Genomic DNA, 115,343 nt, shown 5'->3' with positions numbered 1-115,343 from the left:
CACCGGCTTGGGAAAACAACGGCGTGCCACACCGTCCGCCCGAGCTGCAGCAGCACGCCTGTCCGCCGGCCAGGACGCCACACTTATCCACGGACCGCACGCCCTCTTCCTGTCCCATCACGTCACCGGGCCCCTGGTGCTGCAGACGGTGGACCCCTGGTCCATCCGGGCCGGGATGGACACAGCGATCGCCCGGACCTTCCGGGCCGCCTACCGGTTGCGTGAAGATCTGGCGGCGCGTGCTGAGCGGCAGTTGCCGCCAAGAGCCCGCCTGCTGACCGTCGGGGCGCAGGATGCTGCCGCGTGGTCCGCCAGGCTGGGCAGGCCGGTCAGGAGCATCGCCAACGGAACGGAAGTGGCCACCGGACCCCGGCGGAGGCCGGACGTACCCGTGGTTTGCTTCGCGGGCAGCCTCAACTACGCCCCCAATGTGGACAGCGCCACCGTATTGGTTGAAAAGATCGCGCCCCAGGTGTGGCAGGAGGTCCCGGACGCCCGCTTCGTCATCGCGGGGCGGCGGCCGACACCGGCTGTGCAGGCACTGGCCGGCCCTCAGGTGGATGTCCTGGCCAACGTGCCCTCCATCCTGGACGTTTTCCACGGGGCCGATGTGGCAGTCTTCCCGGACGAACACGGCGTGGGCATCCGAAACTCCGTGCTGGAGGCCCTGGCAGCCGGGCTGCCCGTGGTGGCAACGCCGGTGGCTGCCAGGGAACTGCCTGCGCATCCCCTGCTCGCCGTTGAAGGCAGCACGGAGGCACTTGTCCGCAGGGTGGTGGAGCAACTTGCCCTTCCCCGGGCAGCGCACGGGCCGCAGCAAGGGCCGCCGGAAGGATCGGGGCAGGGCGCGCCGCAAGGCGGAAACGCCGCCCCGGTCCGGACCTGGGACGCGGTCGCGGAGGAATACCTCGCCGAGGTCCGTGCGGCTGCCGCGTCTTCCCCTGCCGGGGAGCTCTCCCAACCGAACAGGCAACCGTGACATACGCGCCGGGGGAATTGGAACGCAAGGGCGTCCGCGGAGCCCTATGGCAGGGCCTGGCCTTTGCCTCCGGCAGGGTGATCGTACTGGTCACCACGGTGGTGCTCGCGCGGCTCCTGTCGCCTGAGGAATACGGCCTCGTTGCCCTGGCACTGGTGCTGATGGCGTATGCCGAAACCATCGCCGACGCCGGAGTGGGCCAGGCCCTGGTCTACCTCCCCAGGACGCCTGTCATAGCGCGCTCGGCACTGCTGCTTTCCGTGGGCCTGGGTGTGGTGCTGGCTCTGGCGGCGGTGCTTGCCGCAGATGCCGTGGAGGACCTGGTCGGGCTCGACGGGGTGGCTCCGCTGGTGCAGGTCCTGGGTATCTCAGTACTGGCCACCGCATGCGGCGCCGTCCCGGAAGCCATCATGCGCCGGGACCTGAAGTTCCGGCAGCTGACGGCGGCGCCGGTGCTGCGCGCCGCAACCATGGGCACGGTGACCCTCTACCTGGCCTTCACCGGTCACGGCGCCTGGTCTCTCGCCGTCGGAACAGCCGCCGGGTCCGTGGCCTACGCCGCCACCTGCTGGTTCCTGGTCCGCCACGAGGCGCCCTGGCAGCTCTGGCGGGTGAGCCGCAGCGCCATTGGCGAGAACGTCCGCTTTGGTGCCCCCGTCGCCGGCAGCACCATGCTGGCCAGGGCGATTTTCGACGTCGACTACCTGGTTATCGGCGTTATCCTGGGCGCCCACGCACTGGGCCTCTACACGCTGGCCTTCCGGCTGCCCGAGGCCTTGATCCTGAACGTCTTCTTCGTGCTCTCCACCGTCCTGTTCCCCCTGTACACGCAGGTCCGCGGCGACCGGCAGCGGCTGCGGGACGGGTACCTGAAGAGTGTCACGGTGCAGGCGCTGTACGGCATTACGGCCGGCGTGGGACTGGCCGTGGTGGCCCCTGTCCTGGTGCCGGTCCTGTTTGGCCAGCAGTGGGAGGAATCGGTCACGCCGCTGGTATACCTTGCCCTGTATGCGGCGGCCCGGTCCCTGGGTGCCGGGGCCAACGACGTCTACAAGGCCCTGGGCAGGCCCGGGCTCTCCATCTGGATTTCCGTGGTCCGCCTGGTGGTCCTCCTCCCCGCACTGATCTTTGCCACCCGCTGGGGCATAGTGGGTGTCGCCTGTGCCCAGATGGTGGTGGCCGTGGTCTTCGCGTTCGGTATGCAGGCGGTGGCGGCCAAAGTGATGGGGACCAGGATGCGCAGGATGCTCCGCGCCGCGCTGCCCGGCCTGGTGTGCGGCGCCGCGGTGGCGCTGGTGGGCCTGCTGAACCTCGCGCGGCATGCGCTGGGACCAGTCCCCACGCTGGCGGTCATGGTGGTTGCCGGCGTGGCACTGGTGTACGCCGTGCTCCGGTTCGGCTACCGGGAGCTGCACGACGAGATCCTGGGGCTGTTCAGGCGCAACCACGAAGGTTGAGGGGGAGGCGGAAAGCCGGACCTCCCAGGGGTTGTCTTGCCCTGGACCGGGGAAAGTTGCTGCCCCTAGGCCGCTTCCACCACATGGCGCCACAACCAGAAGTCCCTGTCAGCCTGGAGGGTAGCCCGGACTTTCCCGTTCCCCTGTACGGGATCCGCCTCCGCTTCCTGGGCCAGGCGGTCGGCGAGCGTGGCGGTGGACCGTGCCCAGGTGGCGATGACCAGCAGGGGAAGGAGCGACTGGTCCACTCCCCTCATGCCAAGGTGGCGGGACAGCGGGTCGAGCGCCCAGCCGCCCTGGCCGAACGCCTTGTCGAAGGCCGCCAGCTGGGCCTCCCTGGCGAACGCCTGTTCGCTGGACTCGCTCAGGTACTGGAGGTAGAACACCAGGTCATGCCCGGGCACGCCGTCAGTGAGGGACCGTTCCCAGTCCATGACCTGCAGGGCGCCGCCGGGCTTGATGAGCAGGTTGGGGTGGCTCAGGTCGCCGTGTTCGATGACGGCGGGCAGCTCCGCCTGGCGCAGGGGTGCCAGGAGTTGGTGGGTCCGCTCCACCAGTTGGCCGGTGGGGGCATCCCCCGCCAGGCCTTCAAGTGCCGCCAGGGGCTCGGCGACGGCGCGCTGGTACCAGTCGGTGTTGTCCGCGGCAGCGTGCGTGCACGGAAGGGAAGCCACAAACTCCGCCCCCGTGGCGACGGCGGACGGCAGGTCCGCTGCCACCGTCCGCGGATCAAGGGGCATGCCGGTTAAGGCAGTTTCCACGAGGACCGCGAAGGGTCCCACGTCCCTGATGCCCACCAGGCGTGGAACCCCGCCGCCGGAGCTGTCGACGGCGGCCGAGAGTTGGCCCAGCATGTCAGCCTCACGGCGCACACCACTGTTGTCACCGGGCTGGCGGGGCACTTTCACCACCAATGCGGGTTCCCTTTCCCGGGAGGGAAACACCAGGGCCACCACGTGCCGGGAGGTGGCGAAGCGCGGGGTCAGCAGCAGCGTCTCCCAGTGCTTTCCCAGGCCGTACCGGTCAAGGGCGAACTCGTCGAAGTGGTCGCGCAGGAACTGGTCCACGAAACTCATGGCTGCTCATTCCTTTCCGGCCGCCGCCCCGTGACGGTGCCCTCGGGGACCAGGAGGTCGAAAACACGCAGCCCAAGGGCCATGCGCACCGCGGCTGCTTTCAGTGCCCCAAAGCGCACGTCCTTCCGCAGGGCCAGGGTGTCCTTGATGGTCACGCCGGACTCCACCGGAACCAGCCTTGCGGTGCGCTCACGGTTGGGGGCATTCCAGTACAGGGCAACGTCCTGGTAGCCGTGGCGCTCCAGCGTCCGTTTCCAGCCCCTCAGGGTGCGGGGACCGGAGCGCTGCAGCAGGGACCGGCTGGCCTCCACACAGATCCAGCCACCGGGTTCCAGCGCCAATCCTGCGCTTTCCATCTCGCCGGCGTCGGGCGAGGCCAGCAACACCACATCACAGGTCCTGCCGCCTGGCCCGGTTCCCGGCCCGGGCAGCCGGACCGCATCCGGGTCCAGCAACCGCAGCGCGGACTCTGCCTCAGGACCCACCTTCCCGGCGAAGCCGAGGGTGCGGGGCTGCAGGACGGGAAGCAGGAACCGCCAGTCCAGGAGCCGCCAGAGATGAAGGGACAGAGCTTCACTGGTGCCGGGCTCTGTGACGGGACCGGCCTGGGTTGGAGGCTCGACGGCGGAAGCCGGCTGGGGAGGGCGATGCCGGGTTTCCTTGCCGGCAGGAGGGGAGAACGAGTCCCAGATGATGCCGGTGGCCAGGCGCTGCACAGCCTCTGCCGGCTGCGCAGCATCCACCACCCTGCTGCCGCGGAGCCGCCCGGCCAGCATGAGGTAGTCGTTCCGCCACGATTCCAGGAGTTCGGGGCTGTGTTCACCCTTCCGCGCAAACATGACTGCGCCGGGCACATCCAGCACCAGGAGTACATCGGGGGCAGGGATCACAGCCATCGCCAGTGCGTTGCTCATGCTCGCCAGCGGGCCGCCCCCCGGGCCGGCAAGCAGGGCGTCGTACGCCACCCGGTCCATCAGCACCACCTTGCCCATGCGGCGGTAAAACCTCGCCAGGACGCCGCCACGCACCAGGCGGTAAACCTTCTTGGCCGTCCGCCCTCCCGGAACCCGGTTGAGCACCTTGTCCCAGGGCCCGGCCCCCCACAGGCCCATGTAAACGTATTTGGTAGGCAGCGGCACGTCCGCGTGCAACCCGTTCAAAAGGGTTGTCTTGCCCGCCCCGTCCGGAGCCATGACACCCAGCAAGGGGGTATGTCCCTGGACCCGGGCGCCGGACCGCCGCAGCGTCCGGTTGGCTCCGGCGATGAGCCTGGCGTGGGCGCCGCCGCTCCATGAAGCCATCATCCGGGCAGCGATGGCGGGCGCATCCCCGAACCGTTCGGCCAGGACCAGGTTCAGCATGTCCGTTGCCAGCCCGGCACCCACCCGCCGCCGGACCGACTCCGCGATCCTGCCGCCGTCGGCCGCCACCTTAGCAGCCGCGCGGGCTAGCTCCTGCCGCTCCTGCGGCACATGGCCCTTGTCCATGAACAGATGCAGCAGCAGGAGCCAGGCCTGGTCCGCAGCGTCCGGGAGCCAGTAGGAGCCGTGGCGGATCCGGCGGCGCAGGCACCGCGCAGCCCACGACGTGCGCCACTGCTGGTAGGGGCCGAATGCCAGCTCCGTCACCACGTCCAGCTTGATCCAGGCGTCCTCCTCCAACGAGTAGCAGAAGTAGAACCGATGGCTGCCATGGCCCCATGCCAGGACGCGGCAGAACCCCGCGTCGGCCATCAAGCCATCCAGGCGGGGCAGGATCTGCCGGTCCACCAGGATGTCCACATCCCCTGCGGGCAGGGCCAGATCGTCCTCGCCGCGGAGCAGCAGCCAGGGGAGCCCGTCCCCGTCAAGGACATTGAATACGGCCGCCACCCGGGGGTGGATTTGCCGGGTACCGGCTACCGGCGGCCCTGCCGGGCGGCCGATGTCCCCCAGCTCTTCGGGAACAGGAAGGTCACTGGTGATATCCATGGTGAAATCCCCCAAGGTGTTCTGGGCCGCGGTCACGGCAATTGCTTCGTTTACGGCGTGTAGGCATACTGCACCACCCAGTCCACCTGCACGTGCCCGGCCACATCGGTGGCTGGAAAGGTGCTTGTGGCGTCATCGGCGGTCTCCGCCTGGAGTGTCCAGCGCATCGGGGTACGCGGCACGCCCTTTGGTTTGGTGGTCTGGTCAACCAACTCGTCATCCAGGAACCACTGGACCAGTCCCGGGCTCCATTCGATCGTGGCAACATGCCACTGGCCGGGCCGGGACGACGAATACTTTTTATCTCCGGGATCAAACTGCATTCCGTTGGACGTGCGTGTCCCCTTGATGGCGGAGTTCCCGTAGAGGGGCCCGTCCAGGGCTCCTTCGGGCCAGTCGATTTCCCCCTCATTCCAGTTGTCACTGGCCGGCCACAGGAGGAAGGCGATCTTGTACCCGGGGGTGGAGTCATAGCGGAACCTCACCGAATACCGCCCGTACGTCTGGCCGGTGTACCCGAACGGAATCACACTGGCCACGCGGGGCCTGCTGTTCGAGTAATGGAGGTAGAAATCGAGGTAGCCATCGTGGACCGAAAGGACATCGTCCGGGGTGTACGTGCCGTAGCCCGAGGAATCGGAGAACCCCGAATACCCGCGCATGTCCGGCCCGTACACCTGCCCCACGGCGCCCAGCGGGGCCGGGACGTCGAAGTCCTGGACCATGGTCTGCCGCCAGGAAGGGAGATCCCCCCTGGGCGCGTCGGTGACGTTGGACGAGTCGCCATGGAGGGCCAGCAAGGCGGCCCCGACAATGGACAACGACGTTACGGTGACGAGCGAAACCTGGTACATCCGGCCGCTATTTTCCCCAGTCAGCACGGGTAACCTCGTAGATCCTCACCGACTTGTTCTCAAAGACCAGGTCGCTGCCCCTTGCCACATCCAAGTCGTGCTCAAGGGGTACCAGGACATCCTTGGGGAACTGCCGGAGGACGCCTGTGGAGGTCCGCTGCTGCAGGTCCGATACCACTACGAAGACCCGGTCGGAGGGCCGCATCTTCGCGGCTGCCCTGGTCTTGTCAACGTAGGCGAGCATGTCATCCCCGGTGAATGGCTGGCCCGTGTTGTGCAGCTTTGCGGCAACCGAAACCAGCTGGCCGCTGCGGAGGTAGAACGAATAGTGCGGGCCGACCAGGAGTGGCAGGTGGTAGTTCGTCTCCACCACCGCGTCGCCCTTTTGAACGTTCGAGTCCAGCCAGCGGCTTGCCGATACATCGGCCGCCGGCACCCGGACGTTGGCTTCGTTCTGGAAGTACACGGTGGTGAACATGATGGCCATGATGGAGACCGCGGACGCGGCACCCACCACTGCCTTCCGGCCCGGAAGCTTGCCGGACCAGAACAGCCAGGCGGCACCGATGGCAAGCCAGGGAAGGGCAAACATGAAGACCCGGAGCCTGCCCTCTCCGCCGTAGGACGTTCCGAACAGGCCGATGATCGGCGTCGCCGCAAACGTGCCCACGATCAGGGTGGTGCGGACGTTGCCGCGAAGGAAGTTGCGGATGAATCCCAGCCCCGCAAGCAGGGCGGTGAACAGGGACAACGCCAAAGCTTCCCGTGCCAGCCACCGCCCGGAGAGGAGGGACGGGCCCGGTGCCCCGCTGGCGGCTTTGTAGCCGGCGTTGGCAAAGATGTCGAAGCTGTTGAGCAGGCCGTACTTGTCCTTCACGAACTCGGCGTTCGGAAGAAGGTAGAGCAAGGCCATCATCAGCAGCGCCGGCGCCACCCAGGCCGGTTTGAAGTAGCGCACCAGGAAGAGGGGAAGCAGCCCCAGGATGGCAAGGTAGGGCGTCAACTGGTGGCTCATGACGATCATCGCCTGCAGGACCAGGACCGCCACGATTGCCAGCGCCTGCTGCCGGCCGGTGTAGGTTTTGACCTCTTCCGGTTCCGGCTTAGACCTGGAGAACCGGTTGGCGAGCCTGTCCTCAAGCCTTTGAACCCACCCGGCCGGCGTGCCACGAAGGAACGTAAGGATCACCAGGCACATGGTCAGGTGCAGGGTGTAGGCAAACGCCTGTGGGGAGTAGTAGTTCTGGTTCAGCCAGTTGGAGAGCGCGAAAACCAGCGCACTGGTCCAGTAAATCCGCGGGTTCTTTGTCAGGGTCCTGGCAATCGCAAGCACCAGGGCCACGTTCATGAGGGCAAATACCGGCTCGGCCCAGCCGGCGTAGGACAGGGCGTCCTTGTAGCCGCTGGATTCACCAAGGAAAGCGCTGAACAGGAAGAAGCCGGGCCAGCGGTTGTAGATGTCGATGTCCGGATCGAACTGGCCAGTGGTCTGGATCAGGTCCGTCACTGCTATGTGCTTGTAGGTCCAGGGCAGGCGGGGGACGTCGGTCAGCAGGCCGGCGGAAGAGTAGAGGATAACCACCAGTCCCGTGATTGAAGCTCCGGCGAGCCACCCGGAGTGCACGCCCGGCCGGGCAGCGCTCCAGATGCACAGAGCGACAACGAGGGCCAGCGAAATGTACCAGGTGGCCGGGAAGGCTGTCAGGAGGCCATAGTCCCCCAGGTGGTGGTTTGTGGACTCCAACGTGGCTGCCCACAGGACCATGGCTGCCAGGAGGACCAGCCCGGGCGCATAGGTGGCTAGCTGCGGACGGGGCAGCCGGGCAGGAGCCTGCCAGGCAGTGCGTGGCCCGGGGATCAGCAGGACGGCCACGGACACAAGCAGGATTCCGACGGCGGCGGGCCGGGGATTCCAGAGCTGGAGCCACCCCATCACTGCGGCAGTCAGGGCGAAAGCGGTTGCGCCGGCGACCACCGTGAAGACAAAGCGGGCAACGGGATCCACGTGGCGCAGCCACCGGACCAGCGCCCACCCGGGGACGGCAAGGCATACCAGGAGTTTGGCTCCGGCCATGGATTCGCCACCGGCATCGAACAGGATCAGGACCGCCGTCAATGCACCCAGCAGTGCCAGGGCGTACTCCGGGTAGCCTGGCCTGCGCGGGAGCGAAGTGCGGGAGTGCATCGGGCCGGACACGTCACCCCTGATAAGAAGCGCCATACTGTTTCAACTCCTGGATGTTGCTCTTGCCGCTGGCGGAGGGGGCCTCCGCGATCAGCACCTGTGGACTGTTGTCGTAGCTGCTTGCCTTAGCTGCCCGCGGCCCTGCGCGACTGCAGGTATTTGTAGGGTCCGAAGGCCACCGCCAGCAGCTGCAGCCAGACGAGCCTGGAGACCTGGGCCTCGAGGGAGCTGTGCACCGGGGGCCCCTGGAGGGCCGGCTGGGTGGGCTGTGGACGGCGGTTCAGGAACTCGAGCCCAACCCCCCAGCTCCTGGCAAGTGCCAGCCGTGCAGTGCGGGGGTCCATCATCACCTTGGTCATCCACGCCCCGAGGCCGTTGCCGTAGCCCCGGGCCTGCACGCGCAGGTCTTCCAGCCCGTCCCGGTGGCGGTGCCACACGATGGCGGCGGGCTGGACCACCAACGCGTGCCCCTCGAGGATGACACGGGTAAACATGTCGATGTCCTCGCCGCCGCCCGTGGGAGTGCCTACACCCAGGGCGGGATCAAAACCGCCAAGGCGCAGGGCGGCCTGGCGCCTCAGTGCGAAGTTGGCACCCGTCCCGAATGCACCTGGGCTGAAGGGGAATTTGGCCAGTGCAGCGGGCGGGTTTGCCAGCGAATAGACCTGCGGGACCAGGCTCCGTGACCAGCTGACCTTCGAGTCAAAGTAGCCCTGGGCCGGAGTGCGGAGCTCTCCGGCCGGGACCAGGCCCGTCACGCAGGCCACTCCGGGCACGGCCTCGAAGGCCGCGGCGAGTTCCCGCAGCCAGGACCTGTCCACCACAACGTCGTCATCGGTGAAAGCCACGAGGTCGCCCGTGGCGTGGCGAAGGCCGGTATTCCTGGCGTGGGAGAGGCCCGGGACGGGTTCCGTCACAAGCCGTACCCGTTGGTCCCGGAACTCCTGGCGCACCAGTTCCTCCGTGGCGCGGGTCGCCGGTGCGTTGTCCACCACCACCACGTCGAACCGCGGGTAGTCCAGGGCCAGGATTGTCATCAAGGCGCCGCGCAGCTGCTGGGTACGGTCCCGGGTGCACACCACCACGGTGATGTGCGGGACCGTCACAGCCGGCGGGAATGATGGGACCGGCGGCAGGGCCGCCAGGGCGTCCTCGAAGACAGCCCGATCCACGATTCCCGCCGGCGACGGCACATCGACAAATCCCCGCACAGCCCCCGACGCGCGCACCAGCAGCCGTGCCCGTTCGTATCCAGCATGGTTCTCCAGTTCAAAGCGCGAACAGTCCGCGAGGTCTTCCAGATCCACGGACCCGATCCACCTCGCCCCCGGCCAGGCCGGCGGCAACGGGGACTCCATGGCGGGCACCAGGATCAGTGCCTCGCCCTGGAGCTCCTCAAGCACTTGGCTGGCGCCTTCGCTCATTGCACTTCCCTCCACTGCCCACCGGTTACAACCAGGACCTGATCCTCTTCCTCCGGCCCGGTCCAATGCTGGAGCCGGCGCCCACGGAAGTACCCGGCAGCGGTGCAGGCCAGGACGGCGATAACGGCACCGGCACGGCCCAGCCCGTCGGGGCTGCCATCCCGTCCCCACGATGTGAGGCCGGTGAACACTGCGCGCGGGAGCACGCTGCGGACATAACGGCGTTCCGGGCCGAGTGCGCGTTTGTGGCCCACCAGCTGGCTGACCTGGGCTTTGGACAATCCCTCGGACCAGGACCTGGACATCATGTAGCGCCAGGTACCGCGGGATGCGGGAACGTGATGGTGCACCAGTGCCGCGGGTTCGTAGACAATGCGCGAGCCCGGGGAGCCCATTCGTGAGCGGATGCAGATCTCGGTTTCCTCGCACCCCAGCGGCATAGTGCCCTTGCGGCCCAGCGACTGGTTGAAGCCGCCCACCTGCCGCAGCACCTCAAGCCGGAAGGACATGTTGGCACCAATGACGTTGCGGACTTCCGAAGCCACGCGGGGCAGGCCGCGGTGGCTGCATCCAACAATCCAGTCCAGCTCCTCGGCGAAGTACCCGGGCCGCCCGGACTCCCACAGCGGGACCACCTTCCCGCCTACCCCCAGCACGTCCGGATCGTCGTACAGCGCAAGCAGGCGCTCGAGCCAATCCGGCGCCGCCTCGGCGTCGTCGTCAAGGAAGGCAACGATGTCCGAATCGGCGAGCCCGACGCCCGTATTGCGGGCCCCGGACAACCCCGGCAGGCCGGTGCTCTCAATTACCGTGACGTCGTCGACAATCTCGATGAGCCGCTCGTACAGGTCCTCGTTGTGGTCGATGACCACCAGGATCTGGTCCGGAGCAAGGGTTTGGTTGCGGACTGATTCGATGACGTCCAGCAGCATGCCCCAACGCTCTGAGGTGTAGGCGCAGATCACCACTGACACGGACAGGGGTTTGGCACGATCAAGCATGCTGGCCCACCGCCGCTGCAACAAGGGCTTCCTGCGGCTTCATGGCCGGAGCGAGGACGCTGTGCGGATCCACGGGAAGCCTGGGGAAGCGGACGTTGGAGTAGGTGTACTTCACGCGGCGGAGTGCTTCCGGGCGCGCTCCTGCCGTGGGTGCCTCCCAAAGCGTGCATTCCCGGGCAAGCGTGTGCAGGACGCGCCAGCCGTCGCGGAACGTCTGGAGGTTGGACGCCCCCGAGATCCGGTCCAGCTCGAGGCTGGGGACCTCGGCGATCCGCAGGCCCGCCCTGGCTGCCCGGACAATGAGTTCGGTTTCGATCTCAAAGCCGTCGGACTGCAGCTCCAGCACCTCCAGGCACTCCCGCCGAAAGGCGATGTACCCGTAGCAGAGGTCCGAGTAATTGCTGTGCAGCACAGCGTTCGCAAGTCCGGTCAGCGCCCTGTTGCCGGCCTTCCGCAGCCGCGTCAGGTCTTCCGACCCGCCGCCGGTGACGTGCCGGGAGCCCTTCACGAAATCAAAATCGTGCTGGAGTGGCGCAACGAACCACCCGATTTCCTGGGGGTCCATGCTCCCGTCCGCGTCCAGCATCACGATGATGTCCCCTGTCGCCGCTGCGAAGCCGGCACGGAGCGCTACACCTTTCCCTTTTCGGGTTTCGTTGACCACCACCACGTCAGGGCGCAGCGCCTTGGCCACTTCAACAGTTTTGTCCTGCGAGCGGCCGTCCACGATGATCACCTCATCCACATAAGCGGGCATCCGGCGGAGAACCCAGGGGAGGTTTTTTTCCTCATTCAGCGTGGGAATGACTACGCTGATCGAGGCCTGTGCAGATAAAAGTCCCGGCTCGGAAAACAGAGCTGGAAGTTGGGGCGAAATCGACAATTGCCTCACCACTTCATGACAGTTCGGATTCTTGACAATGCCGCCGGCCGTTGTGGCGGCGGCACCAACGCTTAATCCGGTCATGGTCTGGTCGCTGTCCCCCAGCAACCCATCGCCAATCCTCTGGCCGTTCCGGAAGACTATCCCCTACCTAATCCGGGTATCACGAGTAGTAGGTACTCGCTTTTCACCTGGGGTTTACCCCCTGTTAGGCAAGTAAAGGGGTGGCTTGCGGCGGAATTCGTTAGGTATAGGGGATCCGGGAGCCCCAAAAAGCGTTAGGTAGGGGATAGGGAAAAACCCCTTTTTAGGTAAGGCAACTGCATTGCCCCAGTAGGAATGCGGGCATACGCTTCTCGGTACTTGGGGGCGGAGAGCTCATTGTGACTGGGCCAACGGGCAGACGTTCCCCGATTGTTTCCCAAGCCCCAGGAGTTCCCTTATGAAGCTCAGACGCAGACATTTCTTTAGCCGGACGGGCCAGGCCCTCACCGTCGGACTGGTTCTTGCAGCCTCCATCCTCGGCGTTCCCGGGCCGGCCGTAGCCGACACCGTGTACGGCACCCAAGGCATGGCCTACTCGGGGGTTTCCAACCCGCCCACGTCGGACAAGCCGCAAAGCAAGCTGTGGTGGAATGACGGGTCCTGGTGGGCTGACATGTGGAAGTCCGGAACCGGGTGGAGCATTTACCGGCTGGACCGGGCCTCCAAGACCTGGGTGGACACCGGGGTGGTCAACGACACCAGGGCCAGCACACTGGCGGACACGATGTGGGACGGATCCCATCTCTACATCGCTTCCCACGTAGTGACCATCACTGGCGATGGCACCCCAAAGCCCTCACTTTCAAACTCGCCGGCCAAGCTCTACCGGTACAGCTACGCGGGCGGCAAGTACACGCTGGACAGTGGCTTCCCCACCACCATCACCAACAATTCCAGTGAATCCATGACGATTGACAAGGACACCACCGGCCGGGTCTGGGCGACCTGGACGCAGGTGGGCGGGAATTCGACGTCGGGGTACACCAACACGGTGTACATGAACGCCGCCACCAACAGCGGCGCCTCCTGGGGGACGCCCTTCGTCCTTCCCGTCAGCAACCCGAACCCTGCCCCGGACGACATCTCGGCAGTGGTCGCCTTCGGCAACGGACAAGTCGGGGTGATGTGGAGCGACCATAAGGCGAACACCGTCTGGTGGGCCACCCACAAGGACTCAGATGCTGCCAATGCGTCCTGGAAGCTGCAGCCCGCTCTGCGTGGCAACGGCCAGTCCGATGACCATCTGAACCTCAAGACCCTGCAGGCAGATACCACCGGCCGGGTCTTCGCGGCGGTCAAGACCAGCCTGAACGACATCTCAAGCGACAAGACCCTGCCCCAGGAGATCCTCCTGGTCTTCAAGCCGGGTACGGGAGCATTCACGCAGTCCACGATCGCCAAGACCGGCGACTGCGTATCCCGTCCGCAGATCATCCTGGACACCCAGAACAACCTGGTGCGGGCGTTCCACACGGCTCCACCGACCTCGGTTTCAGGCTGTGCCTACTCGGGCGTCGCGGGCAGCATCTATGAGAAGACCGCATCCATGGACAATCCTGTTTTCGGCTCCGGCCGCGGGACGCCCATCATGCAGGCGGCATCGTCGTCGAACATCAACGACGTAACCACCAGCAAGCAGAGCGTGAACAACTCCACCGGGCTGGTGGTCATGGCCAGCGACAACGTAGCCAAGCGCTATTGGTTCTCGGACCGTCCCCTGGGCACCACGCCGCCGCCCGCGGGCCAGGCGCCGGTAGCCTCGTTTACCGCCAACCCGACGTCCGGCGCTGCGCCGCTGAACGTCACGTTCACGGATACGTCCACCAATACGCCTACGTCCTGGGCGTGGGACTTCGGTGACGGCGGCACGTCCACCGCGCAAAATCCAGCTCATTCATATGCGGCGGCGGGCACCTATACCGCCAAACTGACGGCCACCAACAGCGCAGGATCGTCCTCTGCAAGCACCACCATCTCGGTGGGCACGGCACCGCCGCCCGCAACCGGCGGCATCACGGTGGTGAATTCCAGCACCGCAAACTCCGGGACCGCCGTGACCACGGCCTCGCTGCCGGTACCCGCGGGCACCGCAGCCGGCGACGTGCTGGTGGCCTCCATCACCACGGACCTCAACCCCAACCTGACGGCACCGGCCGGCTGGACCACCATGGTGAATGCGAAGTCAATCAACAGCACGTCAACCTCCGGGGCGCGGGCTTTCGCCTACTACAAGGTGGTAGGTGCCGGGGATCCGGGAACGTACAACTGGACCCTCAGCACCGCTGCCAAGTGGGGCGGCGGCATCACCGCCTACCGCGGCGTCAACAACACCACGCCGCTGGACAGCTCCGTGGTCACCGCCGCTGACACCAGCTACTCGGCCACCAGCATCACGGTGGCCAGCATCACCACTGCCACCAACGGCGCGATGTTGATTGGCGGCGTGGCATGCGACTGCAGCGCCCCTGTAGTCACACCCCCGTCCGGATGGACCGAACGGTGGGAGGCTGCGGCCGGCCAGATCGCCGAACAGGCGGACAAACCGCAGCCGACGGCGGGCGCCAGCGGAACAGCCACCTGGACCCTCAGTGCCGCCAGGGCGGTGGCCGCCTGGCGGACAGCCCTCAAGCCTGCGGGCTAGTGGAAGCGCACAACTGAATAGACAACTGAATAGGTAACTGAATACAGGAGCGGCTCCGGCCCGCCACTACGGCGGACCGGAGCCGCTCCTATTGTGCAGCCGGCGCGCAGAGGCTGGCTAAACCGATCGGGCCGCTCAACGGACGATGGAAAACTGGTCCGTGAATGTGTACCCGGCCGCGGGCACAAAGCGGGCATCCAACCGGGCTTCGGTAATCGACACATCCAGCGTCCCCAGCGCGGGATCCTTGTTTACCCCGGACCACGCAGCAAAATAGCCCGCCTCAGGATCATCAGCCTGGACCTTGTGCCCTCCCAGCCCACCGGTGCCGACGCCCGCAAAGACCGTCCCCATTCCCTGCGTCACCGGACCCTCGGCGTCGGAAATGCAGGACTCCTCGGTCCGGCCGGGAGTAATCCAGGCGCACTCGCCGCCCACCGCCAGCTGGTGGCTGCGCTGGTACACGTGCTCGTGCGCCGTCAGCACAAGGTCAACGTTCTTGCTGACCAGGAGGTTGGTGATCTCCTGCCCCGCGACGCAGCCGTATTTGCCCAGGCTGAAGCAGGGCGCATGCATGGCCACCACGGTCCAGCGGATGCCGGCGCCACGGGCACCGTCGATGGCGTCCTCAGTCCATTTCCAGCGATCGCTGCCGCCGGAATAGTCCAGTTCCTTGCCGTCCTGGAACTCCAGTCCGGGGGAAATCAGGATGATCCGGGCCAGCGGGCGGTCCTGCGGCACGTCCACGTACCACTGGACGCCATACTCGCCCTGGAGGCCGGGCAGCCGGTTGGGCAGGCACCGGGCAAAGTTGGCGATCAGCCCGTCGTGGCCATCACTTTCATGGTTGCCCGTGATGAGTTGAAAAGGGAAATCCGGGCCGAGCTTCCTGGTCACCATCCGGCAAAATTCCTGCTCAGCGCCTGCCTTGTAGGAGAAGTCACCCAGGGCTATATTGAAGTCCGGTTTGAGGCGGGCCACCACGTCCAGCACCTGCCGCGCCCCCGACCCCATCCCCAGGTCACCAGACGCCGTGAAACGCACGGTCCCGGCATTCGGGACGGGCTGCTCCTGGCAGCCGGAAAGGCCAAGGCAAGCTGCGGCCAGCAGGCCTGCGGTGCGGAGGCGCCAGCGACCAATATTCATGACCCATTCCGTCTCGAACCATGCCCCGGCCCGGGTGTTCTAGAGCATAACGGGTGGGGAGACAGATGACGAGGGGATTCCCGCCCCTGCCACAACACCCCCGGCCTTGAGCAAGAGCAGGGTTCAATCTTGATGAAATCCAGCGGTAACCGTGTGGTGTGGCTGCTGGTTGCGGGACTATATTCGCATGTACCGGCAGGATCCGCACTGGGGAGCGGATGTTGCGGCATGGAATCGGTTGTGCAGGAAGCGGTCTCCTTCTTCGACGAATTGGGGACGCGATGCCACTCATCGGCCGAAACAAGGAACTGGACCGCATACTGTCTGTCATCCGCGGTCCCAAAGACACCGCACTGGCGGTGATTGGCCGCAGGGGCACGGGTAAATCGGCGCTGTTGTCAGAAATTCCCACGCTCTCCGATTACCGGACGGTGTTCATGGCGGCCACTGCCGCCGAGTCGGAATGGCCGCTGTCCGGACTGACCGCGCTCCTGAACGATATGGACGATCCTGTCCTGAACCGGATCGCCGATGAGTTGCTGCGGGACGCGGCCGGGGCAATGAGCGTACCGGCTGTTTCCAGCATGCTGCTGAATGGGCTGCACCAGCGCTCGTCATCGCGCACCATCATCGTGATTGACGACGCCGACCAAATGGATCCCAGCAGCCAGGCAGTCATCGGCTTCATGGCCAGGCGTTTGACCGGAACCGACATCGTCCTGGTTGTCGGGGTCCGGGAGGACTTCCCTGAAAGCCCCTTCAACGGCCTCACGGCCCTCAGGCTGGGTCCGCTCAGCTACAGCAACACTGTGCGGATGCTGGAGAGCATCCCCGCCAAAAGGACCACGACGGCGGCTGCCCATGCGGTTGCCGCAGCAACGGGCGGCAACCCGCTCGCCGCCGTCGAGCTTTACGAGGGGCTGATGGAGCGGCACGCCGAGGGCAAGTACGCGCTGCCGGTCCCGCTGCCCTCCAAGGGCAGCTTTGACGCAGAGTATGCATCCGCGGTCGGCGCACTGACTCCCGGCGCCCGCAGTGTCCTGGACCTTTTGGCCCTTTCCTACCGCAGCGACATTTCAACGATCGAGAATATCGACCGCGACGTATGGACAAGTGTGGATGAACTGCTCGCTGCGGGCCTGGTGAAACGTTCCGGTCCACACGTGGGGATCGGCGACCAGCTGCTCCGGGGCTACGTGTTCGCTGCCATGACGCCGGCGGTACGCACCGCCAACCACCGCGCCCTCGCGGAAGCAGCGACGGACACGGATCCCTATGCCCGCAGGTGGCACCTAAGCTTCACCGCCCTGGAGCGGCAAACACCATTCCAGCTGCTCCGGCACGCCGTGGACCTGATCCGCGGCGGCGAAGTGGCCTTCGCCGAGGAGTACATTGAACGCGCACTCACCATCAACCCGTGGGAAGCGGAAACGGCGGCGCGCCTGACCAGCGTGGCGGAACTGCTCTTCAACCGGGGCGAGTTCGTGTACGCCCGCCGCTACCTCGAATGGGCACAGCGGGTAACCCGGAACCCCGCACTGATCCTGCGGCTGACCGGGCTGTCGTTCGAAATCCAGTTCGCCCAGGGGGCCGCCGTGCGTTCGAGCATGGTGCTGCGGCTGGTCAAGGAGTTCGGCCAGCACGATCCCGCCTATTCCGCCAGCCTGCTGGCCATCGGCGCCCTTTACTACGCCGAACGGTGGGAACTGCAGGAAGCCTCGGACCTCCTGCGCCAGGGTGCCGCGTTCCGCGGGTCCGCCTCCGCCCAATGCCTTGGCATTGCCGAGCGCGCCAAGCTGTTAATCGAATCCATCAGCGGCAACACGGCCAACCTCGGACGAAAGTACGAAGGAGCCGGTACTGCCAGGATCGCCGGCCTCCTGATGCACGGCCGTGCCCTCACCTACGCCGAGCACTACGAGAACGCCCATGAAGCCTTTGCGCTGCTCCAGAGTTCCGCTGAACCGGGCCACATCAACTGGCAGGAAACCGCAGCCTTCATGGCAGTGGACAATGAAATCCGGGCCGGCAACGTACGTTCCGCAGTCCGGCTGATCGACGAACTCGAGCTTTCCGATCCTGAACTCAAGTACCACCGCGGAATGCGGCTCCTCTTCCGGGTATGGCGGGCCCACTCACTGGGCGACGACGCCCAGGCACGTTCCTTCGCAGCCGAAGCCCTCCGGTACGCCGGCCCGGACAGCCACCCCGCCATCACCGCACAAATTGCCGCCTGCCAAGGACATTTTGCTCTGCTGCGCGGTGACCTGGCGGAGTCCGTGGCCCAGTTGTCCCGGGCCGCGGAGATCGGTATGCGGTTTGGCAACCCCACCCTCCTGCGCTGTGAGGCGGACCTGGTGGAGGTACTGATCCGCCTGGGCCGGCACCACGAGGCCACGCAGGCTCTCCTGCGCCTCGAAAGCCGGTCCGTGGGGCTGCGGTCGCCGTGGCTGATGATGGCTGTGGCCCGCAGCCGCGCCATGCTTGCCGACGGTGAGCAATCACTTCAGCTTTTCAACCAGGCCCTCGAAGGCAGGAACGGGCACACGCTGGAACGGGCACGGACCCTGATGTGCTACGCGGAGCGGTTGCATGCTTTTGGCCGGCTGCGCGACGCGCGGGATGCGCTGCTCCGGGCCAAGGTCATGTTTGACGAGACCGGGGCGGATGCCTGGACGCAGCACGTGGACGCCCTCCTCCTGGACGAACGGATGGAGCCTGTGCGCCCGCAGGGCAATCCGGCCATGCTTTTGCTCGCCGACCACGAACGCGCGCTGGCCAAAATGGTGGCCCGCGGCATGCGGAACAAGGAAATTGCGGCCACCCTGTATGTCTCTGTACGGACGGTCGAAGTACGCCTCACCGCCATCTACCGCAAGCTCGGTGTCGAGTCCCGTGCGCAGCTGACCGCCCTCGCAACAGGCAAGGGCACCCCGGCCGCCGAGCCGTACGTCCTGCCCGTTCTATAGGCCAAAAGTCCTGCAATTTGCAGGTACCCGCAGGATCCACATCCTTCCTCCGCGGTACCCACAAAGGACCATCCCCATCCCCGCCAAACCCGTCATTCCGAGGCTAGTTTTACTTCACGGCCAAGGACAGGCGGCTATGCCGGAAAGGGGCACCATGGCTGAAATACCACTCGCAAAAACACGGCCCGCCGCATTCGACTGGCCTGTTGCACCCGTTGCCGCTCAGCGGAAACAGGCAACCCGGACGGTGGCGGCGGAGACTGCAGGAACCGGGTTCCCGCTGTTGCCCGCCGCCCGTTCCGCCACGGCACCAAAAGCCCGGAACCGAAAGGCATCAGCAGCCTGGATCTCCCGGCATGTGAATCTCTTGAGGGGCGCGGACGCTGGAGTGGTCGCGGCCGCCGTGTATGCCGGCTTCCTCCTCTCCGAGGACGGTTTCTCCCCGGTTGGCCCCAGGGACGGCGGAGCCGCAGTTGCCTCCACCGCCCTGGCCGTCTGCTGGCTGGCGGCACTGGAGGCCTACCGCACCAGGGACCTCAAGGTGCTGGGCATCGGCGCCGACGAGTACAAGCGGGTAGCCTCGGCCACCCTGCGGATCTTCGGCCTGATGGCCCTGGCCGCGGTGGTCTTCTCCATCCACGGTGCCACCGCCTTCGTCACCGTTTCCCTGCCGCTGGGCCTGGTGGCCCTGACCGGAAACCGCTGGGCGTTCCGCCGCCGGCTCGCTGCCGAGAAGATCAAGGGCCGGCACCTTTCGCGTGCTGTGGTGGTGGGCGAGCCGGAGGACGTCCGCTATGTGGTGCAGCAGGTGGGCCGGAAGTCCGGAGCGGTCTACGAGATCCTCGGTGCCTGCCTCCCTGGCGCGCGGCGCGGAGCAGGCCTTCGGGTGGATGGGCGCACAGTGCCGGTGCTTTCGTCCACGGACGCCATCGCCCGGACCGTCCGGCTGGTTGATGCCGATTCCGTCATCGTGGCCGGACCCCTTCCGGGCGGAAACAAGTTCATCCGGGAGCTGGGATGGAAACTCGAGGAGTCCTCCACTGAGCTGATCCTCGCGGCAACTCTGACCAACGTGGCCGGCCCGCGGATCCACTGGCGTCCCGTCGAGGGCCTGCCCCTGATGCATGTGGACATTCCGCAGTATGGCGGCGCAAAGCACGCCTTGAAGCGGGTCATGGATGTCACTGCTGCGCTGGCAGCGCTCCTGGTGCTCTCCCCGGTACTCCTGGTGCTCGCCTTGATCGTCCGGTTGGACAGCCCGGGGCCGGTCTTTTTCCGGCAGGACCGGATTGGCAAGGACGGCCAGGTGTTCGGGATGTTCAAATTCCGGTCCATGGTGGTCGACGCCGAAGAGCGGCTGGCCGCCCTGAACCAGCAGAACCAGGGAGCGGGGGTGCTCTTCAAGATGAAGGACGACCCACGGGTGACCCGCTGCGGACGGTGGATGCGTAAATACTCCCTGGATGAACTTCCCCAGCTCTGGAACGTGGTGCTGGGCGATATGAGCATGGTGGGGCCGCGGCCGCCGCTGGACCGGGAGGTCAGCGGCTATGAGCGCCACACTCACCGCAGGCTCCTGATCAAGCCGGGCATCACAGGCCTCTGGCAGATCAACGGACGCTCCGACCTTCCCTGGGAGGAAGCAGTCCGTCTTGACCTCTACTACGTCGAAAACTGGTCCCTTGCAGGGGACCTCCTAATTCTCTGGCGAACGTTCCGGGCTGTGGTCCGGCCGTCAGGCGCCTACTAGCAAATTCACGAAAATGGGAAGAAAAAACATGAGGGCATTCACGCATCAAAACCAAGCCCCCAGGCATCCGCAGCCTGCGCGCAAACTCCGCATCGCCGTCGTTGGTGCCGGCTACTGGGGACCCAACCTGGCGCGCAACCTCCAGGCAAGCCCGGACTGGGACCTGGTGGCCATCTGCGACCTGGACCTTGAGCGGGCGCGGAAGCTTGCGGCAACGCTCGGCGAGATCCCCTGCGTGGAGTCCCTGGATGAGCTGCTGGACTTTTGCGAGGTGGACGCCGTTGCCATTGCGACGCCGGCCCGCACCCACCATGGAACGGTTATGACGGCGCTGCGCGCCGGAAAGCATGTCCTGGTGGAAAAGCCGCTCGCGGACAGCCGGGAGCACGGGCTGGAGATGGTCGCGGAGGCGCAGGCGAACGGGCTGGTGCTGATGGCGGACCACACCTACTGCTACACCCCCGCTGTCCTAAAGATGCAGGAGCTGGTGCAGTCGGGGTCCCTCGGCGAAATCCTGTTCGTGGATTCCACGCGGATCAATTTGGGGCTCGTCCAGCCGGATGTTGATGTGTTCTGGGACCTGGCCCCGCATGACCTCGCCATCCTGGATTTCGTCCTGCCGGGCGGGCTGAATCCGGCCGAGGTGTCGGCGTTCGGCGCCGATCCACTGGGAACCGGGCGGGACTGTGTGGGGCACCTTAACTTCCGGCTCCCCAACGACGCCACCGCCCACGTCCACGTGAACTGGCTGAGCCCCACCAAGATCCGGCAGATGGTGATTGGCGGGTCCCTGCGGACACTGGTCTGGGACGACCTGAACCCCCAGCAGCGCCTCAGCGTATACGACCGGGGAGTCAGCCTGGACCGGCAACCGAAATCTGCCGGCGAGAAGGCTTCCACCGCAGTTTCATACCGCCTTGGCGACACGTGGTCCCCTGCGCTGCCGGAGCGGGAGGCCCTCAGCCAGGTAGTGCAGGAACTGGCCTCGTGCATTCGCAACGGACAGGAAGCCCGCACCGGTGGTGCCTCCGGGCTCCGGGTGCTGTCTGTCCTGGAGGCGGTTTCCCGCAGCCTGGGCATGGACGGGCAGCCGGCTCCGGTGGCCGGGTCCGAGCTGGCCAGTGCCGGACCGGACCTGGAGGGGGCGCTGTGAGGGCGCTGGAGGGGGCCGGCGTCCTGGTCACCGGTGGGGCGGGCACCATCGGATCCACGCTGGTGGACGCCCTGCTCGATGCCGGAGTGGCGCGGATCGACGTCCTGGACAATCTGGTCCGCGGCCGCCTCGGCAACCTCTCCGGTGCCCTGGCAACGGGGCAGGTAAACCTGGTGCGCGGCAACATCCAGGACCGGGACCTGGTGCATGACCTCACCAAGGGGAAGGACCTGGTGTTCCACCAGGCGGCCATCCGCATCACCCAGTGTGCAGAGGAACCGCGTCTGGCCCTTGAGGTCCTGGTAGACGGAACCTTCAACGTCCTGGAAGCAGCAGCGGAGCACAAGGTGGACAAGCTAGTGGCTGCCTCCAGCGCCTCCGTGTACGGGATGGCAGAGGAATTCCCCACACCGGAACGTCACCACCACGCGAACAACGACACCTTTTACGGTGCTGCCAAGTCCTTCAACGAGGGCATGGCGCGCAGCTTCCGCGCCATGAGCGGGCTGGACTACGTGATGCTGCGCTACTTCAACGTCTACGGGCCCCGGATGGACGTCCACGGCCTGTACACCGAGGTCCTGGTGCGGTGGATGGAGCGGATCATGGACGGGCAGCCGCCGCTGATTTTCGGCGACGGCCTGCAGACCATGGACTTTGTGCATACCGCGGACGTGGCCCGGGCCAACGTGCTGGCGGCAGCCAGCAGCATCACCGAGGGGGTCTATAACGTGGCCAGCGGTACGGAAACCAGCCTGCTGGAGATGGCGCAGGCGCTGCTGCGGGTCATGGGGTCCGGACTTGAGGTGGAACACGGGCCCGCGCGTCAGGTGAACGGCGTGGTGCGGCGGCTGGCCGACACGTCCGCCGCCGCCCGCGATCTCGGTTTCAAGGCCGAGGTGGAACTCGAAGAAGGACTCAGGCAACTGGTTAGCTGGTGGATGCCGCTGCGCGACGAGATTGCCGCTGCACGGAAGGTTGGTGCGCCATGACTGCCGAAACATTCCTGACCCGGATCAACGTCATGAAGCCCTGGCTTGGGGAAGAGGAAGCCCGGGCCCTGGCCGAAGTGGTGGCCTCCGGATGGGTGGCGCAGGGCCCCAAGGTCAAGGAGTTTGAGGCGCGCTTTGCCGAAGCCCAGGAGGCACGGCACGGCGTGGCCACTTCCAGCTGCACCACAGCCCTGCACCTGGCGCTGGTGGTGGCCGGAATCGGGCCGGGGGACGACGTCGTCGTGCCTTCCCTGTCCTTCATCGCCACCGCCAACGCCGTGACCTACGTCGGCGCCCGGCCGGTGTTCTGCGATGTGGACCCCGCCACCGGGAACGTGACCGCGGAAACCATCCATGCCGCACTCACCTTGGACACCCGGGCGGTGATCGTGGTGGACCAGGGCGGGGTGCCGCTGGACATGGACCCGATCCGTGAGCTGTGCGACCGCCACGAGATCACCGTCATCGAGGATGCAGCGTGCGCCGTGGGATCAACGTACAAGGGCCGGCCGGTGGGTGTGGGCGCGGACGTTGCGGTGTGGTCGTTCCATCCGCGCAAGATCCTCACCACGGGCGAGGGCGGCATGCTCACCACCAACCGGGCCGACTGGGCCGCGAGGGCCAGGACCCTGCGGGAGCATTCCATGAGCGTCTCCGCTGCAGACCGGCATGGTTCGCTGCTGGCCCCGCCGGAGGCCTACCTGGAGGTGGGTTTCAACTACCGGATGACGGACCTGCAGGCCGCCGTCGGAATCGTCCAGCTTGGCCGGCTGCCCGAGGTCCTGGCGCGGCGCCGGGAGATTGCGGCCCGGTACGTGGCCGGCCTCGCCCGTGTGCCGGGCCTGCGGCTGGTATCAGACCCGCCCTACGGCACCACCAACTTCCAGTCGTTCTGGGTGGAGGTGTTGCCCAGCTTTGGGACAACGCGGGACGGGCTGATGGAGAAACTGGCCGAAGCCGGCATCTCAGCCCGGCGGGGCATCATGGCGGCGCACCGCCAGCCCGCCTACCGGTGGCGCGAATCGGGCGGATCCCTGCTGCAGCACACGGAGCGGCTCAATGACCGGACGCTGATCCTGCCGGTGTACCACGAACTGGACGACGACGGGCTGGGCAGGATCATCAGCACCATCCGGTCTGCGGCAGCAGGGATGCGCACATGAGTGAGCTGATCCTCATAGCCGCCAGCGGCCTGGCCCGCGAAGTCCTGGCGATGGTGCGCAGCAGCGGGCAGTACGACGTCGTCGGTTTGCTTGATGACGACAAGGAGATGGCGGGGGTCACCGTGGACGGCGCCCCCGTGTTGGGGACCATCGACGACGCTGCCAGGTACACGAACGCGTTCGTGCTGGTGTGCATCGGCTCGGGCCGGGTGCGGGAATCGGTGGTGGAACGCCTCACGGCGCTGGGCCTCACCGAGGCCCGTTACGCCACCGCGATCGACCCTTCCGTCCAGTACCCGGAAGGGTGCCGGGTGGGCCGGGGCAGCATCCTGCTCCGTAACGTCACGCTCACCGCGTCCGTCACGCTGGGCTCGCATGTGGTTGCCATGCCGTCCGTGACGTTCACGCACGACGACGACGTGGCGGACTTCGCGACGTTCGCTGCGGGAGTGTCACTGGGCGGCGGAGTCCGGATTGGCCGGGCAGCCTACCTGGGCATGAACGCCAGCGTCCGTGAACGGACGTCGGTGGGCGCTTACGCCACCGTCGGGATGGGCGCCGCCGTCCTGAGCAACGTCCCCGACGGCCAGACCTGGGTTGGCGTGCCGGCGCACGAGATCGACGGGGACGGGTTCCGGATCGGAGGGATGTCATGAGCGCCGCAATCCTGCCGAACATCCTGGCTCCACGCCGCGAGTCTGCTGCGGAACTCGTGCGGGTGCCAACGGTGTCAGTCGTTATTCCCTGCTACAACTACGCACGCTTCTTACCTGCTGCAGTCCAGTCAGTCTTGGAACAGGACGCCGTAAATCCGGACATCATCATTGTTGACGACGCATCTACTGACAACAGCGCACACATCGCCCTCAAAATGGCAGGCAGTGAACCGCGAATACGGGTTATACGCCACCACACGAACATGGGTCATATTGCCACCTATAACGATGGCCTGTGCCAGGCAACCGGCGACTACGTGGTCCTCCTCTCTGCCGATGACCTCCTGGCGCCCGGATCCCTCGCAAGATCAACGGCACTCATGGAGGCCCATCCTGAAGTCGGCCTTGTATACGGATTTGCGAGTGAGTTTTCAGATGCTCCACCTCCCGTCCGGCCCAGGCGCACCTCCTGGACCTTGTGGTCGGGACGCCAATGGATCCAACTGATGTTCGGCCGGGGTGCCAACATCATCATGAACCCGGAGGCTGTGGTCCGCCGTTCGGTACTAGACCAATTGGGTGGCTACAACGCTGGCATGCCGCATGCCGCAGACATGGACTTTTGGCTGCGGGCGGCGGCCATAAGCGGAGTTGGACGGGTCAACGGGCCCGTACAGGCTTACTACCGCGTCCATGGCGGGAACATGCACCTTACCGATTTCGGCGCATTCATCGATGACATCAGGGCCCGGCGCCAAGTGTTTGAACAATTTGCAAGTGAACCCGGGCGCGAGCAGGCACGGCTTCTGGAAATAGCACGGCGGGCGATGGCCGTGGAGGCCACCCGGCTGGCACTCCTTAGCCTGGCCAAGGACCAGGACGGACGGCAGGACGCGCTCGAACTGGCAGATTTCGCTCTTGAGACCTATCCATACGTCACGGATTCAATCATCTGGTCCTGGTATGCGCGTTGCGGACAAAAGACATTCAGGTTTTGGCTCCGGGGCTACGCCATCTTGGATCTCTGGCGAGCCAAGGTGCTGTGGCGAATTTGGAGGCGCTACGGAGTATGACGACCGTTCAATACAATTTCGGCGCCCGCGTACGCAGCGGCATGACTTGGAGCGTTGTCAACAGCCTGGTGTTGCGTCTCGGCAACTTCGCAGTAGGCATTGTCCTTGCACGATTGCTGATCCCTGAGCAATTCGGCGTGTTCGCGGTTGCGTTGACTGTCCAGGCAGTGTTGATGACGTTGGCCGACCTGGGAATGAGCGCAGATCTGATCCGCTCCGATAACCACAAAGAAAAGGCGCCCACCGTTGCCACCCTTGGGGCCGTGTCCGGTATTGCAGCAACTGCCGCACTGGCAGCCTCAGCGCAGACAATCGCAGACGCCTTGGGCAGTGGACCTGCAGGGCCCGTTATTGCCGTACTGTCCCTATCCCTAATGCTTGCCGGGCTGGGTGTTGTTCCATTCGCATCGCTCCAGCGGGAGTTCGAGCAGAAAAAACTCTTCATAATAGCGGTTATCGAATTTGCCACGAGCACGACTGTGACAATTGGTCTCGTACTCGCAGGCTGGGGTGCGATGGGCCTCGCCGCCGGCAGAATTATCGCGCAAGTCATGACGCTTATCCTGCAATTTGTCATGGCCGGGCAAAGTCCAAAGTTTGGATTCAGCAGATCAATAGCACCGACAATCCTCCAGTTTGGAATTCCAGTGGCAGGTGCCAACCTACTCTCCTGGGCTCTGCTGAACATCGATAATGTGGCCATATCAAGCATGGCAGGGCCTGTCACCCTTGGCTTCTATTACCTTGCTTTCAATATATCCAACTGGCCAATGAGCGCTCTCGGGCAGGTGGTGCGGTCAATTAGCTTGCCAGCTTTTTCCAGGATGGATTCGAATTCCGCCGGCAAAAGTCTCACCCCGGTTGTTGGCCCCGTGTGGGCATTGTCGCTGCTGGGCGGCGTCCTGCTGGCCGCATTATCCTCGCCCATCATTGAGCTCGTTTATGGCAGGCAGTGGCTCCCTGCTGCCCCCGTTTTGAGCTGGCTCGGAATCTTCGGCGCTTTGCGCGCCCTATTTGATCTTGCTGCATCCTTCTTACTTGCCCAAGGAGCTGCCAAGGCGACTCTCGTCGTCCAGGTGGCATGGATTGCAGCTTTGGCACCGGTCATGTTCTTTGCTGTTCACACCGCCGGTTCCGTAGGTGCGGCAGCAGCCCACTTGGCCATCTGCCTCTTTATCGTTGTGCCTGCCTATGCCATTGCGATAAAGGGAAACAGCGCAGACCTCAAAGCAGTGGCTTCTCAGCTCTGGCCTCCCCTTGCGGCTGCCGCAGTCGCGGCCGGAACAATCCTGGCTGTCACCGCTGTTGTCGTTTCACCGCTCGCCGCATTGGTGCTGGGCACAGTCGTGGGGGCAGGCGTGTACGCGCTTTTGCTGAGGACGTGGTTTGCCGCCCGCCTCCAATACATCGCAGGCGCATTTGCGGGAACAGCGCAACCGACCCAAACGCACACAGACGTACACCCGCAATCCGGAGGAGAACGATGACACAGCCAGGTGTTCCCTTGGTCGATTTGACGTACCAGCAAGCACAAATCAAAGAATTCGTTTCTAAAGGATTCGACCGCATTATCTCGAATTCCAGCTTCATCTTGGGCGAAGATGTCAAGGAATTCGAGGCCGCGTGGGCAACTTATTGCGGCGTCAGGTTTGCGGCGGGCGTGGGGAATGGGACAGATGCGATCGAGTTGGCCTTGAGGGCTGGACACGTTGGACCCGGCGACGAGGTGATAGTGCCTACAAATACTTTTGTCGCAACCGCTGGGGCTGTTCTTCGAACCGGAGCCGACCTGGTTCTGGCCGACTGCGACGAAGACTTCCTACTTACACCCGAGGCCGTTGCAGACAAGGTCACCAAAAGGACAAAAGCTGTCATTGCGGTGCACCTGTTCGGGCAAGCAGCCCCTGTGGGAGCCATACGGGAGGTAATCCCGCCCAATGCGATTCTCGTGGAAGACATGGCCCAGGCCCAGGGAGCACTAAGGAACGGAGCCAAGGTCGGAAGTCTTGGGACTGTGGCGGCCACGAGCTTCTACCCGGGAAAGAATCTTGGATGTTATGGCGACGCCGGTGCGGTCATGACCGATTCCGAAGACATTCATACCCAAATCCGCAGGCTCCGCAACCATGGAGGAGTCGAGCGCTACGAGCATCAACAGGTGGGTTTCAACTCACGGATGGACAGTCTGCAAGCCGTCGTACTGAACGCAAAACTGGGCTACTTGGACGAGTGGAACCTCGAACGACGGAGGGCGGCGGAAATGTACGACGATCTCCTTTCCGATCTGGAAGAGGTAATTCTTCCCCGCATCGTCAGTACAAACGAACATGTATTCCATCTATACGTTATACGCGTTCCAGAACGCGATCGAATTATCGGTGATCTCAATAATCAAGGCATAAAAGCAGGCATACACTATCCTTCACCTATTCATCAATTACCCGCATTTCGATCAATGCTTGGCGCGCGGGGGCCTTTCCCGGTTGCAGAAATGCTTTCCCGGCAAATTATGTCGCTGCCCATCTATCCCGGGATCACACCGGCCCAACAGGAATTAGTGGCAGCGCTGCTGCGCAAGACGTTGATGAATTGAGGAAAAATGAATCAAACGGCAAACACCATCGGCCATGTAATGCGAACCACGCCGACGCCAGCCCGGAACGTTGAAGCGGCATCGGTAAGCGTAGTCATTCCCTGTTACAACTACTCCCAGTATCTAAAACAAGCGGTGGAAAGCTGTCTATCGCAAGATGCTGTCGCAGTCGACGTCATCATTGTTGATGACGCGTCGACGGACAACAGCTTGGAGATCGCGCGGCAAATCTCACAAGAGCATTCCAACGTCTCGGTCCTGAGCCACCTGTCGAACAAAGGCATGGTGGAGACGTTCAATGACGGGGCCAAGACAGCAGCAGGTGAGTTCCTCGTCAGATTGGACGCGGACGATCTACTGACTCCTGGTTCCCTGTCGCGTGCAATTGACGTGGCCCGTGCCTTCCCGAGCGTCGGACTGATATACGGGCATCCAATCCACTTCTTTTCGAACCAATTGCCGAAACCTCGGGCACGTGTGACTTCCTGGACCATATGGCCGGGGACTGAGTGGTTGAGGGCTCGGTGTCGGTTCCCACGCAATGTCATAACCTCCCCTGAAGTCGTGATGCGTCGCTCCGTGGTTGAGCGTGTGGGCTACCAGGCGCCGCTGCGACATACACCTGATATGGAGCTGTGGCTTCGTATCTCGGCATTTGCTGACGTGGCCTATATCCATGGTGTCGACCAAGCCTGGCATCGGGAGCACGCCGGCAGCATGTCGGCAAAGGAAGTCGATGAGCTCGTCGACCTCCGGGACCGCCGTGAAGCATACGAAACGCTTTTCGCCGGTCCAGCCGGCACGATTGCCGAAGCGTCCCAGCTTAGGGACGTCGCATCGGCTTCTTTTCTGAATGAAGCCCTATACATCGCGCGCCACGAACTCGACCGGGGCGCGGGATGCTCTGAGCTTTTCCGCTTTTGTATCCGGCTGGCAGAAGAACTCGGCCCTTCGTCGGTCCAGCGTAAAACGCTCCAAAGGCTCATGGCGCGAGCTGACAAAACCACACCCTTGTCCTGGGCACATCCCACAGCTATGGGTCGAAGAGCGATTGGTCGGGCAAAGTCCGAAATGCGAATCGCGCACTGGCACCGCAACGGGGTGTACTGAAATGGCGATCAACCTTGGCGAAGTGATCGCCGGAACCAAAGCCAGGGGCATTGCGGACACCTCATGCCGGGTGGTGCGGCGCCTTTACCGGGAACTGGATGCACGGATGGGCATACAAGCACTCGACTTTCCCTTGGACTCCGCCGACGTGTTCAGCTCCGTCGATTCCGGCGTGGCCTCCCGGAGGACCTTCGAGGGCGCAATGGACATCGCGTGGCTAATCACTCCACCCGCACCCGGTGCCGGAGGGCACACCACCCTCTTCCGGATGGTCCGCGGGATGGAACAGCGCGGACACCGCTGCACCGTCCTGGTGTACAGCAGCAACGATGCGGCTTTGGCCCGGTACCGGGCCGTCATCAGGAAGTGTTGGCCGGACGTCGTAGCCGGTATTGAACCGGTGCCCGCAAGACTGGACCGCTTCGACGCCTGCGTTGCCAGCTCATGGGAAACCGCGCATGTGCTGGCAACCCGCCTGCCCAGGCACGGCGGCCCCACCCCCTTCTACTTCATCCAGGACTACGAGCCTTACTTCCACCCCCGCGGTTCGCTGTATGCCCTCGCTGAGGACAGCTACCGCTTTGGGTTCATCATGCTGGCCCTCGGCCCCATGGTGGCGGAAGTCCTGGAGCGGGAAGCTGGCGTCAAGGCGCGCGTCCTGCCCTACGGCAGTGACACGGGCACCTACCGGCTGACCAACACGGGCACCCGATCGGGAGTGGTGTTCTTCGCCAAGCCCGGGGCGGAACGCAGGGGATACGACATGGGACGCCTGGCACTCCATGAGTTCCACAGGATGCATCCGGAACAGGAAATCCACATCTATGGATCGCGGGTGTCAGGATGGGAAATACCGATCACGCAGCACGGAACCCTCGCCCCCCAACAGCTCAATGAACTGTACAACCGGACCACCGCCGGGCTGGCCCTTTCTTTCACGAACATCACCCTCGTGGCAGCCGAGATGCTCGCCGGAGGCAACATCCCGGTCCTTAACGACCATCCGTTTTCCCGTGCGGTCCTGACCAATCCCGAAGCCTTATGGGCTGCACCCAGTCCTGCGGCTCTCGCCAAAGCCCTTAGCCAGGCTGTCACCGCCGCTGGTGCAGCCGAGCGCTCCCGACGGGCTGCCGCGCACCGCGAACATACGTGGGCTGAGACCCAAGCCAGTTTCGCGGCAGCGGTAACGGGGCGTGAACTCAGCTCACTGGGCTCCTACTAACTTCGGAGCCTGTTGGGACTCCACGAATCGAATGCCAGAGGAGAACAAGGATGCATATGCCCACAGCCTTTTCGTGGTTATCGACCCCCTTTTTTGTCCAGATGCCAATGCCGGGTTCCACCATTACGCCAAAGGCACCTTCACCACAGCAGGGACTGAAGTACATCCCCGCTCTGGACGGCCTGCGGGCTGTGGCCATCCTGCTTGTCCTGGTGCACCACGGACTCCAGCCGCTGCCGTTCGCAGGATTCCTGGGCGTCGACATCTTCTTTGCCTTGTCCGGGTTCCTCATTACGACGATATTGCTCGCGGAAATTAAGCGGTATGACCGCATCCGGTTAGGCCTCTTCTACTGGCGCAGGGCTGCCCGCCTGTACCCCGCACTACTGATAGCCATCGTGGCCATTCTTCCTTTCGGGTTACTCATCCGGGGCAGCAAGCATCTCTTTGAGGTCGCCCTCGCCGCAACGTACCTTACGCCGGTGGCAGGCCAGTTCTTCGGTAAGTCGGGGCTTACGTGGCTTCAAACCTGGAGCCTCGGAATTGAGGAGATTTTCTACCTGATATGGCCATTCACGCTGCTACTCCTGTTTTCGCGCCGCGTCCCCGGAAAGTGGATGGTGTCCTTGGCCCTGGCGGTCATCCTGGACGGTGCACAGGTCATGCTCGCCTCAACTGGGCAGGACATGAGCTACTTCCTTCGCGCCGGGGGTCTGTTCCTCGGGTGCAGCTTCGCTCTGTGGCTCGGTGAGCACAAGGACTTCCGCTTCGCCCCATCGTGGGGGTATGCAGGGGTCCTGACAATAGCCCTTGGGGTGGTTACAGCCGGATTCTGGCCCGCATTGAGTTCCCTGGCTTACATTGCGGCGGCGACAGGAACCGTCGCCACGATTGCTTCCATCGTGGCGGGGGCCGGGAACGGGTCTGCTTTGAAGTCGGTCCTTTCCGTTCCGCCCGTCGTTTACGTAGGAAAGATCAGTTACGAGCTGTACATCTGGCACTATCCGACGGCAATCCTCTTCATGCTCGCCGCGGGGACGGACCAGCTCATCAACGTTGGATGGTACGCCATACCGGGAAGCGCTGTTCTGGCAGTCATCACACACCACGCCCTCGTTAGACCTGCCGCCAGGTGGAAAAAGAGATATTCCTAAACGGAAAGCGCGAAAGGACTCACCACGGCCGCGGGGGTCCGCAGTTTCCACACTGTTGCAGGACAGGGTCCACAAAGGCCTAACCGGTTCATCTCGACGACAGGCAGCGCCGGGCTAATTTTTCATCAAGGCCAATGGGTCCACCCGTGCGGCGGTACTCCATGGAAAAGGAAGGAACGACGTCATGACAGGCAAACATGAGGTCAACAGCGATGAGTCCGCTGCAGGAATGGGAGTGCGCGACTATGTCCGCGTGGCAAGGCTCTACTGGCGCTCCATCGCCGTCGTGACCGTGATTGTCACCGCCCTGGTGATGCTCTGGGCCGCTCTTCAACCACGTACCTACGCCGCGGAATCCAGTGCCCTTGTGCTCACAGTGGGTTCGGACAGTGTCAACACACTCCTGACCGGTGATGCCCTGGCGAAGTCTAAAATCAAGAATTACGAGTCGATAGCGGAATCCCGGCTCATCGCAGATCAGGTCATCGCGACGGTGGGGTTGAATACCACCGCGGACGCCCTGCTCCCCACCGTTTCAGTCAATGTCCCCGTTGAGACAGCGGAAATTCGCATCACCGCCACGTCTCCGGATCCGGTCATGGCCCAGCGGGTGGCTGATGCATGGGTCGCGGAGCTGGCCAAACGGGTCCAGCTGCTCGAAAGCTTCGTCACCGCTGGCCAACCAACCCCTCCCGCCCTGCCGGTAGGCCTGGTTCCACTCGATAAAGCGGCCCTTCCCACGACACCAATTTCTCCCAACATCAAACTCGCCCTCCTCTTCGGTGCGATTGGTGGCCTCCTCCTGGCCTACGCGGCAGCACTACTTCGCCACCATCTTGACCGAAGGCTGCGCAGCTCCAGCGAAATCGAGCGCCTCTTCGACGTTCCCGTGATCGGGACCCTTCCCTATGACCCGGATATCAGTGGCGCTCTCAAGGTGCTGGGCACCGAGCGGCACCAACTTACGCAAGCAGGAGAACGGAACCGTGCCTTCGTTGAGGCCCTCCGGGCCCTTAGGACCAACCTAAGATTTGTCGACGTTGACCATCGTCCCCGCATCATCCTGGTAACCAGTCCAATGACTTCCGACGGCAAGTCAACTGTGACCGGCAACTTGGCCGTCACGATGGCAGCCACTGGTGAGCCGGTCGTCGTCGTCGATGGGGACCTCCGTCGCCCCCGAATCGCCGGCGCCTTCAACCTCGTCCCGGGGGTCGGCGTAACCAATGTACTTAGCGGCCAAGCCCAACTGGTCGATGTGATTCAAGCCCCTACCGTCCTGTCGAACCTTTCTGTCCTGGGCTCCGGGCCAACCCCGCCCAACCCGAGCGAACTGCTGGGCACAAACGCCATGAAGCAATTGCTGAACACCCTGGCAGCCGGGGCCACAGTGCTGATCGACGCTCCCCCTTTGCTTCCGGTCACGGACGCTGCCGTCTTGTCGCGGGCCGCCGATGGCGTGATCGTGGTGGCCAAGGCCGGTCGAACTACGCGGGATGAATTTGAAAGGTCCCTCCGAGCTCTTCAAAAGGTCCAGGCCCCAGTCCTGGGAGCAATCTTCAACTGTGTCCCGACCAAAGGTGTGGATTCATACGCGTACTACGGTGCCTACACCGCTGCGCCCGAGGCAGCGTCGTCCGGGAGCGCCGACCGGGATGTCGAGAGGGATCGGCCCGGGACGGAAAAGGACGGCGCTGAAATTTAGGACCGTTCCCCCGCGGAGAGCGGGAATCGTCATCGCCCGCACCGGGAGTTGTCTCGAGTGCTTCGAACGGGAAACAGGAGAATGTCCATGCCCAAGACTGTCGCAGTGATCGGCACACGTGGCTATCCAAGCTACTACGGTGGTTTTGAAACCGCCGTCAGGAAGATCGCCCCCTTCCTGGTCGGCAAAGGCTGGAATGTCAACGTTTATTGCCGGCCCGGTGCCACCAAGGATGACGACACCGCCCGCGACCCCAGAGTCCGGACCACCACCACTCCGGGTCTGGAAAGCAAGTCACTGAGCACTCTGTCATTCGGCCTGACCGCCGTTCTGCACTGCCTCCGGGAGAAGCCGGATGTCGCGCTGGTGATGAACGTGGCGAATGGATTCTGGCTGCCGCTGCTGAAACTCCGCGGCATACCCACCGTTGTGAACGTTGACGGAATCGAATGGGAACGTGCCAAATGGAACGGCCTTGCAAAACTCGTGTTCAAGCTTGGCGCCCGTCTTACCGCCCGCTTCGGAACCCTCTTGGTGAGTGACGCCGTCGAAATCCAACGGCGCTGGAAGGAGGACTTTGGCCGGGAATCCGTGTTCATTCCGTACGGAGGTGAAATCCCGGTCCCCTTGGACGTTGTTCCGGGCCTGGAACACGATTCCTACGTGCTCATGGTGGCGCGGTTTGTCCCCGAAAACACGGTGTCAGAGTTCTTCCGGGCAGTAGAAGACATCGCCAGTGATTATCCAGTGGTCATTGTGGGATCCAGCGGATACAGGGGTCCTCTGGACGAGGATGCGAAAGAGTTGAGTGCCCGCCACCCCAACGTCACTTGGCTCGGGCACCTCAGCGACGACAAGAAATTGCTGTCACTGTGGCAGCACGCCGGGGCCTACTTCCACGGGCACAGCGTGGGAGGAACAAATCCAGCCTTAGTCCAGGCGATGGCCTGCGGCGCGCCAGTGGTTGCACGCCGGACCGTGTACAACAGCGAAGTTCTCGACGCATCCGAGCATCTGGTCGATCCCGATCCCGCGGCCATTGCAAAGGCTCTTCGCGACATACTGTCAGACGAGGATCTCCGTTCAAAGGCGAGGCACGCAAACAGGGAGCGCGCGATCCTCCACTACAACTGGGAGCATGTCTGCAGCCGTTATGAACGAGCGCTTGTGACGGCGATGGAGCCATCGCGAAAGCAAGCCAGCCGCCTCTCGGTTGGGAATGCCGCATGATCATCCCGGACCTTGTGGCCGTAGTGGTACACCACCGCAGCTACGGGACGCTGGGTGCCACCCTCAACACGCTTATTGCAGGTGGCGTCGCCCCGGACCGGATTCTCGTAGTGGACAACAGTGAGGAACCCCTGCGACGGACCGAGGTGGAGAGTCTCATGCCAGCGGGTGCACATACGATTTACAGCGCCAATGCCGGTTACGGTGCAGCCGTCAACCGTGGAGCGGCCTGGCATGAGAAAAACAGCCATGGATGGCGATACCTTCTGGTCGCCACCCACGAGTCACGGCCCGAGGCGGACTGCCTGGCCCTCCTCCGTGCCACCCTCGCCGAAGATCCGGAAACAGCCGTAGTTGGACCCATACTTGTGACGGGCGACGAAGGGAAGACCATTTGGTCGGAAGGGGGACGCTTCACCAGAGTCCTGGGTCTCCCCCGCCATCACGGGCATCTGACTCCACGGCCGGGACCGTCCGCCGCTCCCCCGCAATTGGTGTCGTGGCTCGACGGCGCCCTTCTAATGTTCCGGCGGGGCGTCCTGACCCAGCATCCCATCGATGAAACCTACTTCCTCTACATGGAGGAGACGGACCACCACCAGACCCTCCGGCACCATGGTTGGAAGGTGAAAGTGAACGCGCAAGCCTTCGCTTGGCAACATTCGAACGGTATCCCGCCGTTCTACATGACACGAAATATACAGATCTTCCACGCCAAGCACGGGTCTCGATTCCAGGCCCAGGCGTCCGCACCATACCTTTTCGTACGGTCCGTGGCCCGGGATCTGATCAAGCAACACCGAGCCACCACACTGCGACCTCTGCTGGCTGGGTTGCGCTCCGGCCGGACGCTCGCGGCCGCCGCCCGGGCCAAAGAACAGGAGGGCGTTGTGATCGTCAACCCCTTGGGAGGGGCACTGGCGCACTACAGCCACGCATTGCAACAACACTTGGGGGCCGCAGGGATTCCGGCGTGCGTCAGGGCCCTGGATGAACCGTCCGTTTCGGGCCAGCATCGCCTGATGTGGCTTCTGGAGTACGTGAAACTGCTGGGCTCAGAGGGCTGGTACCGACGCGGTCGGAGTGTTCCTCCAAGGATCCTGCTTACCTGGCCTGTTTTGGGTTTTTGGGACCTTTTCCTGGTCAAGGTGCTATGCGGGAATTCCTCGTGGGTGGTTTATCACGATCCGAATCCTTTGGTGAGGTCGGTGGGAAGCGGCAGGGCAGCTTCCGCTCTTATGGGGAGAATGAAGGGCCGGCCGGCAACACTGGTCCATAGTCAGGCAGCCGCCGAAGCCATGCGCGTGAGGGGATTCACGAAGGGATTGACGGTGGTGCCCCATCCGGTGCTCCCGCATTCATCGGAGCGGCCGCTTGTAGAGGCTGTTCACCGGGGGCCTGGCCGCCGTCCCCGGGTACGCGTTCTGGGACAGTACAAGCGGGACCGGGACCTCGACCTTCTGGTGGCCTTGGCGAGCCGTTTGGGGTCCAGCTACGACTTTGAAATCATTGGCCGCGGCTGGCCGCAGGTCGAAGGATGGCGAGTGGATTCGCGGTTCGTCCCAGAAGAGGAACTGGACCAGCTGGTTGCCGACAGCACGGTCATCGTCATTCCCTACAAACGGTTCTTCCAGAGCGGGATCGCTATCCGGGCGCTCGAACAGGCTGTCCCGGTCGTCGGCCGGTCCGAAACGAGCCTCCGCGACCTCTTTGGACCGGAATCTCCGCTATTGGTCAGCGGCAACAGCGGCTCCGCGAGTGATGTTGACGCGTGGTCAAAAGCCATTGAATTCGCTGTGGAACACGGACGGACGGAAGCTTCCAAGGCCGCCGGAGCTTTCCACAGACAGGCCGACCACGAGTGGGCTCTGCTGGTTCGCCCCCGGCAACGGCTGTCCTAATCGCCGGGTGTGAACCAGGCCCGCTGCCGGCCCTGCTCTGCGCTACCCCCTGTACGCAGCAGGGGCGCCTTCCAGCCGATGGCGGGCACGAACCTGTACCTGCGGCGGTAGGCCGTCGATGTTGTCGGGCTGGCCCGCGATGATCGCCAATCCGACGAGGAGCCACGTCACGGGGAAGAAAACCGCGTTGGAGAACAGGCTGCACACGAGGGCGAAGAGCAGAAGTTGGCCCGGAATGCTGCGAACCCGGGCGAACGCAAGGCCTACCAAGTAGATGATCAGGGGGACAGCGAACAACGCGCCGTCCACCCACATCCCCAAGACCCAATTGCTTGCCACGTTATTTTGGGACTCGCCAAGGGTGTCGATCTGGCCCCAGACCCCTACTCTTCCTGCGGAGCTCAGACCGTGACCATAAATGGGGATGGACCTCGCCAACTCGATGAGGGAATCATTCTGCCGGATCCTGGCCTGCCCCGAGATATCGTCCTCCTGAACGGTACCTACCAGGGTGGAGGCGCGGGCTGCGATGTCCTCCTGCAATTGGGGAACGGCCGCAAAGGCTGCGAGGGCAACCACCGAAGCGATGACGACGGCGGCGCGGCGTCCCCGCTGGGGCCCGCTCACCGCCACGCTGGCGGAACGCCGTCTCCTGCGGATTGCTGAAGCCACTCCCGCAGCGACGATACACACCAGGAGCGCGATCCACGACGCCCGGGCCATGGCCAGGACGAAGACCGTGACATTCGGCAGGAAGAGTCCCACCTTCGCGGCCCGGGACATGGAAAGCCGCCAGGTCAATAGCACTCCCATGCCGGAGAACATTCCCAGCCAGTCGGGTTCGGGATAGATACCGGTGGGTCGTCCTATGGAGCTGACATGTAGGTGCCAGAGGTCCATGGGGATGACCTGGAATACCTGCAGCACGCCCACGGCACTGCCGACTGTTGAGACGACCAGCAAGCCCCAGAGCATTGCCGTCACATCCCTACGGTTTGCCGTGAGGGCCAGCAGTGCGGCAGACCCCGCGAGTGCCAGCAGCTGAAGTCCCAGAGTTGGGCTGTTAACCAGGTTGCCCAGGAGCGTGGTCGAGGCCAACAGCAATGCGGCGCCCACCAACGCGGCAACAAGTTTGTGTGCACCTCTGTTCCTTGCCCGGCCCGGCAGGAAGACCCAGGCAACGGCCAAGAACGTAAAGATATGGATCCTGAAAATCTGCATTGCAACAAGTCCCGCGGAAACGCCGAGAAGGAATGCGAGGATGTTCCGGCGCCCAGGGTGCGTGAGAGCAGCAACCAAACCCAGCACGACGGCGGCGAACCCCACCCCAAGGTAGAGAGCCTCGGTAAACAGCCCCATGAGTTCCAGCCTTTCCCTTGCAGCCAAGGCGCAGGCGCGGCAAAGCGGGGTCCGCTCTCCAGACATCTGCCCTTTTCACCGTAGAGCGGGCTCCCTGCAGGAACTAGGGCATCAGCCCGGGCATGTGGCTACCCGCACGGACCTTTGTGGTGCCGCAAAGGAGAAAACTACGCAGCCGTCCCGAAGAACAGCTCCGTCACGGCGGCCAGGCGCAGGGGATCCTCCACCCCGCAGAGCTCACGCGCGGAGTGCATGGACAGCAGCGGCACGCCCACGTCCACGGTCCGGATGCCCAGGCGGGTGGCCGTAAGCGGACCGATGGTGGAGCCGCACGGCACTACGTTGTTGGACACGAACTCCTGGTACGGCACGCCGGCCTCGCGGCACAGCCGTGCCCAGAAGGCGGCACCATACGCGTCCGTGGCATAGCGCTGGTTGGCATTGATCTTGAGGAGCGGGCCGCCGTTCAGCACGGGGTGGTTGGCGGGATCGTGCCGCTCAGGATAGTTCGGATGCACCGCGTGCCCAGCGTCGGCCGAGAGGCAGAACGACGCCGCCAGGGCCTGCCGCCGCTGGCCCGCCGTCGCGCCCAGGCCGTCGGAGATGCGCACCAGCACGTCTTCAAGGATGGGTCCGCACGCACCCGAGCGGGAGTTGGAGCCGATTTCCTCGTGGTCGAACGCGGCGAGGACGGCAATGGGGCCGCCGGCATCCCCGGAACCCGAGTGGGCAACCAGCGCCGCAAGCCCGGCGTGCGTGGCTGAAAGGTTGTCCAGCCGCCCTGATGCGAAGAACTCCCCCTCGCCCCCGAAAACCGCAGGCTCCTGCGTGTCTGCAATGACGACGTCGTACCCGCCAATCTGTCCCGGGTCGACGGAGGCGCCGGGAACGGCAGCTGCCAACACGCCCAGCAAGTCCGAATCGGTTGGATTCCCCAGCCCCCACACCGGGTTCATGTGCCGCTGCTTGTCGAGGGTAAGTCCCTCGTTCACGGCCCGGTCCAGGTGGATGGCCAGCTGCGGGAAACGGAGCAGCGGTCCGGTGGCCGTGAGGTGCTCGGTGCCGTCGAGCATCACCAGCCGGCCCGCGAGCCGCAGCTCGCGGTCCAGCCAGGAATTCAGCAGCGGTCCGCCGTAGATTTCCACCCCGGCCTGGAGCCACCCGTAGGCGCCGGTGGTTGGCTTGGGCTTGAGCTTGAACGACGGCGAATCGGTGTGCGCCCCCAGGATGTTGAACCCCGTGGTTGGCCCCGCACCTTCGGGGATCACCCACGCGATCAGTGCACCGTCCCTGATGATGAAGAACCGGCCCGGCCCGCCCTCCCACGGCTGCAGCTCATCCAGGCGGGTGAACCCTGCCTCCTCCAGCCGCCGGCCGCCTTCGTGCGCGGCGTGGAAGCTCGACGGCGATGCGCTGACATAGGCGCCAAGGTCCTGGATGTGGTCTGCGGCAGAGGAAGGCAAAGGCATGGTCCCGAGTCTAACGCCGCGCTTACTCGGCAGGCGCCGCTGTGGGTTCGGCGGCTACGGCCGGCTGGCCGGCGGGAGCGCCGTTCCGCCGGTAGCGGAGCACACCGACCACTACGACCACGGCAGCCAGGGCCAGGGAGAGCAGCAGCGATTCCCGGGTGGATTCGACGATCACCATGCCGATGAGCAGGGCCACGATGCTGATAATCGCTGCCCAGGTGAGGTACGGGAACAGCCACATCTTCAGTTGCAGGTCCTTGGCCGCGGCTCCCATGCGGCGGCGGAGGACCAGCTGCGAGGCGGAGATGACCAGCCATACGAACAGGGCAATGGCGCCCGAGGTGTTCACCAGGAAGAGGAACACGGTGTCCGGTGCGATGTAGTTCAGGCCGACGGTCACGAACCCGACCACGGTGGAGGCAAGGACGGCAGCGGCGGGAACCCCCCGGCTGGAGATGCGGGTCCAGGAGCGGGGCGCGTCGCCGCGGGTGGAGAGGGAAAACAGCATCCGGCTGGCCGTGTAAAGGCCGGAGTTCAGGCAGGAAAGCACGGAAGTGAGGACTACGACGTCCATGATGGTTCCGGCGCCGGGGATGCCGAACAGTTCGATGACGGCCACGTACGGGCTCTTTGCTACCGATGCGGAGTTCCAGGGAAGCAGGGTGACCACCACGGCGATGGAACCGATGTAGAAGACCAGGATTCGCCACACGGTGGATTTCACTGCCTTCTTCACGGCATCCACCGGGTTTTCTGATTCGCCGGCGGCGATGGTGGCGATCTCAGCGCCAAAGAAGGAGAAGACCACCACAAGGATGCCTGCCAGGACGGCGCCTGGACCATTGGGCATAAAGCCGCCGTTGTTGATCAGATTGCTCAGCCCCGGTGCGGGGACGCCGGGGATGAGGCCCAGGATGGCGGCAGCACCGAAGAGGAGGAAGAGGACGATGGCGGCCACCTTGATGGACGCGAACCAAAATTCGAACTCGCCGTACGACTTCACGGAACCGAGGTTGGTCAGCGTCAGCAGCACCATGAGGGCAAGGGCCCACACCCACTGGTCGATGCCCGGCACCCAGCGGTGCATGATGGCCGCGCCGGCCGTGGCTTCAATGCCCAGGACGATGATCCAGAACCACGCGTAGAGCCAGCCGATGCTGAACCCCGCCCAGCGGCCAAGGGCCTTGTCCGCGTAGGTTGAGAATGAACCTGTTTCGGGGTTGGCAGCGGCCATCTCCCCCAGCATGCGCATCACCAGGATCACCACCAGGCCTGCGGCCGCGTAAGCGATAAGGATGCCGGGGCCGGCCTGCTGGATGGCCGCCCCCGAGCCGACGAAAAGGCCTGCACCAATCACGCCGGCGATGGCGATCATGGACAGGTGCCTGGGTTTCAGGGACTTTGAAAGTTGCTGGTCAGCATGCATGGAAGCGCCGTCCTGTTGGGAAATAGCATGGGTTGAGCGACGTGCCGTGGTGGACACCGGCGGACCGTGTGATGCACCACATCGTCGTTTCACCCTAGGTCCGCCATTATCCGCCCTGCTTTGTGCAGTCCAACAGATCTGGCTCCAAGGAACAGGACGGCCCTCCAAGCAGAAACCATCAGAAGCAAGAAAAGTTTCCTGACAGGCATATTTGTCATGTGCCGGAAACCACGTGTCCGTATGACCGTGTGGCCAAACAGGAGCCGCGGCTTAGACGTCCCGGCGTTTCAGCAGGACGGCAGCCAGCAGGACGGGAACCACCACCCAGGCGCCGAGGACCATCCCTGCCTGCCAGGCCTCAAGGGTGTCCGGAACGTGCTGGACAGCCGTCAGCGGCTCGACCGTGTTGCCAGGCAGGTACTTTCGGGCTTCCTTGAAGAAGTCCCCAGGGATGAGCTGGAAGGCAAGAGGCGCCACAAAGAAGATGCCCACCAGGCTCATGATGCCACCGGCGGAATTCCGAAGCAGTGTGCCCAGGGCCATGCCGATGGCGGCCACCGCTGCCACGTAGATGCTGTTGACCAGGAGGAGCTTCACCGACTGGGAACTGCCCATGTCCAGTTTCAGGCCGTAGTTGTCCAGGATGGGCACGGCCACCAGCCCGGCCAACCATGTGGACACGGCGGTGACCACGAAGGACGTCACCATTACCACCACCAGCTTGGCGGCGAATGCGGGGATCCGCTTGGGTACGGCTGCGAAGGTGGACCGGGCCATGCCCGTGGTGAATTCCGAACTCATCAGGAGCACACCCAGCGACCCCAGGATCAGTTGCGCGAAGGCGATGCCGGACGTGGGGGCGCTGATGGCAAGGTCTCCGCCCTGGGATGCCATCCGCGCGGCCGCCTGCGGATCCCGGGTGGCGGCGTTCGTGAACTGGCCCGTTCCCCACGCGGACAGCGCGCCGAATCCCACCATGACCACTGCCGTGGAGGCGAGCAGGATCAAGGTGGAGAGGAGGCTGCGGAATTTGATGATCTCCGAGTGGAGGACCCGGAAAAAGGTGGGGCCGGGATGGGGCCGTTTGGCGTTGCGGGAGGCTGGTCCGGCGGGGGACGGCGCGGGTTCGCGGGAGGACAGGGATTCGGTGGTTGTGGAACTCATTACTTGCTGACCTCCGCGGCGGGCAGGGAGTGGTATTCGACGTCGTCCTTGGTCAGTTCCATGTATGCCTCCTCGAGGCTGGCAACGAGGGGTGTGAGTTCATAGACCATGACCTGGTTTTCCAGGGCGGCCGCGGCGATTGTTTTGGGCTCCAGGCCCGTTACTTCGAGCAGCTCACGTTCCGGCTCGTCAATTGAGGCGCCCCGTTGGGTGAGCAGTTGATGAAGCCGGTCAGGCTGGTCGGTGCGGACGCGGACCCGTGACTGCCCCTTGCCGGTGATGATGTCCTTGATGGGTGCGTCGGCAATCACCCGGCCGCGGCCAATGACGATCAGGTGGTCGGCAGTCTGGGCCATCTCGCTCATCAGGTGGCTGGAAAGGAACACCGTGCGCCCCTGCCCGGCGAGGTACCGCACCAGGTTCCGCACCCACACCACGCCCTCAGGGTCCAGGCCGTTGACCGGTTCGTCCAGGATGAGGGTCTGCGGGTCCCCCAGCAGGGCGGCTGCGATACCCAGCCGCTGACCCATGCCCAGTGAGAAACCGCCGGCCTTCTTGCGGGCCACGGCCTCCAGCCCGGTCATCTCGATCACCTCGTGTACCCGGGCTTTGGGGATGCCGTGCGTGGCCGCCATGGCCAGCAGGTGGTTGTAGGCGCTGCGGCTGGTGTGGACCGCTTTGGCGTCAAGCAGGGCACCCACCTGCCGTAGTGGCGCCTGGTGCCGGACGTAGGGCAGGCCGTTCACCGTGACAGATCCGGACGTGGGCCGGTCCAGTCCCATGATCATGCGCATGGTGGTGGACTTTCCTGCCCCGTTGGGTCCCAAAAAGCCGGTGACTTGCCCTGCTTTAACGGTGAAACTGACGCCGGCCACGGCGGTTTTGGCGCCATAGACCTTGGTCAGCCCGTTTGCCTCGATCATGAATCATCCTTTGGACGGCAGCGCACGGCTGCGGACGGTCTTCGGTGGGTGTTCATGCCCCACGCTACCGAGGTGCGGGCAGCTTATCGCCCGAATCAGGGATGATTCAGGGGAGAATCAGGGTCCTCCCGCGCCCTCCCTGTCCTGAGGGGTTCGCCTGGCCGGGACTTCCGCCCGTTCAGGGCCGCGGTGAGTAGTACGTCAGGGCTCTGGGCCGGACCTTGTAGGCCACGCTTCGTACTCCGGCCAGGGCCTCTCCGTCCACTGCCAGAGCCATGGGGGTGCCGTCGGCGTCGATCCTGACCTGCGTGGCCTCCCGCAGATGGGTGATCCGGGAGCTTGCCACAGTGCCCGTAAGCACGGACCAGAGCAAGCGCAGCCTTGCAAAGGACTCATCGGCGGTGATCAGCCGGACATCCAGCACGCCGTCGTCCATGACGGGCCGGATCAGGGGCGCATGGTCGCGAGGATAGTAGCGGCCCCGGCCCAGGTAGGCGATCCACACCTTGTGCCGCTTCCCGTCCACCGTGATCGTGGTGGGCGTACCCGCCGCAAAGGTCCGGAACATGGCAGCGACGCCCGCCAGCGGTTTTCCCAGCGCAGGCTGCAGGTGCTCCCGCCGCCGGACAAAGTTCGGGTAGAGGCCGATGCTGGACGTGTTCAGCATGGCCACCTCGGATACCTCCGGGTTCCCGGCCAGGCCCCGCTCGGCGGTGACCAGTCCGATGTCTGCCAGCGCGGCTTCACCATTGCTCGCCGCCCGTACCGCGTCCTTCAGGCTCCCCGTCCCGGCGTCCCGGGCAAAGTGGTTCAGGGTGCCGCCGGGGAGGACCAGCAAGGGCAAAGAGCGTTCGACGGCGGCAGCGGCCGCTGCGCCCACGGTTCCGTCCCCGCCCCACACACCCAGGGCGCGCGTACCCGGCAAGTCGGCGGTGGCGGCGATTCGCCGTACCAGGTCCTCGTCAGGCTGCACGGTAGTTATATGCGCTTTGGGAAATACTTCCTGCAAGGCACCTGCTGTCTCCTCCTTGAAGGAGCCACCCAGGGTGTTGACCACGATGCTGAGGCCTTCACCGTCAGGCAGCTCAGGCGCCTCGGTCCATGCCCGGGTGGTCTGCGGAATGGGTGGCCGGACAGGCCACCAGCGGCGCGTTACCAAGGCAGCACCTGCCCCGAGGGCTGAGCCGAACAGAACGTCGGAGGGCCAGTGCGCGCCAGTGTGCACCCTCGAGTAGGCCACACCCAGGGCAGCCGGGGCCAGTGCGGCGCCAAGCGCGGGGCGGACCAAACCCACGCCCACGGCGAACGCTACGGCAGATGCTGAATGCCCGGACGGCATCGAGGAACTGGTGGGCTGCGGATGTACGAAGCGGAAGACCGGCAAATGTTCAGGAAGCGGACGGGTCCGGGGGAGCAGCGTCTTGAACACCATGTTGGTCACGGCCGAAGCTGCGCCCTGGGCAATCAGGCCGTGCAGCGCGGCCCTCCTCGTCTTGCCCGGGAAGAGCGCCATCACCGCAGCCGCCCCTATCCAGAGCTTGCCCTGGTTGGCGGAAGCGGAAAGCCGCCGGAAGAAGACGTCGTGGTTGCCGCCCGGTAGGTCGGATACATGCCTCAAGAGGTATCTGTCCAGGCGGCTGATCCAGGTCCGGCCCCTTGGCCTGCTGCTTTGCATGTCATCACCCTAACCCGAAGGGTCACTCCTGCTTGGTGGACTCCCGCGCAATCGAATTCGTGGTTGTGGAGTGCTGGCTCGTTGGATCCTCCGCACGGTCCTGCAGATGCGTCTCCTCTCCCGCGTTCAGGTTGCCCACCGGCAATGGCCTGGCGGCTCCGGCGAGCAGGAGCGCCACCAGGATGGGCACCATGATTGCCAGCAGTGCGGTGTGGATCCCGGTCAGGTCTCCGAGGTAGCCGAGCAGCGGCGGTCCCGCCAGGAATGATATATACCCCAAAGTGGATACAACGGAAACGCGCGCCGCTGAGTGTTGCGGGTCGTCGGACGCGGCGGACATCCCCATGGGGAAGGCGAGGGCGGCGCCCACACCCCAGAGGGCTGCACCAATTCCTGCGAGCCAGATGTTGGATGCCAGCACAAAGAGTCCCAGGCCCGCAGCGGCTGCCGCCATGCTGGCCCGCAGCACGGCAACCCGTCCGTATTTGTCGATGACGCGGCCGCCCAGGAAACGCATGGCCGTCATCGCCAGGACGAACAGGGCGAACATGAGGGCGCCGGTGGATTCGGAGGTGGCAAGGCCGTCCACTGATGCCTTGGCAATCCAGTCGTTTCCGGCCCCCTCCGTCAGCGTGGCGCCCAGGACCACAACACCGATCAACAGTGTCCTGCTGTCACGCCAGGCGGACGGCCCCTTGGCAGGCTTCGGTGCCCCCTCCACGGTGGCTGTTGCCAGGTGGGGGAGGAAATAGCGTGGCACCGCCAGGGCCACCACGACCACTACGGCGGCGATCACCAGGAGATGCAGCGGAAGGTCCACGCCCAGGGTGGACAGCCCGGCGCCCACGAGGGCACCCACGAACGCGCCGCCGCTGAAGGCCGCGTGGAACTGCGGCATGATGGTCCGCCGCAGCTTGTGCTCCACGTCGGCCCCTTCAATGTTCTGCGCCACGTCCCACAGGCCGATGCCGATGCCGAAGAAGAACAGCGATACCGCCGTTCCGGGAATGGAAGTGGCCGAAAGGGACATCGCGATGCCCACGCCTGCCGCCGCCGCCAGCAGGCCCGCAAAGCGCACGGTGTTGGCGGTACCGATCCGGCCCACCACCAGTCCGGCGGTGGGCAGCGCGAGCAGGGAGCCGATGGCCGTGCACAGCAGCAGGGTGCCCATTTGCCCGGACGTGATCTGCAGCGTCTGGGTCACGGCGGGAATCCTGGCCGCCCAGCTGGCAAAGACAAGCCCGTTGATGCCGAAGACCACGAACGTGGCCGCCGCGGCAGCCTTCAGTCCTGCCTGCTGTTCCATCCCGGTGTTGGTGCTCATACGCTCACTACTTCCACTGAGTATTTTTCGAGTTCTGCCTTGTCCTGTGCACCGAATTGCCGGTCCGTGACGATGGTGTCCACGCGGTCCAGGCTGGCCACGAGCACCCGCGCGCTGGCCTGCCACTTTGCCGCCGAGGCCGCTACCACCACCCGCGCTGCCGATTCCAGCCCTGCTTTCTTGACTGCTGCATCATCCAGGTCGTGGGCCAGCAGGCCATCCTTGAAGTCCACTGCGCAGGGCGTAATCACGGCGGTATCAAACCGCAGGGACCGGATATTGGATTCGGCAAGGGGCCCGCGGAAACAAAGTTCGCCGGGCACTACGCTCCCGCCCGGCAGCAACAGCCCAGGCCGGGTGCCGGCACCTCCCTCACCTGCGGATGCCGCATTGAGGGCCTGCAGGGACATGGGCATCAGGGTCAGCTCCCGCCCTGCCACGGCCCGCGCCACCTCAGTTGCCGTGCTTCCGCTGTCCAGCCACACGTGTTCCCGTTCGGCCAGCAGGCCCGCAACGGCAGCCGCTATGCGGGTCTTGGCGTCCCGGTCCTCCAGCTCGCGCTGCCCATAGCCGGGGTTCTGCCCCTGTCCAATCAGGCTCCTGGCACCGCCGTGGACCCTGCGGAGGACCCCGTGGCCGGCCAAAACCTCCAGGTCCCGGCGGATGGTGGCGCCTGACGCACCGCAAGCCAGCATCAGCTGTTCAACGCTCGCTTCCGACTGCTGCCGGAGGATTTCGGCAATAGTCCGATGCCGCTCATCCGTCTTCATGATCAAATGCTATCAACTTTTGATCACTTGCTCACCGAGTTGGAACTGCACGCCCGTTGCTCTATCAGATATGGCGGCTAAAGCCCCTGAATAGCAGCCATATCTGATAGGGCAACCGCTCAGCGGACGCGGTCAACCCTTTGCTCATCCCACACCGGCTCCGCGGACTCGTACACTTTTCCGTCCGAGCCGAATACCAGGAACCGGTCGAAAGTCCGTGCGAACCAGCGGTCGTGGGTAACCGCCAGGACGGTGCCCTCGAAGTGGTCGATGGCGCGCTCCAGGGCCTCGGCAGAATGCAGGTCCAGGTTGTCCGTGGGCTCGTCCAGCAGGAGCAGGGTGGCGCCGCTGAGCTGGAGGAGCAGGATCTGGAACCGTGCCTGCTGGCCGCCGGAGAGGGACTCGTACTTCTGCTCCGACTGCCCGGCCAGGCCGTAGCCGTCCAGGGCTCCGGCGGCGGCCTCGCGACCCAGCCCGGACCGGTGCTCGTCGCCGCGGTGCAGGATCTCCAGCAAGGTCTTGCCCAGGAGGTCGGGCCGGACATGGGTCTGTGCGAAGAAGCCGGGCCGGATCCGGGCACCGAGCTTGACGGTCCCTTCATGCGGCACCTCCGCGATCTGCACATCCGAGACGGGGAGGTGCTCGCGTTCGGGATCCGTGCCGCCGGTTGCCAGCAGCCGCAGGAAGTGGGACTTGCCGGAACCGTTGGAACCCAGGACGCCCACGCGGTCGCCGAACCACACCTCCGTGGAGAACGGCTTCATCAGGCCGGTCAGTTCCAGCCGCTCCGCCACGATGGCGCGCTTGGCGGTCCGCCCGCCCTTGAGCCGCATCTGGACGTTCTGCTCGATGGGCAGGGCCTCCGGCGGTCCAACTTCGAGGAACTTCGCCAGCCGGGTCTGGGCGGCGTGGTAGCGGTTGGCCATGTCGGAACGGAAGGCGGCCTTGTTCTTGTACATGTTGACGAGTTCCTTGAGCTTGATGTGCTCCTCGTCCCAGCGTTTGCGCAATTCCTCGAAGCGGGTGTTCCGGTCTGCCCGGGCCTCAACGTAGGAGCCGAAGCCGCCGCCGTGGATCCATGCCGCGGCCCCGTTGATTCCCGGTTCCAGGGTGACGATGCGGCCGGCGGCGTTGTTGAGCAGCTCGCGGTCGTGGCTGATGAAGAAGACGGTTTTCTTCGACTCATTCAGCTTTTCCTCGAGCCAGCGCTTGCCCGGGACGTCCAGGTAGTTGTCCGGCTCGTCCAGGAGCAGGAGGTCGTCCGGGCCGGCGAACAGTGCCTCCAGTACCAGCCGCTTTTGCTCGCCGCCGGAAAGGGTCGACGCCGGGCGGTGCTGCGCCCGGTCAAAGGGCAGTCCCAGCGCGGCCATGCAGACCTCGTCCCAGACGGTTTCGACGTCATAGCCGCCGGCGTCCCCCCAGTCCACGATGGCCTGGGCGTACCGCATCTGGGTGGGTTCGTCGTCGTGCTCCATCATGGCCAGCTCGGCCTCGTCAACCTCGCGGGCAGCGGCCGCCAGCGCCGGGGGAGCGGCAGACACCAGGAGGTCCCGGACTGTGGAGCCGTCCCGCACCTGGCCCACGAACTGGCGCATGATGCCCATGGTCCCGGAGCGTCCCACCACGCCCTCGTCCGGAACCAGGTCCCCGGCAATGATCCGGAACAACGTGGTCTTGCCGGTGCCGTTGGGGCCAATCAGGGCAGTTTTGGTGCCGTCTGGGACCTTGAAGGTGACCCCGTTCAGGAGCTGGGTGCCGTCGGAGAGGAAGTAGTCGATGCCGGAAACGTCAATATGGGCCACACCGTCAATCCTCCCACGCCGCTCCCTAGCCGGCGGCGATGAGGAACTGCTTCAGCAGCGGCCCGGAGGTGGTGGCACCCAGGCCGCCGTCCTCCACGAAGACGGCCACGGCCAGGTCGCCATGCACGGCCACGATCCAGGCATGGGTCTTCGGCGGGTTCTCGGTGCCGAATTCCGCGGTTCCGGTCTTGGCTCCCACGGGGGCGCCGGGGACGCTGGAGAGGAATCCCGCGTGGCCGGAAGTGACGACGGCGCGCATCATGTCCGCGAGGGACGCCGCCTCCGCTGCGGTGATGGGTTTGTCCGACGCCGTGGAGGGCGCCTCGGCCGTGGCTGTGGACGTCGTTTCGGCTGCCGGCGCGGTGGACCCTGCCGTCGTTCCGGCAGCGGGAGCTCCGGCGTCGGGATTGAGGACCAGCTGCGCCGAGACCGGGGCGCCCTTGGCGACCGACCCGGCCATGATTGCCGCGGCCAGCGGGGACAGCAGCACCTTGCCCTGCCCGATCATGGAGGCAGCGTGCTCGGTCCCCTGGGCCTGGCCGGGCACGGAGCCCAGGAAAGCTTCGGCGCCGAGTTTGGGTGCCTCGACCGCCACTCCCATGGACGTGGCTGCCGCTTCGAGCTGGGCCTGGGAGACAGAGTCGCGCTGCGAGATGAAGGCGGTGTTGCAGGAGTGGGCAAAAGCATCGCGCAGGGTGACCGCGCCCAGCGAGGTTTCGGGGTAGCCCTCGGAGTTCTTGAAGGTCCGTCCATCCACGTTGAGCGTGGGCGTGCACTGGACGGTGGAGTCCGGCGTCATGCCGTTGCGGAACATGGCGAGGGAATCCACCATTTTGAAGATGGAGCCCGGCGCATACTGTCCCAGCATGGCGGTGTTGTAGCCGTTGCTGCCCGGCCCGGATGCAGCTGCCAGGACAGCGCCGGTGGACGGACGCAGCGCCACGATGGCCGATGCCGGTTTGACCCCCTCCAATGTGCTCTCCGCCAGCGTCTGCAGCCGGGGATCGAGGGTGGTTTTCAGTGGTGTCCCGGGCTTGGGGTCCACCTGGAACAGGACGCGGCGGGGGTCGGTGCCGGCCGACTGTATCTGCTCGCGGGTCAGGTCGGCCCGCTGTGCGCGGATGACGACGGCGTCTGAGCCGCGGAGCTGTTCATCGTACTGCTGCTGGAGACCGCCGATGCCGGTGACGTCGCCTGCAGCCAGCTTGCCTCCCGAGGCTTCAATCTGCTCTGCGGAGGCTTCACCCACCGAGCCCAGCACGGCACGGGCAAACGTCCGGCTGGGGGCCAGCGGGATCGATGCAGGGATGCCCCGTGCACCCGGGATGGCCTGGATCTGCTGGTCGGAGATAGTCCGGCCCTCTTCCCGCAGGGTGATCGCGGAAACGAAGGCCTGTTCACCGGCGGCCTTGACCTGCTGCACGTAGGCGGCAGGATCCACTCCCACCAGGGCAGCAAGCTTGCCGGCGGAATCGGCCGGGTCTGCGCCGCCCAGTTGGGGCTTGTCGATGCCCACGTTCACCACGGGACGGTAGGTCACCAGCGGCACATCACCGGCACCCAGGATGTCCGCACGTTTGGGCGACTGGGAGCCCTTGGTCACGATCTCGCTGTCCGCAAGGCCGGGTGCCAGCAGGGCAGGGTCCCAGACGGTGAGCCACTTGTCGCCGGACTTCTTGAAGTTCGCCGCAATGGTGTACTTCCACTCGGCGTCGCCGAACTTCCAGGTGTAATTCAGAGGGGCGGAGGCCTTGTCGCCGTCGAGCGTGAGCGCGCCTGCCTGGACCTGCGGCTTTTGCGGGTCCAGGGCCGCGAAGACCTGGTGGAGCTGGTCGTTGGCCGCCGCAGCGTCCTTGCCGTCAAAGGCCACAGACCCTACATCCAGCGCCGAAACCGCGCTGGCCAGTTGTTGAACGGCGGCTTCCGCCCCGGACTTTCCGTCATCGCAGGCCACCAGCGAGGTTCCCAGAATGAGCGCAGCTACGGCAAGCGAAAGTTTTGTTGTTGATTTCCCCATCGCGCCATTATCCCCCGGGCCGCCCACCTGCAGCGCCACTGGATATGAAGGGCATGGCGTAACAACCGCCGGGTGGCCACGCTCTGGCCAGACTTTGGGCCTAGGCGAGTCCCAGGTCCGGGACCGGCAGCTTGAACACATCCTTAAGGGCGTGCTTTGCCGCATACATCCCCGGCATGCCGGTAACCCCCGGCCCCGGCGGGGTTGACGACGAGCAGAGGTAGACGCCCAGCAGCGGCGTCCGCCACGGGACGGGGGAGACCACAGGCTTCTGGATAAGCCCCCGGACGTCCATAATGCCGGCACTGAAGTCACCCCCGATGTAGTTGCGGTTGTACTCAGCCAGCTCCGCCGCGGTGATGACGTGCGATTCCACCACCAGGTCGCGGAAGCCCGGAGCGAACCGTTCCAGCTGGGCCACGATTTGGTTGGTCATGTCCTTTGTAGAGCCGGAGGGCACGTGGCAATAGGTCCAGAGGGTGTGCCGGCCGGCAGGGGCCCGGCTCGGGTCGAACCGGGACGGCTGGGCCACGAGCACGTAGGGCCGTTCAGGATGGCGTCCGGCGCTGACCTCGTTTTCAGAGCGTGCCAGTTCCGCCCGCGTGCCGCCCACGTGGACGGTGCCGGATTCAGAAAGCGCACTGGCCTGCCACGGCACCGGCCCGGACAGGATGAAGTCCACCTTGCAGGAGCCGTTGCCGTAGCGGAAGCGCTCCAGTGCCCGCCGGTAGTGACCCGGGAGAGATCCCCCTGCCATGTCCAGAAGTCCCCGGGGTGCCACGTCCAGCAGGGTAGCCCGGGCGGCCGGAAGCTGCTGCAGCCGGTCTATCGGTGTCCCGGTGTGGATCACGCCTCCATGGGCGCGGATGTCATCAGCCAGTGCTGCCGCTATCGAGGCAGAACCACCGCGGGGGATGGGCCATCCACCTGCATGCCCCAGGGCGCCAAGCATGAGGCCGGCCCCGGACGCGGCCAGGGACGGCAAGTGCGAAATGGCGTGCGCCGCCACCCCGCTGAGCAGGGCCGGGGCAAGCTCTTCCCGGAACCGGAGGTTCCACAGCCCGGTTCCCTGTTCCAGGGTCCGTAGCCCGTAAATGCCGGCCACAAGCGGGTTCCGGGGGATTCGGAGGAGCTGGTTCTGGGTGAACTCCATGACGTCGTCGATATGGCGGACCAGCGGTTCCATGAGCCTCCGGTACGCCGGGCCGTCCTGCCCAAGTACCTCCGCGGTCTTGTCCAGGGACTTGTAGGCCAAGGCCGCGCGGCCCCCCTCCAGCGGAGACCCGAAAGACACGTCCGGCGTGATCAGGTCCACCCTCCGGGGCAGCTCGAAGGCGCGGAAGAAGGGTGAAGCGACGGCCATCGGATGCACCGCGGAGCAGACGTCATGGAAGTGGCCGGGCTGCATCAACTCGGTGGTCCGCGTGCCTCCGCCGATCTTTGGTGCGGCCTCGAAGACCTCCACCGACAGCCCGGCGCGTGCCATGACCGCTGCTGCCGAGAGCCCGTTCGGGCCGGATCCAACTACCGCAACATCAACCACGGAACCTGCTTTCAGAGTGAGGGCGAAGCTTTCGAAGGGAGGGGCAAGGCGGAGCCGCGTCGGATGCGCCACCGGAACCGGTCCGGTGCGTCGTTGAAGGGGCCGCCGTGCGGGTCATCGAGGTGGTGCCGGCGGATGGGGTCGTATGCGGGGTTGAAGATATCCCAGGTGACGCGTGCCATGAGGTACGCCACCGCGGCCATGTGCGCGGCGACGGCGAGGACGTAATACGGCATGTCCAGGTTGTGTTGGGAGGCACCTGCGCTGGTCACCTGTCCAAGGTACATCCAGATCGCGGCCCAATGCAGGGCTTCGATGCCCTGCCACACCAGGAAGTCGCGCCACCGCGGCCGGGCCAGGGCCAGGAGCGGAATCAACCACACCACGTATTGGGGCGAATAGACCTTGCTGGTGAGGATGAAGGCCGCGACGATCAGGAACGCCAACTGCGCCAGGCGGGGACGGCGGGGCGCGGCCAGGGCTACAAGGGCGATTCCGGCGCAGGCCAGCAGGAAGAACCCGGCGGACAGGATGCTGACGCCGTCGGCGCCCAGCCCGGACCAGCCCAGCCTGCCCGCCACCAGGTTGTAGGCGAACCAGGCTGAACTGTAGCCGGCGCCACGATCGGCGCTGTACTGGAAGAAAAAGGCCCAGCCGGAGGGGTTCACCGCCGCGAACGGCAGATTGACCAAGAGCCACGTGACGGCTGCACTTCCGCCGGTCACCAGCAGCGGCCGCCATTTGCCTGACCGGATAGCGAGCAGCAGGATGGCTCCGAGTACCAGTACCGGATACAGCTTGGTTGCGGTGGCCAGCCCGATCAGCACCCCTGCAAGGACAAGCCGCTTCCGCGCGAAAAAGTACATGCCCACGGCAAGCAGGCAGGCAGCCCAAAGGTCCCAGTTGATGGTGCCGGCCAGCACGATTCCCGGCGCCAGGGCCACCATGGCCGCGTCCCAGGGCCGGCGGCCGGGCATACGGGCAACCACCACCACGGTGACCATGGCCACGGCCGCCAGCAGCACGGCGTTGATGTCAAAGTAGGCCAGCGCCATGGCATTGGGGTCTCCGCCGGGCACCAACCAGGCCGTGATCCCTGCGATGAGTCCGATGAGCACGGGGTATTCGAACTGGCTCCCGCTGCCCAGGATGGGGAAGACCCCCGCTGCCAGGCCGCGGTTGCGGAACAGCTCGGGGAAGTCCGAATAGCAGGTGGCGTAGAACTGTGTGGGTGTCTCCCAGCCGTTGACCCTGCAGTATCCCTTCAGCAGGATCCCCACCAGGGCTGCCAGCGCCGTGAGGACCACCAGCACCCGCTCCACGGTGAAGATGCCGGGGGAGACCACCCCGGGGTCGGTCCGGGTCCCCAGCGGGCCGCCGAGCACCTCCGTGAAATTCCGCAGCAGGTCATCACTGCGGCTGGGCACCACGATTCGGGGCCGTCGTGCTTCCTCCGGCGGCTGGGTCTCGTGCATGGCATCGAGCTTACAGCCGGCCCCGTCCCGAGAGATCAGTGTCCGGCAGGATCGGGGCCGGCTGTCAGCGCAGGCCGCCCAGCTGCTGGTGCATAAGCAGGAAAACATCGTTCCGGTGCTGCTCCAGCAGGGCGCTGTTGAAGGAACTGCGGCGCTGCAGGGGGCGGGACAGGAGTCCCATGATCACTCGCATCAATCGAACCACCTCCTTTCATTGATCATCAGGTGCATAAGGGCATGACAAATTAGCGCCAACTTTTGGCGCGATAAATCACGGAAATATGGGCGCGGTGATTCCACGAAAGGGAATTAATGAAAATTACGCAGAAAAACGCAATTTACGGATACCTGACTGTGGAGAAGCCGTGGAACTGCACAAAGCCGAATGCAAAGCTCTCGGAGCAGGGCTTATTCGACGAAAGAGCAGGGGCTAAGCCGGAAGCTGTTCCGGTAAGTCAGCGAAGAAGCGCAGCGTTCCGGGCAGGCCAGGTGATAGGGCCGAAACCCCGGAAAGGAGTCCCGGCCGGGACACCGATGCAGCTCCCGGTTAGCGGCGCCGCAGCAAGCCCGCGAAGGCTGCCGGGCGGAGGGAACCGGAGTTGACCGAAGCTACGCGTGCGTCATCAGCAAAGGCCGGGAACGCATTGATGGGGGCATTCCATTCGCCAGTCAAAGTCATCATTTTCCCAACCTCCTTTTCTGCTGTCCGCTGCGTAGGGTGCGATGCGGTCTGGGACCCGGGCAGATCACCGTGGGGTCAGGAATAAAGCTACCCCAGGAATCAGCAAAATGCCAGCAATTCCCTCAAAAAGGTCAGAAACTAATGAGAAAGAAGATTTATAGGCCCCAGCGCACAATAGCGGGTGTCTTTTTATCCCATCCCAAAGTGCACACCTTGGCAGTTCCCAGGATAAAGTGCCGGCCTTCAGTGGGCGGCAATTCCAGCCAGCGCGCGGTGAGGATCCGGGAGAAGTGTCCGTGCGCCACGATCAGCACGTTGTCCATTCCGGATTCCAGGATCCGGCCGATGATCTTGTCCGCCCGCGCGGCCACCTCGTCCAGCGTTTCACCGTTGGGCACACCGTGCGTCCAGATCAGGTAATCGGGGTTGTCCTTGCGGATCAGGTCCGAGCTGATGCCCTCATAGTCGCCGTAGTTCCATTCAACCGCGAGCGGTTCGTGCCGGGCATCGGGGAACCCGGCGAGTTCGGCCGTCCGCCGTGCCCGCCGCAGCGGGGAGGTGAGCACCAGGTCAAAGTCGACGCCGTCCAGCACCTTGCGGGCCTCCACGGCCTGCTGCTCGCCTTCCACCGTCAGGGGAAGGTCGGTCAGGCCGGTGTACTGCCCGCTCTTGGACCATTCCGTCTCACCATGGCGGAGGATCCAGAGCTGCGGGCGCGGGGCAAAGGCGGAATTGGTCACTTGGACTCCTCAACGGGTGAAGGTTCGACGACGGCGGGAGAGGCTTCTGCCCCGGGCGCGGCAGGTGCGGATTCAGGCTGTTCGGCCCACCAGTGGAGCAGGCGCGCCTCCGCTTCCTCCGTGGGCAGCGGTCCGTGTTCCATCCGCTCATTAAGGAGGAACTTGTAGGCCCGTCCCACCACGGGCCCTGGCTTGAGCCCCAGCAGGGCCATGATGGCGGCTCCATCCAGGTCCGGGCGCACAGCATCCAGGGATTCCTGTTCGCGGAGTGTGGCAATCCGGGACTCAAGATCGTCATAGGCGAAGGACAGCCGGTCTGCCTTGCGCTGGTTGCGCGTGGTCACGTCAGAGCGGGTGAGCCGGTGCAGCCGTTCCAGCAGCGGACCGGCGTCGGTGACGTAGCGCCGGACGGCCGAGTCGCTCCATCCGGCATCGCCGTAACCGTAGAAGCGCATGTGGAGTTCCACCAGCCGCGCAACGGCCTTGGTGGTGTCGTTGTCGAACCGCAGCGCCTTCATCCTCTTGGTGGTGAGCTTGGCACCCACCATGTCGTGGTGGCGGAAGCTCACCGCTCCGCCCGGTTCGAAGCGGCGCGTAGCCGGCTTGCCGACGTCGTGCATTAATGCTGCAAAGCGCAGCACGAAGTCCGGCCCGGGCACAGGACCCTCCGCGTCGGTTTCAAGCCCGGCCGCCTGCTCCAAAACCTGCAGGGAGTGCTGGTAGACGTCCTTGTGCCGGTGGTGCTCGTCGGATTCGAGGCGGAGGGCGGAAACCTCGGGCAGCACATGCTCCGCGAGCCCCGTGTCCACCAGGAGGTCGATGCCTGTCCGCGGCCGGGCGCCGCACACCATCTTCACCAGTTCGTCGCGCACCCGCTCGGCGGAGATGATCTTGATCCGGTCCGCCATGTTGGTCATTGCCTCCCGGACGTCGTCCCGGACGGAGACCCCCAGCTGGGCTGCAAACCGGGCGGCGCGCATCATCCGCAGGGGATCGTCGGAAAAGGATGCCTCCGGCGAACCGGGCGTGGCCAGAAGGGAAGCATGGAGGTCGCGAACGCCGCCGAACGGATCCACCAGTTCCATGGAGGGCAGCTTGAGCGCCATGGCGTTGATGGTGAAGTCGCGGCGCAGCAGGTCATCGGTCAGGGAGGAGCCGAACGCAACCACGGGCTTGCGGGAGTCGGGATCGTAGGCCTCCGCACGGTAGGTGGTGATCTCGATCTGGAAACCGGCCTTGCGCATGCCGATGGTGCCGAAGGCCTTGCCGATCTCCCAGAAGTTGTCAGCCCACTTCTTGATCAGGGCCACGGTCTGGTCGGGTGTGGCGTCGGTGGTGAAGTCCAGGTCGGGGGAGGTCCGCCCCAGGAACAGGTCGCGCACGGGACCGCCCACAAGGGACAACTCGTGGCCGGCGTCCACGAAGCGCTGCCCGAGCTCCAGGACCACCGGATCCACCTTGAAGTCGACAGTGTGGGTATCAATCTTGTGATGTGCGTGCGACATAGTTCCTTAAGCTTGGCAGAAACCAGCGCCGCGGCAGTCCAAAAAAGCATCCGGATCCGCGCTGGTTGGCGTTCCCCGGCGGAAAGTACGTCATATCCCGTCCATGTTGGTGTCATGTTCCGGTCATCACCGGAGGGCAACAGTCGTTAGAGTGGACTCCATGGCCCATCCAGTACCGAGCGCTCCAGGCAGGAGGACGAACGCACCGTTGCCATCGGCAATCGGGGCGCACGTTGCCCCTGCCCAGCAGTCGGCACCGGCGTCGCTGCCCACGGTTGAGGAAGTCTCCGCCGGCGGCGTCGTGGTGGACACGTCCGACGCCGAACTGAGGGTGGCGATTATCGCCCGCCTTAACCGGGGTGGCCGGCTGGAGTGGTGCCTGCCGAAGGGCCATCCGGAGGGCAAGGAAAACAACGAAGAGGCCGCGGTCCGGGAAATTGCCGAGGAAACCGGCATCGAGGGCGTCATCCTGGCCCCGCTGGGCAGCATCGACTACTGGTTCACCGTCAGCGGGCACCGGGTGCACAAGACCGTGCACCATTACCTCCTGCGCGCCACCGGCGGCGAACTCACCATTGAGAACGATCCGGACCAGGAGGCCGTGGACGTCGCCTGGGTGCCCATCCAGGAGCTGGCACGGAAGCTGTCCTTCCCCAACGAACGCCGTATCGCCGACCTCGCCCGCGAAGTCCTGCCGGGACACCTCTAAGCCCGGACGCCGCCGTCGTCATTGCGGTGTTAAGTGCCCGCGGGTGAGACGATGAAGTCGATGTCAGCTACCAACTTTCCTTCCGACCGGTCCGGCCGGCCCGATGACGCGGCACCCGATGGCGTGCCCCCTGAGCCGGCGGCGCCGGACATCGCCCAGCCCGCAGCAGCGGGCGTCAGCGAGACGCGTTCCAGTGCCATCATGGCTGCGGGCACGCTCGTGTCGCGCTTCCTGGGCTTCGGCAAGACCTGGATGCTGGGTACCGCTTTGGGTCTTGGCTCAACGGTCAATGACACCTTCATCAACGCCAACAACCTGCCCAACCTGATCTTCCTGCTGGTGGCCGGCGGCGTGTTCAATGCCGTGCTGGTGCCGCAGATCATCAAGGCCAGCAAGGCTCCTGACAGGGGAGCGGACTACATTAGCCGGCTGCTGACGCTGGCGGTCCTGCTCCTGTTCGGCCTGACGGCCTTGGTCACCCTGGCGGCCCCGGCAGTGATCGAGCTGACCACCCAGGGCTACTCGCCGCAGCAAAAAGCCCTGGCGGTCACGTTCGCGTTCTGGTGCCTGCCGCAGATCTTCTTCTACGGCCTTTACGCCCTGCTTACCCAGGTGCTGAACGCCAACGGCGCGTTCGGCCCTGCCATGTGGGCCCCCATCCTGAACAACCTGGTGGCAATTGCCGGCCTGGGCATGTTTATTTGGATCTTCGGCACCAACGAGTTCAGCCGCCACACCATTGACAACTGGGGTGCCACGGAAACCCTCCTGGTGGCGGGGTTCTCCACCATCGGTGTGCTGTCCCAGACCGCCATCCTGCTGGTCCCGGTCTTCCGCCTCAAGCTCGGACTCCGTCCAAGGTTCGGGTGGCGGGGCGTAGGACTGGGCCACGCTGCCCGGTTGAGCATCTGGACGCTCCTGACGGCCGCCGTCGGGCAGCTCGCCTTCCTGTACGTCATGCGCATCGCCACCATCCCCGGCGCGGAACGCATCCGGCTGCAGGAGGCGGGGGACCCGTCCGCCTCAACGCTTCCAGGCAACGCCGTCCTCGAGGTCGCCAGCCAGCTGTACCTGCTCCCACACTCCATCATCGCCCTGTCCCTGGCCACGGTCCTCTTCAACCGCATGACACGGGCGTCGCAGGACGGCAACCGTGCTGAACTGCGCGATGCACTCTCGCACGGGCTGCGGACCATGGCCGTGGCCACCGTTTTCGGCGCCCTGGCACTGTTCGCCCTGGCCGGTCCGCTGGGCATGTTCTTCTCCGGCGGACTGCGCCAAGACGGCGTCATGCTGGCCCAGACGCTCACCATCCTGGCCCTCAGCACGCCGTTCATGAGCGCCAACTTCATGATGTCCCGCGTCTTCTACGCCAACGAGGACGCGCGCACTCCCTTCTACGTGCAGCTGCTCCTCGCGGTGGTGTACGTGGCCGGTGCGTTCGCCATCCAGTTCCTGCCCGTGGGCCGGATCATCTACGCCATCGCCGTCCTTTATATGGTGGGCAACATCCTCTCCGTGATCATCAGCGCGTTCTTCCTGCGGCGCATGCTGGGCAGCCTCGACGGGCCGCGGATCGCCAACTCCTACATCCGCATGGGGTACGCGGCCCTGGGCTCGGCCATTACCGGCGCCGGTGCCCTGTGGCTGATGGGCAGCTACAACCCGGACGGCTTCGCATGGAGCGGCCGCCTCCAGGCACTGGTGACCGTTGCCGTGGCAGGACCCGTCATGCTGGCCGTCTACTTCCTGCTGCTGCGGCTGTTCCGGGTCTCCGAGCTCAGCGACATGCTCCGGCCGCTGCTGGGCCGGCTTGGCCGCGGTGGCCCTGCCCCTGCCCCCGATGCCGGGGACACGCCGTCGCCCGCTTCTGCTGAAGGTTCCTCCGGCCATCGTCCTGAACGGGCCACCACCTCCGTGGACACCGGCCTCATCCCAAGGATCTCCGGTGAGTTCGACGCCGTCTCCTTCCGTGCGGGACCGGATCCGCAGCGGGGCGCCCGCCGGCAGGAAACGCACGACGGCGGCACCCGGCAAGGTGCCGATGGAGGCTACCTGCCGGGCGAGGACCAGCCAAGCACAGCCCGTGGCGGCCTGCTCAGCGAACAGATTCCGCTTCCCGGCCGTCGGACCTACCAGGGCAAAGCCGGCGAGAACCCGTATTTCAACAGCCGGCGCAAGCGTAAAAAGTGACCCGGGTGTGGCCCCGCGCCCGTCTTCTCCGCAGTCGCCCGGGGCGGATCGGCTAGGATCGAACAGGTACAGGGGTAGTTGCAGTCAGGGTTGGCCGTGCGCGGCGCCTGAACGGCGGTTGCGTCATCGAGGCCGGCGATCCCGGACAGTCTAGGAGGAACACGTGTCCAACCCGATCGATGTCGGATCAGTACTGGGCGGCCGTTACAAGGTCACCGCCACAGTGTTGGCCTCGCATGACCACGATCTGGTGCTGGACGGTGTGGACCAGGTCCTCAACCGCCCGGTCAGTATCCTGGTTGCCGGGCCGGAGAACACGGAACAGGTTGCCCAGAGCGCCCGCGAAGTGGCCACCGGCGAACGCCCCGGCACCGTGCAGGTCCTGGACCTTGGCGTGACAGAGGACGCCACCTACCTGATCACCAACCACACGTCTGCCGCGGACCTGCTGGACCTGGTGGTTACCCCGAATCCGCCCTACGTTGAGCCCTTCTTCACGGACACCCTGGGCAGTGAAATCTTTGGCCAGCCGCGGTCCCACGAACCCGAACCGTACGACGAGGAAGACCACGTCGAGGCCGGGTACATCAACTACGGTGATTCGCGCCCCAGCCAGGTTGATCCGTACCGTGGCGCTCCCGCTGTTCCGCCGCGGCCTTCCGTTCGTCCCGCCGCACAGCAGCCTTCGCAGCAGCCCGCGTCCCAGCAGCCCGCCTCCAACGGCCATCGCGGCGCCGGAGCTGCTGCGGGTGCAGCCGCGGGTGTCGCTGGTGCAGCCGCTGCTGCCGGTGCCGCTGCTTCAAAGGCAGGGACGGGAGCCTCCCGCGTGGACCCCGATGCCACTGCCGCCCAGCCGGTAGCCAACCGTGCCCCTGCGCCAACTGGGCGCGCAGGCTCCGCAGAGGCAGACACGGGCCCCACCGATACGGCGGCCGTCGGCAGCACCGAGGCGCAGCCCGCAGCCGAACAGCGCAAGCCGAAGGTTTCCCTGTGGTCCGAGGACGATTACGCACAGGTAGAGGACCAGGACCGCTACGAGGAAGCCGACGAAGACCAGCACGAAACGCGGCCGGTCAAGGGCAAGTCTGCCCTGTTCGCCCGTGCGGCGGCTCCCGCTGCCGCGGGAGTCTCCTTTGCTGACCGGGACGACTACGACGATGACCGGGATGAATCCAAAAACCAGCCCCGCTCCATGCGGTGGCTGGTTGGAGGTTTGCTGGCCGTAGTGTTGATCGCCGGCCTGATTTTCGCTGTCACCAACCTGGGCAGTCTCTTCAGCTCTGAACCGCAGGCGCAATCAACGGCTGCACCGGCAGCCAGCACCACCGCACCACAGCCGTCCGCCCCTGCAACCCAGGCAGCACCCTCCAAACCCCCGGTTGTTCCGCCGGTCATCGAGAGTGTCAGCCGGCAGGGTAACTTCGACTTCGCCGCCACATTCGACGGCGACTTGATCAAGGCGTACGACGGCAATGCCGCAAGCTACTGGTCTGACATGGAGTTCGCCACGGAGAACTGGGGTGGCCTTGCCCCCCAGGGGGTTCCGCTCGTGGTGAAGCTGAAGAGCGCGTCCACCGTCTCTTCCATCACGCTCTCCCAGCTCGGGGGATCGGGCGGCAACATCAGCGTGTACACGAATGACCGGCCCACCACGGACGGTGCCAAGCTGGTTGGAACCAACAGCTTCACTTCCACCGACCTGAACATGCCCCTCCCGGAGCCGGTGCAGGCACAGTATGTGATTGTGTCCATCAATTCACTGCCCAAGTTGGCGGCTCCCAAGACCCGTTACGGCTACGGCCTCCGGCTGGCTGAGATCAAGGTCCAGTAGGACGGAGGCCCGGAAGGGCTTTACGACTGCGCATATTACTTCCGGGAGCGAGCCAGCCTGGGCGGGAATGTAGTCTGGAAAGAACGTGCCCTGCCCGCGACGGCTCGTCTTTCAACCTGGCGGTAATCTGCCTTGCTGGGGCACTGGAATATTCAGCACACGGACACAGTTGTGCCATGTGGCCGGCCTCCACGGGGAGGCGAGTCGAACAAGGAAGAGGTTCACGCTCCAGTGACCATGGAAGAGAAGACGGCGACGGATGTTCGCGACGTCATCATTGTGGGCTCGGGCCCGGCGGGATATACGGCAGCCGTCTACACCGCCAGGGCGGACCTTAAGCCGCTGCTGTTGGCCGGGTCGGTGACTGCCGGCGGCGAGCTGATGAACACCACGGATGTGGAGAACTATCCCGGTTTCCCCGAGGGAATCATGGGGCCGGACCTGATGGAAAACTTTGAGAAGCAGGCCGCCCGTTTTGGGACGGAAATCCAGTTTGAGGATGTAACCGCCCTGGAGCTGGAGGGACCAGTCAAGACAGTCACCATCGCCACGGGGGAGACCTTCAAGGCGAGGGCCGTCATCCTCTCCACCGGCTCCGCGTACCGTGAGCTGGGGCTGCCCAATGAGAAGCGGCTCTCCGGTCATGGTGTTAGCTGGTGTGCAACCTGCGACGGTTTCTTTTTTAAGGATCAGGACATCGCTGTCATCGGCGGTGGCGACTCTGCCATGGAAGAAGCCCTCTTCCTCACAAAGTTTGCGAAATCAGTAACGGTCGTCCACCGTCGCAACACGCTCAAGGCTTCCAAGATCATGGCCGACCGCGCGCTGGCCAACGAAAAGATCCGTTTCATCTGGAACAGCACTGTCGATGATGTGCTGGGGGCAGACAAGGTCACGGGACTTCGGTTGAAGAACCTTATTGACGGTAATGAGTCCGAACTCGCTGTTACAGGTGTCTTCGTGGCTATCGGCAACGACCCGCGGACCGACCTCGTCAAGAACGTGCTGGCCCTGACACCGGAGGGGACCATCGCAGTGGAGGGGCGTAGCTCCAAGACAAGCCTTCCCGGCGTGTTTGCTGCTGGTGACGTCGTTGATCCCACCTACCGCCAGGCCATCACCGCCTCTGGTTCCGGTTGTGTGGCAGCAATTGATGTTGAACACTATCTGGCAGACCTGCCGGCATAATCCGCGCACTGTTATCCGAAGAGAAAGATAGGCTATGAGCAACGCTAAAGATGTAACTGACGCAAGTTTCGGCACTGACGTTTTGTCGGCCGAGAAGCCGGTAATCGTGGATTTCTGGGCGGAATGGTGCGGCCCCTGCCGCAAGCTGGGCCCCATCCTGGATGAGATTTCCGTCGAGTACGGCGAGAAGGTGGACGTGGTCAAGGTAAACGTTGATGACAACCCCGCGATTGCCGCGGAGTACGGAATTACTTCCATCCCTGCCGTCTACCTTTTCCAGGGTGGCGAGGTGAAGAGCACTGTCATCGGCGCCAAACCCAAGCAGTTCTTCGAGAAGGAATTCTCGGACGTTTTGTCCTAGGCTCAAAGGCCCGTTCTGAACACGGGTCTGCAGGAGAGCGGCCATCGCCTGGAGGCGATGGCCGCTCTTTCTGTATCCTGGTTTGCATGGCCGTCTTTCTATGAGAGGGTGCGTGCTGCGCTGCGGCGTCGCTTGTAACTGCGGAGTAACTAGCAAGGGGGACACTTGTTTCACGTGAAACACGCTTGCTGGAGACGGCCGGGCGACTTGGTTCCGAGCGGCGAGGCGTACTTCCGGATGAGAACAGCTCCAGCCCATGCACTAACAGCAGAAACAATTAGACGCCAGCCATACGCGTATCTTCGCAGTGACTGATCGCTTAGGACCCACGGCTGAACTGGGAGCAGGAGTGCCAAAGCCTATTTGCCCTGCACGGAATAACCGCGACCAAGCCTAGGCTTAGGCCTACAGCAACCGGGATTGCGAAGGTGTTTCACGTGAAACGCCGCCGCGCGAGGACGCATCCTCTTCTTTCAAGGCCAGACACCCAGTACGCGATGTTGGGTCTACCCTCGAGGGCATCGCAGGTCTGCTTAGCTGACTAGGTTCCCAGGAGTAGTAGACGATCCCTTCATTGAGTACAGGTCTGCACTGCCGAGGGATCCACGTGGAGTAATTATCGCGCCTCTCACTTACTGCTTACGGCACGTTCCGAGTCAAATTCCCCAATCTGGAGGGCGGCTTGCATCGAGTGCCATCCTTACGGCGATAAAGCCAAGCGGAACCAGGACCAGAACTTGCCTCACCATGATCCCGCCTACAAGAACATGCTCCGCGTTTAGTAGTCAGGGCCATTCGACAAACTGTCATCCTCGGAAGGAGCCATGTGGTCAAAAACCGGGTAGTCCACAGTTAAAGATTTTCCAGTGGCCAGTCTGTTCATGGGATGCCAAGTTGTTGCAGGTGCCTCAAGCTCTGAAGGGTGAAGCCTTATGGCGCCTGTGCGGCTTCGCGCGAGCTCGACCGGACCGGTGACGGACATGCCGCATGGCTGGCTATTCGTCCCGCCCAGCGCAGAACCTTCCACCCGATGCGTTTTGCTGCCACGCGCACTACCTGGTTCCCGCGCTGTTCGGAATTTCACCAACGCCGAGCGTGCCGTGACCTCCAATGCCCCTCAGAGGGCTCAAACCCCTTCCATGACAGGGAAGGAGTCTAGGGCAACGTCCAAGTGGTGGAAGCCCAGGCGCAGGGGTCATGGAATCAGTACGCCTGATGTGTTTCACGTGAAACGTTTTGCGTGATAGCCCGATACTGCCAGGCATCATCTGACAACGAGGACAGCCGGCCAGTAGGTGCTCATGGAACAACCGTGTCGGCTCCTGGATGTTTCACGTGAAACGCTCCGTGCGGGTCCCTCATGCGCGCATTGTGACATCAGGGTCGCTTGCGGCATTGAGGCATCCACTCGGGTAGGACCTGCCTTTTTGTCGGTCGCGCTTCACTCCGGCATAGGGGCGGTTATTCGTGTTGTCCTGGACAACGCCGCCTATAGACGTTTCCTGCGTGCTTCCTCAGGGATACACGCGGAGATATGTGCCCATACAGAGCCCCCACCTGGCGGCACCGAGATCCACCGCGAATGACTCGTGGACCCCATCCTGACATCGGCCTGGGACTTCATCCAGTAATTTTGGAAATGCGGGTATGACTATAGGAACTCCCATCGATTTCCATGCCGTACTCCCAGTTTCGCAGGCACCTCGCTCCATCGCTAACTACGTGGTGACTACCTAGTCGCTGCCCAGCAACGGGACGCTGTGAAGAGGCAACCCGCCGCCGAGCAGCTGTAGCCGCAGGCCCTCTACGAGCGATCTACCCCGAATTGTCGCCCGCCCCGAAGGAGATGACATAGAAGGGTTCGGCTCCACACGACAGGGGACAGCAACGTTTATCCCCACCGTTATCCACAAGGGAGTGTCTTTCTATCCACACAGTTATCCACAGGCTATCCGGCCGCCCTCTTGCGGCTACGTCGAATGCTGAGCCGACTTTATCGGAGTGGCGCAGCCCTCGACGCATGCACAGCGATGCTCAACTGCACCTACGCACTGGGCGGGACTGGACAAATCCTTACACTATTGTATTGTTACTCAGCTCCGTGAGGTTGCCGAGACCACAGGCTCCGCCTTGCAGGGCCGACCAAGAGTGCGTTTCACGTGAAACAATGCCGCACGGTCACCTCAGTCTTTCGGTAGCTGCGCAACACTCGAATTATGTTCCGGCGCTTGTGAGCGCGACCGAGCCCGACGCGGGCGATATCGTAGCGCCGTAATCCACAAAGTTATCCACAGCGTTATCCACGCGCCCTAGGGGAGTGTGATGCACATGGTGGTAGGGGATAGAGATACCACCGCCGGGCGGAATCAGGTCCTTCCATTGGAGTACATAGTCCTTCGCAACGGTGCCAGACGTACGGAGCGAATTGCATGGGGTCCTTCTTGCACTGCAACACTTACAACAGAGCCGCTGCGCGGAACGAACTGTGCGCGACGAAACGTGTTGACCCGCCCTGCCGTTGCACCCACTCCGCGGCATCAGTGGCAGCGACAGAATCCCGTGTATGAGCCGAATCAAGCAAGACCAGGTCGAATCAGGGGACTGCGCCCCTAACAGTGCTGCTTGGTCTGGGGTTTCAAGGCACCGCAGACCGACTACGCGAATTATCGAGCGAGCTGCCCCAGTCACGTCATCTACCCGACGCTTGGCCCCTGCCCCAGTTGCTGCAGAGCCGGATCGGATGGCGCGTCATACACACAAGAACACTCGTGTTCACGGTGGTCGATACGAATGGTTAGTAGGAGTGTAAGGCCAGAGGCACGACTGCCGGCGATGGCTCCTCGCGCCCTCTGACGGAGAGATCAGCCGCACAAGTGGGTGGGCTGTGCCCCATAAAGATGCCCGACACCAAGGCACTGCTCCGTACTGAATGCTCTCAGTGGCCGAGGAGGAGCCTACGCGATATCCGTGGAGTCTACGGTTCCCTTAGCTGGTACGGCGGGTGAACGCTCCTGACTAGCTCGAACGACAGGTGGGCGCTTCCTGAAGCGCAGGGGAGCGTTTCACGTGAAACATGTGCTCAGTTGCCTCCGACGTCCACCTGACAGGAGGGAGCTGGGGCTCTTGTATTCAACAAGATCCCTATCAGACATGGGACCCGTACCGTGGTTTTCTGAGTACCGCTTTGGGTATCTGCCCTCGCTACTACTTGCCCAGCGACAAGAGGTACTACACGTGTTTCACGTGAAACTTCGGCTGGGCGTCACCCCACCTTGCCCGTGTCCACACTGCTTGTTGCGAAGACTCTCAACCGGGAGGAAACACAGTCGCGAGGACCTTTACCACTGCGATCATGCAGCGGATCAAAGACCCACGGGGTAATGGTCAATCCGACGTCCTCACGTTCCACTAAGCTCCGCACGAAGCGCCCGTGGAAGCACACGGATACGTAGGAGAGGTGAGGATGGGTGCGGTCTGGGGCTGCGCGCAGTCGTACTTTGCTCTGCGACAGACGATGCTTACCCAAATACACCTTGTGCGGTCCCGGACCTGGTAAGCGCTCGGAGTCGCTCGTAGCATCCGAAAGTGCGGTGTGTACTGAGGCCGATACCAGGTTCTCGTTCCGGTTGCAGAATCTAATGCACCGCCATGAATCACCTAGTAGGAACTGTCGACGTTCTAAGCAGCCACCTTCGACTATCTCGTCCTAATCATCTGCATCGCGCGTGGGAATCCAAGGCATAACGCCTAGTACGCTCAAGCAGCGCCAGACAAGTGGACACACAAACAACAGAGAAGTACGTAAACGCAAACGGTCATCGACGACTCCCGGAAACTCATGGTTGCTCCCGTGGTGCGTGTCGGAAGCGGCCTGATGGTGGGCAGGACGTATGGCTTCCGGCCGCTGACTCATGAGATGTACACCCACTTGGAAGGCGGCGTGCCTGTTTCACGTGAAACAGTGGCGAGGTGAGCGTTTCACGTGAAACACCAAGGATCTGCACCGGCAGGCAGGCTCTTGCGAGACAAGGCCCACCGATATCCCTTATCCGTCCTTGAGTCCAGTGACGCGGCAATGGACCCCAGTGTGCACTCGGCGCAGGAGAATGCACGTTGAAAGCGGCGCTGGGGACCTAATCGCAGGGAAAGGGCAAGGGAAAATCTCAGCAGGGAAGATGCCTCCTCCTAGACAGCCGCATGCGGGGAGCCCGGACAGTCGAACGACATCATCCCAGTACCAGGTTGGCCCTCTTGACCGCTTACTCCGCCTGAAAGCATGGTCGACGTTAATCTGCCTCCCATCAACAACCAGCCCTAAGCCTGCTTTGCACAAGCGACAACAATATAGGGAGACAATCTGCGCCCAAATGACCGCCGGCCACTAAATCATGGTTTTCGAATTCACACAACAATGAAAAAGGCCCGATTTACGAAGAATCGGGCCTTTCCTACCGCGGACTAGTTGCTCGAATCCGGAGCCAAGACATCCATAATGCGGTTCAAGTCCTCAACACTGGCGAACTCGATGCTTACCTTGCCCTTTCTCACACCGAGCGAGATCTTGACGTTCGTATCAAGGCGATCGGAAAGCGAGGAAGCCAAGAAGTCCAGACGTTCATGCCGGGCCCCAGGGCGCGGAATGTTGTTCTTTGCGGGCTTCGCAGGATCTTGGTACAGCGCCGCCGCCTCTTCCGTGGCGCGCACTGACATACCCTCTGCAACAATCCTCTGTGCTAGCCGTTCCATGGCGGCAGCATCAGGCAGCGACAGAAGGGCACGTGCGTGGCCTGCGGAGAGGACGCCGGCGGCTACCCGCCGCTGCACCAACGGGGGGAGCTTCAGCAGGCGGAGAGTATTGGACACCTGCGGCCTCGAACGGCCAATGCGGTCCGCCAATTGCTCGTGGGTGGTCCCAAAGTCCTCCAGGAGCTGCTGGTAAGCTGCGGCCTCTTCCAGCGGGTTCAGCTGGCTGCGGTGGAGGTTCTCGAGCAGGGCATCGCGGAGAAGGTCATCGTCAGTCGTATCGCGAATGATGGCAGGAATGGTTTCGAGCCCGGCGGCCTGGACGGCGCGCCAGCGTCGTTCGCCCATGACCAACTCGTAGGGTTCGCTACCTGCTTCGGTTGATGTGCGAACCACAATCGGCTGGAGCACGCCGATTTCGCGAACCGAGTGAACCAGCTCGGCCATGTCGTCCTCATCGAAGACATTGCGGGGCTGCTTCCGGTTCGGATGGATGTCGGATACCGGAATCTCGGCGAAGCGGGCACCGGGAACTTCCACCAGCTCGACGCCCGAGCCGGCGGCCGCATCCTGAGCTGGCTCCTCGTTGGGTACCACCTCTACCGGATTTGAAACTTCCGGATCTTCCACGCTGGCAGAGGGTTCGGCATCAGCCTTTGATCCCGCTGCGGGGGATTTCCTGGTTGGAGCCTTCTTTGCCGGAGCGGGAGCAGCCGCGGAGGCGGGCTTCTTATCATCACTGCTCTTGTCGGCGCCGGCCTTGGGCGCAGCTGCTTTGCCTGAAGAAGGCGGGGTGGACGAGCCTGCTGCTTCCTTGCCCTGCGTTCCGGTGACTGCTGCCACTGCAGGCTGCTCCGTAGGTTCGGTTTTCCTGCGTCCCTCCGGGAAGAACAGATCAACAGGCCGCGATACCGCCCCACCGTTGCCGGACCCATTGGTTGCAGCGGAACTTGGAATCAGCGCGCCAAGACCGCGGCCTAGGCCCCGTCGCTTCTCGCTCATGGGTAAATCCCTCCAGTGGTAGAGCCGGGCTGGGCCTTGCTCCGTGCGTTGCGGTATTGAAGATTCTAGCGTTCCGCTATTTCAGCGGCGGCTTCCAAGTAGGACAAGGCACCACTTGAGGACGGATCGTATGTCATGACCGTCTGCTGGTAGCTGGGCGCTTCGGAGATCCGGACTGACCGTGGAACTACGGCCGAGAGGACCTGTTTGGGGAAGTGCTGGCGTACCTCCGCAGCCACCTGGGCAGCGAGGTTGGTTCGGCCGTCGTACATGGTGAGCAGGATCGTCGACACAACGAGGTCCGCGTTGAGGTGCTTCTGAATCATTTCGATATTCTTGAGGAGCTGGCTCAGGCCCTCCAGCGCATAGTACTCGCACTGAATGGGGATCAGTACCTCACTGGCGGCGCAGAAAGCATTGACTGTCAGCAGGCCCAAGCTGGGCGGGCAGTCGATGAACACATAGTCCAGCCGCTCCTCGCCGTTCTTCTCGCGTTCCTTCGCGTAGACGTCAATGGCCCGGCGCAGCCTCTGCTCGCGCGCCACTAGGGACACCAGCTCAATCTCGGCCCCTGCAAGGTGGATCGTGGCCGGCGCGCAGATGAGTTTTCCGATATCCGGGCAGGGGGCTACGACATCGGCCAGAGGGACGTCGTTGATCAGGACGTCGTAGATGCTGTCCACGTCCGCGTGATGCTCAATGCCCAAGGCAGTGGAGGCATTGCCCTGGGGATCGATGTCGATGACCAGCACATTAAGTCCGGCGGCTGCCAAGGCGGCGGCGATGTTGACCGTGGTGGTGGTCTTGCCTACTCCGCCCTTCTGGTTGGACACCGTAAAGATGCGGGTCTTTTCAGGGCGGGGGAGTTGTCGTCCCACTAATCGCTCACGGCGCTTCGTTTCATGGGCAAGTTCCCGTGCGATGGGGCTGGAATCATCGATTGCGTCGATGACGTTGGATCGACCGTTTGCGGTTGTTTCACGTGAAACTGCATTACCTGAGGCAGCAGAAACACCTGCTTTCGGGTGATTGCCACCCCGGGCGGGAGCCATGCCGACTCCGGCAAGCCCGGACCCAGCGACAGAACGTGCCGACCCCAAAGACACAAACGGCGGGATCCGTTGTGCGGAGGCTTCACTACTCGTCACTGGGGCACTCTCACTCTCGTTCAGCCAATTTTGCTGCCGTTGTCTAGCCTAACTGCTCCTGCCTGCTGACAGCCGTCAGCGGGCCCGGGTCAGGACTTCTTTTGGGACTTGTTCACCACGATGCGAACCACGGTAGTGGGCTCCTCGAGGAGGTTGTCACCTACGGTCAGTACCGAGGTCTCAACGCCACCCAGCTTACGGATGGTCTTGGCCGCCTTCTCAATTTCCTCACCGGCGCTACGTCCTTTGATGGCCACCACTTCTCCGTGGCCGCCGAGGAGCGGGATGGTTAGGCCGGCCAGGTTGGTCAAGGCCGATACGGCACGGGCCGTCACCACGTCAGCCTCCACGTGCCCTACCGCCAACTCAGCGCGTGTGCGCATGACCGTGACGTTGTCCAGGCCAAGGTCGTCCACCACTTCCTGAAGCCAGATCACGCGCCGCTCCAGCGGCTCAATGAGCGTCAGCTCAAGATCCGGGCGTGCGATGGCCAGGCACAAGCCAGGCAGTCCGGCGCCGCTTCCGACGTCGGCAACATGGCTTCCCTGGGCAATCTCGCTTTCGATGACTGCACAATTGAGCACGTGGCGGCTCCACAGCCGGGGAACCTCCCGCGGCCCGATCAAGCCCCGTTCGGTTCCAGAGGAGGCCAAATGCTCCACGTAGCGCTTGGCGAGGTCCAGCCGGTCGCCGAAGATTTTCTCAGCAGCGCGAAGTTCTGCTGCCGTGATGTCAACCATGGTTACTGGGTCAGCTTCTCTAGTCCGCGGAAACAACGATGTGGCGTCCGGCGCCTTCGCCCTCGGACTCGCTCACCAGGCCGAGATCGGCCACGGCGTCATGCACAATCTTGCGTTCGTAGGCGCTCATCGGTTCCAGCGCCACCGACTTGCCGGTTTCCTTCACTGACGCTGCCGCGTCTTCGGCAATCTTCTGCAGGTGGCCGGTACGCTCCTGCCGGTAGCCGTTGATGTCCAGGACAAGCCGGGAACGGTTTTCCGTGGCCGACAGGACTGCCAGCCGCGTCAGTTCCTGGAGCGCTTCAAGGACCTCGCCGTCTTCGCCAACCAGGCCTTCGAGTCCTTCGGCTTCCTCGTCGGCGACGATGGAGATGTAAGTGCGGCCGTTGCGGACCTCGATGTCGATGTCGCCGTCGATGTCGGCGATGTCCAGCAATTCCTCCAGGTAGTCGGCAGCGACGTCCCCCTCTTCTTCGAGGCGGCTGACGGCGGAAACCTTGGCGGCGGAAGCATCCTGGTTCACGGAAGCGTCCTGATCTTCGATTTCTTCAGAAAAGGCGTGCTCGGTGCTCTCGGCAGACATTACTTCTTCTTCCTGTTCTTGCGCTGGGGCTGGACGCGCTGTCCCTTGATCTCAACTGCGGCAGCCGCGGCGGCATCGGCGTTGGCTGATTCGTCCCGCTTGCCGCCCAGGACGGAAAGTGCCGGCAGGCCCTTGGCGGCACGGCGTTCGGCGAGGGCCTTGGCTGCGGGGGATCCCGGCGTCGGCATGCGGCGGATGACGAAGAACTGCTGGCCCATGGTCCAAAGGTTGGTGGTGGTCCAGTAGATCAGGACACCGATGGGGAAGTTGATGCCACCCACGCCGAAGACGATGGGCAGGATGTACAGCATCATCTTCTGCTGGCGCATGAACGGGCTGGCCATGGCTTCTTCAGACATGTTCTTGGCCATGATCTGCTTCTGGGTAATGAACTGCGAAGCCGTCATGGCCAGGATCATCACGATCGAGAGCACCACCACAGCGACGTTGCCTGCCCCGCCGTGCAGCAGGGCTGCGGACAAGGGCGCGCCGAAGATGCTTGAGGCGTCGAACTCGACAACCTGTTCGTGGCTCATGGCACCGATGCCGGCGCCCTGGTCCTTGGCCTGCGAGATCCCCGACAGCACCTGGAAGAGTGCAAAGAAGAACGGCATCTGGATCAGCATGGGAAGGCACGCGGAGAACGGGTTGGTCCCGTGTTTCTTGTACATGGCCATCTGTTCCTGGGCCATGGCCTGGCGGGACAGCTGGTCCGTCTTGCCCTTGTACTTTTCCTGCAGCTTCTTCAGGTCAGGCTGCAGGAGCTGCATGCCGCGCTGCGCCTTGATCTGCTTGACGAACACGGGGATGAGGGCGGCACGGATCACCAGCACCAGCCCGATGATGGCCAAGGTCCAGGTCCAGCCATTCTCCGCGGGCATGCCAATGGCGCTGAGCCCGTCGTGGAACGCCACCATGATGAACGAAACCAGCCACTTGAACGGGGCGATTATTGTTCCAAAGATGTCCATACTTATCCCTATTCGTCAGGCCGCACTGCGGCCTTGTTCATCAGTCCGATCAACCCGGTAGATGTCCGGATTGTTCAGCACAACAATTGTGGGGGTCCGGCCTTCCGGCCATTCCCGGCGGCCGGCGGGGACGTGGTCCACTCCGCCGGCGTTCCATGGGTGGCAGTGGCCAAGGCGCCGGGCTGCCAGCCAAGTTCCCTTGACGGCGCCATGGACGGTGACCGCTTCAAGGGCATACGCCGAGCATGAAGGGAAGAATCGGCAGACCGGACCGTACAAGGGAGAAACCACCTTGCGGTAGGCCATCAGCAGAAGAATGAGGAGGTTCCGGGGCAGGTCCCAGAGGAACCTCCCGACGGCGGCCAACAGCTTGCGGGAATGGGCGACGACGGCAGTGGCGTTAGGCACGCGTTGTCCCCTCCTGTGTTGTACCGGCCGAACCTTTGGCGGCAGCCCGTGAAGGGCGGCCAGCCAGCCGGTTCAGCGCAGATCCCAGTGCAGCGTTGTAGTCCGCCAGCAGCTGGTCCCAGCTGGCGGTGGCAGACGCAGGAAGCGCCCGCACCACGATGGCGAGCCCCGTACCGTGCTCGCGCAGCGATGCAGCAGCTGCTTCTCTCAGTCTCCTCTTAACGAGGTTCCTGACCACAGCGTTCCCTACACTCTTGGAAACAATGAACCCGATCCGGCTGGGTTCGTCGGCAGCAATGGCTGCCGCATATAACACTACGTTCCGGCGCCCATTGCGGACACCGGAACGTACAGTTGTTGAAAAATCGGTCGAGGTCCTCAGGCGGTTGCGGGCGGCCAGCACCTTAAACTCGCAAGGGAATGTCTACCGACGAGCCAGTTATTTAGGCCGACAGTTCGGTGCGGCCCTTGCCACGACGGGCTGCCAGGATGGCGCGGCCGGCACGGGTACGCATACGAAGGCGGAAGCCGTGCTTCTTGGCTCGACGGCGGTTATTCGGCTGAAAAGTCCGCTTGCTCACGTTAGTTACTCCAGTGGATCAAAGGTGCGCCCACCCGATCAGTATGGGGAAGAACTGGCCGACGCTAAGTTTTGTATATGCACGCTTCCCCCGACTGGCCAGGCGCACTGCGACTGGAAAGTTCAAATGGGGCCAAAAAGCGGACACAAAGGACTTCACAACGTTAGGGCAATCCGCAGGCCGGAGTCAAACCGGAAGGTCCCTCTCCGACTGTCCCCAACTGTGCCTAAGTATCCCCAACAGCCTGTGGATGAAGTGGCTCACAGGGCCATCCGGAGAACCACAACGGTGTAATTATCCACAGCCGGATAGCCAGCTATCTTCTAGGCTTTTCATCCCCTAGAGTGTCCCAGTAGCCGATTATCCACGGGCTGTGCATAACCCTGTGGATGAAGTTGGGCCAGGACCCTGGTTCCGGACTTGGGCTGCAGGCAATGCAGGCATAGCAAGTTTTGAGGGAACCGATTGATGACAGTAGACGAAGCAAACCACGCCAATACTGTCGGAAGTTCCTGGCGGAGGGTTGTCAGCCTGCTGGAACAGGACCACCGGGTTTCCCCACGACAGCGTGGGTTCGTCATCCTGGCCCAGGCACAGGGGCTCATCGGTTCCACCCTCCTGGTGGCTGTTCCCAACGAGCTCACCCGCGAAGTGCTCCAGACCCAGGTCAAGGAAGCCCTCGACGATGCACTGCATAACGTCTTTTCTGAAGACATCCGCTGCGCCATCGACGTCGACACCGATCTGGTGCCCATTCACGAGGAACCCGAGCCCGTCGTCGAACCTGCTTTCGCCCCCGACCAGGTCATCGAGCAGAAGCCGCAGCCTATGCTCCCCAGCACGTCGCACGAGTTCGGCCGGCTGAACCCCAAGTACGTCTTCGATACCTTCGTGATCGGTTCCTCCAACCGCTTTGCCCACGCCGCCGCCGTCGCGGTCGCTGAAGCTCCGGCCAAGGCTTACAACCCGCTCTTCATCTATGGTGATTCGGGCCTGGGCAAGACCCACCTCCTGCATGCGATCGGCCATTACGCCCGTCGTCTTTACAGCGGGATCCGCGTCCGCTACGTAAATTCGGAAGAATTCACCAACGACTTCATCAACTCGATCCGCGATGACGAAGGCACGAGCTTCAAGACGACGTACCGGAACGTCGATGTCCTGCTGATTGACGACATCCAGTTCCTGGCCGGCAAGGACCGGACGCTGGAGGAGTTCTTCCACACCTTCAATGCCCTGCACAACAACAACAAGCAGGTAGTCATCACCTCGGATCAGCCGCCCAAGCTGCTGGCCGGGTTTGAGGACCGGATGAAGTCCCGTTTCGAGTGGGGCCTGCTGACCGATATCCAGCCGCCGGAACTTGAGACCCGTATCGCCATCCTCCGCAAGAAGGCGCTGAGCGAGGGACTGTCTGCCCCGGACGATGCCTTGGAGTACATCGCGTCCAAGATCTCCAGCAACATCCGCGAACTCGAAGGGGCCCTGATCCGGGTCACGGCATTCGCCAGCCTGAACCGGCAGCCCGTGGACGTGGCCCTCGCCGAGATGGTGCTGAAGGACCTGATCACCGATGACGGTGCCCAGGAGATCACGTCCGCCCAGATCCTGCAGCAGACGGCTGACTACTTCAAGCTGAGCATGGAAGAACTCTGCAGCAAGTCCCGTACCCGGACCCTGGTCACTGCGCGGCAGATCGCCATGTACCTCTGCCGGGAGCTCACTGACATGTCGCTTCCCAAGATCGGCCAGGAGCTCGGCGGCCGCGACCACACCACTGTCATCCACGCAGACCGCAAGATCCGCGAGCTGATGGCCGAGCGCCGTGTGATCTACAACCAGGTGACCGAGCTGACCAACCGCATCAAGCAGCAGCAGCGCGACTCCTGAATCCACACCGCGGCCCGCTCTCTATACCTTATTAACAGGGGCATGTGGATAAGCCTGTGGATACTTAAGGGGACAAGCACGGTTAATGGGCTTAAAACCCTTAAGGCGTCTGTGGATCGTTAAAAATGCGCTTCTGGGTTGTCCCCATCCACACCCTGTTTAAAACCCACGTACGCACACTCGATGAACAGGGCTTAACTGCGGAACTGCGGGGCAGGACCGGGTTATCCACAGTTTCCACAGCAGTTATTAACACTACTAATCCCAAAAAATCGAAATCCCTCAAACAACAAGATCGATGCGCAGGTCCGTCCAGGGGGCCTTCCGGCCCGTGAAGGGCCATGGTGGACTCCCAGGGGATGGGTTAATCCCCGATCTTCCGGCTAAGCTGTCAGCAGCGCTCCCATCCCTGGGTTTTTGTGTGGTTTCCGTCTCCGCGGACCATGCACCAGCCGCGGTGCGCCCAACTTCTTCCGGAGTTTCCCCGTGAAATTCCCGGGTTTACATGGCAGCAGCAATGAAAGGCGGCACCCCTCCGTGAAGTTCAGAGTCGATCGGGACGTCCTGGCAGAAGCCGTTACCTGGACAGCCCGGTCCTTGTCTCCGCGGCCACCAGTGCCTGTCCTCTCCGGCCTGCTCCTGAAGGCCGAAGCAGGAACCGTCAGCCTCTCCAGCTTTGACTACGAGACGTCGGCACGCCTGGAAATCACCGCAGACATCAGGGACGAAGGCACCATCCTGGTCTCCGGCCGATTGCTCGCCGATATCTGCCGCAGCCTGCCGTCCGCTCCTGTGGACGTTGAAACCGACGGCAACAAAGTCACGCTTACCTGCCGCCGCAGCAGCTTCCACCTGGCCACCATGCCCGAAGCCGAATACCCTCCGTTGCCTGCCCTGCCCGCCATCAGTGGAACTGTCCCGGGCGATGCCTTCGCCCAGGCCGTTTCCCAGGTCATCATCGCGGCCAGCAAGGACGACACCCTGCCCATCCTCACCGGAGTGCGGATGGAGATCGAGGATGACCTGATCACCCTTCTGGCCACCGACCGCTACCGGCTGGCAATGCGCGAAGTGCCCTGGAAGCCAGTTACGCCGGGCATCTCCACCAGCGCCCTGGTCAAGGCCAAGACCCTCAACGAGGTTGCCAAGACCCTCGGCAACAGCGGAGACATCAACCTGGCACTGTCCAACGACGACAGCCGGCTAATCGGGTTCGAGAGCGGCGGCCGCACCACCACGTCCCTGCTGGTGGACGGCGACTACCCGAAGATCCGGTCGCTGTTCCCCGAGTCAACCCCCATCCACGCCACGGTCCAGACCCAGGAACTGGTGGAAGCCGTCCGCCGCGTATCGCTGGTAGCCGAGCGCAACACCCCGGTCCGGCTCGCCTTCACTGCCGGGCTGCTGAACCTTGACGCCGGCACCGGTGAGGACGCCCAGGCATCGGAGGAACTCGAAGCCCAGCTGTCCGGTGACGACATCACGGTTGCCTTCAACCCGCACTACCTCACTGAGGGCCTCAGCGTCATCGATACCAAGTTCGTCAGGTTCTCCTTCACCACGGCACCCAAGCCCGCCATGATCACGGCGCAGGCCGATGCCGACGGTGAAGACCAGGATGACTACCGCTACCTGGTAATGCCCGTCCGCCTTCCGAATTAGTCGCCACCCATCGGCTCCCAGCCGCCGCCACTTAGCGCAGAAAAGAGTTCCACCATGCACATTGGACTGATCGGCCTCGGCAAAATGGGATTCAACATGCGCGAACGCCTGCGCAAGGGAGGGGTTGAGGTCACCGGCTACGACCGGAACCCCGATGTCACCGATGCTGCCACCGTCGATGACCTCATCGCTGCCGTACCGGCTCCCAGGATCATCTGGGTCATGGTCCCGGCAGGACCTATCACGGACGCGGTGGTCAGCGAACTCAGCGACAAGCTGCAGCCGGGAGACCTGGTCATCGATGGTGGCAACTCCCGATTTACCGAAGACCAAAAGCACGGCGAACTGCTCGCCGCCAAGGGGATCCACTTCGCCGACTGCGGCGTATCCGGCGGAGTCTGGGGCCTGCAGAACGGCTACGGCCTGATGGCCGGCGGGGACGCAGCCGACATCGAACGCGCCCTTCCGGTCTTTGATGCGCTGCGTCCGGAGGGCGAGAGGGCGGACAGCTTTGTCCATGTGGGCGGCATCGGCGCCGGCCATTACGCCAAGATGGTCCACAACGGCATCGAATACGGCCTGATGCAGGCGTATGCCGAGGGCTACGAACTGCTTGCGGCCAAGGACATCGTTACCGACCTACCCGGCACGTTCCGGGCCTGGCAAAAGGGAACGGTGGTCCGCTCCTGGCTCCTCGACCTTATGGTCAAGGCCCTCGACGAGGACCCGGGCCTGGCCTCAATCGACGATTACGTGGAGGACTCCGGCGAAGGCCGGTGGACGGTGGAAGAAGCCATCGCCAACGCCGTCCCAGCCCCTGCCATTACCGCCGCGCTGTTCGCCCGCTTCGCATCCCGGGAGGACACTTCGCCCGCCATGAAGATGGTTTCCGCGTTGCGCCACCAGTTCGGCGGCCACGCAACCCGTCCCGCCAAGTAGCACCCACCGGGAACCTGCAGCGTTCCCAGAATTGCCGAAAACCGCGTGTATCTGGAACACCTTTCCCTGACCGACTTCCGCAGTTACGCCCAGGTTGACCTTGCCCTGGGCCCCGGCGTCACCGTCCTGGTGGGATCCAACGGCATCGGCAAGACCAACCTGATGGAAGCCATCGGGTACCTGGCCACACTCAGCTCCCACCGGGTCAGTTCCGACGGGCCATTGCTGAGGTTCGGCACGGAACGGGCACTGGTGCGTGCCAGGCTGGTTCGCGGCACCCAGACCACGGTCCTCGAATTGGAAATCAACGCCGGCCGCGCCAACAGGGGACGCATCAACCGCAGCAACCCCGTCCGTGCCCGCGATCTGCTGGGCATCTGCCAGACCGTCCTTTTTGCCCCCGAAGATCTGGCCTTGGTCAAGGGCGATCCGTCCAACCGGCGACGGTTCCTTGACGAGCTGCTGGCCAGCCTCGTTCCGCACCACGCCGCCACCCGCAGCGATTACGACCGGGTCCTCAAACAGCGCAACGCCCTGCTCAAATCGGCCCGTGCGGGACGGTTTACAGCGGCGCACGAGTCAACCCTGGACGTGTGGGACCAGCACATGGCCCGGGCCGGAGCGGAATTGCTGCATGCACGGCTGGAACTGGTGGAACGGCTCCGCCCGCACCTCGCCCGTGCCTATGCGGAACTCACGGACGCGTCCAAGCCCGCTGACGCCACCTACCGTTCAACCCTCCAGAACCAGATGGACGACGACGGCGTCCCGGCCTCCGGTGCCCAGCGCACCACGGACGGAGGTTCTCCAGCGGACCAGGATGACCTGCGGCTTCTCTCCGTCGAACAAGTGACCGAACGGTACGTCCAGGCGTTCGCAGAATCCCGGAAGAAGGAACTTGAACGGGGCATCTCCCTGGTTGGCCCGCACCGGGACGAACTGGAGCTGATGCTCGGCCAGGCTCCTGCCAAGGGATACGCCTCGCATGGCGAAACCTGGTCCATGTGCCTGTCCCTCCGGCTTGCCTCCTACTACGTCATGCTGGACGATGCCCGGACCGGCGGTTCTGCCCCCATCCTCATCCTTGACGATGTCTTTGCCGAACTGGACGTGCAGCGTCGGCGTAAACTGGCGGCAATAGTGTCCGGCGCGGAACAGGTCCTGGTGACCGCCGCCGTCGAGGCCGATATTCCGGAAGAGCTGTCCGGACGGCGGGTGAAGGTCATCCCGGGAGGTATCGATGAGCAGTGAGCAGGGCGGCGGGCTGCAGCCCGGCCGCGAACCTGACCACATCGACGCCCCGCAGGCCGCGCTGAACCGCATGCGCGAAGCTGCGGCCGCCCGGGGCGAAGTCCGGCGGAAAGTGGCGCGGCCGGGTTCCGCGAAGGCCAAGGGCAGCATCCGGGACACCAGGGGCTTCAGCCAGTTCCACGCCACCGGCCGCGACCCGCTTGGCCTGGGAAAGGTCGTTGGCCGGCTGGTCGCGGAACGGGGCTGGACTTCGCCGGTGGCTGTCGGATCCGTCATGGCCGAGTGGGCCACCCTGGTTGGGCCGGAAATTTCAGCGCACTGCACACCCGAAAGCTTCACGGATACCACCCTCCACGTGCGGTGCGATTCCACTGCCTGGGCAACCCAGCTGCGGCTTTTGAGCAGCAGCCTGCTTGAAAAATTTGGCCGCGAATTGGGTGACGGCGTGGTCACCAGCATCCAGGTGCTTGGCCCCTCGGCACCCAGTTGGCGCAAGGGCGGGCGCAGCGTCAACGGGCGTGGGCCGCGGGACACGTACGGATAGTCCGGACGGCAACTCTTGAAACTGCGTCCAAGGCCGTGTAGGGCGCTGTAGGGACCGCGGCGTGTATAGGCACCCGGAGGGCGTACCGCGGGGCCGCCCTAGGCGGGGCCTAGAGCCTCGCATGGCCATATTCGCTGCCGGCGAAGGCCCTGGAATGCGGGGATATGCCCGTGTTCGCGGTAGAATTGACGCAGATAACTGGGCGCGGATGAAACGTTGACTTCAGTCCGTTCTCCGCGCACTTCCCGTGTGTGGAGCGTGGACCACCAAACGTCAGCAAGTCACCGGCGCCATAAGTTTGTGCCTGTTGGCGGGTGGATTTCCCCTGGGGAGAGAAACCGGCCGGCCATCATCGAGAACAGAGGAGTCGCAGCGCCTGTGGCTAACGACAATACAGATATTCTGGCAGCAGATACAGCAGTCGAGGATGGCCGCACCCCTGATACTCCACCTGCGGCAGCCCCTCCACGGGAATACGGCGCCAGCGACATCACTGTCCTTGAAGGCCTCGAGGCTGTCCGCAAGCGTCCCGGCATGTACATCGGCTCCACGGGTCCCCGCGGCCTCCACCACCTGGTCTACGAAGTGGTGGACAACTCCGTGGATGAGGCGCTGGCCGGCTACTGCAGCCATATCGAGGTAGTCCTGCAGGCCGATGGCGGCGTCAAAGTGGTCGACGACGGCCGCGGTATCCCCGTGGACATGCACCCGACTGAACACAAGCCCACCGTCGAGGTGGTCATGACCATCCTGCACGCCGGCGGCAAGTTCGGCGGCGGCGGGTACGCCGTCTCCGGCGGCCTCCACGGCGTGGGCATCTCCGTGGTCAACGCCCTCTCCAGCCGGGTTGATACCGAAGTGCGGCGCCAGGGGCACGTGTGGAGGATGTCCTTTGCCGACGGCGGCAAGCCCCAGGGCAGCCTGGTCAAGGGCGAAGAGACGGACGCCACCGGTACCAGCCAGACGTTCTACCCGGATCCGGCCATCTTCGAAACCACCGAATTCGATTTCGAAACGCTCCGTGCCCGCTTCCAGCAGATGGCTTTCCTCAACAAGGGCCTGCGCATCACGCTCACGGATGAGCGCGAGGCGCCATCCAGTGAAGCTGACGGCGACCTGGACCTCGACGACCTCAGCACCGAGGGTGAGGTCAGCGCGGAACACCGGACAGTGGTGTACCAGTACGACGAAGGCCTGCTGGACTACGTCAAGCACCTGAACTCGGGCAAGAAAGTCGAAGTGGTCCACGAGGACGTCATCGCCTTCGAAACCGAGGACACGGAACGCCGCATCGCCCTGGAAATGGCCATGCAGTGGACCAGCGCCTACTCCGAGAGCGTGCACACCTACGCCAACACCATCAACACCCACGAGGGCGGCACCCACGAAGAAGGTTTCCGTGCTGCCCTGACGTCCCTCATCAACCGGTATGCCCGCGAAAAGGGCATCATCAAGGAGAAGGACGACAACCTCACGGGCGATGACATCCGCGAGGGCCTGACAGCCGTCATTTCCGTCAAGCTGGCCGAGCCCCAGTTTGAGGGGCAGACCAAGACCAAGTTGGGCAACTCTGAGGTCAAGGGCTTCGTCCAGCGCGTCGTCACCGACGGACTGGGCGACTGGCTGGAGCGCAACCCCGGCCCCGCCCGCGATGTGATCCGCAAGGCCATTTCCGCCGCACAGGCCCGAATGGCGGCCAGGAAGGCGCGCGACAACGCCCGGCGCAAGAGCCCGCTTGAATCCTTCGGCATGCCGGGCAAGCTTTCCGACTGCTCCTCGAAGGACCCGGAAAAGTGCGAGGTCTACATCGTGGAGGGTGATTCCGCCGGCGGTTCCGCCAAGCGCGGCCGCAACCCCGAGACGCAGGCCATCCTGCCGCTGCGCGGCAAGATCCTGAACGTGGAGCGGGCCCGCCTGGACAAAGCATTGGGCAACGCGGAGGTCCAGTCCATGATTACCGCCTTTGGTACCGGCATTGGCGAGGACTTCGACCTCGCCAAACTGCGGTACCACAAGATCGTCCTCATGGCAGACGCAGACGTGGATGGCCAGCACATCACCACCCTGCTGATGACCCTGCTGTTCCGTTACATGCGGCCGCTGATCGAGAACGGCTACGTGTACCTGGCGCAGCCCCCGCTGTACCGGATCAAGTGGTCCAACGCCCCGCACGACTATGTCTACAGCGACCGCGAACGCGACGCCAAGCTGGTGGCAGGTCAGGCAGCAGGACGCCGCATCCCCAAGGACAACGGCATCCAGCGCTACAAGGGCCTGGGCGAGATGGACTACACCGAACTGTGGGACACCACCATGGACCCGGATCACCGCACCCTGTTGCAGGTCACCATGGACGACGCCCTTGCCGCCGACCAGATCTTCTCCGTCCTCATGGGCGAAGACGTGGAATCGCGCCGTAACTTCATCCAGCAGAACGCCAAGGACGTCAGGTTCCTGGACATCTAAGGACCCGCTCCAAAGTATTCGGAACCAGACATATACCTGAAACGGAAAATAAAGTATGAGCGACGAAACCCCCGAGAATCCCGCCTCCGAGGCCGGAACTCCGGACACCGTTCTTGAAGGTGACGTGCTGATCGACCGCGTGGAGCAGGTGGACCTGCAGACGGAAATGCAGCGTTCCTACCTGGACTACGCCATGGCCGTCATTGTGGGCCGCGCCCTCCCAGACGTCCGGGACGGCCTCAAGCCCGTGCACCGCCGCGTGCTCTACGCGATGTTCGACGGCGGCTACCGCCCCGACCGTTCCTTCAACAAGTGTGCCCGCGTGGTGGGCGAGGTCATGGGCCAGTACCACCCCCATGGCGACACCGCGATCTACGACGCCCTGGTGCGCCTGATCCAGGACTGGACCATGCGTTACCCGCTGGCGCTGGGGCAGGGCAACTTTGGTTCTCCGGGCAACGACGGTGCCGCCGCTCCCCGGTACACCGAAACCAAGATGGCTCCGCTGGCCATGGAAATGGTCCGGGACATCGACGAGGAAACGGTCGATTTCCAGGACAACTACGACGGCAAGAACCAGGAACCCACCATCCTGCCGGCCAGGTTCCCCAACCTGCTGGTGAACGGTTCCTCCGGCATCGCCGTCGGCATGGCCACCAACATCCCGCCGCACAACCTCCGGGAAGTGGCCGACGGCGTGCAGTGGTACCTGGCCAACCCTGAGGCCAGCCGTGAGGAACTCCTCGAGGAGCTGCTGGTACGGGTCAAGGGCCCCGATTTTCCCACCGGGGCCACCATTTTGGGGCACAAAGGCATCGAGGATGCCTACCGGACCGGCCGCGGTTCCGTCACCATGCGCGCCGTGGTTGCGGTGGAGGAGCTGCAGGGACGCACCTGCCTGGTGGTCACTGAGCTTCCCTACCAGGCCAACCCGGACAACCTGGCCATCAAGATCGCCGAACTGGTCAAGGACGGCAAGATCCAGGGCATCGCCGACCTTCGGGACGAGACCTCCGGCCGTACCGGCCAACGGCTGGTCATCGTGCTGAAGCGTGACGCCGTGCCCAAGGTGGTGCTGAACAACCTCTATAAGCACACCGAGCTGCAGAGCAACTTCTCGGCCAACATGCTGGCCATCGTGGACGGCGTGCCGCGCACCCTGAGCCTTGACGCGTTCATCCGCCACTGGGTGACGCACCAGATGGACGTTATCGCGCGCCGTACCAGGTACCGGCTGCGCAAGGCGGAGGAGGAAGCCCACATCCTCCGGGCCCTCCTGAAGGCACTGGACATGCTGGACGAGGTCATCGCCCTGATCCGCGCCTCCAGCACCACCGAGGCCGCACGTGACGGGCTGATGGAACTGCTGGACATCGACGAGATCCAGGCGCGCGCCATCCTCGACATGCAGTTGCGCCGCCTGGCCGCCCTGGAACGCCAGCGGATCCAGGAAAAGCACGCTGAACTCGAAGCCCTGATCACCGAGTACAAGGAAATCCTTGGCTCCGAGGAGCGCCAGCGCGGGATCATCAGTACCGAGCTGGGCGAAATCGTGGACAAGCACGGCGACGACCGCCGCACCAAGATCCTCATGGGCTATGACGGCGACATGTCCATGGAAGACCTGATCCCCGAAGAAGAGATGGTGGTCACCATCACCCGCGGCGGCTACGTGAAGCGCACCCGCAGCGACAACTACCGCTCACAGCAGCGCGGCGGCAAGGGCATCAAGGGTGCCCAACTGCGCGGCGACGACGTTGTGGAACACTTCTTCGTCACCACCACCCATCACTGGCTGTTGTTCTTCACCAACCTGGGCCGCGTCTACCGCGCCAAGGCGTACGAGCTGATGGAAGCGGGCAGGGACGCCAAGGGCCAGCACGTTGCCAACCTGATGGCATTCCAGCCCGACGAACATATCGCCCAGGTCCTGGACCTGAAGGACTACCAGCAGTCGCCGTACCTGGTCCTGGCCACCAAGCGGGGCCTGGTGAAGAAAACCAGGCTGGAGGACTACGACACCAACCGGTCCGCCGGCGTCATCGCGATCAACCTGCGTGACGGCGATGAGTTGGTCTCCGCCCAGCTCGTTTCGGAAACTGACGACCTCTTCCTGGTGTCCCGCAAGGGCCAGTCGATCCGCTTCACGGCAACCGACGATGCCCTGCGTCCCATGGGACGTGCCACGTCCGGGGTTACCGGCATGAAGTTCCGCGAGGACGACGAACTGCTGGCCGCGGACGTCGTCACCGACGGTTCGTTCGTGTTCATCGTGACGGAGGGCGGCTACGCCAAGCGCACGGCGGTGGAGGAATACCGCCTGCAGGGGCGCGGCGGCCTGGGTATCAAGGTAGGCAAGTACCAGGAGGAACGCGGCCACCTGGTAGGTGCACTCATCGTCCAGGAGGAGGATGAAGTCCTGGTGGTCATGGAAGGCGGCAAGGTTGTCCGCTCCTCGGTTGCCGGCGTTCCTGCCAAGGGCCGCGACACCATGGGCGTCATCTTCGCCAAGCCAGACAAGAATGACCGGATCATCGAGGTGGCGCGCAACAGCGAACGCGGCCTCGAGGAGGAGGAATCCGGCGGTGATGACGTAACGTTGGCAGAAGATGGCGGTACCGCTGGGGAATCCGCCGCGCCCCCAATGGCAGAAGAATCACCGGCCGTAGAGTCAGAGGACGCCTCGGGCGACGCTGAGCCGAACGAAGACAACACGGAGGTAACGAGTGAGTAATTCCGACTCATTTCCCAAGCCGAACAGTACTGTTCCCGACGGGAACCGGCCTTCAGCGGCACCCCGCGTGAACGCCCCCGTCCGTCCGCAGCAGCGTCCTGCTGCCCCTGCCGGCGCGCCAGGCCAGCGGCCCGCCGTCCCCGGCCAGCGCCCGCAGCAGGGCGACCGCCCCGTGCAGCCCGGCCAGCGCCCCTTCCAGGGCCAGCAGGGGCAGCGCCCGGCGCCGGCGGGACAGCGCCCTGCACAGGGATCATCAGGCCAGGGCACGCCTGGCCTGGTCAAGCCCGCTCCCAAGGCGAAAGTCCGCCGTGCGCGCCTGCTGGTCAGCAAAGTGGACCCCTGGTCCGTCCTGAAAATGGCGTTCCTGCTGTCCGTGGCACTGGGCATCGTCACCGTCGTGGCCGCCATCGTCCTTTGGACTGTCCTGGACCTGACCGGAATCTTCGATCAGGTGGACAGCCTCCTCGGCACGCTCGCGGGCTCTGAAAGCGGCGGTTTTGAATTGAAGAAGGTTGCCTCGCTGGGACAGGTGGCCTCGTTCGCCACCATCATTGCCGTGGTCAACGTTGTCCTGCTGACCGCGCTGTCCATGCTTTCCGCCGTCCTGTACAACATTTCCGCCACCCTGGTGGGCGGTATCGGCGTGACCCTCACCGACGATTAGGAAGCCATTTCCGCCGGCTCCAGCCCGGCGGAAAGGCCCGATTTGAGATCGGGCCGGGGTGTACTGTAAAGTCATGTCTCGGCCCGATGAGGGATCGGGGCGTATAGCTCAGGCGGTTAGAGCGCTTCGCTGATAACGAAGAGGTCCCAGGTTCAAGTCCTGGTACGCCCACGGAACCTGTGCAGGTTTCAAACGGAGGTCTGGTCCGGTTCATCCGGTACTTGGCCGGAACGGGGAGCATGTGAAGAAGTTGCTTGTACTGGCAGCGGCAATCGCAGGCGTCCTGGTCTACCGGAAAGCACAGGAGTCCGAAGCCCGGAAAACAGTTTGGAGCAAGTCGACCGATACGGTTGATTAGCCCGGACGCCCGCGCCGGGAGCGGTCAGACGCTCCCCGGTTCTAGGGTATGATGGACGGGTTGCTTTTTATGGGGGCATGGCGCAATTGGTAGCGCACCTGCTTTGCAAGCAGGGGGTTCGGGGTTCGAGTCCCCGTGCCTCCACCATAGGAAAGTCCCGGTCAGCGTAAAGCGCAGGCCGGGACTTTTGCTTTCCATCATCGCCGGGAAACCAGTATCAGGGGGCTGCAGTGAACTTCCTCTTCGCGGCCTTGGGCGTCCTGGGTGTTGCGTCGTCAGGCCCCTTGATCGCGGCCACCCTCGGTGCCACCAGCGTCAGCGCCCTGGCCATCGCCTTCTGGCGCAATGCCATCGGTGCAGCCGTCATGGCCACGCCCACCCTGGTCCGGCAGCCACGTCAGTTCGGCAGCATCACCGGCCGTGAGTTTCGCTGGTCAGCGTTGGCCGCCGTCGCCCTGGCCCTGCACTTTGCCTGCTTCATCACCTCCCTGCAGCTGACCTCCGTGGCAGCGGCCACCGCCCTGGTATGCCTGCAGTCGGCATGGATCGCGGTCTTTCAGCTGGTGCGCGGCACCCGCCACCGCTGGCAGGTCCTGGTGGGTCTTGGCATCGCCTTCAGCGGTGTCGTGGCCATCACGGGCTTCGACCTGGGATCCTCCCAGCAGGCCCTCATGGGAGACCTGCTGGCGATGGCCGGCGGCGCCCTGGCAGGTCTCTACACCCTGGCCGGGGGCAAGGCACGGCAGAGCATGACCACTGGAACCTACACCACGCTTTGCTACGGCATGTGCGCGGCGCTGGTGGCCGTGCTGGCCCTGATCGGAGGCCAGCCCCTGGCCGGCTTCGAACCTGCCGGATGGCTCGGCATCGCTGCCATCACCGTCTGCGCGCAATTGGTGGGGCACACGGCCTTCAATCACCTGCTGGCCACCATGAGCCCGCTGATCGTCTCCATGATCATCCTTCTGGAAATCCCCGGAGCAGCCCTGCTGGCAGCAGTGTTCCTGCACGAGACCCTGCCTGCGGGCACATACGCGGGGCTTGGCCTGATCCTGGTGGGACTCGCCGTCGTGGTCCTGGGGCAAAGGAGCGGCAGGACCGGCAGGCGTGGTGTGGCACCCCAGGAGGAACCGCCGTCGGAACGCCTCGCCGAGCTGGGGACTGACTAAGTCCGCTACTGTCCGCCGCGGCGCATCGGCTGCGCGGTGTTGACCGTGTGGATGGCCCTGAGGAGCTTGGCCGGGAAATACACCGAGAAGAAGACCACCATGGGTGCCTTCAGCGCCATCTTCTTGACGTTGTGGGCCTTGTAGGTCCGGTCAAACCTGGTGACGTAGTAGCGGTAGTCGCGGGGTGAGTCCTCCAGCCGGCGGGCGGACATCCCGGATACCATCTGCGGCCAGTAGCGCACCGGAAGCTCATGGTCGGCCAGATGCAGGGACAAATCGATGTCCTCGTGCATCTCGTCCTTCTCGTCCCGGCAGGTTTCCGCCCGGATGGTCTCCCAGGCACTGGCACGAAGGGCCATGTTGGAGCCGAAGAGGAAATGATATTGGTGCTTGGCCAGCTTCAGCATGAGCTGGCGCATCTTGTCGTCCGCCTTCAGCCCGAAGCGGCGCATCGGCATGTCGTAGTACACCACCGGGCCGGTGGCGGCCTGGACAGACGGATCGGCGAATGCCTTCTGGACCTGCTCCACCCAGTCAGGTTCCACGATGGAATCCGCGTCAATGCGTCCCAGGATGTCCCCCGTGGCGCAATCGAGCCCGAAGTTCCGGGTGGGGATAAGCCCCTGCTCCCGGTCCTGGCTCAAAAGGATGATGGGGCTCTCCGGATATTCGAGCTGCATCTGGCGGACAATGTCGGCCGTCCGGTCTTTTGAAAGGTTGTCCACCACGATGATCTCGTGGGCCGGAACGGACTGGTAGATGGCGGCGATGAGGCATTGCCTGATCACGCTCTCCTCGTTGTACGCCGGGATAACGATGGACACGCGGAGCTGTACGGCTGCGTCGTTCACGGCATCCCCAGAGGATCGATTGGCTGACATCACCTCAAATCTAGCATCAGGGCCTTTCCTGCCGGGGACCGGTAAGCAGATACGAAAACCGGTCGACGGGCACAAAAAAGGAGCTCCGCGGTGAAACGGAGCTCCTCTTGGTGTGCAGCTTTTCGGCTGCGGGAAACTAGGCCTGGCTGCTGCCCTTGTCTTCATCGGCAACCGTCTTGGCGCCGCCTTCGGTGTCGTCGGCTACGTGCCGGGCCTTGTCTGCGGCGTCGGCAGACTTTTCCTTGACGGTCTCGGCAGCGTCCCCGGCCTTGTCCGCCACGGCTTCCGCGGCGGAACCGGTTGCAGCGGCAGCCTTGTCAGCGGCATCTGCAGTGGTTTCCTTGACGTCGCTGACGGTGGTGGCAGCAGTGGGCGTGACCGGTGAAGGAGTCTTCCACGGGTCTTCCACCGGCTTGGATGCCTTCCAGGCTGCAACGCCGGCGGCCACTGCTGCGGCCACCACGCCGAAGATCAGCCAGCCGCGCTTCTTTGGCTTTTCCGGCTGGGCCAACTGGACATCCACTGCGCGGCCGGCGCCGGCTGCAGCGGCCTTGAGCTGGGTTCCGGTTGCCTGGGCCTGCTCCTGGATGGCGTGGATGAGTCCCACGTCGCCCAGCTTCTGCGCCACGGCGTCCACGCGTGCCGGCGTGTTTTCCAGCGTGCGGTGCACCGCACCGGATGCCACACCAATCTGGTCCGAGAGCTTGGGCAGGTATTCCACCACGACGCGGTCACGCGCGTTCAGGACCACCGGGGTGGCCTTGTCCAGGGCTTCGTGCAGCCTTGGCGACGCGCCCTCGACAACATCGTTGATCTTGGGGGCCAGCTGGGCCAGTCCGTCCTGGATCCGGGGAGTCACAGTGGCCACACCGTCTGCCAGGTTATGGGCGGCCGACTTCAGGCCTTCCTGGATCTTGGGAGATGCGGTATCCAGGCCCTGCTGGAGGCGGGGAACAGCCCAGTCCACGGCAGCTTCCACCCGGGGAGCCGCCCAATCCTTGGCGTTTACCACCGCACTGGTGACCGACTGCTCAAGGTCACGGGCAATACGATCCGATTTCTTCACAACTACCTCCCGATTAATGTGACGGTTCTGTCGCTAGCCTACGTGCCCAGATCTTCACGGGCTATTCACTTCGCGGATTTTGGGGCGATTTCACCCAGCGCGGAACTGCCTTCGCAGCCGCGGCTGCCCCGAACCGGCATGGGAGAATGGGCCCTATGACTGCCATCGCAACTGCAAAAGCAACCATCCACACCAGCCTCGGCGACATCGTGGTTAACCTCTTCGGCAACCACGCGCCCAAGACGGTCAAGAACTTCGTGGGCCTTGCCACCGGCGAGCAGGCCTGGACCCACCCCGAAACCGGCGAGGACAAGACCGGCACCCCGCTGTACAACGGAACCATCTTCCACCGCATCATCAAGGACTTCATGATCCAGGCAGGCGATCCACTGGGCCGTGGAACCGGCGGCCCCGGCTACCGCTTTGACGATGAAATCCACCCGGAACTGAACTTCAACCAGCCCTACAAGCTCGCCATGGCCAACGCCGGCATCCAGATGGGCAAGGGCACCAACGGTTCACAGTTCTTCATCACCACCATTCCCACTGACTGGCTCCAGGGCAAGCACACCATCTTTGGTGAGGTGGCTGACGACGAATCCAAGAAGGTCGTCGACGCCATCGAGGGCGTGCGCACCGGCATGGGCGACCGCCCGGTGGAAGACGTGACCATCAACAGCATCGACATCGAACAGCTGTAACGCTCCACCATGAGTTACGGAATTCCGTCGGCTGAGCCGTCCGCCCAGGTTCCGGTCTGCCCCCGGCACCCGGACCGGCCGTCCTACGTGCGCTGCCAGCGCTGCGGGCGCCCGGCATGCCCCGATTGCCAGCGGGCGGCCGCCGTCGGATTCCAATGCGTTGACTGCGTCAACGAAACACAACGGACGACGCCGGAGGTAAGGACCGTCTACGGCGGCGCCGTCGCCGCCGGCAAGCCATTGGTGACGTTCGGCATCATCGCTGCATGCGTCGTTGTCTACGCACTGCAGATGCTCATCCCGGGCGACTGGGTGTACAAGCAGTTCGCGTACAACAACATCTTCGCCGCCCCGCAGTACGGCGCCTTCGAGCCCTGGCGGATGATCACGTCAGCTTTCCTCCACTCGCCGGACTCGCTGCTGCACATCCTCTTGAACATGTACACGCTGTGGATCTTCGGGCAGGCCCTGGAACCGATCCTGGGCCGGGTGCGCTTCCTGGCGCTGTACCTCATCTCCGCTTTCGGCGGCTCCGTGGGCTACCTGCTGCTGAACCCCCTGCTGGTCCCCGGACAGGGGCTGGTGGGGCTGGTGGGCGCATCCGGTGCCATCTTCGGCCTTTTCGGTGCCATGCTCCTGGTCCAGCGGCAGCGCGGCGGAGATACCCGCCAACTGTGGGTCCTGATCGCCATCAACGGCGTCATCGGTTTCCTCATCCCCCACATCGCCTGGCAAGCCCACCTGGGCGGCCTCGTCACCGGGGGTCTCTGTGCAGCCGTCCTTGCCTACTCTCCGCGGGGACGCCGCCGGGGCCTCATCCAAGCCCTGGGCCTCGCCGGCGTATTCGCGCTGCTGATTGCCGTGACTTGGCTGCGGGTGTCTCTCTAGTCCCCGGACCACAAAAGATCTTTCACCCCCGCACCTGCCGGTGCGGGGGTGCTTTCTTTTCCACAGCCCTTATCCACAGTGTTAATAACTTACAAGCGTGTAGTTCCGGAGCCTTCCCCGTCATTGACGGCCTGTACCGGGAAGCCCGCTTCGGAGTAGGGCCAATTCTCCACACCTGTGGATAACGTATGGGGATATCGCTGTGCGTAAGTGGATAAGCATGGGCTTTCCACCGCTTCTGTGGAAAAAGCGGCTTGTCTCCGCCTACATAGCACTCACTGTTGATCCGCGCGCGACGTTATCGACAGCGATATACACAGTGTTAATAAGTCACAGTGCTGTAGTTCGCAGGCCGGACCGACCCGCGGGAGTAGGGTCTAAAGCCCCTGGGCATAGGGATTTCCACTGCGTTTCCCACAGCTGTGGATAACTTGTGGGTATTGCGGTGTTGGTAAGTGGATAAGAGACGACGGCCGCAGGTTGCATCCTGCCTATGATGGTTGCCTGTCAGCCGTCAGCCGTGCAGCGAAAAGGACATCCGTGAGCGTCACCGAGCATCTTTACCTGGATAAACAGCATCCAGCCCTTTGGAAGGCCATCAGCGGACTGGGTCTCAAGGTGCAGGAAGCGGCAGAAGAGGCCGGAATAGGCCGGGCCCTGCTGGAGCTGCTCAACGTCCGTATTTCCCAGATCAATGGCTGCGCCTACTGCCTGGACCTGCACGTGCGGAGGGCTATGGAGGCGGGCGAGACTTCCCAGCGTCTGGCCGTACTGCCCGCATGGCGTGAGACCACTTTGTTCACGGACAAGGAGCGGGCGGCACTGGGGCTCGTGGAGAGCATAACGAAGCTCCCGGACGAACGTGCCAGGGAGCAGGCGGAGGCAGTGGCGCGTCAATGCCTTACGGCTGACGAATTTTCTGCCGTGGGTTGGGTGGCAGTGACCATGAATGCCCTTAACCGGGTCTCCATCACCAGCCATCATCCTGTCAGGCGGGACCGACCGTAGGAGCCGGCGCTACTGCGGAAAATACCCATCCCTGTCCCCATGAACGTTTATCCACAGGTATTCCACACTGTTAATAACAGCATGGTGGGGTGCCGAAAGAGGCCAGGATCCCCGCCGCCCTTAGGGGTACTGCTTTCCTGGTCGTGCAGAGCGCGTTTTTCCACACTGTGGATAACATTCCCAACAGTTGGGGATAACCTGAGGGGTCCTTACTGAGGCCAGATGCCCGAGGATCCTCGGCGGTGGCTGCCCAGGAGATGGGTGTCCACAATTCCCACGGCTTCCATCAGCGCATACATGGTGGTGGGTCCCACGAAGGAGAAGCCACGTTTACGGAGCGCCTTGGACAAGGCAAGGGACTCTGCCGACTGGGTGGGGATATCGGTGATTGCCTGTGGCCTGGGCGTGCTGGCGGGTCGGAAGCTCCACACAAAGTCCACCAGTCCGCCGTCGTTCCTGAGCTCCAGGGTGGCCTGGGCATTTTTGACCGCGGCGAGGATCTTCAGGCGGTTCCGGATGATTCCTGGGTCCTGCATCAGCCGCTCCACGTCCGCGGCGGTGAACAGGGCCACTTGCTCGGGATCGAACCGGGCGAAGGCGGCACGGAAAGCCGGGCGCTTCCGCAGGATGGTTGCCCAGGAAAGCCCCGCTTGGAAACCCTCCAGGCAGATCCGTTCGTAGAGGCCCTGCTCGTCCGTGACGGGCAGCCCCCATTCCTGGTCGTAATAATTCCGCATAAGCGGATCTGTCGCAGCCCAGGCGGGCCGGGCGAGGCCATCCTCGCCGACGATCACCCCGGCGGAACCGGCAGCCAGTGCAGTCCTCCCTGATCCAGGCAGCGTGCCGCTAGGAACGCCAGCGGGTGGTCATCAGGAACCCCACGATGGCGATGCCGAAACCGGCCACGATGTTCCAGGACTGCCAGGCCTGGACCGGAAACCGGCCCTCGCTGATGTAAAAAGTGATGATCCACAGGAGGCCGACAATCATCAGGCCGAACATGACCGGCTTGAACCAGACGGGATTGGGCTTGTAAGCCTGGGGGGAAGCCGGCTGGGCGGTGCTGGCGGTCTTCTTGCGAGGCTTTGACTCGGGCACTGGCTCTCCTTGACGGGCTGCGCAAGCTCGGCGGTCCGGGCTTGGTATCCTGCAAGAAGGAAATTGCCAGCGGTCTGCGCGATCTTGGTCAAATCTGGATTCTTACTAGCAGCCAATTCTAGCCGCAGTTGATGGGCAGCCCGTGCGGGCCTGGCCGGGGCACTGCCAGGGTAAACGCCCGGAGGGGAACGCGTGGTATTGCAGGAGAAGGCGGGGCCCGCCACTGCGTCCGCCCCCCGTCGTGCCCTGTTGCGCGGCACCGTCCAGGTGCTTGGCGAGCTGCTGATCACCGCCGGCGTCATCCTCCTTCTCTTTGTGGCGTGGCAGCTGTGGTGGACCAACGTGGAGTCCGACGCCAAGCAGAGCCAGGTCATCAAGGAGTTCGCCAAGGACCTGGGAACAGCCGCCCCCGCAACCACCGCTCCTTCCGCCCAGCCTGCAGCGCCAGCCGCACCGCAGGATTTCGGCAAGCCAGTGGTGGGAACCGCTCCGGGCCATTCGGGCACCATCGGCATCATGTACATCCCGCGGTTCGGTCCCACCTACACACGCCCCATCGTCCAGGGAACCAGCCAGGACGTCCTGGACACCTTGGGCCTTGGCCACTACAGCAATACGGCGATGCCCGGGGCAGTGGGCAACTTTGCCGTAGCCGGGCACCGCCAGACCCATGGCGCCGTGCTGGACAACATCCACACGCTGGTGCCGGGCGACAAGATCTACGTCCAGACCAAGGACGGCTATTACGTCTATGTCTTCCGGAACAACCAGATCGTGATGCCCTCCCGCACGGACGTGCTGGAACCGGTACCAACCCAGCCCGGCGCCACACCCACCGAAAGCTACCTCACCATGACCAGCTGCAATCCCCGCTTCGGCGCGGAAGAACGCATCATCGCCTACGCCCTGCTGGACAGTTGGCGCCCGGCGTCAGCCGGGCCGCCGGCAGAGATCGCGGCACAGGTTGCGGCAGCCACGGGGAGGAGCTGACCATGTACGCCTGGATTTTCCGCCACCTCCCGGGACCGCTCTGGGTCAGGATCATCATTTCGCTGGCCCTGGTCTTCATTGCGCTGGTCCTGATGGTCCAGTTCCTTTTCCCCTGGATGTCCCACTTCACCCAATTCACCGACTCAACGATTGGTTCCACAGACCAGCCATGACCACAACCAAGATCCTTGTAGTGGATAACTACGACAGCTTCGTCTACACCCTGGTGGGCTACCTCCAGGAACTCGGCGCCGAGACCACAGTGGTCCGCAACGACGATGTCACGCTGGCAGAGGCGATCGAACTTGCCGGCACCCGTGACGGCGTCCTCATCTCGCCCGGTCCCGGTAACCCCGCCGAGGCTGGAGTCTGCATTGAGCTGATCAAGTGGTGCGGTGAAAACAGCGTCCCCATGTTTGGCGTGTGCCTGGGACACCAGGCGCTGGCAGAGGCCTTCGGCGGCAAAGTCACCCATGCCCCTGAGCTCATGCATGGCAAGACGTCCCTGGTGGAGCACATCGGCACCAGCGTCTTCGCCGGGCTCCCCTCCCCCGTCACAGCCACGCGCTACCACTCACTGGCAGCGGTCCGGGAATCCATTCCCGATGTCCTTGAAGTCACGGCGCAAACCGCATCAGGTGTGGTCATGGGGCTCCAGCACCGGACGGCACCGCTGTGTGGTGTGCAGTTCCACCCGGAATCGGTGCTCACCGAGGGCGGGTACCAGATGCTCGGCAACTGGCTGGAGTCCCTGGGCATGAAGGGTGCGGCTGCCAGGGCCGCAAAGCTCAGCCCGCTGATCCAGCACTAGCCGGAACTGTTCCCACCCGGGAAACGTCAGCCCTTTTTGGTGGGCTTGGGGGTCGGTGTCGCCGAGGGCGCGGGCGTGGGGGTCTCCGTTGGCGCCGGCGGCGGTGGCGGAGCCTTGGCCACCACGATGGTGATGGTCTTCCCCTGTTCCACGGCGGTGTTGGCCGGATCACTTTGGTCCGTCACCTTGCCCGGCTCCACCTGCGAGTTCTCCATCTCGATCACCGAGGGCACCAGGCCCAGCTGCTTCAGCGCGGCTTCAGCCTCGTCGCGGGTAAGGGCGCGCAGTTCCGGGACCACCACCTTGCCGGTGGAAACGATGAGCTCCACGCTGGTGCCGACGCCGACGTTTTGTCCAGGCGCCGGGTTGGAGGTGATCACAATTCCGGCCGGTACGGTGGCGCTGTTGGCGGTTGTGGTCGACGGAGCGCCCACCAGTCCCACCTGGCGCAGGATGTCCCGCGCAGCGGCCTCCGTTTTCCCGGGCAGGCTGTCCGGGATCTTCACCGAGCTGGGCCCGTCGGAGACATTGAGGATGATTTCTGCGCCCGGGTCGAGTGAACCGCCGGCCGCAGGATCGGTCCCGATGGCGGTCCCCTTGGGCACCGTGTCGTTTGCCGCCCGCGCGATCCTGGGCCGAAGCCCGGCGTTGTACAGCTCCTGCAGGGCAGCAGTTTCCGTCAGCGACGCCACAGATGGGATTTGCACCTTGGCCGGAGCAGGGGCCGGGCGATTGACGGTTTGGTAAAGCCAGAGGCCGCCGCCGGCGAGGACCAGCAGGGTGAAAATCACCAGGGTGGCAATCCACGCACGACGGCGGGACTTCTGCCGATTGCTCTGCTCACGTTCCGGAGGGAGGCCGAGCGGCAGGGCAGCGGCCGCACTGTAGCCGCCGCCGTCGTACGTGTTTGCCTCGTGCTCGTCAGCAAGTTCCAGCGGAACTGCCGGGCCGCCGTCGTCATGGAACAGGTTGGTAGCGGCCAGCCGCCCCGTGGGCGCGTCATCAAGGAAAGCAGCGCCTCCGGCAGCGAATGCCTCCGTGGGCGGCGCTGCTTCGGGAACGTGGTCGTTGGGGTCGGTAGGTGCCTCCGACGCCGGCACGGCCGGGACCGGTACCCCGGCCTTCGCAGCCCTCAGGGCGCGGCGGAAAGCGGCGGCGTCCTGGAACCTGTCGGCCCGGTTCTTCTGCAGGGCCTTGGCCAGGACCGTGTCCAGCGCGGGCGACACCCGGGGATTGAGGCTGCTGGCAGGCTCCGCGATTTCGCGGACGTGCTGGTAGGCAACGGATACCGGGCTGTCCCCGACGAACGGCGGGCGGGAGGTAAGCATTTCGTAGAGCAGGCAGGCAGCCGAATAAAGGTCGCTGCGCGCATCCACGGTCTCACCCCGGGCCTGCTCCGGCGACAGGTACTGGGCTGTTCCCACCACCGCCTGGGTCTGGGTCATGGTGGCCGAGGAATCAGCGATGGCACGGGCAATGCCAAAGTCCATCACCTTCACAGAGTTGGTGCCCGGGCAGTACATCACGTTGGCAGGCTTGATGTCCCGGTGCACGATCCCGGCCTTGTGGCTGTACTCGAGGGCCCCCAGGACGCCCAGGGTGTAGTCGATGGCCTGGTCGATGGTGACGTCGTTGGCCCGGATCAAATCACGCAGCGTCTTGCCGTCAACGTATTCCATTACGATGTAGGGCACCCGCACGTCCTCCGCCGAGCCGTCATGCACCATGTGCTCGCCGGTATCGAAGATGGCAACGATGGACGGGTGGTTCAGGGCGGCTACGGCCTGGGCCTCACGCTTGAAGCGCGCTTGGAACTGCGGGTCCCTGGCCATGTCCGGCCTGAGCAGCTTGACGGCAACAGTCCTGCCCAGCCGCGTGTCCGTTCCCTTGTAGACGTCCGCCATGCCGCCGCGGCCAATGAGGTTCCCCAGCTCGTAGCGGCCGCTCAGGACACGCCGGTTGTCCACCGGCAGGCTGTCCTCCCGGTGCAACGGTGTGCGAGGTGACTCATTCACTGGCGTTCCTGACGTTTAGGGCGTGCAGGTAGGGGGCGTGCCCGGCGTTTGGCCCGCTGCGCAGCTTGCAAGCGGCGAGAGGGGCGTGGGGCCGGCCTGGGAGGACGTTGTGGGCGTAGGGGTTGGTGCCGGCGTGGTGGGCGCGGGCGCCGGCGCCGTTGCGTAAATGACGGTGATGGGTGAGCCCTTGGGCATCACACCCGTGGGGTTCAGTTCCAAAACTGTGCCGGGGGCGGCCGAGCTGCTTTCCTGCGGCAGGACTGTCACCTGCAACCCCAGTCCGGCAAGGGCTGCCTGCACCTGCCGGTAGGGCTTACCCAGGTAAGCCTCAGGAATTACGTTGACCGTCGCCTGGGTGGGTTCAGGGGTGGGTGTCGGCGTCGGCGTGCTGCGCGTCTGCGTGGGCGTCGCCGACTGCGTGGTCCGCGTGGGCGTTGCGGACGACGGCGGTGCGCTGCTGCTGGCGGTCGCGCTGGAGCTGGGGTTGCTGGACGGCGAGAAGAGTCCCATCTGGTTCAGGAGGAAACCCACCAGCGCAAACAGGAGCAGCAGGATCAAGGCGACCAAAGGCCAGGTCCAGGGGCTTCGTCCCTTGCGCCGGGGCTCATCGGCGGGCTCGTCGTCGTACGTTTCCCCGTCGTACGTTTCGTCGTCCTGCTGGTCCCAGTTGCGCTGGGCAGCCAGCGCATTGGCGCGGGCAAGCGGCCCTTGGGGCGCGTCGCCCCCAGCTGCGGAGGCGCCGTGCGCGCCTGCCGCCATGGCAGCTGCGGCACCTGCCGCACCCGCGCCCAGTACCGGGAGGGCGGAGGTGGCGGTGGGGGAATCCCGCTGGCTGCCAATGACGCCGGTGGGGGCGGTGGCGGTGTCGACCGGCGCGGTGATGGGGCCGGTGTCTGCGTCGAAGAGAAGCATGCCGGGCACGGCGGCGCGTGCTGCGCTGATATCGCCGTTGCGGATTGCCTCCGCTGCCTCGGCCAGCTTGATGGCATTGGCAGGCCGGTCCTTGGGATCCTTGGCCAGCATGGACATCAGGAGCGCCCGGACCGGAGCAGGCAGGCTGTCCGAAAGCGGCGGCGGAGCGTCGTTCACCTGGGCCAGAGCAATGGCGATCTGCGATTCGCCGGAGAAGGGACGGTGGCCGCTGAGGCACTCGTACCCGATGACTCCGAGGGAGTAGATGTCCGAGGAGCCGGTGGCGGTCTGCCCGGTTGCCTGTTCAGGGGCCAGGTACTGCGCTGTTCCCATGACCTGCCCGGTTTGGGTGAGCGGCACCTGGTCGGCCAGGCGGGCGATGCCGAAGTCGGTGACCTTGACCCGTCCGTCGGGCGTGATCAGGAGGTTTCCGGGCTTAACGTCCCGGTGGACCAGGCCCTGGGCGTGTGCCACGGCCAAAGCGCGGGCGGTCTGCGCAATGATCGAGAGCGTACGGTCCGGTGACAGCACCTGCTCGTGTTCGATGATGCTGCTCAACGGCTGGCCCGGGACCAGTTCCATGACCAGGTAAGCGGAGCCTTCTTCTTCGCCGTAATCGAAGACGTTGGCGATTCCCACGTGGTTAAGGAGCGCGGTGTGGCGGGCCTCGGCACGGAACCGCTGCAGGAATCCGGGGTCTCCCGTGTATTCCTCCTTGAGCACCTTGATGGCGACGATACGGCCCAGGACCAGGTCCTTGGCTTTCCAGACTTCGCCCATGCCGCCAATCGCGATCCGCGTGGTCAGCTGGAATCTGCCGCCGAGGGTGATTCCCGTTGTAGGCCTCACTTATTCAACACCGCCTCAAAAATCTTCTTCGCGTTAGGACTGGTCAGCTTTGCTCCCGCGTAGATGTCTACGCCTTCCATGACGATCGTGACGCTGACCTTCGGGTTGTCAGCAGGGGCAAACCCGGTGAACCACGAGTTGTTGGTTCCATTTCCGAGTTCGGCGGTGCCGGTCTTGCCTGCCACCTGCACGCCGGGGACGGCGGCACCCTTGGCAATACCGTCAGTAACCACACTGGTCATCCACTCGGTGATCTGCTTGGAGATCTCCGGGGTGGTGGACGTCCTGAGCTGGGCCGGCTGGGGCTCAGCTATGACGCGCAGGTCCGGGGACCGCAGGGTCTTGACCAGGCTGGGAGCCATCTGGACGCCGCCGTTTGCGATCGCGTTTGTCATCATGTTGACCTGCAGCGGCGTAACGCGGACATCCTTCTGGCCGATGGCGGACTGGGCCAGTCCTGGCTTGTCCAGGTTGTCAGGGAACCCGTTACCGGTTGCATGGCCCAGCTTCAGCAGGTCACCCACGTCCTCGCCGAACCCGAACTTCTTGGCCTGGGCGGCGATGGCGTCGCGGCCCAGGTCCAGGGCGATGCTGGCGAACGGCGTGTTGCAGGACTGCTGCAGTGCGAAGGCGAAGCTGGCGGTGTCCCTGGTGTAGCAGTTGCCGCCGGCGTAGTTTGGCAGCTTGTACTGGATGCCGTCGAAGGGCATTTCCGCGGGGTTGGGCAGGACGCTGTCCTTGTTGTACTTTCCTGAGGCCAGGGCCGCGGCCGTATCCACGAGCTTGAAGACCGAGCCCGGGGCGAGCAGCTCACCGGTGGGTCCGCTGACGTTCTGGTTCAGGTTGACGCCCGGGACCTTCACGAGCTCATTGATGTTGGCGCTTTCAGCCTTTGGATCCTGGGTGGCCACAAGGTTCGGGTTGTAGGACGGCTTGGAAGCCATCGCCAGGATGGCGCCGGTCTTGGGGTTGGTGACCACAATCGAGCCGCGTTGGCCGTCCGGGATCAGGTTGTAGGCCAGCTGCTGGATCTGGGGATCGATGGTGAGTTCCACCGAGGCACCCTTGGGCTGGTTGCCCAGGAAGAGCTGGCCCACCCGGTCCAGGAAAAGCTGGTCCGAGTTGCCCGCCAGCTCGGCGCCCATGGACTGCTCCAGTCCCGTGGCTCCATAGTTCTGCGAGAAGTATCCCGTCAGGCCGGCATACAGCTCCGGCTGCGGGTAGGTGCGCTGGAACTTGCACGTCTCCGAGTTGCTCTCAACCGATTCCGCCACCGGGGTGCCGCCCACAATGATGGAACCGCGGTCATTGCAGTACGTCTGCAGGATGGCGCGCTTGTTCCAGGGATTGTCCTTCAGCGCGTCCGCACCAATCACCTGGACATAGCTGATGGCGCCGAAGATCAGGGCGAACATGGCGATGGCCGCTACCCATGAGTGCCGTATTGCCTGGTTCATGCGTGCTTCACCGCCTCGGTTGGAGTATCAATGCCTACGGATTCCGCCCCCGCTGACGGCGGGAGCGGAGTGGTGTCCACCGGCCCGCGCGCGGTATGCGAGATCATCAGGAGCAGTCCCACAATGATCCAGTTGGCCAGCAGCGATGAACCGCCGGCGGCCAGGAACGGTGTGGTGAGACCGGTGAGCGGGATGAGCCTGGTGACGCCGCCGATTACTACGAAGCACTGGAGCGCCACGGCGAAGGACAGGCCGCACGCCAGCAGTTTGCCAAAGGCATCGCGCGTGCCCAGGGCGGCGCGGAACCCGCGGGTGAACAGGAGCAGGTACATCAGGACTACGGCGAAGAGGCCAATCAGGCCAAGTTCCTCGCCCAGGGAAGCAATAATCATGTCGCTGTTGGCGAAGGGAACCAGATCCGGACGGCCCTGCCCCAGGCCTGTTCCAACCAGCCCGCCGTTGGCCATGCCGAACAGCCCCTCAACGATCTGGAAGCTGCCGCCGTACTGGCGGCCGTAGACCTCGTCGGTGAAGGCATTCAGCCACCCATCGATGCGCAGGCCCACGTGCGAGAAGACCTGCGAAGCGATAAAGCCGCCGCCCAGAAGGAGGGCCAGGCCGATGACAACCCAGCTGATGCGGCTGGTGGCCACATAGATCATGACGATGAACAGGCCGAAGAACAGCACGGAGGACCCGAGGTCGCTTTGGAAGACCAGCACTCCGATGCTGACCAGCCAGGCGGCCACCATGGGGCCGAGGTCCTTGAAGCGCGGAAACTGCAGCGGACCGATCTTCCGGCCAGCCAGCAGGATCAGGTCCCGGTTCGAGGACAAATACCCTGCAAAGAATATGGCGAGGGTAATCTTGGCGATTTCACCGGGCTGGAAGGTCATGGGCCCCAAGCGGATCCAAACGCGGGCACCGAGGATCTCGCCCGCGCTGATCCCGGGGATCAGGGGAAGAACCAGGAGGACGGCACTGGCTGCCAGTGAGATGAACGTGAACCTGCGGAGGACACGGTGGTCTTTGAGGAACCAGATGACGGCGATGGCCACCGCCATGGCAATCAGCGTCCAGCGGAGCTGGTTGTTTCCGGTGTCGCCCCCCGGCGGATCCAGCCGGTGGATCATGGCCAGTCCCAGTCCGTTGAGGGCAACCACCAGCGGAAGTATTACCGGATCGGCATATTTCGCGCGGAAGCGGAGGACACCGTGGAACACCAGGGCCGCAACGGCCAGCAGGCTGGACTGGAACCAGAAGTCCGAGTCGAAAGCCTTCTCCTGGTCTACGCCCACCAGCATGTTGGCACCGATGCCTACGGCGAGGGCGAGCAGCAGCAGCGCGAGTTCAACGTTGCGGCGAGGCTTGGGCATGCTGCTTACCTGGCTCATTTGGCCGCCTCGCAGGTGATGGTGGGAGTGGGTGTTGGGGAAGCTGCCGACGGTGCCGGGGCAGCGGTGGACGCGCCCGGTGCGGGCGGCGGAGCCGCGGCGCTGGCGGGCGGTGCAGTGGAAGTCGGAGCGGGGCTTCCGGATGGTGCGGGGGAAGTGGCAGAGCCGGAAGGCTTGGGGCATTCCTCCTCCGGCGAGGTGGTTCCCGTGAGCTCCAGGTTCTTGACGATCCGCTGCGCGTCGTAGAGGTCGTTGGCCGGAACCGTTTGGCGGACCCGCTGCTGCGAGAACGGCGGGAGGGAGTCCATCCGGATATCGGTCACGGCTTCAAGGGAGGACAACTGGATGGGTCCCAGCCTTTGGGAAACGCCGTTGTAGATGGCCACCCGGGAATCGAACTCGCCCACGTAGTAGCGGGTCTGGGTCCAGGCGTAGCCGAGCCAGAGCCCCACGGCCACCACAAGCAGCACCGCGGCTGCAACTGACCAGGCCAGCCATCGGCGCGGACGCAGCGGGACCAGGGTGTCCTCGGGGTCGGCGGGTTCTGCCTTGTGGGTAAGGAGTGTGGCAGCCCGGCGGGCCACGGTTCGTCCGGCAATGGTGGGGATGGACCCGGACTCCGCCGCAGCCGCTGCCGCGCCCACCAGTTCGTGCGGACGCGAGGCAAGTTCTTCGCGCAGTACTTCGGCAGAGAGGTGTTCACCGAGGTGCGGGTCGGTGCTGCCGGGCTCCGGGGAGCCGGCATCCCCACTTTCGGCGTCCCCGTCTTCGGCGCCGCCGTCCTTGGCACCGCCTTCGGCCGGTTCCTTCCCGGGCTCAACATCCTGTTTAGCGTCTTCGCGGTCCGGGCGGGATTTGGCACCAGGTTCGGTGCCGTCGGCAGGACCGGCCGGTGCATTCTTTTCGGCAGGCGCGGCGGGCGCGGCGGCTGCCGCGGCAGCGGGCTTGCTGCCCTGCACCGGCGGGACGATGTCGACGGCGGCGGTGCTGACGTCGTCGGGCGTTTCCTCCACGATGTCCACCATGACCACGGTGACGTTGTCCGGGGAGCCGGCCTCGAGGGTCAGCTCAACCAGGGTTTCGGCGCACTCGTGCAGGTTGTGGGTTTCCCGGACCGTCCGCTCCACGGCATGCCCGGCCACGTAGTTCAGCCCGTCGGAGCACAGCAGCCAGCGGTCCCCGGGCTTGGCGTCGAGGGTGTCCAGATCCAATTCCGGACTAGCGTCGACATCGCCCAGGACGCGCATGAGGACGTTCTTGTGCGGGTGTGTTTCCGCTTCCTCCGGGCGGAGCCGGCCTTCGTCGATGAGCCGCTGGACAAACGTATGGTCCACACTGATCTGCTTGAATTCACCGTCGCGCAACCGGTATGCCCGGGAATCGCCGATGTGCGCGAAATGCAGTTTGTTATCGGCCAGCAGGAGCGCGGTGACCGTGGTGCCCATGCCCGCGAGCTTGGGGTTCATGTGCACCAGTTCGGAGAGCAGCGAATTGGCGGTCTGGATCTCATCGGCCAGGACGGTGCCGGCATCGTCCCCCTGGTCCGGGCTGTCCAGGTGGATCATGTCCAGGACCGTCGCCGCCGAGGCGACGTCACCGCCGGCGTGCCCGCCCATGCCGTCGGCGACGACCGCGAGGTGGCGGCCGGCATAGGCGGAATCGTCGTTCTTGGCGCGGATCCGGCCAACGTCGGACCGCGCCGCGAAGCGCATGATGAGGGGCCGCTGAGCCGGACTGGATCCGGTTGCGGGGTTTTCAGGAACGGCCACGGTTACGGCCTCAATTCAATGACCGTCTTGCCGATTCTCACGGGTACCCCTGGCTCAACCGGCAGGGCACGGGTAAGTTGCTGGTCTCCCAGGTAGGTGCCGTTGGTGGAACCCAGGTCCTCGATGAACCAGCGGCTGCCCTGCGGGAAGAGCCGGGCATGCCGGCCCGAGGCGTAGTCGTCCTCTAGAACCAGGGTGGCTTCCTGGGCGCGCCCCAGCAGGATGGGGCTGGCGGCCAGCGGCAGGGTCCGGCCCTTGAGCGGGCCTTCGACTACCACCAGCTGCCGCGCCTGCTGCTTGACAGGCTGGGACGGCGCCTCGGCCAGTTCCGGGTTCCGCCGGACCTGCCGGGCGGTGGGCGCACCCGCCGCAGCCTTGCGTCCCACCATGAGGTCGCGCCGCATGGCGGAGACGATGCTGAAGATGAGTACCCAGAGGAGGAGCAGGAAGCCGAACCGCAGCGCGGTGATGGTGAGGTCGCTCATGCGCGGCCACCCGGGTTGGCAGGAAGCAGGCGGAAAATGATCTTTGTCCGTCCCATCGTGATGGTGGAGCCGTCTGTGAGTTCGGTGCTCCCGGAGACCTTTTGGCCATTGACATAGCTGCCGTTGGTGGATCCCAGGTCCACGGCGCTGGTCACGCCATTGGCCGTGCGGATTTCAAGATGGCGCCGGGACACTCCCGTGTCGTCTATGTGGATGTCCGCCTCGGACGACCGTCCCAGGACGATGGACGGCGCATTCAACGAATAACGTTGGCCGTCGATGTCCAGGACCGGCTGGAGCCTTACCGGCTGCCGGCTCGGGGCCGCCGGTACGCCGGGCCGCGGCTGGGCCGCGCCCGCACCTTGGGACTTTTCGGTGGTGGAAGCAATTTCGAAAGCACCGGCACGCAGCTCCGTGTCCCGGCGGAAGGAGATCCGTACGGGGCCCTGGAGGATGTAGCCCTGGCTCCGGACGTGGTTGATCACCACGTCGCAGAGTTCCTCGGCCAGGGGCGTGCCCCATTCCTGTGCCCGGGCGAAGTCGTCATCACTGAGCTGCACGTCGAAGACGTTGGGGACCAGTGTGCGTCCGGCCGCCACGGTAAGGGCTTTGTGGTCCACTTCGCGGCGGAGCCTGCTGGCGATCTCCACGGGTTCCACCTGTGCCTTGGAACCGGTGGAGAAGACGCCGCGGACGGCCTTTTCGATGCCACGTTCAACCTTGTCCAGCAGACCCATGGTTCTTCTCCTTTCCCCCCGGCTCCGGGGCACTAGTTGCTGCTGACCAGCACCTGCGGGGCAGTCAGCCGCAGCGCGGTTCACCCGCCGGCAGTGCCCACTCCTACATCCGATACTACTTGCCACCCCTGTGAATGACCTTAATCCCCAACGGCCGGGCGCCGGCGAAAGTTCGGTCGTCGAAGCCTTGCTGCCCGCCGTCGCGCTGTCTTTCCGAGGTTCCGGGTACCCGCCCACGGCGGGATTCCTGCCGTTTTTCCACCGGCCCGGGCGGCCTTGAGAAGGGCTGGTGTGGGCCAATTGGTAATTTGCGGCAAGTGTCCGTTATGCTTGATCTCGCTGCTTTTACGAGGCGCGAAACGGGAAACCGGGTCGGTCAAGTGAAGGAAGTTGCGCGCGAGTGGCGGAACGGCAGACGCGCTGGCTTCAGGTGCCAGTGTCCGAAAGGGCGTGGGGGTTCAAATCCCCCCTCGCGCACGCAGATAAAAGAGCCCCGGTCTTTGGACCGGGGCTCTTTTGCGTTCCCCGCATGGCACAGCGGTTCTGGTAAATGCACCCGCCCGCGGAGACAGCACCCCCGCGTGGACGTTGCACCCGCGCGTTCCAGGGTGAATTGTCCGTTTGCGGGTGCGCCGGGCACCTGGCCCGCGCCGCGAACGGACGGCGGTTAGGCGGACGGGCGCGCCGAAGCCTTGAACCGGCGTCGTGAGTTGGCCAGGTGGGTGCGCATGGCGGCCGCCGCGGCAGCGTCGTCACCATCGGCAATGGCATCCCGGATGGAGCGGTGCTCCAGCACCACCTGATCGAAGTGGTCCCGGGCGTAATGCTCCACGCCGGTCATCAGGCGGGTGCGCGGCATGGCGATCATGGTCTGCCCCAGGGCAGCCAGGCAATCGGAGAAATAGGGGTTGCCGGAGGCGGCGGCCACTGCGCGGTGGAATTCAAAGTCGGCCTTCATGGCGTGCGCCGGGTGGCCGGAACTTTCCGTAAAGGTGTCCAACGCGGTGCTCACAGCCCTTAACTGCCGCTCGGTGCGGTTCCGGGCCGCCAGCGCCGCGGCTTCGGTCTCCACTCCCATGCGGAAGGCCAACAGGTGCAGCCTGTCCTCGGTGGTGACCACGGGACGGATCCCTAGACCCTCCGAGGGCCCGTCCGCCGGGGGAGTGAGGGCGAAACTGCCGCGCCCGCGCTCGGTTTCAACCAGCCCCTCCGCCTGCAGCCGGGTAAGGGCGGCGCGGACCACGGTACGGCTGACGCCGAAATCGCTGATCAGCGTGTTCTCGCTGGGGAGCTTTTCACCCGGCTGGATCACGCCGTCGACGATTCGGTTGCGAAGGTCAGCGGCAAGGTCCGCGGTGAGGTTCCGGGTCATGGCTAAAGATTACGGCTTCGGGGTTACGCACCGAACTCCACGCTCTCGGTGGTCCAGGCGCGGGCCTGGTCACTCAGGGTGACGCCGAGGCCGGGGCGGTCCGGAACGATCATCCGGCCGTCTTTGGTTTCCAGGCGCTCATTGAACAGCGGGTCCAGCCAGTCGAAGTGCTCCACCCACGGCTCTCGGGGGTAGGCGGCCGCCAGGTGGAGGTGGATTTCCATGGCGAAGTGCGGGGCCAGGCCCAGTCCACGCTCGTCGGCCAGGGCCGCCAGGCGGAGGAACTGGGTGATGCCGCCGATGCGCGGAGCGTCAGGTTGGATGATGTCGCAGCCGTTGGCGGCGATGAGGCCCTTATGTTCAGCCACGGAGGCGAGCATCTCGCCGGTGGCGATGGGGGTGTCCAGGACCTGTGCCAGGTGGGCATGGCCTTCGAAGTCATAGGCATCCAGGGGTTCCTCGATCCAGACCAGATCGAATTCCTCGAGGTGGCGGCCCATGCGCAGGGCGGTGGCGCGGTCCCACTGCTGGTTGGCGTCCACCATGAGCGGAACGTCCGGACCAATGTGTTCGCGGATCCCGGCCACGCGGCGCAGGTCCTCCTTGCTGTCCGGCAGGCCCACCTTGATCTTGATGCCGCCGATGCCCTCCTCGATGGACTGGGTGGCGCGCGCCTTCACTTCGTCGAGGCTGGCATTCAGGAAGCCGCCGGAGGTGTTGTACGTCCGCACTGAGTCCCGGTAGGAGCCCAGGAACTTGGCCAGCGGCAGCCCGGCACGCTTGGCTTTCAAGTCGTATAAAGCGATGTCGACGGCGGCGAGGGCCTGGGTGGCGACGCCGGAGCGACCCACGGATGCCCCTGCCCACAGGAGTTTGGTGTAGATCCGGGCGATGTCGTTGGGGTCCTCGCCGATGAGGCCTTCTGCGACTTCCTTGGCATGGGCGTACTGGGCAGGGCCTCCCGCCCGCTTGGAATAGCTGAAGCCAATACCGGAATGTCCCAGTTCGGTGGTGATTTCCGCGAACAGGAACACCACCTCAGTCATGGGCTTCTGCCGGCCGGTGAACACTTTGGCGTCGCTGATGGGCACGACGAGGGGAAGTCGGGCGGTGGACAGCTTGACGTGCCGGATCAGATCGACGCTGCTCATGGGTTCTCCTGGAAGTGGGATGGGGCTCCTTCGCGCCCATACTTACAATATAAGTGTACAGCTTGTATTACAAGTAGTTCCATAATGATCCAATTGCTGCGCCACTCAGCGATTCCCGTTGGGTTTTGCGCTCGTGGGATGATAGTAGGGATGACTTCCCCCAATCCTTCCCCTGAAGCTCCTGTCCGCGCCTCCAAGGCAGCCCCCGGCACTGCCCGCCCGCAGGTCCGCCCCACTGCCGAGGGCTGGGAGCAGGCACGTACGGTCGAAGGCCGGCCCCTGCTCCAATTCGCGTCCCCGCGCGTGAAGCAGCCGCCGGTGCACCTGGCGGACATGAGCCTGGCGGAGCGCGCTGAGAAGCTGAAGGAGCTTGGGCTGCCGGCATTCCGCGCGAAGCAGCTTTCCACGCACTATTTCCAGCACTGGACGGTGGACCCCGAGCGCATGAGCGACCTGCCCAAGGCGGGCCGCGAGGAACTGGTCGCCCAGCTGTTCCCGCCGCTGCTCACCGAGGTGCGGCGCAACCGCACTGACAAGGGGGATACCATCAAGTTTCTCTGGCGGCTGTTCGACGGCGCCCTGGTGGAGTCCGTCCTGATGCGCTACCCGGGCCGCATTACCCTCTGCGTTTCGTCGCAGGCCGGCTGCGGCATGAACTGCCCCTTCTGCGCCACCGGCCAGGCTGGATTGACCCGCAACATGTCCACCGCGGAAATCGTTGACCAGGTGGTTGCGGCGAACCGGGTGATCGCTGCCGGTGACCTGGGCCCGAAGGAGCACGATGACGAGCGGGTCACCAACATTGTTTTCATGGGCATGGGGGAGCCCCTGGCCAACTACAAGCGCGTCATGGCCGCCCTGCACCGCTTCGTGGATCCGGCGCCCGAGGGCCTGGGCATGTCCGCCCGGAACATCACCGTTTCCACCGTCGGCCTGGTCCCTGCCATCCGGAAGCTGGCGGACGAGGACCTCCCCGTCACGTTCGCACTGTCATTGCACGCCCCCGACGACGAGCTCCGCGACGAACTGATTCCGGTCAACAACCGCTGGAAGGTGGATGAGGCGCTCGACGCCGCCTATGACTACTACCGCAAGACGGGCCGCCGGGTCAGCATCGAGTATGCGCTGATCAAGGACATGAACGACCACCCCTGGCGTGCTGATCTCCTCGGCAAGAAGCTCAACCAGCGCGGGCGCGGCTGGGTGCATGTGAACCCGATTCCACTCAATCCGACTCCTGGCTCCATCTGGACTGCTTCGGACAAGGCGGTGGAACAGGAGTTCATCGAACGGCTCCGCGCCACCGGCGTGCCCTGCACCCTCCGGGATACCCGCGGCAAGGAAATCGACGGCGCCTGCGGCCAGCTCGCCGCCGCCGAGAGCTAGCCGGTCACCGGCTGCGCAGGGCCCCCAGTCCGGAGATCAAGGCGTCCAGCCCCAGGCTGAAGGCCGTGTCTGCGGGCCGCCCGCGTTCCTGCCCGCGGGTTCCGCCGTGGTCCGCAGCTGTATCCGGGCCGGCAGAGGAACTGCGCACGGCTGCGGTGAAATATGGGGTGGACCCGGCCATGCTGCCGGAGTCAAAGATGTCCTCCGGGGCGGTGACGTCGTACGCGGAGCCGAAGATAAAGGATTCCAGTGCCACGATGGCCGGCACAATGCGCTCCTGTGGAAAACCGGCGTCGGAGAATCCCTTGCTGACAGTCTCGTACATCGCAAGCGTCTGCGGTGCGTCGGTGACCGGCAGGACGGCGATGACAGGGATCAGCGGAGTGTGCTCGGCAAAAACGTCCCGGTAGCTCCAGGCCCAGGCGCGGACGGCTTCCTCCCAGCTGCCGCCGCCAAAACCGGAGACGTCCACGAGTGACATCAGGTGGTCCTCCACCAGGAGGAGTACATCCTGCTTTGACGCCACGTGGTTGTAGAGGGCGGACGGTGCCACGTCGAGTTCCTTGGCCAGGGCTGCCATGGTCAGCCCGTCGTAACCCTTGCGGCTCACCAGCCCCAGCGCGGCTGCCGTGATTCCGGACTTGTCCAGCACTGCCGCCGACGGTCGGCCGGCCCGCCTCCGCTGCACACCGCCGTTGTTGGTGGTGCGTCCCTGTGCGGCTGATACTGCCGGCATTCCTGCCCTTTCGTCGGTGTCCCCTGCATTATTCCATCCGGTACTTCCGCTCTAAGCAGGCAGCAGCTATAGTTCTAATAAATGAATGGCATTCATTTAGTGGTCCCCGTCACCAAGGGCCCGCAGAGAGGACATCATGCTGAACCTGAACCGCGACGTCGTGGTCGTTGGAGCCGGGCCGTCCGGACTCACCGCCGCCCGTGAACTGAAGAAAGCCGGACTCACCGTAGCCGTGCTCGAGGCCCGCGACCGCGTGGGCGGCCGGACCTGGACCGACACCGTTGACGGCGCCATGCTCGAAATCGGCGGCCAATGGGTCTCACCGGACCAGACTGCCCTTTTGGAACTGCTGGCAGAACTGAACCTCGAGACCTACCCGCGCTACCGGGACGGCGAGTCCATCTACATTGGCGCGGACGGCGCCCCCGTGCGCTACACGGGCGACACTTTCCCGGTGGACCCTGACACCGCCGTCGAAATGGACCGCCTGGTGGCCCTCCTTGACGGACTGGCCGCCGAGATCGGCCCCACCGAACCCTGGGCCCATCCCAAGGCCCGCGAGCTGGACACCATTTCCTTCCATCACTGGCTCCGGCAGAACTCGGCAAATGAGGAAGCCTGCAGGAACATCGGGCTCTTCATTGCCGGCGGCATGCTCACCAAGCCGGCGCACGCCTTCTCCGCGCTGCAGGCGGTCCTGATGGCGGCCTCGGCCGGCTCCTTTACCCACCTGACGGATGAGGACTTCATCCTGGACCGCCGCGTAGTGGGCGGGATGCAGCAGGTGTCGCTCCTGCAGGCGCAGGAGCTGGGTGACGACGTCGTCCTTGGCTCTCCGGTGCGCACCGTTAACTGGGAGCCGGATGCGGACGGCGGGCACCGCGTGACCGTTGTATCCGACCGCGCCACCGTGAATGCCCGGTTTGTCATCATGGCCGTGCCGCCAAACCTCTACTCCCGCGTCTCTTTCAACCCGCCGCTGCCGCGCCGCCAGCACCAGATGCACCAGCACCAGTCGCTGGGCCTGGTCATTAAGGTCCACGCCGTGTACAGCACCCCGTTTTGGCGGGACAAGGGGCTCTCCGGCACCTGCTTCGGCGCCGATGCCCTGGTCCAGGAGGTCTACGACAACACCAACCATGGCGACCCCCGCGGCACCCTGGTGGGCTTCGTCTCGGATGAGAAGGCCGACGCAATGTTTGAACTCAGCGTGGAGGACCGCCGCAGGGCCATCCTGGAATCCATCGCCGGCTACCTGGGCGAGGAGGCACTCACCCCGGAGGTGTACTACGAGTCCGACTGGGGTTCGGAGGAATGGACCCGCGGCGCCTATGCCTCCAGCTATGACCTTGGCGGCCTGCATCGCTACGGCAAGGACCAGCACGCACCTGTCGGCCCGATCTACTGGTCCTCTTCCGACCTGGCGGCCGAGGGGTACCAGCACGTGGACGGCGCCATCCGCATGGGCCGCATCACGGCTGCACGCATCGCAGAGGTGGCGAAGGTCCCGGTGGCTGCCGGCTGGTAAATAAGCATGCTTACTAATAGGCTGGCGGCGGGGAGCGTCCCCGACTTCAAACGAACGAGGTGAGGCATGACTGACGCCCAGAGCATCAGCAAGGTTACGGAGATCATCAACGATTCCAAGATCGGAATGGTCACCACCATCAACGAAGAAGGCGCCCTCGTCAGCCGGCCGCTGGCCGTCCAGGAGGTAAAGGACGACGGCGACATGTGGTTCTTCACGGGCCTTGGCACCTCACAGGTTGCGCATGTCCGGGCTGATTCACGCGTCAACGTCTCCTTTGGCAAGAAGACCGAATGGGTTTCCGTCGCCGGAACCGCACAGGTGGTCACGGACCGCGCAAAGATCCACGAACTGTGGAACCAGGCCGTCGAAGCTTGGTTCCCGGACGGACCGGACACTCCTGAGGTGTGCCTGCTGCACATCGACTCGGACTCGGCAGAATACTGGAGCAGCCCGGGCGGCACGGCCGCAACGGTGCTTCAGTGGGTAAAGTCCAAAGTCACCCATGATCGGATGAGTGTTGGCGAAAGCGGCACTGTGGAACTGTAATCCGCAAAATTGGCAGGGGCGGGGCGGCTAAGGCTGCTCCGCCCCTTTCAATGCCTGCAGGACTGCCGGCAGCAGCACATCATTCCGCCCCCACGCCGGATCCAGGATCTCCACATACCAGGAGTCGGCGAGCAGCAGGGCCAGGGAATCGTTGGTTTCGTCCGCCCAGTCCCTGATCTGGGCCTCGTCTACCGGGTTCTCGCTGGAACCAAGCACCGTGGTGACCTCCGTGCCCGCCAGGGTTACGGGAATGGCGGCGCTGCTTGCTTCGCCGGGCGCGTGGGCCACGGTGACCAGTTCAGTGCGTGTGGACAGGGCCAGCAGTTCACCAGCGGTGCCGGCGCTGCAGAAACCCGTGACATACTCCCGCTGCGCGGCGCCGTCAGCGAGGATGCCCGGCTGGGACTCCTTGGTGAACAGCCCGTTGCGGTTCAGCTCCGCCAACGCTGCGGCCAGTGCGACGGTCTCAGTGTCAAAACCGGGGGCGAAATGCCCCGGCTGGTATGAACTCCCACCCTCCAGCCACCGGGCGGTCAATTCCCCGGCAGCCTCCAGGGTAGTAGCCTGCCGCCAGACTCCACGGTCCTCCAGCAGCCGGCCGTACTCGTCATGGGCAGGCAGTTCCTCAGGCTTCATCTTTGGATGCTATCGCCGGGCCTCGGGGCCGATCCAATGCCGGCGACACGGCAGTTAACCTCGGCCGGCCTGCTCGGCGGGCAGGGCAGCCGGAATGCCCGCTGCCCGCTCGGCCGCTGCCAGTGACGCTGCCAGGCTTCCCACGGCGTCCGGATAGCCCTTGTGCGCGGTGGTCCGCAGCTGGTCCGCAGCCCGCATGGACTTGATCAGCGCGGACGTTTCCGGCAGCCGAACATCGGTCAACGCCGGATAGTCGATGCTGCACGCCGGATCCAGCTCGTAGCGCCGCCACCGCAGCATGATTTCGTCATGCTGCAGCCGGGCCTCCCGGTGGGCCGCAACCAGCTGCTGTTCCTCCTTGCGGGCTGCACGCCAGGCCAGGAACTTTGGAGTACCGCGGTAGGCCGCAATACCTGATGCGGCGGCCGCCCCTGCCAGCACCAACCCCGCCCACGGCGAAACCAGCGCCGGAATGATCAGCGCGGGAAGGGCCACACAGGAACCCAGGAACAGGTCCCAGAACAGCTGGTCGGTCCTTTGGGATGCGGTCTCCTTGGGAGCCAGGGCGCGGCGCCGGACGATAAAAACGGTGGCACCCACGCCGGCAACCAGTACGGGACCACACAGCATGACCGCCCACGCACCATGAAGCAGTCCCTGCATCAACGATTCCGCGACCGACATCCTGCACCTCCGGCGCCCGGCATTCCCCATAAGACCCGGCCCCGGCCGGAACGCCCGGGCTGGTCTTTCCATTGCACCGTGTTCGGTGCACAGCGTCAATGGCAGGTGACAAGGGAAAACAGGTACTGCAAACGGGCAGGGCCTGGCAGGTACCGTGGGTCCATGCGACTCAAAATGTGCAGCATCCATGTCCAGGACCCCGCGGCCGCCCACGCCTTCTACACCGGGACGCTGGGCTTCGACACGCTCATGGCCATGCCGGAGTACAACCTTTACATCATCAAGGACCCGGGAGCGGACGACAGCTCGGTGGGGCTGCTGCTGGAGCCCAGCGACAACCCCATCGGCGCCAACTACATGAATGCCGTGCGCGAGGCCGGGCTGCCGGCCATCGTGTTCGGGGTTCCGGACGTGCAGGCGGAGTACGACCGGCTGGTGGCTGCCGGCGTCACCTTCAAGACCCCGCCCACCACGGATCCGTTCGGGACCAGCGCCGTGTTCGACGACGGCTGTGGAAACTACGTCCAGATCCACCAGGACTGACGCCCCGGGATGCAACAGAAGCTTGTCCGCGACTCCGGACGCTCAAGGTCCTGACAGGCGAACAAGCTTCTGAAACGCGGCTGCGGTTACTGGGCCTGGGCGCGGTCCTTCTTCGCCTGCTTCCGCGCGGCCTCTTCCTTGACCCGCTGGGCTTCGGCGCGGACGGCAGCGTGCGTGGCGCGCTCGGTGACAAGCCACTGGGGCGGGGCCTGCAGCAGCGCGGTGATTTCCGCCGTCGTCAGCGCCTCTTCCACGCCCCCGCGCGCCAGGCCGCTGATGGACACGTTCAGCTTCTGGGCCACCACGGGGCGGGGGTGCGGCCCGTTGCGGCGCAATTCGGCCAGCCATTCCGGCGGGTTGGCCTGGAGTTCGGCGAACTCCTCGCGGGTGATGGTTGAATCCTGGAACTCCTGCGGCGTGGCCGGGAGGTAGATGCCAAGTTTCTTGGCAACGGTGGCCGGCTTCATGGACTGGGAGTTTGCAGAGGTCATGCTTCAAGGGTATCCGGGCGGCGGGTACTGTGAAGACGTGCCAGCCGACAATACCCCCACGCCCGACGCCCCCGCCGCCCCGGAAGAGGCGGCCCCGCGGGTGCTGCGCATCGCCTACGTGGCCGGGGTAACCCCTGGCAAGTGGATCCGCCGGTGGGAAGAGCGGATGCCGCATATTCCCCTGCAGGCATTTATGGTCGACGCCGATGCCCAGCTTGGCCCGCTGCAGGACGGCAGCGCGGACATGGGCTTTGTCCGCCTCCCCATCGAGCGGGAGGGCCTCAGCGTGATCCCGCTCTACGAGGAGCAGCCGGTGGTGGTGGCTGCAAAGGGCCACGAAATTTCGGTGTTCGAGGAAGTGCCGCTTGCCGACCTTGCGGAGGAATCGTTCCTGGATGTGGCCGGGTTGGGTGGGCCTGAGGCCGCACTCCAGGTGGTTGCCGCCGGCGCCGGCCTGGTGATCCTCCCCATGGCGGTGGCACGCCATTTCAACGTCAAGGACACCGTTGCCCGCCGTTTGACCGGCGCCGACGGGACGGAAATCGCGCTGGCCTGGCCCACCGAGGCTACGGACGAGGTGCTGGAGGAGTTCATCGGCATCGTTCGCGGCCGCACCGCCCAGAGCTCGCGGCAGCCCTCCGCCCAGCCGGAAAAGGTGAAGAAGGAGCCCAAGCCTGACCGCCGCGGCACCGGCGCCAAGAAGGCTCCCAAGGTGGCTCAGCGCTATGCGCCCAATCCGGACAAAGGCCGCGGGCGGGGTTCCCGGAAAAAAGGCAAACGCTAGCCGGGTTTTGGCTGGCCCGGTTCAGCCGCCGGCAACAATGAAGCCGGACCGCACATGCGGTCCGGCTTCATTGTTTGTCCTGCTTAGCCCCGGAGACTAGGTGTTTTGGACGTTGTCTTTGGCGTCGGTGGCGCGGTCTTTGACGTCGGTGGCGGCTTGTTGGCCTTCGGTTTTGACGTTTTGGGCGGCGTCGGTGGCGGTGGCCGTGACGTTTTCCACGGCTTCCTGGGCGGGTTCCTTCAGGTCCTGGGCGACGGTTTTAGCGGCGTCGGTGACCTGGGCTGCCAGGGGCTGGGCTGCGGTTTTGAGCTGGTCCGCGGCTTCGCGTTCTTTCTGGCTTGGCGGGATCAGGGAAGAGACCAGCAGCCCGGCGCCGAAAGCGATCAGCCCCGCGGCGAGGGGGTTGCCCGCGGTCTTGGCTTTGACCTGGTCCGGGGCGGCGGAGACTGCCTGGCCGGCGTCGGAGAGTTTGGCCGAGACCGTGTCTCCTGCCTGGTGGAGGCTGTCCCCGGCCGAGTGCATGGCGCTGGTGGTGTGCCCGGCGCCGGTGGAGGTGGTGTCGTGGACTTTGGTGGTGGCGGTGTCTGCGGCTCCCATGATTTTCTCCTTCACCCCGGTCACGGCATCGCGGACTTTGTCGGTTTGGCGGTGGACGATGTTGGACGGGGTGACTTTGTCGGCCACGGCGTCCACGTTGGTGCCCAGGCGTGCCCGGGTGGCTTCAATGTCTGCTCGGATGACGTCAGGGTTTTCGCTCATCGGTTTACCTCACCTGGTTTTAGGGTTGGGGGAATTTCTGAGAGGGTTTCCCCTGTCTGGGGCAGGCCCTTGATCTGCTTGAGTTCCTTGCGGCCTACCGAGGCCAGGATCGCGGCGATGATCGCCCAGATCACGGCGACGATCAGCGCGGCCCAGCCCAGGGCCATGACGGCGCCCAGGGCCCACATCAGGGCCAGGGAGAGGAAGAGCAGGACGAAGTGTCCGCCCACGCCGGCGCCGGCGAGCATGCCCGCGCCCTTGCCTGCCCGGGAGGTGGATTGCTTGAGTTCGGCCTTAGCCAGCTCCACTTCCTGGCGCATCAGGGTGGACAGGTCCCGGGTGACATCCCCGAGCAGATCGCCCAGGGACGCGTTGTCCGCTTTCACATGCGCCGCACTGGGCGGCGGCTCAGGAATCTGGCTACTCATCACAGACCACCCGTCCCGTGACGGCCGGTGCCGGAGGTGCCTTCGCTGCCGAAGGTCTCTTCACCGGTGTAGACGCCGTTTTCGGCCCGGTAGGGGTCGTCCTCGAACCGAAGCGGTGACTCCTCTGCGGTACCCGAAGGCAGGGTGGTGGTGGAAACAGGGGCTCCACCCACTACGGGCTCATCAAAGAGGTCATCGGTGCCGGCGGCGTAAACGGTCTCCTGGTGCAGCGGCACTACCGGAGTCGACTGCACGGCGCGGTGCTGGCCCGTGCCCTGGGCCGAGCCTGCCTGCACCTGTCCCTGGGACTCCGGGGCGCCTGCGGTGAGGCCGCGGGTGAGGCGGCCGGCCAGGACGCCGGCGCCTGCGGCGAGGAGCAGGAAGGTGCCGGGACGGTTGCGGGCGAAGCGCGTGACCTCGTTAAGGAGGTCGCCGGGCTCGCGGTTCTCCAGCCAGGACGCCACCGAGGAGGTGCGCTCGGCCGCCTGCCGGACCAAATCGCTGGCCACGCCCTGCTGGTCCGGCGCGCTGGCCATGCTGTGCAGCTGGCTGGAAATGTTGCGCATGCCTTCGGCAGCCTTCTGCTGCTGCGTGCCGGCCTGGCTGGTCAGCCCCGACTTGGCCTGGTGCAGCAGGTCCTGCGCATTTGCCTTTGCCTCATGTGCCACGTTGGCGGCCTCACCCTTGGCAGTTTCGGCTACTCCCTGCGCGGCAGATGCAGCGTGCCCGGCCACGTTGGAAGCCTCTTCCTTGGCTGCCTGGGTCTTCGAGGTATCGCCCGGGTCTGCAGAATAGGAGGCCTGCCCGGGAGCTACCTCTGTTGCACCGTACGGATCGGTGATGGCCGGGTCGGCGCCGGTGTGCGGGGTCTGGGGCCATTGGTTCTCTGTCATC

At 64.4% G+C, this 115,343-nt stretch carries 96 protein-coding genes and 3 tRNA genes (1 of these 99 running past the window's edge); 47 read left to right on the top strand and 52 right to left on the bottom strand.

The window, feature by feature from the left end:
* Window positions 1-979: the 3' portion of a glycosyltransferase gene (locus FBY30_RS06460; protein ID WP_142132087.1), read on the top strand. The gene continues 236 nt to the left of window position 1, outside the view; the window shows 979 of its 1,215 coding nt (coding positions 237-1,215); its start codon lies off the left edge, out of view; the stop codon is at window positions 977-979.
* Window positions 976-2,436: an oligosaccharide flippase family protein gene (locus tag FBY30_RS06455; protein WP_160141451.1), complete on the top strand. Its 1,461-nt coding sequence runs from the start codon at window positions 976-978 to the stop codon at window positions 2,434-2,436. The genes FBY30_RS06460 and FBY30_RS06455 overlap by 4 nt, the downstream gene beginning before the upstream one ends.
* A 65-nt stretch (window positions 2,437-2,501) precedes the next feature.
* Here the strand turns inward: FBY30_RS06455 and FBY30_RS06450 are convergent, their stop codons facing one another.
* From FBY30_RS06450 to FBY30_RS06420, 7 genes are all read right to left on the bottom strand, one after another.
* Window positions 2,502-3,512, bottom strand: coding sequence for an aminoglycoside phosphotransferase family protein (locus FBY30_RS06450; RefSeq protein ID WP_142132083.1), 1,011 nt, complete (start codon window positions 3,510-3,512; stop codon window positions 2,502-2,504).
* Window positions 3,509-5,482: a hypothetical protein gene (locus tag FBY30_RS06445; protein WP_142132080.1), complete on the bottom strand. Its 1,974-nt coding sequence runs from the start codon at window positions 5,480-5,482 to the stop codon at window positions 3,509-3,511. The genes FBY30_RS06450 and FBY30_RS06445 overlap by 4 nt, the downstream gene beginning before the upstream one ends.
* Window positions 5,483-5,532: 50 nt before the next feature.
* On the bottom strand, window positions 5,533-6,336 hold the full coding sequence (locus tag FBY30_RS06440; RefSeq protein ID WP_142132078.1) for a glycoside hydrolase family 16 protein: 804 nt from the start codon (window positions 6,334-6,336) through the stop codon (window positions 5,533-5,535).
* A gap of 7 nt (window positions 6,337-6,343) precedes the next feature.
* A complete protein-coding gene (locus FBY30_RS06435) occupies window positions 6,344-8,557 on the bottom strand; it encodes a hypothetical protein (RefSeq protein WP_142132076.1) in 2,214 nt (737 codons plus the stop codon).
* 89 nt (window positions 8,558-8,646) lie between these two features.
* A complete protein-coding gene (locus FBY30_RS06430) occupies window positions 8,647-9,945 on the bottom strand; it encodes a glycosyltransferase family 2 protein (protein ID WP_142132074.1) in 1,299 nt (432 codons plus the stop codon).
* Window positions 9,942-10,946 carry a glycosyltransferase family 2 protein gene (locus FBY30_RS06425; protein ID WP_142132072.1) on the bottom strand — a complete coding sequence of 335 codons (1,005 nt, stop codon included), beginning with the start codon at window positions 10,944-10,946 and terminating at the stop codon, window positions 9,942-9,944. The genes FBY30_RS06430 and FBY30_RS06425 overlap by 4 nt, the downstream gene beginning before the upstream one ends.
* The gene (locus FBY30_RS06420) at window positions 10,939-11,838 is read right to left on the bottom strand and encodes a glycosyltransferase family 2 protein (RefSeq protein ID WP_235009543.1); all 900 of its coding nucleotides are present in this window, start codon (window positions 11,836-11,838) and stop codon (window positions 10,939-10,941) included. The genes FBY30_RS06425 and FBY30_RS06420 overlap by 8 nt, the downstream gene beginning before the upstream one ends.
* A gap of 433 nt (window positions 11,839-12,271) precedes the next feature.
* On the opposite strand from FBY30_RS06420, the gene FBY30_RS06415 reads away from it, so the two are divergent.
* On the top strand, window positions 12,272-14,515 hold the full coding sequence (locus FBY30_RS06415) for a PKD domain-containing protein (protein WP_200830646.1): 2,244 nt from the start codon (window positions 12,272-12,274) through the stop codon (window positions 14,513-14,515).
* Window positions 14,516-14,650: 135 nt separating this feature from the next.
* Here FBY30_RS06415 and FBY30_RS06410 read toward each other — a convergent pair whose 3' ends face one another.
* Window positions 14,651-15,661, bottom strand: a complete 1,011-nt coding sequence (locus FBY30_RS06410; protein WP_142132070.1) for a metallophosphoesterase — start codon at window positions 15,659-15,661, stop codon at window positions 14,651-14,653.
* A gap of 281 nt (window positions 15,662-15,942) precedes the next feature.
* On the opposite strand from FBY30_RS06410, the gene FBY30_RS06405 reads away from it, so the two are divergent.
* The 15 genes from FBY30_RS06405 to FBY30_RS06335 all read left to right on the top strand — a co-directional run bounded on the left by FBY30_RS06405 (window position 15,943) and on the right by FBY30_RS06335 (window position 36,332).
* Window positions 15,943-18,630 carry a helix-turn-helix transcriptional regulator gene (locus FBY30_RS06405; RefSeq protein WP_142132068.1) on the top strand — a complete coding sequence of 896 codons (2,688 nt, stop codon included), beginning with the start codon at window positions 15,943-15,945 and terminating at the stop codon, window positions 18,628-18,630.
* Between the two features lie 154 nt (window positions 18,631-18,784).
* The gene (locus FBY30_RS06400; protein WP_235009358.1) at window positions 18,785-20,380 is read left to right on the top strand and encodes a sugar transferase; all 1,596 of its coding nucleotides are present in this window, start codon (window positions 18,785-18,787) and stop codon (window positions 20,378-20,380) included.
* 28 nt (window positions 20,381-20,408) lie between these two features.
* Window positions 20,409-21,533 (top strand): Gfo/Idh/MocA family protein, encoded by a 1,125-nt coding sequence (locus FBY30_RS06395; protein WP_142132064.1) that lies wholly within the window; start codon window positions 20,409-20,411, stop codon window positions 21,531-21,533.
* On the top strand, window positions 21,530-22,525 hold the full coding sequence (locus FBY30_RS06390) for an NAD-dependent epimerase/dehydratase family protein (RefSeq protein WP_142132062.1): 996 nt from the start codon (window positions 21,530-21,532) through the stop codon (window positions 22,523-22,525). Before FBY30_RS06395 ends, FBY30_RS06390 begins: the two co-directional genes overlap by 4 nt.
* The gene (locus tag FBY30_RS06385) at window positions 22,522-23,688 is read left to right on the top strand and encodes a DegT/DnrJ/EryC1/StrS family aminotransferase (RefSeq protein WP_142132060.1); all 1,167 of its coding nucleotides are present in this window, start codon (window positions 22,522-22,524) and stop codon (window positions 23,686-23,688) included. Before FBY30_RS06390 ends, FBY30_RS06385 begins: the two co-directional genes overlap by 4 nt.
* Window positions 23,685-24,344 (top strand): acetyltransferase, encoded by a 660-nt coding sequence (locus tag FBY30_RS06380; RefSeq protein WP_142132057.1) that lies wholly within the window; start codon window positions 23,685-23,687, stop codon window positions 24,342-24,344. Before FBY30_RS06385 ends, FBY30_RS06380 begins: the two co-directional genes overlap by 4 nt.
* Entirely contained in the window at window positions 24,341-25,417 is a 1,077-nt protein-coding gene (locus FBY30_RS06375) for a glycosyltransferase family 2 protein (RefSeq protein ID WP_142132055.1), read from the top strand. The genes FBY30_RS06380 and FBY30_RS06375 overlap by 4 nt, the downstream gene beginning before the upstream one ends.
* On the top strand, window positions 25,414-26,904 hold the full coding sequence (locus FBY30_RS06370; RefSeq protein ID WP_142132053.1) for an oligosaccharide flippase family protein: 1,491 nt from the start codon (window positions 25,414-25,416) through the stop codon (window positions 26,902-26,904). The genes FBY30_RS06375 and FBY30_RS06370 overlap by 4 nt, the downstream gene beginning before the upstream one ends.
* Window positions 26,901-28,010, top strand: a complete 1,110-nt coding sequence (locus FBY30_RS06365; RefSeq protein ID WP_142132051.1) for a DegT/DnrJ/EryC1/StrS family aminotransferase — start codon at window positions 26,901-26,903, stop codon at window positions 28,008-28,010. The genes FBY30_RS06370 and FBY30_RS06365 overlap by 4 nt, the downstream gene beginning before the upstream one ends.
* Before the next feature lie 6 nt (window positions 28,011-28,016).
* Window positions 28,017-29,120: a glycosyltransferase family 2 protein gene (locus FBY30_RS06360; RefSeq protein ID WP_142132049.1), complete on the top strand. Its 1,104-nt coding sequence runs from the start codon at window positions 28,017-28,019 to the stop codon at window positions 29,118-29,120.
* 1 nt (window position 29,121) lies between these two features.
* Window positions 29,122-30,342 (top strand): rhamnosyltransferase WsaF family glycosyltransferase, encoded by a 1,221-nt coding sequence (locus FBY30_RS06355; RefSeq protein WP_142132047.1) that lies wholly within the window; start codon window positions 29,122-29,124, stop codon window positions 30,340-30,342.
* A gap of 56 nt (window positions 30,343-30,398) precedes the next feature.
* Complete coding sequence (locus tag FBY30_RS06350; RefSeq protein WP_160141450.1) at window positions 30,399-31,496, top strand: acyltransferase family protein; 1,098 nt, start codon at window positions 30,399-30,401, stop codon at window positions 31,494-31,496.
* A 184-nt stretch (window positions 31,497-31,680) separates the two neighbouring features.
* The gene (locus FBY30_RS06345; protein WP_142132043.1) at window positions 31,681-33,201 is read left to right on the top strand and encodes a polysaccharide biosynthesis tyrosine autokinase; all 1,521 of its coding nucleotides are present in this window, start codon (window positions 31,681-31,683) and stop codon (window positions 33,199-33,201) included.
* An 87-nt stretch (window positions 33,202-33,288) separates the two neighbouring features.
* A complete protein-coding gene (locus tag FBY30_RS06340) occupies window positions 33,289-34,431 on the top strand; it encodes a glycosyltransferase (RefSeq protein ID WP_142132041.1) in 1,143 nt (380 codons plus the stop codon).
* Window positions 34,428-36,332, top strand: a complete 1,905-nt coding sequence (locus FBY30_RS06335) for a glycosyltransferase (protein ID WP_142132039.1) — start codon at window positions 34,428-34,430, stop codon at window positions 36,330-36,332. Before FBY30_RS06340 ends, FBY30_RS06335 begins: the two co-directional genes overlap by 4 nt.
* A 42-nt stretch (window positions 36,333-36,374) precedes the next feature.
* Here the strand turns inward: FBY30_RS06335 and FBY30_RS06330 are convergent, their stop codons facing one another.
* From FBY30_RS06330 to FBY30_RS06265, 16 genes are all read right to left on the bottom strand, one after another.
* Window positions 36,375-37,691, bottom strand: a complete 1,317-nt coding sequence (locus FBY30_RS06330; protein WP_160141449.1) for an O-antigen ligase family protein — start codon at window positions 37,689-37,691, stop codon at window positions 36,375-36,377.
* A 167-nt stretch (window positions 37,692-37,858) separates the two neighbouring features.
* Window positions 37,859-39,160 carry a M18 family aminopeptidase gene (locus FBY30_RS06325; protein WP_142132037.1) on the bottom strand — a complete coding sequence of 434 codons (1,302 nt, stop codon included), beginning with the start codon at window positions 39,158-39,160 and terminating at the stop codon, window positions 37,859-37,861.
* Window positions 39,161-39,182: 22 nt separating this feature from the next.
* Complete coding sequence (locus FBY30_RS06320) at window positions 39,183-40,586, bottom strand: amino acid permease (protein WP_142132035.1); 1,404 nt, start codon at window positions 40,584-40,586, stop codon at window positions 39,183-39,185.
* Window positions 40,587-40,856: 270 nt separating this feature from the next.
* Window positions 40,857-41,750 (bottom strand): ABC transporter permease, encoded by an 894-nt coding sequence (locus FBY30_RS06315; protein WP_142132033.1) that lies wholly within the window; start codon window positions 41,748-41,750, stop codon window positions 40,857-40,859.
* On the bottom strand, window positions 41,750-42,673 hold the full coding sequence (locus FBY30_RS06310; RefSeq protein ID WP_142132031.1) for an ABC transporter ATP-binding protein: 924 nt from the start codon (window positions 42,671-42,673) through the stop codon (window positions 41,750-41,752). Before FBY30_RS06310 ends, FBY30_RS06315 begins: the two co-directional genes overlap by 1 nt.
* A gap of 178 nt (window positions 42,674-42,851) precedes the next feature.
* A complete protein-coding gene (locus tag FBY30_RS06305) occupies window positions 42,852-44,348 on the bottom strand; it encodes a bifunctional phosphatase PAP2/diacylglycerol kinase family protein (RefSeq protein ID WP_142132030.1) in 1,497 nt (498 codons plus the stop codon).
* 22 nt (window positions 44,349-44,370) lie between these two features.
* Entirely contained in the window at window positions 44,371-45,672 is a 1,302-nt protein-coding gene (locus FBY30_RS06300; RefSeq protein ID WP_235009357.1) for an MFS transporter, read from the bottom strand.
* Window positions 45,669-46,442 carry a DeoR/GlpR family DNA-binding transcription regulator gene (locus FBY30_RS06295; RefSeq protein ID WP_142132028.1) on the bottom strand — a complete coding sequence of 258 codons (774 nt, stop codon included), beginning with the start codon at window positions 46,440-46,442 and terminating at the stop codon, window positions 45,669-45,671. Before FBY30_RS06295 ends, FBY30_RS06300 begins: the two co-directional genes overlap by 4 nt.
* Window positions 46,443-46,561: 119 nt before the next feature.
* Window positions 46,562-48,244: an ATP-binding cassette domain-containing protein gene (locus tag FBY30_RS06290; RefSeq protein ID WP_142132026.1), complete on the bottom strand. Its 1,683-nt coding sequence runs from the start codon at window positions 48,242-48,244 to the stop codon at window positions 46,562-46,564.
* 25 nt (window positions 48,245-48,269) lie between these two features.
* The gene (locus tag FBY30_RS06285) at window positions 48,270-50,261 is read right to left on the bottom strand and encodes a penicillin-binding transpeptidase domain-containing protein (protein WP_142132024.1); all 1,992 of its coding nucleotides are present in this window, start codon (window positions 50,259-50,261) and stop codon (window positions 48,270-48,272) included.
* 100 nt (window positions 50,262-50,361) lie between these two features.
* Window positions 50,362-51,804 (bottom strand): phytoene desaturase family protein, encoded by a 1,443-nt coding sequence (locus tag FBY30_RS06280; RefSeq protein ID WP_142132022.1) that lies wholly within the window; start codon window positions 51,802-51,804, stop codon window positions 50,362-50,364.
* Window positions 51,805-51,815: 11 nt separating this feature from the next.
* Entirely contained in the window at window positions 51,816-53,279 is a 1,464-nt protein-coding gene (locus FBY30_RS06275) for a glycosyltransferase family 87 protein (protein ID WP_142132019.1), read from the bottom strand.
* Window positions 53,280-53,343: 64 nt separating this feature from the next.
* Window positions 53,344-53,475 (bottom strand): hypothetical protein, encoded by a 132-nt coding sequence (locus FBY30_RS21130; RefSeq protein WP_268815687.1) that lies wholly within the window; start codon window positions 53,473-53,475, stop codon window positions 53,344-53,346.
* 351 nt (window positions 53,476-53,826) lie between these two features.
* On the bottom strand, window positions 53,827-53,961 hold the full coding sequence (locus FBY30_RS21125) for a hypothetical protein (RefSeq protein ID WP_268815686.1): 135 nt from the start codon (window positions 53,959-53,961) through the stop codon (window positions 53,827-53,829).
* A gap of 155 nt (window positions 53,962-54,116) precedes the next feature.
* On the bottom strand, window positions 54,117-54,701 hold the full coding sequence (locus FBY30_RS06270) for a histidine phosphatase family protein (RefSeq protein WP_142132017.1): 585 nt from the start codon (window positions 54,699-54,701) through the stop codon (window positions 54,117-54,119).
* Window positions 54,698-56,206 carry a CCA tRNA nucleotidyltransferase gene (locus tag FBY30_RS06265; RefSeq protein WP_142132015.1) on the bottom strand — a complete coding sequence of 503 codons (1,509 nt, stop codon included), beginning with the start codon at window positions 56,204-56,206 and terminating at the stop codon, window positions 54,698-54,700. Before FBY30_RS06265 ends, FBY30_RS06270 begins: the two co-directional genes overlap by 4 nt.
* Before the next feature lie 208 nt (window positions 56,207-56,414).
* Here FBY30_RS06265 and FBY30_RS06260 point away from each other — a divergent pair, with 208 nt between their 5' ends.
* The 5 genes from FBY30_RS06260 (at window position 56,415) to trxA (ending at window position 62,488) form a co-directional block, all read left to right on the top strand.
* Window positions 56,415-56,915, top strand: coding sequence for an NUDIX hydrolase (locus FBY30_RS06260; RefSeq protein WP_142132013.1), 501 nt, complete (start codon window positions 56,415-56,417; stop codon window positions 56,913-56,915).
* 60 nt (window positions 56,916-56,975) lie between these two features.
* Window positions 56,976-59,108, top strand: a complete 2,133-nt coding sequence (murJ, locus tag FBY30_RS06255; RefSeq protein WP_142132011.1) for a murein biosynthesis integral membrane protein MurJ — start codon at window positions 56,976-56,978, stop codon at window positions 59,106-59,108.
* A 163-nt stretch (window positions 59,109-59,271) separates the two neighbouring features.
* The gene (locus FBY30_RS20805; protein WP_200830644.1) at window positions 59,272-60,939 is read left to right on the top strand and encodes a discoidin domain-containing protein; all 1,668 of its coding nucleotides are present in this window, start codon (window positions 59,272-59,274) and stop codon (window positions 60,937-60,939) included.
* Window positions 60,940-61,176: 237 nt separating this feature from the next.
* On the top strand, window positions 61,177-62,127 hold the full coding sequence (trxB, locus tag FBY30_RS06235; protein WP_442858271.1) for a thioredoxin-disulfide reductase: 951 nt from the start codon (window positions 61,177-61,179) through the stop codon (window positions 62,125-62,127).
* A 34-nt stretch (window positions 62,128-62,161) separates the two neighbouring features.
* Window positions 62,162-62,488 carry a thioredoxin gene (gene trxA / locus FBY30_RS06230; protein WP_110545201.1) on the top strand — a complete coding sequence of 109 codons (327 nt, stop codon included), beginning with the start codon at window positions 62,162-62,164 and terminating at the stop codon, window positions 62,486-62,488.
* A gap of 4,458 nt (window positions 62,489-66,946) precedes the next feature.
* On the opposite strand, the gene FBY30_RS06225 is transcribed toward trxA, so the two are convergent.
* From FBY30_RS06225 to rpmH, 8 genes are all read right to left on the bottom strand, one after another.
* Complete coding sequence (locus FBY30_RS06225; RefSeq protein WP_142132003.1) at window positions 66,947-68,233, bottom strand: ParB/RepB/Spo0J family partition protein; 1,287 nt, start codon at window positions 68,231-68,233, stop codon at window positions 66,947-66,949.
* A gap of 65 nt (window positions 68,234-68,298) precedes the next feature.
* Window positions 68,299-69,381, bottom strand: coding sequence for a ParA family protein (locus tag FBY30_RS06220; protein ID WP_235009356.1), 1,083 nt, complete (start codon window positions 69,379-69,381; stop codon window positions 68,299-68,301).
* 89 nt (window positions 69,382-69,470) lie between these two features.
* Window positions 69,471-70,121 carry a 16S rRNA (guanine(527)-N(7))-methyltransferase RsmG gene (gene rsmG / locus FBY30_RS06215; protein ID WP_142132000.1) on the bottom strand — a complete coding sequence of 217 codons (651 nt, stop codon included), beginning with the start codon at window positions 70,119-70,121 and terminating at the stop codon, window positions 69,471-69,473.
* A 19-nt stretch (window positions 70,122-70,140) separates the two neighbouring features.
* Window positions 70,141-70,704 carry a Jag family protein gene (locus tag FBY30_RS06210; RefSeq protein ID WP_142131997.1) on the bottom strand — a complete coding sequence of 188 codons (564 nt, stop codon included), beginning with the start codon at window positions 70,702-70,704 and terminating at the stop codon, window positions 70,141-70,143.
* On the bottom strand, window positions 70,704-71,675 hold the full coding sequence (gene yidC / locus FBY30_RS06205; protein WP_142131995.1) for a membrane protein insertase YidC: 972 nt from the start codon (window positions 71,673-71,675) through the stop codon (window positions 70,704-70,706). The genes FBY30_RS06210 and yidC overlap by 1 nt, the downstream gene beginning before the upstream one ends.
* A 15-nt stretch (window positions 71,676-71,690) precedes the next feature.
* Window positions 71,691-72,083 carry a membrane protein insertion efficiency factor YidD gene (yidD, locus tag FBY30_RS06200; protein ID WP_142131993.1) on the bottom strand — a complete coding sequence of 131 codons (393 nt, stop codon included), beginning with the start codon at window positions 72,081-72,083 and terminating at the stop codon, window positions 71,691-71,693.
* Window positions 72,076-72,486: a ribonuclease P protein component gene (gene rnpA / locus FBY30_RS06195; RefSeq protein ID WP_142131991.1), complete on the bottom strand. Its 411-nt coding sequence runs from the start codon at window positions 72,484-72,486 to the stop codon at window positions 72,076-72,078. The genes yidD and rnpA overlap by 8 nt, the downstream gene beginning before the upstream one ends.
* Before the next feature lie 40 nt (window positions 72,487-72,526).
* Window positions 72,527-72,664, bottom strand: coding sequence for a 50S ribosomal protein L34 (gene rpmH / locus FBY30_RS06190; RefSeq protein ID WP_003800212.1), 138 nt, complete (start codon window positions 72,662-72,664; stop codon window positions 72,527-72,529).
* A gap of 468 nt (window positions 72,665-73,132) precedes the next feature.
* Here rpmH and dnaA point away from each other — a divergent pair, with 468 nt between their 5' ends.
* The 12 genes from dnaA to FBY30_RS06135 all read left to right on the top strand — a co-directional run bounded on the left by dnaA (window position 73,133) and on the right by FBY30_RS06135 (window position 86,341).
* Window positions 73,133-74,554 carry a chromosomal replication initiator protein DnaA gene (gene dnaA, locus FBY30_RS06185; RefSeq protein WP_142131989.1) on the top strand — a complete coding sequence of 474 codons (1,422 nt, stop codon included), beginning with the start codon at window positions 73,133-73,135 and terminating at the stop codon, window positions 74,552-74,554.
* 537 nt (window positions 74,555-75,091) lie between these two features.
* Window positions 75,092-76,216: a DNA polymerase III subunit beta gene (gene dnaN / locus FBY30_RS06180; RefSeq protein ID WP_142131986.1), complete on the top strand. Its 1,125-nt coding sequence runs from the start codon at window positions 75,092-75,094 to the stop codon at window positions 76,214-76,216.
* A gap of 9 nt (window positions 76,217-76,225) precedes the next feature.
* Window positions 76,226-77,155: a phosphogluconate dehydrogenase (NAD(+)-dependent, decarboxylating) gene (gnd, locus tag FBY30_RS06175; protein WP_142131984.1), complete on the top strand. Its 930-nt coding sequence runs from the start codon at window positions 76,226-76,228 to the stop codon at window positions 77,153-77,155.
* A 45-nt stretch (window positions 77,156-77,200) separates the two neighbouring features.
* Window positions 77,201-78,406: a DNA replication/repair protein RecF gene (gene recF / locus FBY30_RS06170; protein ID WP_142131982.1), complete on the top strand. Its 1,206-nt coding sequence runs from the start codon at window positions 77,201-77,203 to the stop codon at window positions 78,404-78,406.
* Window positions 78,396-78,950, top strand: coding sequence for a DUF721 domain-containing protein (locus FBY30_RS06165; RefSeq protein ID WP_142131980.1), 555 nt, complete (start codon window positions 78,396-78,398; stop codon window positions 78,948-78,950). Before recF ends, FBY30_RS06165 begins: the two co-directional genes overlap by 11 nt.
* Before the next feature lie 378 nt (window positions 78,951-79,328).
* Window positions 79,329-81,416: a DNA topoisomerase (ATP-hydrolyzing) subunit B gene (gene gyrB, locus FBY30_RS06160; protein ID WP_142131978.1), complete on the top strand. Its 2,088-nt coding sequence runs from the start codon at window positions 79,329-79,331 to the stop codon at window positions 81,414-81,416.
* Window positions 81,417-81,471: 55 nt separating this feature from the next.
* Complete coding sequence (gyrA, locus tag FBY30_RS06155) at window positions 81,472-84,150, top strand: DNA gyrase subunit A (protein WP_142131976.1); 2,679 nt, start codon at window positions 81,472-81,474, stop codon at window positions 84,148-84,150.
* Complete coding sequence (locus FBY30_RS06150) at window positions 84,143-84,814, top strand: DUF3566 domain-containing protein (protein WP_142131974.1); 672 nt, start codon at window positions 84,143-84,145, stop codon at window positions 84,812-84,814. Before gyrA ends, FBY30_RS06150 begins: the two co-directional genes overlap by 8 nt.
* 97 nt (window positions 84,815-84,911) lie before the next feature.
* A tRNA-Ile gene (locus FBY30_RS06145) sits at window positions 84,912-84,985 on the top strand.
* A gap of 70 nt (window positions 84,986-85,055) precedes the next feature.
* Complete coding sequence (locus FBY30_RS20940; protein ID WP_229748488.1) at window positions 85,056-85,172, top strand: DLW-39 family protein; 117 nt, start codon at window positions 85,056-85,058, stop codon at window positions 85,170-85,172.
* 71 nt (window positions 85,173-85,243) lie between these two features.
* Window positions 85,244-85,319: transfer RNA gene (locus FBY30_RS06140), tRNA-Ala, on the top strand.
* An 83-nt stretch (window positions 85,320-85,402) separates the two neighbouring features.
* Window positions 85,403-86,341 carry a DMT family transporter gene (locus tag FBY30_RS06135; RefSeq protein WP_142131972.1) on the top strand — a complete coding sequence of 313 codons (939 nt, stop codon included), beginning with the start codon at window positions 85,403-85,405 and terminating at the stop codon, window positions 86,339-86,341.
* Window positions 86,342-86,346: 5 nt separating this feature from the next.
* Here the strand turns inward: FBY30_RS06135 and FBY30_RS06130 are convergent, their stop codons facing one another.
* Entirely contained in the window at window positions 86,347-87,222 is an 876-nt protein-coding gene (locus FBY30_RS06130; RefSeq protein ID WP_142131970.1) for a glycosyltransferase, read from the bottom strand.
* A 136-nt stretch (window positions 87,223-87,358) separates the two neighbouring features.
* The gene (locus tag FBY30_RS06125; RefSeq protein ID WP_142131968.1) at window positions 87,359-88,288 is read right to left on the bottom strand and encodes a hypothetical protein; all 930 of its coding nucleotides are present in this window, start codon (window positions 88,286-88,288) and stop codon (window positions 87,359-87,361) included.
* Window positions 88,289-88,443: 155 nt separating this feature from the next.
* On the opposite strand from FBY30_RS06125, the gene FBY30_RS06120 reads away from it, so the two are divergent.
* The 3 genes from FBY30_RS06120 to FBY30_RS06110 all read left to right on the top strand — a co-directional run bounded on the left by FBY30_RS06120 (window position 88,444) and on the right by FBY30_RS06110 (window position 90,885).
* Window positions 88,444-88,989, top strand: coding sequence for a peptidylprolyl isomerase (locus FBY30_RS06120; protein WP_142131967.1), 546 nt, complete (start codon window positions 88,444-88,446; stop codon window positions 88,987-88,989).
* Window positions 88,990-88,998: 9 nt separating this feature from the next.
* Window positions 88,999-89,877 (top strand): rhomboid family intramembrane serine protease, encoded by an 879-nt coding sequence (locus FBY30_RS06115; protein ID WP_142131964.1) that lies wholly within the window; start codon window positions 88,999-89,001, stop codon window positions 89,875-89,877.
* 540 nt (window positions 89,878-90,417) lie between these two features.
* Window positions 90,418-90,885 (top strand): carboxymuconolactone decarboxylase family protein, encoded by a 468-nt coding sequence (locus FBY30_RS06110; RefSeq protein WP_142131961.1) that lies wholly within the window; start codon window positions 90,418-90,420, stop codon window positions 90,883-90,885.
* Window positions 90,886-91,094: 209 nt separating this feature from the next.
* On the opposite strand, the gene FBY30_RS06105 is transcribed toward FBY30_RS06110, so the two are convergent.
* A complete protein-coding gene (locus tag FBY30_RS06105; protein ID WP_142131959.1) occupies window positions 91,095-91,700 on the bottom strand; it encodes a DNA-3-methyladenine glycosylase I in 606 nt (201 codons plus the stop codon).
* A gap of 31 nt (window positions 91,701-91,731) precedes the next feature.
* Window positions 91,732-91,983 (bottom strand): cell division protein CrgA, encoded by a 252-nt coding sequence (locus FBY30_RS06100; RefSeq protein ID WP_142131957.1) that lies wholly within the window; start codon window positions 91,981-91,983, stop codon window positions 91,732-91,734.
* Between the two features lie 192 nt (window positions 91,984-92,175).
* On the opposite strand from FBY30_RS06100, the gene FBY30_RS06095 reads away from it, so the two are divergent.
* Genes FBY30_RS06095 through FBY30_RS06090 form a run of 3 tightly spaced genes read left to right on the top strand, consistent with a single transcriptional unit; the run spans window position 92,176 to window position 93,784 of the window.
* Window positions 92,176-92,973 (top strand): class E sortase, encoded by a 798-nt coding sequence (locus FBY30_RS06095; RefSeq protein WP_142131955.1) that lies wholly within the window; start codon window positions 92,176-92,178, stop codon window positions 92,971-92,973.
* 2 nt (window positions 92,974-92,975) lie between these two features.
* Window positions 92,976-93,146, top strand: a complete 171-nt coding sequence (locus FBY30_RS20800; RefSeq protein WP_200830643.1) for a hypothetical protein — start codon at window positions 92,976-92,978, stop codon at window positions 93,144-93,146.
* Window positions 93,143-93,784 (top strand): aminodeoxychorismate/anthranilate synthase component II, encoded by a 642-nt coding sequence (locus FBY30_RS06090; RefSeq protein WP_142131953.1) that lies wholly within the window; start codon window positions 93,143-93,145, stop codon window positions 93,782-93,784. Before FBY30_RS20800 ends, FBY30_RS06090 begins: the two co-directional genes overlap by 4 nt.
* Before the next feature lie 26 nt (window positions 93,785-93,810).
* Here FBY30_RS06090 and pknB read toward each other — a convergent pair whose 3' ends face one another.
* The 7 genes from pknB to FBY30_RS06055 are packed head-to-tail and all read right to left on the bottom strand — an operon-like array spanning window position 93,811 to window position 103,402.
* Window positions 93,811-95,799, bottom strand: a complete 1,989-nt coding sequence (pknB, locus tag FBY30_RS06085) for a Stk1 family PASTA domain-containing Ser/Thr kinase (protein WP_200830642.1) — start codon at window positions 95,797-95,799, stop codon at window positions 93,811-93,813.
* Window positions 95,800-95,814: 15 nt separating this feature from the next.
* Complete coding sequence (locus FBY30_RS06080; protein ID WP_142131951.1) at window positions 95,815-97,560, bottom strand: protein kinase domain-containing protein; 1,746 nt, start codon at window positions 97,558-97,560, stop codon at window positions 95,815-95,817.
* Window positions 97,557-99,017, bottom strand: coding sequence for a peptidoglycan D,D-transpeptidase FtsI family protein (locus FBY30_RS06075; RefSeq protein ID WP_142131949.1), 1,461 nt, complete (start codon window positions 99,015-99,017; stop codon window positions 97,557-97,559). The genes FBY30_RS06080 and FBY30_RS06075 overlap by 4 nt, the downstream gene beginning before the upstream one ends.
* On the bottom strand, window positions 99,014-100,411 hold the full coding sequence (locus FBY30_RS06070) for an FtsW/RodA/SpoVE family cell cycle protein (protein ID WP_142131947.1): 1,398 nt from the start codon (window positions 100,409-100,411) through the stop codon (window positions 99,014-99,016). The genes FBY30_RS06075 and FBY30_RS06070 overlap by 4 nt, the downstream gene beginning before the upstream one ends.
* Complete coding sequence (locus tag FBY30_RS06065; protein ID WP_142131945.1) at window positions 100,408-102,180, bottom strand: PP2C family protein-serine/threonine phosphatase; 1,773 nt, start codon at window positions 102,178-102,180, stop codon at window positions 100,408-100,410. Before FBY30_RS06065 ends, FBY30_RS06070 begins: the two co-directional genes overlap by 4 nt.
* A gap of 2 nt (window positions 102,181-102,182) precedes the next feature.
* Window positions 102,183-102,665 (bottom strand): FHA domain-containing protein FhaB/FipA, encoded by a 483-nt coding sequence (locus FBY30_RS06060; RefSeq protein ID WP_142131944.1) that lies wholly within the window; start codon window positions 102,663-102,665, stop codon window positions 102,183-102,185.
* Complete coding sequence (locus tag FBY30_RS06055; RefSeq protein ID WP_142131943.1) at window positions 102,662-103,402, bottom strand: FhaA domain-containing protein; 741 nt, start codon at window positions 103,400-103,402, stop codon at window positions 102,662-102,664. Before FBY30_RS06055 ends, FBY30_RS06060 begins: the two co-directional genes overlap by 4 nt.
* 394 nt (window positions 103,403-103,796) lie before the next feature.
* On the opposite strand from FBY30_RS06055, the gene FBY30_RS06050 reads away from it, so the two are divergent.
* A tRNA-Leu gene (locus FBY30_RS06050) sits at window positions 103,797-103,879 on the top strand.
* 190 nt (window positions 103,880-104,069) lie between these two features.
* On the opposite strand, the gene FBY30_RS06045 is transcribed toward FBY30_RS06050, so the two are convergent.
* On the bottom strand, window positions 104,070-104,774 hold the full coding sequence (locus tag FBY30_RS06045) for a FadR/GntR family transcriptional regulator (protein WP_142131941.1): 705 nt from the start codon (window positions 104,772-104,774) through the stop codon (window positions 104,070-104,072).
* Between the two features lie 23 nt (window positions 104,775-104,797).
* The gene (locus FBY30_RS06040; protein WP_142131939.1) at window positions 104,798-105,925 is read right to left on the bottom strand and encodes an L-talarate/galactarate dehydratase; all 1,128 of its coding nucleotides are present in this window, start codon (window positions 105,923-105,925) and stop codon (window positions 104,798-104,800) included.
* Between the two features lie 150 nt (window positions 105,926-106,075).
* Between FBY30_RS06040 and rlmN the strand changes: the two genes are divergently transcribed.
* Window positions 106,076-107,311 carry a 23S rRNA (adenine(2503)-C(2))-methyltransferase RlmN gene (rlmN, locus tag FBY30_RS06035; protein WP_235009354.1) on the top strand — a complete coding sequence of 412 codons (1,236 nt, stop codon included), beginning with the start codon at window positions 106,076-106,078 and terminating at the stop codon, window positions 107,309-107,311.
* 4 nt (window positions 107,312-107,315) lie between these two features.
* Here rlmN and FBY30_RS06030 read toward each other — a convergent pair whose 3' ends face one another.
* Entirely contained in the window at window positions 107,316-108,047 is a 732-nt protein-coding gene (locus FBY30_RS06030; protein ID WP_235009353.1) for a TetR/AcrR family transcriptional regulator, read from the bottom strand.
* Between the two features lie 136 nt (window positions 108,048-108,183).
* Here FBY30_RS06030 and FBY30_RS06025 point away from each other — a divergent pair, with 136 nt between their 5' ends.
* Together FBY30_RS06025 and FBY30_RS06020 are read left to right on the top strand one after the other, a co-directional pair.
* Complete coding sequence (locus tag FBY30_RS06025; RefSeq protein WP_142131935.1) at window positions 108,184-109,575, top strand: flavin monoamine oxidase family protein; 1,392 nt, start codon at window positions 108,184-108,186, stop codon at window positions 109,573-109,575.
* A gap of 66 nt (window positions 109,576-109,641) precedes the next feature.
* Window positions 109,642-110,124 (top strand): pyridoxamine 5'-phosphate oxidase family protein, encoded by a 483-nt coding sequence (locus FBY30_RS06020; RefSeq protein WP_142131933.1) that lies wholly within the window; start codon window positions 109,642-109,644, stop codon window positions 110,122-110,124.
* Window positions 110,125-110,151: 27 nt separating this feature from the next.
* Here the strand turns inward: FBY30_RS06020 and FBY30_RS06015 are convergent, their stop codons facing one another.
* Window positions 110,152-110,760, bottom strand: a complete 609-nt coding sequence (locus FBY30_RS06015; protein ID WP_142131931.1) for a DUF6919 domain-containing protein — start codon at window positions 110,758-110,760, stop codon at window positions 110,152-110,154.
* 54 nt (window positions 110,761-110,814) lie between these two features.
* Entirely contained in the window at window positions 110,815-111,444 is a 630-nt protein-coding gene (locus tag FBY30_RS06010) for a hypothetical protein (RefSeq protein ID WP_235009352.1), read from the bottom strand.
* Between the two features lie 162 nt (window positions 111,445-111,606).
* Between FBY30_RS06010 and FBY30_RS06005 the strand changes: the two genes are divergently transcribed.
* On the top strand, window positions 111,607-111,987 hold the full coding sequence (locus FBY30_RS06005; RefSeq protein ID WP_142131929.1) for a VOC family protein: 381 nt from the start codon (window positions 111,607-111,609) through the stop codon (window positions 111,985-111,987).
* An 86-nt stretch (window positions 111,988-112,073) separates the two neighbouring features.
* On the opposite strand, the gene FBY30_RS06000 is transcribed toward FBY30_RS06005, so the two are convergent.
* Window positions 112,074-112,478 (bottom strand): DUF5997 family protein, encoded by a 405-nt coding sequence (locus tag FBY30_RS06000; protein WP_142131927.1) that lies wholly within the window; start codon window positions 112,476-112,478, stop codon window positions 112,074-112,076.
* Here FBY30_RS06000 and FBY30_RS05995 point away from each other — a divergent pair.
* The gene (locus FBY30_RS05995; RefSeq protein WP_200830641.1) at window positions 112,441-113,262 is read left to right on the top strand and encodes a LysR family substrate-binding domain-containing protein; all 822 of its coding nucleotides are present in this window, start codon (window positions 112,441-112,443) and stop codon (window positions 113,260-113,262) included. The two genes, FBY30_RS06000 and FBY30_RS05995, sit on opposite strands and share 38 nt — an antisense overlap.
* 96 nt (window positions 113,263-113,358) lie before the next feature.
* Here the strand turns inward: FBY30_RS05995 and FBY30_RS05990 are convergent, their stop codons facing one another.
* The 3 genes from FBY30_RS05990 to FBY30_RS05980 are packed head-to-tail and all read right to left on the bottom strand — an operon-like array spanning window position 113,359 to window position 115,342.
* Window positions 113,359-114,021 carry a DUF3618 domain-containing protein gene (locus FBY30_RS05990; protein ID WP_142131923.1) on the bottom strand — a complete coding sequence of 221 codons (663 nt, stop codon included), beginning with the start codon at window positions 114,019-114,021 and terminating at the stop codon, window positions 113,359-113,361.
* Window positions 114,018-114,449 carry a phage holin family protein gene (locus tag FBY30_RS05985; RefSeq protein WP_142131373.1) on the bottom strand — a complete coding sequence of 144 codons (432 nt, stop codon included), beginning with the start codon at window positions 114,447-114,449 and terminating at the stop codon, window positions 114,018-114,020. Before FBY30_RS05985 ends, FBY30_RS05990 begins: the two co-directional genes overlap by 4 nt.
* Window positions 114,449-115,342, bottom strand: a complete 894-nt coding sequence (locus FBY30_RS05980; RefSeq protein ID WP_142131921.1) for a hypothetical protein — start codon at window positions 115,340-115,342, stop codon at window positions 114,449-114,451. Before FBY30_RS05980 ends, FBY30_RS05985 begins: the two co-directional genes overlap by 1 nt.
* Window position 115,343 lies beyond the last annotated feature (1 nt).

Origin of the sequence: Arthrobacter sp. SLBN-83 (assembly GCF_006715285.1) — a bacterium.
Classification (GTDB): domain Bacteria; phylum Actinomycetota; class Actinomycetes; order Actinomycetales; family Micrococcaceae; genus Arthrobacter.
The sequence above is the reverse complement of the archived record's forward strand: the minus strand, read 5'-3'. Positions and strand labels throughout refer to the sequence as shown.

Coding starts and splice junctions, on each gene's coding strand:
- FBY30_RS06450 (WP_142132083.1), bottom strand. CDS start 3,512: ATGAGTTTCGTGGACCAGTTCCTGCGCGACCACTTCGACGAGTTCGCC.
- FBY30_RS06445 (WP_142132080.1), bottom strand. CDS start 5,482: ATGGATATCACCAGTGACCTTCCTGTTCCCGAAGAGCTGGGGGACATC.
- FBY30_RS06440 (WP_142132078.1), bottom strand. CDS start 6,336: ATGTACCAGGTTTCGCTCGTCACCGTAACGTCGTTGTCCATTGTCGGG.
- FBY30_RS06435 (WP_142132076.1), bottom strand. CDS start 8,557: ATGGCGCTTCTTATCAGGGGTGACGTGTCCGGCCCGATGCACTCCCGC.
- FBY30_RS06430 (WP_142132074.1), bottom strand. CDS start 9,945: ATGAGCGAAGGCGCCAGCCAAGTGCTTGAGGAGCTCCAGGGCGAGGCA.
- FBY30_RS06425 (WP_142132072.1), bottom strand. CDS start 10,946: ATGCTTGATCGTGCCAAACCCCTGTCCGTGTCAGTGGTGATCTGCGCC.
- FBY30_RS06415 (WP_200830646.1), top strand. CDS start 12,272: ATGAAGCTCAGACGCAGACATTTCTTTAGCCGGACGGGCCAGGCCCTC.
- FBY30_RS06410 (WP_142132070.1), bottom strand. CDS start 15,661: ATGAATATTGGTCGCTGGCGCCTCCGCACCGCAGGCCTGCTGGCCGCA.
- FBY30_RS06405 (WP_142132068.1), top strand. CDS start 15,943: ATGCCACTCATCGGCCGAAACAAGGAACTGGACCGCATACTGTCTGTC.
- FBY30_RS06400 (WP_235009358.1), top strand. CDS start 18,785: ATGGCTGAAATACCACTCGCAAAAACACGGCCCGCCGCATTCGACTGG.
- FBY30_RS06395 (WP_142132064.1), top strand. CDS start 20,409: ATGAGGGCATTCACGCATCAAAACCAAGCCCCCAGGCATCCGCAGCCT.
- FBY30_RS06385 (WP_142132060.1), top strand. CDS start 22,522: ATGACTGCCGAAACATTCCTGACCCGGATCAACGTCATGAAGCCCTGG.
- FBY30_RS06380 (WP_142132057.1), top strand. CDS start 23,685: ATGAGTGAGCTGATCCTCATAGCCGCCAGCGGCCTGGCCCGCGAAGTC.
- FBY30_RS06375 (WP_142132055.1), top strand. CDS start 24,341: ATGAGCGCCGCAATCCTGCCGAACATCCTGGCTCCACGCCGCGAGTCT.
- FBY30_RS06370 (WP_142132053.1), top strand. CDS start 25,414: ATGACGACCGTTCAATACAATTTCGGCGCCCGCGTACGCAGCGGCATG.
- FBY30_RS06365 (WP_142132051.1), top strand. CDS start 26,901: ATGACACAGCCAGGTGTTCCCTTGGTCGATTTGACGTACCAGCAAGCA.
- FBY30_RS06360 (WP_142132049.1), top strand. CDS start 28,017: ATGAATCAAACGGCAAACACCATCGGCCATGTAATGCGAACCACGCCG.
- FBY30_RS06355 (WP_142132047.1), top strand. CDS start 29,122: ATGGCGATCAACCTTGGCGAAGTGATCGCCGGAACCAAAGCCAGGGGC.
- FBY30_RS06350 (WP_160141450.1), top strand. CDS start 30,399: ATGCCCACAGCCTTTTCGTGGTTATCGACCCCCTTTTTTGTCCAGATG.
- FBY30_RS06345 (WP_142132043.1), top strand. CDS start 31,681: ATGACAGGCAAACATGAGGTCAACAGCGATGAGTCCGCTGCAGGAATG.
- FBY30_RS06340 (WP_142132041.1), top strand. CDS start 33,289: ATGCCCAAGACTGTCGCAGTGATCGGCACACGTGGCTATCCAAGCTAC.
- FBY30_RS06335 (WP_142132039.1), top strand. CDS start 34,428: ATGATCATCCCGGACCTTGTGGCCGTAGTGGTACACCACCGCAGCTAC.
- FBY30_RS06330 (WP_160141449.1), bottom strand. CDS start 37,691: ATGGGGCTGTTTACCGAGGCTCTCTACCTTGGGGTGGGGTTCGCCGCC.
- FBY30_RS06325 (WP_142132037.1), bottom strand. CDS start 39,160: ATGCCTTTGCCTTCCTCTGCCGCAGACCACATCCAGGACCTTGGCGCC.
- FBY30_RS06320 (WP_142132035.1), bottom strand. CDS start 40,586: ATGCATGCTGACCAGCAACTTTCAAAGTCCCTGAAACCCAGGCACCTG.
- FBY30_RS06315 (WP_142132033.1), bottom strand. CDS start 41,750: ATGAGTTCCACAACCACCGAATCCCTGTCCTCCCGCGAACCCGCGCCG.
- FBY30_RS06310 (WP_142132031.1), bottom strand. CDS start 42,673: ATGATCGAGGCAAACGGGCTGACCAAGGTCTATGGCGCCAAAACCGCC.
- FBY30_RS06305 (WP_142132030.1), bottom strand. CDS start 44,348: ATGCAAAGCAGCAGGCCAAGGGGCCGGACCTGGATCAGCCGCCTGGAC.
- FBY30_RS06300 (WP_235009357.1), bottom strand. CDS start 45,672: ATGAGCACCAACACCGGGATGGAACAGCAGGCAGGACTGAAGGCTGCC.
- FBY30_RS06295 (WP_142132028.1), bottom strand. CDS start 46,442: ATGAAGACGGATGAGCGGCATCGGACTATTGCCGAAATCCTCCGGCAG.
- FBY30_RS06285 (WP_142132024.1), bottom strand. CDS start 50,261: ATGGGGAAATCAACAACAAAACTTTCGCTTGCCGTAGCTGCGCTCATT.
- FBY30_RS06275 (WP_142132019.1), bottom strand. CDS start 53,279: ATGCACGAGACCCAGCCGCCGGAGGAAGCACGACGGCCCCGAATCGTG.
- FBY30_RS21125 (WP_268815686.1), bottom strand. CDS start 53,961: ATGATGACTTTGACTGGCGAATGGAATGCCCCCATCAATGCGTTCCCG.
- FBY30_RS06265 (WP_142132015.1), bottom strand. CDS start 56,206: ATGTCGCACGCACATCACAAGATTGATACCCACACTGTCGACTTCAAG.
- murJ (WP_142132011.1), top strand. CDS start 56,976: ATGTCAGCTACCAACTTTCCTTCCGACCGGTCCGGCCGGCCCGATGAC.
- trxB (WP_442858271.1), top strand. CDS start 61,177: ATGGAAGAGAAGACGGCGACGGATGTTCGCGACGTCATCATTGTGGGC.
- trxA (WP_110545201.1), top strand. CDS start 62,162: ATGAGCAACGCTAAAGATGTAACTGACGCAAGTTTCGGCACTGACGTT.
- FBY30_RS06225 (WP_142132003.1), bottom strand. CDS start 68,233: ATGAGCGAGAAGCGACGGGGCCTAGGCCGCGGTCTTGGCGCGCTGATT.
- rsmG (WP_142132000.1), bottom strand. CDS start 70,121: ATGGTTGACATCACGGCAGCAGAACTTCGCGCTGCTGAGAAAATCTTC.
- FBY30_RS06210 (WP_142131997.1), bottom strand. CDS start 70,704: ATGTCTGCCGAGAGCACCGAGCACGCCTTTTCTGAAGAAATCGAAGAT.
- yidC (WP_142131995.1), bottom strand. CDS start 71,675: ATGGACATCTTTGGAACAATAATCGCCCCGTTCAAGTGGCTGGTTTCG.
- dnaA (WP_142131989.1), top strand. CDS start 73,133: ATGACAGTAGACGAAGCAAACCACGCCAATACTGTCGGAAGTTCCTGG.
- FBY30_RS06165 (WP_142131980.1), top strand. CDS start 78,396: ATGAGCAGTGAGCAGGGCGGCGGGCTGCAGCCCGGCCGCGAACCTGAC.
- gyrA (WP_142131976.1), top strand. CDS start 81,472: ATGAGCGACGAAACCCCCGAGAATCCCGCCTCCGAGGCCGGAACTCCG.
- FBY30_RS06130 (WP_142131970.1), bottom strand. CDS start 87,222: ATGTCAGCCAATCGATCCTCTGGGGATGCCGTGAACGACGCAGCCGTA.
- FBY30_RS06120 (WP_142131967.1), top strand. CDS start 88,444: ATGACTGCCATCGCAACTGCAAAAGCAACCATCCACACCAGCCTCGGC.
- FBY30_RS06115 (WP_142131964.1), top strand. CDS start 88,999: ATGAGTTACGGAATTCCGTCGGCTGAGCCGTCCGCCCAGGTTCCGGTC.
- FBY30_RS20800 (WP_200830643.1), top strand. CDS start 92,976: ATGTACGCCTGGATTTTCCGCCACCTCCCGGGACCGCTCTGGGTCAGG.
- FBY30_RS06090 (WP_142131953.1), top strand. CDS start 93,143: ATGACCACAACCAAGATCCTTGTAGTGGATAACTACGACAGCTTCGTC.
- FBY30_RS06075 (WP_142131949.1), bottom strand. CDS start 99,017: ATGAACCAGGCAATACGGCACTCATGGGTAGCGGCCATCGCCATGTTC.
- FBY30_RS06070 (WP_142131947.1), bottom strand. CDS start 100,411: ATGAGCCAGGTAAGCAGCATGCCCAAGCCTCGCCGCAACGTTGAACTC.
- FBY30_RS06060 (WP_142131944.1), bottom strand. CDS start 102,665: ATGAGCGACCTCACCATCACCGCGCTGCGGTTCGGCTTCCTGCTCCTC.
- FBY30_RS06055 (WP_142131943.1), bottom strand. CDS start 103,402: ATGGGTCTGCTGGACAAGGTTGAACGTGGCATCGAAAAGGCCGTCCGC.
- FBY30_RS06045 (WP_142131941.1), bottom strand. CDS start 104,774: ATGACCCGGAACCTCACCGCGGACCTTGCCGCTGACCTTCGCAACCGA.
- FBY30_RS06040 (WP_142131939.1), bottom strand. CDS start 105,925: ATGAGCAGCGTCGATCTGATCCGGCACGTCAAGCTGTCCACCGCCCGA.
- rlmN (WP_235009354.1), top strand. CDS start 106,076: ATGACTTCCCCCAATCCTTCCCCTGAAGCTCCTGTCCGCGCCTCCAAG.
- FBY30_RS06030 (WP_235009353.1), bottom strand. CDS start 108,047: ATGCCGGCAGTATCAGCCGCACAGGGACGCACCACCAACAACGGCGGT.
- FBY30_RS06025 (WP_142131935.1), top strand. CDS start 108,184: ATGCTGAACCTGAACCGCGACGTCGTGGTCGTTGGAGCCGGGCCGTCC.
- FBY30_RS06020 (WP_142131933.1), top strand. CDS start 109,642: ATGACTGACGCCCAGAGCATCAGCAAGGTTACGGAGATCATCAACGAT.
- FBY30_RS06015 (WP_142131931.1), bottom strand. CDS start 110,760: ATGAAGCCTGAGGAACTGCCTGCCCATGACGAGTACGGCCGGCTGCTG.
- FBY30_RS06010 (WP_235009352.1), bottom strand. CDS start 111,444: ATGTCGGTCGCGGAATCGTTGATGCAGGGACTGCTTCATGGTGCGTGG.
- FBY30_RS06005 (WP_142131929.1), top strand. CDS start 111,607: ATGCGACTCAAAATGTGCAGCATCCATGTCCAGGACCCCGCGGCCGCC.
- FBY30_RS06000 (WP_142131927.1), bottom strand. CDS start 112,478: ATGACCTCTGCAAACTCCCAGTCCATGAAGCCGGCCACCGTTGCCAAG.
- FBY30_RS05990 (WP_142131923.1), bottom strand. CDS start 114,021: ATGAGCGAAAACCCTGACGTCATCCGAGCAGACATTGAAGCCACCCGG.
- FBY30_RS05985 (WP_142131373.1), bottom strand. CDS start 114,449: ATGAGTAGCCAGATTCCTGAGCCGCCGCCCAGTGCGGCGCATGTGAAA.
- FBY30_RS05980 (WP_142131921.1), bottom strand. CDS start 115,342: ATGACAGAGAACCAATGGCCCCAGACCCCGCACACCGGCGCCGACCCG.